At 32.2% G+C, this 115,343-nt stretch carries 126 protein-coding genes, 1 tRNA gene and 1 pseudogene (2 of these 128 cut by a window edge); 85 read left to right on the top strand and 43 right to left on the bottom strand.

The genetic code is table 11. The features are described 5' to 3' along the window. From ACVBED_RS04310 to ACVBED_RS04300, 3 genes are all read right to left on the bottom strand, one after another. A protein-coding gene (locus ACVBED_RS04310) for a ParB/RepB/Spo0J family partition protein (RefSeq protein WP_447119748.1) crosses the window boundary here: on the bottom strand, positions 1 to 470 show its 5' portion. It extends 415 nt beyond the left edge of the window; 470 of the gene's 885 nt are visible here — the first part of the coding sequence; the start codon lies at positions 468 to 470; its stop codon lies beyond the left edge, outside the window. A 28-nt stretch (positions 471 to 498) separates the two neighbouring features. Continuing rightward, complete coding sequence (locus ACVBED_RS04305) at positions 499 to 1,272, bottom strand: ParA family protein (protein WP_447119747.1); 774 nt, start codon at positions 1,270 to 1,272, stop codon at positions 499 to 501. Positions 1,273 to 1,433: 161 nt separating this feature from the next. After that, entirely contained in the window at positions 1,434 to 2,243 is an 810-nt protein-coding gene (locus ACVBED_RS04300; RefSeq protein ID WP_447119746.1) for an energy transducer TonB, read from the bottom strand. A 242-nt stretch (positions 2,244 to 2,485) separates the two neighbouring features. On the opposite strand from ACVBED_RS04300, the gene ACVBED_RS04295 reads away from it, so the two are divergent. From ACVBED_RS04295 to ACVBED_RS04240, 12 genes and pseudogenes are all read left to right on the top strand, one after another. Next, positions 2,486 to 2,953, top strand: a complete 468-nt coding sequence (locus ACVBED_RS04295; RefSeq protein WP_447119745.1) for a pyrophosphohydrolase domain-containing protein — start codon at positions 2,486 to 2,488, stop codon at positions 2,951 to 2,953. Between the two features lie 3 nt (positions 2,954 to 2,956). Next, the gene (locus ACVBED_RS04290) at positions 2,957 to 3,517 is read left to right on the top strand and encodes a TlpA family protein disulfide reductase (RefSeq protein ID WP_447119744.1); all 561 of its coding nucleotides are present in this window, start codon (positions 2,957 to 2,959) and stop codon (positions 3,515 to 3,517) included. After that, a complete protein-coding gene (locus tag ACVBED_RS04285; RefSeq protein ID WP_447119743.1) occupies positions 3,517 to 4,131 on the top strand; it encodes a DUF4230 domain-containing protein in 615 nt (204 codons plus the stop codon). Before ACVBED_RS04290 ends, ACVBED_RS04285 begins: the two co-directional genes overlap by 1 nt. A 28-nt stretch (positions 4,132 to 4,159) precedes the next feature. Further along, the gene (locus ACVBED_RS04280) at positions 4,160 to 4,345 is read left to right on the top strand and encodes a hypothetical protein (RefSeq protein WP_447119742.1); all 186 of its coding nucleotides are present in this window, start codon (positions 4,160 to 4,162) and stop codon (positions 4,343 to 4,345) included. Positions 4,346 to 4,454: 109 nt separating this feature from the next. Then, positions 4,455 to 5,006, top strand: a complete 552-nt coding sequence (locus ACVBED_RS04275; protein ID WP_447119741.1) for a hypothetical protein — start codon at positions 4,455 to 4,457, stop codon at positions 5,004 to 5,006. A gap of 126 nt (positions 5,007 to 5,132) precedes the next feature. Beyond that, on the top strand, positions 5,133 to 5,693 hold the full coding sequence (gene hpt / locus ACVBED_RS04270) for a hypoxanthine phosphoribosyltransferase (RefSeq protein WP_447119740.1): 561 nt from the start codon (positions 5,133 to 5,135) through the stop codon (positions 5,691 to 5,693). Between the two features lie 37 nt (positions 5,694 to 5,730). After that, positions 5,731 to 6,309 carry an adenylate kinase gene (locus tag ACVBED_RS04265; protein ID WP_447119739.1) on the top strand — a complete coding sequence of 193 codons (579 nt, stop codon included), beginning with the start codon at positions 5,731 to 5,733 and terminating at the stop codon, positions 6,307 to 6,309. Positions 6,310 to 6,402: 93 nt separating this feature from the next. Beyond that, complete coding sequence (gene obgE / locus ACVBED_RS04260; protein WP_447119738.1) at positions 6,403 to 7,386, top strand: GTPase ObgE; 984 nt, start codon at positions 6,403 to 6,405, stop codon at positions 7,384 to 7,386. Positions 7,387 to 7,494: 108 nt separating this feature from the next. Next, positions 7,495 to 7,584, top strand: a complete 90-nt coding sequence (locus ACVBED_RS04255; RefSeq protein WP_447119771.1) for a T9SS type A sorting domain-containing protein — start codon at positions 7,495 to 7,497, stop codon at positions 7,582 to 7,584. Positions 7,585 to 7,637: 53 nt separating this feature from the next. Next, a pseudogene (locus ACVBED_RS04250) lies at positions 7,638 to 7,856 on the top strand (GTPase ObgE); the annotation flags it as partial. A 220-nt stretch (positions 7,857 to 8,076) separates the two neighbouring features. Continuing rightward, positions 8,077 to 9,333, top strand: a complete 1,257-nt coding sequence (locus ACVBED_RS04245; protein WP_447119737.1) for a DEAD/DEAH box helicase — start codon at positions 8,077 to 8,079, stop codon at positions 9,331 to 9,333. A 100-nt stretch (positions 9,334 to 9,433) separates the two neighbouring features. Continuing rightward, positions 9,434 to 11,980, top strand: coding sequence for a phosphoenolpyruvate carboxylase (locus ACVBED_RS04240; protein WP_447119770.1), 2,547 nt, complete (start codon positions 9,434 to 9,436; stop codon positions 11,978 to 11,980). 56 nt (positions 11,981 to 12,036) lie between these two features. Here the strand turns inward: ACVBED_RS04240 and ACVBED_RS04235 are convergent, their stop codons facing one another. Genes ACVBED_RS04235 through ACVBED_RS04220 form a run of 4 tightly spaced genes read right to left on the bottom strand, consistent with a single transcriptional unit; the run spans position 12,037 to position 15,305 of the window. Then, positions 12,037 to 12,810 (bottom strand): TatD family hydrolase, encoded by a 774-nt coding sequence (locus tag ACVBED_RS04235; protein ID WP_447119736.1) that lies wholly within the window; start codon positions 12,808 to 12,810, stop codon positions 12,037 to 12,039. A gap of 10 nt (positions 12,811 to 12,820) precedes the next feature. Continuing rightward, positions 12,821 to 13,342, bottom strand: coding sequence for a GNAT family N-acetyltransferase (locus ACVBED_RS04230; RefSeq protein ID WP_447119735.1), 522 nt, complete (start codon positions 13,340 to 13,342; stop codon positions 12,821 to 12,823). Between the two features lie 3 nt (positions 13,343 to 13,345). Continuing rightward, a complete protein-coding gene (locus ACVBED_RS04225; RefSeq protein WP_447119734.1) occupies positions 13,346 to 14,296 on the bottom strand; it encodes a GSCFA domain-containing protein in 951 nt (316 codons plus the stop codon). A gap of 37 nt (positions 14,297 to 14,333) precedes the next feature. Further along, positions 14,334 to 15,305: a polyprenyl synthetase family protein gene (locus tag ACVBED_RS04220; protein ID WP_447119733.1), complete on the bottom strand. Its 972-nt coding sequence runs from the start codon at positions 15,303 to 15,305 to the stop codon at positions 14,334 to 14,336. A 313-nt stretch (positions 15,306 to 15,618) separates the two neighbouring features. Between ACVBED_RS04220 and ACVBED_RS04215 the strand changes: the two genes are divergently transcribed. The 33 genes from ACVBED_RS04215 (at position 15,619) to ACVBED_RS04055 (ending at position 41,147) form a co-directional block, all read left to right on the top strand. After that, a complete protein-coding gene (locus ACVBED_RS04215; RefSeq protein ID WP_447119732.1) occupies positions 15,619 to 16,683 on the top strand; it encodes a tyrosine-type recombinase/integrase in 1,065 nt (354 codons plus the stop codon). Between the two features lie 153 nt (positions 16,684 to 16,836). Then, positions 16,837 to 17,526 (top strand): hypothetical protein, encoded by a 690-nt coding sequence (locus ACVBED_RS04210; protein WP_447119731.1) that lies wholly within the window; start codon positions 16,837 to 16,839, stop codon positions 17,524 to 17,526. Positions 17,527 to 17,707: 181 nt separating this feature from the next. After that, positions 17,708 to 18,652 carry a hypothetical protein gene (locus ACVBED_RS04205; protein WP_447119730.1) on the top strand — a complete coding sequence of 315 codons (945 nt, stop codon included), beginning with the start codon at positions 17,708 to 17,710 and terminating at the stop codon, positions 18,650 to 18,652. A gap of 720 nt (positions 18,653 to 19,372) precedes the next feature. Next, positions 19,373 to 19,774: a hypothetical protein gene (locus tag ACVBED_RS04200; RefSeq protein ID WP_447119722.1), complete on the top strand. Its 402-nt coding sequence runs from the start codon at positions 19,373 to 19,375 to the stop codon at positions 19,772 to 19,774. A 162-nt stretch (positions 19,775 to 19,936) separates the two neighbouring features. Further along, the gene (locus tag ACVBED_RS04195; RefSeq protein WP_447119728.1) at positions 19,937 to 20,605 is read left to right on the top strand and encodes a hypothetical protein; all 669 of its coding nucleotides are present in this window, start codon (positions 19,937 to 19,939) and stop codon (positions 20,603 to 20,605) included. A 180-nt stretch (positions 20,606 to 20,785) separates the two neighbouring features. Then, complete coding sequence (locus tag ACVBED_RS04190) at positions 20,786 to 21,187, top strand: DUF4288 domain-containing protein (protein WP_447119727.1); 402 nt, start codon at positions 20,786 to 20,788, stop codon at positions 21,185 to 21,187. Positions 21,188 to 21,346: 159 nt separating this feature from the next. Beyond that, a complete protein-coding gene (locus tag ACVBED_RS04185) occupies positions 21,347 to 22,120 on the top strand; it encodes a hypothetical protein (protein ID WP_447119726.1) in 774 nt (257 codons plus the stop codon). Between the two features lie 189 nt (positions 22,121 to 22,309). Continuing rightward, a complete protein-coding gene (locus ACVBED_RS04180) occupies positions 22,310 to 22,735 on the top strand; it encodes a hypothetical protein (protein WP_447119725.1) in 426 nt (141 codons plus the stop codon). Between the two features lie 158 nt (positions 22,736 to 22,893). Beyond that, positions 22,894 to 23,313: a hypothetical protein gene (locus ACVBED_RS04175; RefSeq protein ID WP_447119724.1), complete on the top strand. Its 420-nt coding sequence runs from the start codon at positions 22,894 to 22,896 to the stop codon at positions 23,311 to 23,313. A gap of 144 nt (positions 23,314 to 23,457) precedes the next feature. Continuing rightward, positions 23,458 to 24,870 carry a hypothetical protein gene (locus tag ACVBED_RS04170; RefSeq protein ID WP_447119723.1) on the top strand — a complete coding sequence of 471 codons (1,413 nt, stop codon included), beginning with the start codon at positions 23,458 to 23,460 and terminating at the stop codon, positions 24,868 to 24,870. Between the two features lie 365 nt (positions 24,871 to 25,235). Next, the gene (locus tag ACVBED_RS04165) at positions 25,236 to 25,637 is read left to right on the top strand and encodes a hypothetical protein (RefSeq protein ID WP_447119722.1); all 402 of its coding nucleotides are present in this window, start codon (positions 25,236 to 25,238) and stop codon (positions 25,635 to 25,637) included. 196 nt (positions 25,638 to 25,833) lie between these two features. Further along, positions 25,834 to 26,301: a hypothetical protein gene (locus ACVBED_RS04160; RefSeq protein WP_447119721.1), complete on the top strand. Its 468-nt coding sequence runs from the start codon at positions 25,834 to 25,836 to the stop codon at positions 26,299 to 26,301. 162 nt (positions 26,302 to 26,463) lie between these two features. Then, complete coding sequence (locus tag ACVBED_RS04155) at positions 26,464 to 26,961, top strand: SMI1/KNR4 family protein (RefSeq protein ID WP_447119720.1); 498 nt, start codon at positions 26,464 to 26,466, stop codon at positions 26,959 to 26,961. 175 nt (positions 26,962 to 27,136) lie between these two features. Next, complete coding sequence (locus ACVBED_RS04150) at positions 27,137 to 27,574, top strand: hypothetical protein (protein WP_447119719.1); 438 nt, start codon at positions 27,137 to 27,139, stop codon at positions 27,572 to 27,574. 165 nt (positions 27,575 to 27,739) lie between these two features. Continuing rightward, positions 27,740 to 28,195, top strand: coding sequence for a hypothetical protein (locus ACVBED_RS04145; protein ID WP_447119718.1), 456 nt, complete (start codon positions 27,740 to 27,742; stop codon positions 28,193 to 28,195). A gap of 167 nt (positions 28,196 to 28,362) precedes the next feature. Continuing rightward, positions 28,363 to 28,827, top strand: coding sequence for a hypothetical protein (locus tag ACVBED_RS04140; RefSeq protein WP_473094551.1), 465 nt, complete (start codon positions 28,363 to 28,365; stop codon positions 28,825 to 28,827). Between the two features lie 399 nt (positions 28,828 to 29,226). Then, complete coding sequence (locus ACVBED_RS04135; RefSeq protein ID WP_447119716.1) at positions 29,227 to 29,601, top strand: NTF2 fold immunity protein; 375 nt, start codon at positions 29,227 to 29,229, stop codon at positions 29,599 to 29,601. 247 nt (positions 29,602 to 29,848) lie between these two features. After that, on the top strand, positions 29,849 to 30,220 hold the full coding sequence (locus ACVBED_RS04130) for a hypothetical protein (RefSeq protein WP_447119715.1): 372 nt from the start codon (positions 29,849 to 29,851) through the stop codon (positions 30,218 to 30,220). Positions 30,221 to 30,351: 131 nt separating this feature from the next. Continuing rightward, positions 30,352 to 31,086 (top strand): DUF6584 family protein, encoded by a 735-nt coding sequence (locus ACVBED_RS04125; RefSeq protein WP_447119714.1) that lies wholly within the window; start codon positions 30,352 to 30,354, stop codon positions 31,084 to 31,086. Positions 31,087 to 31,267: 181 nt separating this feature from the next. Continuing rightward, positions 31,268 to 31,771 (top strand): hypothetical protein, encoded by a 504-nt coding sequence (locus ACVBED_RS04120; RefSeq protein WP_447119713.1) that lies wholly within the window; start codon positions 31,268 to 31,270, stop codon positions 31,769 to 31,771. Positions 31,772 to 31,776: 5 nt separating this feature from the next. Next, complete coding sequence (locus ACVBED_RS04115) at positions 31,777 to 32,094, top strand: hypothetical protein (RefSeq protein WP_447119712.1); 318 nt, start codon at positions 31,777 to 31,779, stop codon at positions 32,092 to 32,094. Between the two features lie 141 nt (positions 32,095 to 32,235). Beyond that, positions 32,236 to 33,297, top strand: coding sequence for a serine hydrolase domain-containing protein (locus ACVBED_RS04110; protein WP_447119711.1), 1,062 nt, complete (start codon positions 32,236 to 32,238; stop codon positions 33,295 to 33,297). A gap of 194 nt (positions 33,298 to 33,491) precedes the next feature. After that, the gene (locus ACVBED_RS04105; RefSeq protein WP_447119710.1) at positions 33,492 to 33,938 is read left to right on the top strand and encodes a hypothetical protein; all 447 of its coding nucleotides are present in this window, start codon (positions 33,492 to 33,494) and stop codon (positions 33,936 to 33,938) included. A gap of 30 nt (positions 33,939 to 33,968) precedes the next feature. Next, positions 33,969 to 34,301: a hypothetical protein gene (locus tag ACVBED_RS04100; protein ID WP_473094550.1), complete on the top strand. Its 333-nt coding sequence runs from the start codon at positions 33,969 to 33,971 to the stop codon at positions 34,299 to 34,301. Between the two features lie 214 nt (positions 34,302 to 34,515). Continuing rightward, the gene (locus ACVBED_RS04095; RefSeq protein WP_447119708.1) at positions 34,516 to 34,884 is read left to right on the top strand and encodes a hypothetical protein; all 369 of its coding nucleotides are present in this window, start codon (positions 34,516 to 34,518) and stop codon (positions 34,882 to 34,884) included. 174 nt (positions 34,885 to 35,058) lie between these two features. Then, a complete protein-coding gene (locus ACVBED_RS04090; RefSeq protein WP_473094549.1) occupies positions 35,059 to 35,676 on the top strand; it encodes a hypothetical protein in 618 nt (205 codons plus the stop codon). 134 nt (positions 35,677 to 35,810) lie between these two features. Beyond that, positions 35,811 to 36,956 carry a hypothetical protein gene (locus ACVBED_RS04085; RefSeq protein WP_473094548.1) on the top strand — a complete coding sequence of 382 codons (1,146 nt, stop codon included), beginning with the start codon at positions 35,811 to 35,813 and terminating at the stop codon, positions 36,954 to 36,956. A gap of 174 nt (positions 36,957 to 37,130) precedes the next feature. Beyond that, the gene (locus ACVBED_RS04080; RefSeq protein WP_473094547.1) at positions 37,131 to 37,562 is read left to right on the top strand and encodes a hypothetical protein; all 432 of its coding nucleotides are present in this window, start codon (positions 37,131 to 37,133) and stop codon (positions 37,560 to 37,562) included. Between the two features lie 347 nt (positions 37,563 to 37,909). Further along, complete coding sequence (locus ACVBED_RS04075) at positions 37,910 to 38,374, top strand: hypothetical protein (protein WP_447119698.1); 465 nt, start codon at positions 37,910 to 37,912, stop codon at positions 38,372 to 38,374. 19 nt (positions 38,375 to 38,393) lie between these two features. Further along, on the top strand, positions 38,394 to 38,675 hold the full coding sequence (locus tag ACVBED_RS04070; RefSeq protein ID WP_473094546.1) for a hypothetical protein: 282 nt from the start codon (positions 38,394 to 38,396) through the stop codon (positions 38,673 to 38,675). Beyond that, on the top strand, positions 38,657 to 39,295 hold the full coding sequence (locus ACVBED_RS04065; protein WP_447119694.1) for a hypothetical protein: 639 nt from the start codon (positions 38,657 to 38,659) through the stop codon (positions 39,293 to 39,295). The genes ACVBED_RS04070 and ACVBED_RS04065 overlap by 19 nt, the downstream gene beginning before the upstream one ends. A 180-nt stretch (positions 39,296 to 39,475) precedes the next feature. Continuing rightward, positions 39,476 to 40,303, top strand: a complete 828-nt coding sequence (locus ACVBED_RS04060; protein ID WP_473094545.1) for a GLPGLI family protein — start codon at positions 39,476 to 39,478, stop codon at positions 40,301 to 40,303. Between the two features lie 259 nt (positions 40,304 to 40,562). Further along, positions 40,563 to 41,147, top strand: coding sequence for a DNA N-6-adenine-methyltransferase (locus tag ACVBED_RS04055; RefSeq protein WP_473094544.1), 585 nt, complete (start codon positions 40,563 to 40,565; stop codon positions 41,145 to 41,147). Positions 41,148 to 41,152: 5 nt separating this feature from the next. On the opposite strand, the gene ACVBED_RS04050 is transcribed toward ACVBED_RS04055, so the two are convergent. Further along, on the bottom strand, positions 41,153 to 42,268 hold the full coding sequence (locus ACVBED_RS04050) for a hypothetical protein (RefSeq protein WP_473094543.1): 1,116 nt from the start codon (positions 42,266 to 42,268) through the stop codon (positions 41,153 to 41,155). Between the two features lie 4 nt (positions 42,269 to 42,272). Then, the gene (locus ACVBED_RS04045; protein ID WP_447119683.1) at positions 42,273 to 42,485 is read right to left on the bottom strand and encodes a helix-turn-helix domain-containing protein; all 213 of its coding nucleotides are present in this window, start codon (positions 42,483 to 42,485) and stop codon (positions 42,273 to 42,275) included. A gap of 284 nt (positions 42,486 to 42,769) precedes the next feature. Here ACVBED_RS04045 and ACVBED_RS04040 point away from each other — a divergent pair, with 284 nt between their 5' ends. From ACVBED_RS04040 to ACVBED_RS03930, 23 genes are all read left to right on the top strand, one after another. Continuing rightward, positions 42,770 to 43,921, top strand: a complete 1,152-nt coding sequence (locus tag ACVBED_RS04040; protein WP_473094542.1) for an FAD-dependent oxidoreductase — start codon at positions 42,770 to 42,772, stop codon at positions 43,919 to 43,921. A gap of 239 nt (positions 43,922 to 44,160) precedes the next feature. Further along, positions 44,161 to 45,201 (top strand): S41 family peptidase, encoded by a 1,041-nt coding sequence (locus tag ACVBED_RS04035; RefSeq protein WP_473094541.1) that lies wholly within the window; start codon positions 44,161 to 44,163, stop codon positions 45,199 to 45,201. Between the two features lie 187 nt (positions 45,202 to 45,388). Beyond that, complete coding sequence (locus ACVBED_RS04030; protein ID WP_447119679.1) at positions 45,389 to 45,775, top strand: DUF1801 domain-containing protein; 387 nt, start codon at positions 45,389 to 45,391, stop codon at positions 45,773 to 45,775. Positions 45,776 to 46,016: 241 nt separating this feature from the next. Then, positions 46,017 to 46,640 carry a CatB-related O-acetyltransferase gene (locus ACVBED_RS04025; RefSeq protein WP_447119677.1) on the top strand — a complete coding sequence of 208 codons (624 nt, stop codon included), beginning with the start codon at positions 46,017 to 46,019 and terminating at the stop codon, positions 46,638 to 46,640. Positions 46,641 to 46,827: 187 nt separating this feature from the next. Continuing rightward, positions 46,828 to 47,202: a DoxX family protein gene (locus tag ACVBED_RS04020; protein WP_447119675.1), complete on the top strand. Its 375-nt coding sequence runs from the start codon at positions 46,828 to 46,830 to the stop codon at positions 47,200 to 47,202. A 2-nt stretch (positions 47,203 to 47,204) separates the two neighbouring features. Then, positions 47,205 to 47,423 (top strand): DUF4287 domain-containing protein, encoded by a 219-nt coding sequence (locus ACVBED_RS04015; RefSeq protein WP_447119673.1) that lies wholly within the window; start codon positions 47,205 to 47,207, stop codon positions 47,421 to 47,423. 369 nt (positions 47,424 to 47,792) lie between these two features. Then, positions 47,793 to 48,134 carry a hypothetical protein gene (locus ACVBED_RS04010; RefSeq protein WP_473094540.1) on the top strand — a complete coding sequence of 114 codons (342 nt, stop codon included), beginning with the start codon at positions 47,793 to 47,795 and terminating at the stop codon, positions 48,132 to 48,134. Positions 48,135 to 48,511: 377 nt separating this feature from the next. Further along, complete coding sequence (locus tag ACVBED_RS04005; protein ID WP_447119669.1) at positions 48,512 to 49,045, top strand: carboxymuconolactone decarboxylase family protein; 534 nt, start codon at positions 48,512 to 48,514, stop codon at positions 49,043 to 49,045. Between the two features lie 58 nt (positions 49,046 to 49,103). Next, the gene (locus tag ACVBED_RS04000) at positions 49,104 to 49,520 is read left to right on the top strand and encodes a DUF1348 family protein (protein WP_447119667.1); all 417 of its coding nucleotides are present in this window, start codon (positions 49,104 to 49,106) and stop codon (positions 49,518 to 49,520) included. Between the two features lie 12 nt (positions 49,521 to 49,532). Continuing rightward, complete coding sequence (locus ACVBED_RS03995; protein ID WP_473094539.1) at positions 49,533 to 50,411, top strand: helix-turn-helix domain-containing protein; 879 nt, start codon at positions 49,533 to 49,535, stop codon at positions 50,409 to 50,411. 200 nt (positions 50,412 to 50,611) lie between these two features. Further along, positions 50,612 to 50,869, top strand: coding sequence for a hypothetical protein (locus ACVBED_RS03990; protein ID WP_447119661.1), 258 nt, complete (start codon positions 50,612 to 50,614; stop codon positions 50,867 to 50,869). Positions 50,870 to 51,108: 239 nt separating this feature from the next. Continuing rightward, the gene (locus tag ACVBED_RS03985) at positions 51,109 to 51,537 is read left to right on the top strand and encodes a DUF6326 family protein (protein ID WP_447119659.1); all 429 of its coding nucleotides are present in this window, start codon (positions 51,109 to 51,111) and stop codon (positions 51,535 to 51,537) included. 21 nt (positions 51,538 to 51,558) lie between these two features. Beyond that, on the top strand, positions 51,559 to 52,260 hold the full coding sequence (locus tag ACVBED_RS03980) for a DUF4386 domain-containing protein (RefSeq protein WP_447119657.1): 702 nt from the start codon (positions 51,559 to 51,561) through the stop codon (positions 52,258 to 52,260). Next, positions 52,241 to 52,528: a hypothetical protein gene (locus ACVBED_RS03975; RefSeq protein WP_447119656.1), complete on the top strand. Its 288-nt coding sequence runs from the start codon at positions 52,241 to 52,243 to the stop codon at positions 52,526 to 52,528. The genes ACVBED_RS03980 and ACVBED_RS03975 overlap by 20 nt, the downstream gene beginning before the upstream one ends. A 4-nt stretch (positions 52,529 to 52,532) precedes the next feature. Then, complete coding sequence (locus ACVBED_RS03970) at positions 52,533 to 52,970, top strand: cupin domain-containing protein (RefSeq protein WP_447119654.1); 438 nt, start codon at positions 52,533 to 52,535, stop codon at positions 52,968 to 52,970. Positions 52,971 to 53,286: 316 nt separating this feature from the next. Continuing rightward, positions 53,287 to 53,661 carry an ArsR/SmtB family transcription factor gene (locus ACVBED_RS03965; protein ID WP_447119652.1) on the top strand — a complete coding sequence of 125 codons (375 nt, stop codon included), beginning with the start codon at positions 53,287 to 53,289 and terminating at the stop codon, positions 53,659 to 53,661. Beyond that, positions 53,658 to 54,257 carry a mercuric transport protein MerTP gene (merTP, locus tag ACVBED_RS03960; RefSeq protein WP_447119650.1) on the top strand — a complete coding sequence of 200 codons (600 nt, stop codon included), beginning with the start codon at positions 53,658 to 53,660 and terminating at the stop codon, positions 54,255 to 54,257. The genes ACVBED_RS03965 and merTP overlap by 4 nt, the downstream gene beginning before the upstream one ends. Next, a complete protein-coding gene (locus ACVBED_RS03955; protein ID WP_447119648.1) occupies positions 54,257 to 54,463 on the top strand; it encodes a GDCCVxC domain-containing (seleno)protein in 207 nt (68 codons plus the stop codon). Before merTP ends, ACVBED_RS03955 begins: the two co-directional genes overlap by 1 nt. 348 nt (positions 54,464 to 54,811) lie before the next feature. Then, complete coding sequence (mnmH, locus tag ACVBED_RS03950; RefSeq protein ID WP_473094538.1) at positions 54,812 to 55,834, top strand: tRNA 2-selenouridine(34) synthase MnmH; 1,023 nt, start codon at positions 54,812 to 54,814, stop codon at positions 55,832 to 55,834. A gap of 5 nt (positions 55,835 to 55,839) precedes the next feature. After that, positions 55,840 to 56,880, top strand: coding sequence for a selenide, water dikinase SelD (gene selD / locus ACVBED_RS03945; RefSeq protein ID WP_447119644.1), 1,041 nt, complete (start codon positions 55,840 to 55,842; stop codon positions 56,878 to 56,880). Positions 56,881 to 57,322: 442 nt separating this feature from the next. After that, complete coding sequence (locus ACVBED_RS03940) at positions 57,323 to 57,841, top strand: GNAT family N-acetyltransferase (protein WP_447119642.1); 519 nt, start codon at positions 57,323 to 57,325, stop codon at positions 57,839 to 57,841. 354 nt (positions 57,842 to 58,195) lie between these two features. After that, entirely contained in the window at positions 58,196 to 59,077 is an 882-nt protein-coding gene (locus ACVBED_RS03935) for a chitinase (protein WP_447119640.1), read from the top strand. A gap of 148 nt (positions 59,078 to 59,225) precedes the next feature. Further along, entirely contained in the window at positions 59,226 to 60,374 is a 1,149-nt protein-coding gene (locus ACVBED_RS03930; protein WP_447119638.1) for an alpha/beta hydrolase fold domain-containing protein, read from the top strand. A gap of 15 nt (positions 60,375 to 60,389) precedes the next feature. On the opposite strand, the gene ACVBED_RS03925 is transcribed toward ACVBED_RS03930, so the two are convergent. Further along, positions 60,390 to 61,346 (bottom strand): NAD-dependent epimerase/dehydratase family protein, encoded by a 957-nt coding sequence (locus tag ACVBED_RS03925; protein WP_447119636.1) that lies wholly within the window; start codon positions 61,344 to 61,346, stop codon positions 60,390 to 60,392. Between the two features lie 131 nt (positions 61,347 to 61,477). On the opposite strand from ACVBED_RS03925, the gene ACVBED_RS03920 reads away from it, so the two are divergent. The 4 genes from ACVBED_RS03920 (at position 61,478) to rplI (ending at position 63,526) form a co-directional block, all read left to right on the top strand. After that, positions 61,478 to 61,963 carry a GNAT family N-acetyltransferase gene (locus ACVBED_RS03920; protein ID WP_447119634.1) on the top strand — a complete coding sequence of 162 codons (486 nt, stop codon included), beginning with the start codon at positions 61,478 to 61,480 and terminating at the stop codon, positions 61,961 to 61,963. Positions 61,964 to 62,260: 297 nt separating this feature from the next. Beyond that, positions 62,261 to 62,602, top strand: coding sequence for a 30S ribosomal protein S6 (gene rpsF / locus ACVBED_RS03915; protein WP_447119632.1), 342 nt, complete (start codon positions 62,261 to 62,263; stop codon positions 62,600 to 62,602). Positions 62,603 to 62,628: 26 nt separating this feature from the next. After that, positions 62,629 to 62,931, top strand: a complete 303-nt coding sequence (gene rpsR / locus ACVBED_RS03910; RefSeq protein WP_090078945.1) for a 30S ribosomal protein S18 — start codon at positions 62,629 to 62,631, stop codon at positions 62,929 to 62,931. 64 nt (positions 62,932 to 62,995) lie between these two features. Further along, the gene (gene rplI, locus ACVBED_RS03905; protein WP_447119629.1) at positions 62,996 to 63,526 is read left to right on the top strand and encodes a 50S ribosomal protein L9; all 531 of its coding nucleotides are present in this window, start codon (positions 62,996 to 62,998) and stop codon (positions 63,524 to 63,526) included. Positions 63,527 to 63,665: 139 nt separating this feature from the next. Here rplI and bglX read toward each other — a convergent pair whose 3' ends face one another. The 8 genes from bglX to ACVBED_RS03865 all read right to left on the bottom strand — a co-directional run bounded on the left by bglX (position 63,666) and on the right by ACVBED_RS03865 (position 75,035). Then, on the bottom strand, positions 63,666 to 65,993 hold the full coding sequence (bglX, locus tag ACVBED_RS03900; protein WP_473094537.1) for a beta-glucosidase BglX: 2,328 nt from the start codon (positions 65,991 to 65,993) through the stop codon (positions 63,666 to 63,668). A 148-nt stretch (positions 65,994 to 66,141) separates the two neighbouring features. Then, the gene (locus tag ACVBED_RS03895) at positions 66,142 to 66,933 is read right to left on the bottom strand and encodes a carboxylesterase family protein (protein ID WP_473094536.1); all 792 of its coding nucleotides are present in this window, start codon (positions 66,931 to 66,933) and stop codon (positions 66,142 to 66,144) included. 11 nt (positions 66,934 to 66,944) lie between these two features. Next, positions 66,945 to 68,228, bottom strand: coding sequence for a glucoamylase family protein (locus ACVBED_RS03890; RefSeq protein WP_473094535.1), 1,284 nt, complete (start codon positions 68,226 to 68,228; stop codon positions 66,945 to 66,947). Positions 68,229 to 68,321: 93 nt separating this feature from the next. Then, on the bottom strand, positions 68,322 to 69,716 hold the full coding sequence (locus ACVBED_RS03885) for a glucoamylase family protein (protein ID WP_473094534.1): 1,395 nt from the start codon (positions 69,714 to 69,716) through the stop codon (positions 68,322 to 68,324). A gap of 49 nt (positions 69,717 to 69,765) precedes the next feature. Further along, positions 69,766 to 70,749, bottom strand: coding sequence for a hypothetical protein (locus ACVBED_RS03880; RefSeq protein WP_447119626.1), 984 nt, complete (start codon positions 70,747 to 70,749; stop codon positions 69,766 to 69,768). Between the two features lie 18 nt (positions 70,750 to 70,767). Beyond that, the gene (locus ACVBED_RS03875) at positions 70,768 to 72,234 is read right to left on the bottom strand and encodes a RagB/SusD family nutrient uptake outer membrane protein (RefSeq protein WP_447119624.1); all 1,467 of its coding nucleotides are present in this window, start codon (positions 72,232 to 72,234) and stop codon (positions 70,768 to 70,770) included. A gap of 17 nt (positions 72,235 to 72,251) precedes the next feature. Next, the gene (locus ACVBED_RS03870) at positions 72,252 to 74,810 is read right to left on the bottom strand and encodes a SusC/RagA family TonB-linked outer membrane protein (RefSeq protein WP_447119769.1); all 2,559 of its coding nucleotides are present in this window, start codon (positions 74,808 to 74,810) and stop codon (positions 72,252 to 72,254) included. Between the two features lie 3 nt (positions 74,811 to 74,813). After that, complete coding sequence (locus ACVBED_RS03865; RefSeq protein WP_447119622.1) at positions 74,814 to 75,035, bottom strand: hypothetical protein; 222 nt, start codon at positions 75,033 to 75,035, stop codon at positions 74,814 to 74,816. A 128-nt stretch (positions 75,036 to 75,163) separates the two neighbouring features. Here ACVBED_RS03865 and ACVBED_RS03860 point away from each other — a divergent pair, with 128 nt between their 5' ends. The 6 genes from ACVBED_RS03860 to ACVBED_RS03835 all read left to right on the top strand — a co-directional run bounded on the left by ACVBED_RS03860 (position 75,164) and on the right by ACVBED_RS03835 (position 82,321). Beyond that, on the top strand, positions 75,164 to 75,847 hold the full coding sequence (locus ACVBED_RS03860) for a DUF4197 family protein (RefSeq protein WP_447119621.1): 684 nt from the start codon (positions 75,164 to 75,166) through the stop codon (positions 75,845 to 75,847). Then, positions 75,848 to 76,399 (top strand): ferritin, encoded by a 552-nt coding sequence (locus ACVBED_RS03855; RefSeq protein WP_473094533.1) that lies wholly within the window; start codon positions 75,848 to 75,850, stop codon positions 76,397 to 76,399. It abuts the gene before it with no gap. 47 nt (positions 76,400 to 76,446) lie between these two features. Continuing rightward, positions 76,447 to 76,752, top strand: coding sequence for a DUF493 family protein (locus ACVBED_RS03850; protein ID WP_447119617.1), 306 nt, complete (start codon positions 76,447 to 76,449; stop codon positions 76,750 to 76,752). 242 nt (positions 76,753 to 76,994) lie between these two features. Next, positions 76,995 to 79,754: a TonB-dependent receptor gene (locus ACVBED_RS03845; protein WP_473094532.1), complete on the top strand. Its 2,760-nt coding sequence runs from the start codon at positions 76,995 to 76,997 to the stop codon at positions 79,752 to 79,754. A gap of 12 nt (positions 79,755 to 79,766) precedes the next feature. Beyond that, entirely contained in the window at positions 79,767 to 81,158 is a 1,392-nt protein-coding gene (locus ACVBED_RS03840; protein ID WP_473094531.1) for a hypothetical protein, read from the top strand. 269 nt (positions 81,159 to 81,427) lie between these two features. Then, positions 81,428 to 82,321: a TIGR01777 family oxidoreductase gene (locus tag ACVBED_RS03835; protein WP_447119610.1), complete on the top strand. Its 894-nt coding sequence runs from the start codon at positions 81,428 to 81,430 to the stop codon at positions 82,319 to 82,321. Between the two features lie 33 nt (positions 82,322 to 82,354). On the opposite strand, the gene ACVBED_RS03830 is transcribed toward ACVBED_RS03835, so the two are convergent. From ACVBED_RS03830 to ACVBED_RS03815, 4 genes are all read right to left on the bottom strand, one after another. Beyond that, positions 82,355 to 82,705, bottom strand: coding sequence for an arsenate reductase family protein (locus tag ACVBED_RS03830; protein WP_473094530.1), 351 nt, complete (start codon positions 82,703 to 82,705; stop codon positions 82,355 to 82,357). Between the two features lie 5 nt (positions 82,706 to 82,710). Continuing rightward, entirely contained in the window at positions 82,711 to 83,331 is a 621-nt protein-coding gene (locus tag ACVBED_RS03825; RefSeq protein WP_473094529.1) for a deoxynucleoside kinase, read from the bottom strand. Between the two features lie 37 nt (positions 83,332 to 83,368). Beyond that, a complete protein-coding gene (locus tag ACVBED_RS03820; protein WP_447119607.1) occupies positions 83,369 to 84,136 on the bottom strand; it encodes a hypothetical protein in 768 nt (255 codons plus the stop codon). Positions 84,137 to 84,280: 144 nt separating this feature from the next. After that, positions 84,281 to 85,312 (bottom strand): glutaminyl-peptide cyclotransferase, encoded by a 1,032-nt coding sequence (locus tag ACVBED_RS03815; protein ID WP_447119605.1) that lies wholly within the window; start codon positions 85,310 to 85,312, stop codon positions 84,281 to 84,283. A gap of 143 nt (positions 85,313 to 85,455) precedes the next feature. Between ACVBED_RS03815 and ACVBED_RS03810 the strand changes: the two genes are divergently transcribed. After that, the gene (locus tag ACVBED_RS03810) at positions 85,456 to 86,670 is read left to right on the top strand and encodes an acetyl-CoA C-acyltransferase (protein ID WP_447119603.1); all 1,215 of its coding nucleotides are present in this window, start codon (positions 85,456 to 85,458) and stop codon (positions 86,668 to 86,670) included. A gap of 199 nt (positions 86,671 to 86,869) precedes the next feature. Here the strand turns inward: ACVBED_RS03810 and ACVBED_RS03805 are convergent, their stop codons facing one another. From ACVBED_RS03805 to ACVBED_RS03795, 3 genes are read right to left on the bottom strand one after another with little or no spacing between them, the layout of a single operon-like run. Next, on the bottom strand, positions 86,870 to 87,325 hold the full coding sequence (locus ACVBED_RS03805; protein ID WP_473094528.1) for a DUF1569 domain-containing protein: 456 nt from the start codon (positions 87,323 to 87,325) through the stop codon (positions 86,870 to 86,872). Positions 87,326 to 87,364: 39 nt separating this feature from the next. Continuing rightward, on the bottom strand, positions 87,365 to 87,754 hold the full coding sequence (locus ACVBED_RS03800; RefSeq protein ID WP_473094527.1) for a lysozyme inhibitor LprI family protein: 390 nt from the start codon (positions 87,752 to 87,754) through the stop codon (positions 87,365 to 87,367). Positions 87,755 to 87,760: 6 nt separating this feature from the next. Beyond that, positions 87,761 to 93,610: an alpha-2-macroglobulin family protein gene (locus ACVBED_RS03795; RefSeq protein ID WP_473094526.1), complete on the bottom strand. Its 5,850-nt coding sequence runs from the start codon at positions 93,608 to 93,610 to the stop codon at positions 87,761 to 87,763. Positions 93,611 to 93,628: 18 nt separating this feature from the next. Here ACVBED_RS03795 and ACVBED_RS03790 point away from each other — a divergent pair, with 18 nt between their 5' ends. From ACVBED_RS03790 to ACVBED_RS03780, 3 genes are read left to right on the top strand one after another with little or no spacing between them, the layout of a single operon-like run. Then, complete coding sequence (locus tag ACVBED_RS03790) at positions 93,629 to 94,390, top strand: UbiA prenyltransferase family protein (RefSeq protein ID WP_447119598.1); 762 nt, start codon at positions 93,629 to 93,631, stop codon at positions 94,388 to 94,390. Further along, positions 94,391 to 95,470, top strand: a complete 1,080-nt coding sequence (recF, locus tag ACVBED_RS03785) for a DNA replication/repair protein RecF (protein WP_447119596.1) — start codon at positions 94,391 to 94,393, stop codon at positions 95,468 to 95,470. Further along, the gene (locus ACVBED_RS03780) at positions 95,470 to 95,760 is read left to right on the top strand and encodes a hypothetical protein (protein ID WP_447119594.1); all 291 of its coding nucleotides are present in this window, start codon (positions 95,470 to 95,472) and stop codon (positions 95,758 to 95,760) included. The genes recF and ACVBED_RS03780 overlap by 1 nt, the downstream gene beginning before the upstream one ends. 57 nt (positions 95,761 to 95,817) lie before the next feature. Here the strand turns inward: ACVBED_RS03780 and mtgA are convergent, their stop codons facing one another. Both mtgA and ACVBED_RS03770 read right to left on the bottom strand, forming a co-directional pair. Beyond that, a complete protein-coding gene (gene mtgA / locus ACVBED_RS03775) occupies positions 95,818 to 96,462 on the bottom strand; it encodes a monofunctional biosynthetic peptidoglycan transglycosylase (RefSeq protein ID WP_447119592.1) in 645 nt (214 codons plus the stop codon). 70 nt (positions 96,463 to 96,532) lie between these two features. Continuing rightward, positions 96,533 to 97,579: an ABC transporter substrate-binding protein gene (locus ACVBED_RS03770; protein WP_447119590.1), complete on the bottom strand. Its 1,047-nt coding sequence runs from the start codon at positions 97,577 to 97,579 to the stop codon at positions 96,533 to 96,535. A 46-nt stretch (positions 97,580 to 97,625) separates the two neighbouring features. Between ACVBED_RS03770 and ACVBED_RS03765 the strand changes: the two genes are divergently transcribed. Then, positions 97,626 to 97,699 (top strand) — tRNA-Arg (locus tag ACVBED_RS03765). Between the two features lie 133 nt (positions 97,700 to 97,832). On the opposite strand, the gene ACVBED_RS03760 is transcribed toward ACVBED_RS03765, so the two are convergent. The 10 genes from ACVBED_RS03760 to ACVBED_RS03715 form a co-directional block, all read right to left on the bottom strand. Further along, positions 97,833 to 98,129: a hypothetical protein gene (locus ACVBED_RS03760; RefSeq protein ID WP_447119588.1), complete on the bottom strand. Its 297-nt coding sequence runs from the start codon at positions 98,127 to 98,129 to the stop codon at positions 97,833 to 97,835. A gap of 80 nt (positions 98,130 to 98,209) precedes the next feature. Next, positions 98,210 to 99,301 (bottom strand): DUF6371 domain-containing protein, encoded by a 1,092-nt coding sequence (locus ACVBED_RS03755; RefSeq protein ID WP_447119587.1) that lies wholly within the window; start codon positions 99,299 to 99,301, stop codon positions 98,210 to 98,212. Positions 99,302 to 99,303: 2 nt separating this feature from the next. Further along, entirely contained in the window at positions 99,304 to 100,869 is a 1,566-nt protein-coding gene (locus tag ACVBED_RS03750; RefSeq protein WP_447119585.1) for a DNA primase family protein, read from the bottom strand. A gap of 3 nt (positions 100,870 to 100,872) precedes the next feature. Then, positions 100,873 to 101,178 (bottom strand): hypothetical protein, encoded by a 306-nt coding sequence (locus ACVBED_RS03745; RefSeq protein WP_447119583.1) that lies wholly within the window; start codon positions 101,176 to 101,178, stop codon positions 100,873 to 100,875. 4 nt (positions 101,179 to 101,182) lie between these two features. Further along, the gene (locus ACVBED_RS03740; protein WP_447119581.1) at positions 101,183 to 101,464 is read right to left on the bottom strand and encodes a helix-turn-helix domain-containing protein; all 282 of its coding nucleotides are present in this window, start codon (positions 101,462 to 101,464) and stop codon (positions 101,183 to 101,185) included. 101 nt (positions 101,465 to 101,565) lie between these two features. Then, positions 101,566 to 102,324 carry a hypothetical protein gene (locus ACVBED_RS03735; protein ID WP_473094525.1) on the bottom strand — a complete coding sequence of 253 codons (759 nt, stop codon included), beginning with the start codon at positions 102,322 to 102,324 and terminating at the stop codon, positions 101,566 to 101,568. Between the two features lie 41 nt (positions 102,325 to 102,365). Beyond that, a complete protein-coding gene (locus tag ACVBED_RS03730) occupies positions 102,366 to 102,614 on the bottom strand; it encodes a hypothetical protein (RefSeq protein WP_447119576.1) in 249 nt (82 codons plus the stop codon). A 140-nt stretch (positions 102,615 to 102,754) separates the two neighbouring features. Next, on the bottom strand, positions 102,755 to 103,132 hold the full coding sequence (locus tag ACVBED_RS03725; protein WP_447119574.1) for a hypothetical protein: 378 nt from the start codon (positions 103,130 to 103,132) through the stop codon (positions 102,755 to 102,757). An 11-nt stretch (positions 103,133 to 103,143) separates the two neighbouring features. Next, the gene (locus ACVBED_RS03720; protein ID WP_473094524.1) at positions 103,144 to 103,689 is read right to left on the bottom strand and encodes a DUF4468 domain-containing protein; all 546 of its coding nucleotides are present in this window, start codon (positions 103,687 to 103,689) and stop codon (positions 103,144 to 103,146) included. 40 nt (positions 103,690 to 103,729) lie between these two features. Next, positions 103,730 to 105,019 (bottom strand): phage integrase SAM-like domain-containing protein, encoded by a 1,290-nt coding sequence (locus ACVBED_RS03715; RefSeq protein WP_473094523.1) that lies wholly within the window; start codon positions 105,017 to 105,019, stop codon positions 103,730 to 103,732. A gap of 310 nt (positions 105,020 to 105,329) precedes the next feature. Here ACVBED_RS03715 and ACVBED_RS03710 point away from each other — a divergent pair, with 310 nt between their 5' ends. Beyond that, positions 105,330 to 106,040, top strand: coding sequence for an ABC transporter ATP-binding protein (locus ACVBED_RS03710; RefSeq protein WP_447119565.1), 711 nt, complete (start codon positions 105,330 to 105,332; stop codon positions 106,038 to 106,040). A gap of 144 nt (positions 106,041 to 106,184) precedes the next feature. Here ACVBED_RS03710 and purF read toward each other — a convergent pair whose 3' ends face one another. From purF to purB, 6 genes are all read right to left on the bottom strand, one after another. Further along, entirely contained in the window at positions 106,185 to 107,666 is a 1,482-nt protein-coding gene (purF, locus tag ACVBED_RS03705) for an amidophosphoribosyltransferase (RefSeq protein WP_473094522.1), read from the bottom strand. Between the two features lie 38 nt (positions 107,667 to 107,704). Beyond that, positions 107,705 to 108,424, bottom strand: coding sequence for a phosphoribosylaminoimidazolesuccinocarboxamide synthase (purC, locus tag ACVBED_RS03700; RefSeq protein ID WP_473094521.1), 720 nt, complete (start codon positions 108,422 to 108,424; stop codon positions 107,705 to 107,707). Between the two features lie 18 nt (positions 108,425 to 108,442). Then, positions 108,443 to 109,144 carry a DUF3307 domain-containing protein gene (locus ACVBED_RS03695; RefSeq protein ID WP_473094520.1) on the bottom strand — a complete coding sequence of 234 codons (702 nt, stop codon included), beginning with the start codon at positions 109,142 to 109,144 and terminating at the stop codon, positions 108,443 to 108,445. Continuing rightward, entirely contained in the window at positions 109,141 to 109,749 is a 609-nt protein-coding gene (locus ACVBED_RS03690) for a SatD family protein (RefSeq protein WP_447119561.1), read from the bottom strand. Before ACVBED_RS03690 ends, ACVBED_RS03695 begins: the two co-directional genes overlap by 4 nt. Before the next feature lie 123 nt (positions 109,750 to 109,872). Then, positions 109,873 to 113,562: a phosphoribosylformylglycinamidine synthase gene (locus ACVBED_RS03685; protein ID WP_447119559.1), complete on the bottom strand. Its 3,690-nt coding sequence runs from the start codon at positions 113,560 to 113,562 to the stop codon at positions 109,873 to 109,875. Between the two features lie 68 nt (positions 113,563 to 113,630). After that, positions 113,631 to 115,058: an adenylosuccinate lyase gene (gene purB, locus ACVBED_RS03680; RefSeq protein ID WP_473094519.1), complete on the bottom strand. Its 1,428-nt coding sequence runs from the start codon at positions 115,056 to 115,058 to the stop codon at positions 113,631 to 113,633. Between the two features lie 168 nt (positions 115,059 to 115,226). On the opposite strand from purB, the gene ACVBED_RS03675 reads away from it, so the two are divergent. Beyond that, a protein-coding gene (locus ACVBED_RS03675) for a GMC family oxidoreductase (RefSeq protein ID WP_473094518.1) crosses the window boundary here: on the top strand, positions 115,227 to 115,343 show its 5' portion. Its footprint extends 1,482 nt past the window's final position; the window shows 117 of its 1,599 coding nt (coding positions 1-117); its start codon is at positions 115,227 to 115,229; its stop codon lies beyond the right edge, outside the window.

Below are 115,343 nucleotides of genomic sequence, written 5' to 3'. Positions count from 1 at the left end.
AAATTTTCTTGTGTCAATCCGATTTCTTCTAATAATCTTTGGTAGGTTAAAGCCACTTCAATCGCATCTAAATCTTCACGTTGAATATTTTCAACCAAAGCCATTTCCAGCAATTCTTGGTCATTTACCAATCTTATATAAGCGGGAATGCTTTTTAATCCTGCAATTTTTGATGCACGAAAACGTCGCTCGCCAGAAATAATTTCAAATTTTCCACCATCTTTACGAAGTGTAATTGGCTGAATGACACCGAGTGATTTTATTGATTGCGCTAAATCATTTAAAGCTTTCTCATCGAAGTAAGTTCTCGGTTGTGTCGCATTTGGATAAATATCTTCCAATGATATTTCCAAAATATTTCCCACTAATTTATCTGCACCTTCGTCCGTTGCATTATTTATAGAACTTTTGGATTCTGCACTTAAAATTGCACCTAAACCTCGTCCCATTGCTCTTTTCTTATCCTTCATACTTTATTTTAAAAGAAATTTTAAATAATTAATGGTTGACTAAATTTTCATTTTTAATTAAAACTTCTTCAGCTAATTGCAAATATTGAATTGCACCTTTGCTTTCTGCATCGTACATTAGAATGCTCTCGCCAAAACTTGGCGCTTCACTTAATCTCACATTTCTACTGATAATCGTATCAAAAACCATTTCGGGAAAATGCGTTTTTACTTCTTCCACCACTTGGTTTGACAACCTTAGCCTGCTATCAAACATTGTTAAAAGCAAACCTTCAATATCAAGATCTTTATTGTGGATTTTTTGAACGTTTTTTACGGTATTTAATAATTTACCTAAACCTTCCAAAGCAAAATATTCACACTGAATTGGAATTATTACAGAATCTGCTGCCGTCAAAGCATTGATTGTGATCAAACCCAAACTTGGCGCACAATCGATAATAATATAATCGTAATTATTTAAAATTGGCTGCAGAGATTCTTTTAATCTGTATTCTCTTTTATGGCGGTCCACTAATTCTATTTCTGCCGCAACCAAATCGATATGCGACGGAACAATATCTAAATTTGGCGAACTTGTTTTTTGGATGCAGTTTTGCACGTCTTCAGAATTTTCTAGCAAATTGTAGGTGCTGAATTTCACTTCTTCAATCCCTAGACCAGAAGTTGCATTCGCTTGCGGATCGGCATCGATAATTAGAATTCTTTTTTCTAAAACGCCCAATGCAGCCGCTAAATTAACCGCTGTAGTAGTTTTACCCACGCCGCCTTTTTGGTTTGCAATCCCAATAATTTTCGCCATTATATTTAATTAAGTTTCAAAAATACAATTTTTTTAAATCTGAAAATGATGTTAAAATCCTAAAAATAGTTAAAGTATTGTAAATTATAACGTTAAGTAAAAAAAAATTATCCACAAAAAATATTCTTTGTGGATAAAAACATACTAAAATTAAGTACACTCTACTCAAATTTCATTGAAATTGGAAAAGTAAAATAACTTCTCACGACTTGCCCATTAATTTTTGCAGGTGTCCATTTACCCCGTATTGATTTTAAAGTTTTAATTGCCTGCTGGTTAAATTCTTTTGTTCCGCCATTTGCGTTAATATCTGAAATTGTACCATCTTTCTCTACGATAAAAGTAATTGTCGTTCTCATCACACTTTCAATACCATCAAAATTTGTCGCATCAAAATTTTGAATCATTCCGGTTCTAAAACCTTCAATTCCCTTTGAAAATTGCGCTTCAACATCAACATGTTTGTGCGGAGAATTGTCAATCGCTTTTGGTAAAGATAAACCAGGAGCAGTTGGTGGAATTACATTTTCGGGCGGAGAAACGCTCATTGTTGGTGGAGTTCCGGAAATTGTTTCAGGACCTATTGCTGTTTTTTGAATGTCAATAACAGAGGTTGCAGGAGTTTGTACTGGCGGATTTCTTGTCGGTGTGGGAATATTATATTTGATTGTTGCTACTTGTGGCGCAATAGGCGGAACGTGAACAACCGGAGGTGCAATTACTGGGTCAATAATTTCCGTAATTTGATGAATGTGCTCATTATTTGGAGGCGTCACATTGACAGTTTTAAGACTATTTAAAATAAAAGGCGTTGCGGCAAATGCGGCAAATAAAAATACACCTGCAAACATCGATTTTGTAAGAATTTTGTCAGCTTCGTGCCGTAAAACATAAGCCCCATAATTTTGATTGCGGTGCGCAAAGAGAATCTCATCTAACTCGAATTCTTGATTGTGGAAAAATTTTTTCATCTTTAAAATTTAGAAGTTAATAAATAAATTTTATATTATTGGTTTTTTATTATAAGTCTCTTTATTAAAACATTATTACAACATTTACGCCAAAAAATTATTAAAATATTATTTATTTAATATAATTTATGAAACGCCAACCAATTCACAATTTTTATACATAATTTTTTAAATTTAAATGATGTTGAATTCAACTAAACGTTCAGATTTATTTAATTAAATTTGAAAAAAAATAATTTTAGATGGACAAAATAGATGCACTGAACCAAGTCGCAGAATTTCATAAAACCTTTAATGCCCCAATTTTAGATACGCCACAAATTCCTTCAAAAGAACGTTGTGAATTGCGAATTTCTTTACTTCAAGAAGAATTAAATGAATTAACAGAAGCCATTGCGCAAAATGATCTGGTAGAAGTCTCCGATGCATTATGCGATCTGCAATATGTTCTTTCTGGCGCAGTTTTGGAATTCGGAATGGGTGATAAATTTGTAGAATTGTTTAATGAAGTGCAACGTTCTAATATGTCTAAAGCTTGTGCAAATCAACAAGAAGCACAAGATACAATTGAGCATTACAGACAAAAAGGTGAAGAAGCTTTTGCAGAAAAATCTGGCGATAAAATAAATGTCCATCGCACTTCTGATAATAAAGTTTTAAAAAATAAATATTATTCACCGGCAAATTTGAAATCAATTTTAAATAAATAAATTATGAAAAATATAAATAAAGCACTAATTTTCGGTGGTTTGCTTTTTTTAGTTTTACAATCTTGTAGCGTAAAAAAAGTAGTAGTGAACCGTGAAGTTGATTCTAAAAATGATGGAAAAATGCTGTTGGGAACACAGACTTTAAACCAGTTTCAAAAAGAACCTTACAATTCTTGGTACAAGGACGAACATAATGGTTATGCTTTCGATGCAGATGCGATGAAAGAATTAAAAAAAGCAAAAATCGGGACTTATAATATCGTTGTATTTTTAGGAACTTGGTGCCCAGATAGTCACAGAGAGTTCCCAAGATTTATAAAAATTTTGGAAGACTTAAATTATCCAATGCAGAAATTAACAATTATTGCAGTGAACAGAAAAAAGGAAGCACCGAACGGAGAAGAGGGACCTTTTAATATTCAAAAAGTACCGACTTTCATCATTTCAAAATATGGGAAAGAAATTGGCAGAATTATTGAATCTCCTAGATCTGGTTGGCTGGAAAGAGATTTACTAGAAATCTTAAAAAAAGACGACACGTCACTAAAAGGTTTATTTAAATAATGTTTAAAAACAAAAAATATTTTTTACCATTTTTAATAGGAGCGATTACAATGTTGCTCCTTTTTTTGGTGTGGCTAAAAATTACTTCACGCGCTGCAGACAAAGTTCAAAATGATTATTATATCATTACAAACCAAATTCGGAAAATGAATAAATTGGTTGTAATGGAACAGGATTTTTCGAGCATGCAGAAAACAAAAATTTCGTCGCAAGTTGCTGGTGGATTTTTACCGGCAAGTGAAAAGCAAATTATTACTTTTACAAAAACGAATGCACAAATTTCTTACGATTTAAATAAAATGAAATTGAAAGTTGACAGTATCAACAAAAAATTAATTATCGAAGAATTGCCTGTCGCAGATTTAAAAATTACTCCAAGCGTAGAAATTCAATCCTTTGATGATTCTTTTTTCAATCGTTTCAATGAGAATGACATTAAAAAAATTACTAATTCTGCCAAAGAAAATGCTGTAAAAACAGTTAATGAAGACAGATTGAGAAGTGAAGGCAGCGTACAATTGTTAAAAAATTTAAATCAGATATTTGTTCTGGCAAAAGCTTTAAATTATAAAATAGAAGATAAAACCGGGACTTTAGATCCTTCAAAACTTTAAAACTTTAAAACTTTAAAACTTTAAGAAAATGAATACTAAAAAAGAGCCTACCAAGAAAAATGAAATGGAAATCTCGAAAAAAAATCAGGATTTTCAAAATATACCCGAAAGCTCTTCACAAAGCGAAGATAAAAACATTAAAAAGGAAGATATCAAGAAAGCTAGTGAGCTTAATAAAGACGGTAAAACTGACAACACGGAAAAAAATAAATAACGTTTTAAAGTTAAAATTTTGCTAAATGACTTTTTTTAAGATGCTTTGTCACGATTATTGTTTATTTCTTTAGAAGGAATCAATAATTATTAACATTAAATAAAAAAGTATGTCTTACACCATTGTTGGAATGTTTCCAAAACACGATCAGGCTGAGAACGCAACAGATAAATTAAGTGACGCTGGTTTTACTTCAGAAGACTTTCACATTTCTAAATTCGCACGAAAAGGTGTGACCGAAGAAAATGATTATTCAGCGGACGATCATCCCCATTTTCACTTTCATGAGGAAGAAAAAACAACTGGATTCTGGAACTGGCTTTTCGGCGATGAGGAGCATTCTAAGAAAAAATACAGCTATGCAGCGACAAAAAATAATGTGGTCACTGTTTTCGCAGACACAATGGAAAATGCTGAAAAGGCAAAAAATATTCTTAACAACGAAGGCGCTATCAACGTTAATAATGAGACAAAGAATTACGTTGCTAATCAAACTTCACTAGGTGAATCAAAATATAAAGTTGACGAAGCGGAGCAAGCGAGAATTATAAATAAAGCAAAAAATAATCTTTATTTCACTGATGAAAGAAGTTACTCTGTAGGGCATGAAGGGATGGACAATGACATGGATTCCCAAGGTGGAAAGGATATTTCAGTCTAATATCATCTAAATTATAAAATAAATTACCGGTTTTAAAAGCCGGTTTTTTTTATTAAAAATGTAATTAATAGTTCAACTGCAAATTTATTGTTTTTAAAAGTTTAAATTTGCACCTTATTAAAATCTATGGACCGTATTACAATCCACGACAAAACTTTTATCACTTATCTGAAAGATGAAGAAATTCAATCCATTGTAAAAGAAACTGCATTAAAAATTTATGAAGACTATAAAGATGAAACACCTATTTTTATTGGTGTTTTAAACGGTGTCATCATGTTTTTCTCAGACTTGCTTAAGTATTATCCTGGGAGGTGCGAGATTGCATTTATCCAAATGAGTTCTTACGTTGGAACTCAGTCGACAGGAATTGTTTATCAAAAAATGGATTTGACGAAAGATGTGAAAGACCGTCACATTATTATATTAGAAGACATTGTTGATACTGGAAATACTGTTGAAAGTTTATTTCAATATTTCACGGAGACGCAACGTCCAAAATCTGTTAAAATAGCGTCATTTCTTTTAAAACCTGAGGTTTATAATAAAGATTTTAAGATCAATTATATAGGTAAAGAAATTCCTAATAAATTCGTTTTGGGTTACGGATTGGATTATGATGAACTTGGCAGAAATCTTAAAGATTTATATCAGTTAGAAGATGGTAAAATAAATGAAAACCATTAATTTTTAGTTTTAAAAACTTATTTTCAAAAAAATAAAAATGATAAACATTGTCTTATTCGGCCCTCCCGGAAGTGGAAAAGGAACGCAGGCAGAAAATTTAATAAAGAAATTTAATCTTAAGCAGATTTCTACTGGCGACCTTTTCAGATTTAATATGAAAAATGAAACGCCATTAGGAATTTTAGCAAAGTCTTTTATTGACAAAGGGGAATTAGTTCCCGATCAAGTGACAACGGATATGCTGATTGAGGAAATTAAAAAACCAACAGATGCAAAAGGTTTTATTTTTGACGGTTATCCAAGAACTACTTTTCAGACTTCGGCTTTAGATGAAATTGTAAAAAATGAATTACATTCTGAAATTTCAATCTGTTTATCTTTAGTTGTAAAAGACTCAATTCTGGTTGAAAGATTGATTATCAGAGGTAAAACAAGTGGTAGAAAAGATGATTCTGAAGAATTTATCATAAAAAATCGAATTACAGAATATTATAAAAAAACTGCTGAAGTAGCAGAATCATACAAACAACAAGGAAAATATGTGGAAGTAAACGGAGTCGGTGATATTGCTGAAATCTCTGAAAAACTATTCACAGAAGTAGAAAAATTAAAGTAGTTGATAGTTGTCAGTTTATAGTTGCTCGGTTTTAAAATTTAAATCTCAACTCAGACAGACAAAAAGCAACCAACAAACAACAACTAAAATACCATGTCTAATTTCGTAGATTACGTTAGAATAAATTGTAAATCTGGCCACGGCGGTGGCGGTTCTGCGCATCTTCGCCGGGAAAAATACATTCCGAAAGGCGGACCTGACGGTGGAAACGGCGGTCGCGGTGGAAACGTTATCATGCGTGGGAATGAGAATGAATGGACACTTCTTCCGCTCCGTTATACCCGACATGTTGCGGCTGGTCGCGGAAAAAACGGTCAAAAAAGTCAATTAACAGGTGCAGATGGTGCAGATATCTATATCACAGTTCCTTTGGGAACGATTGCTAAAAATGCCGAAGGAGAGGTGATTGCAGAAATCTTAGAAAATAATCAGGAAATTATTTTGTTCAAAGGGGGAAAAGGGGGAATGGGAAATGAGTTTTTCAAAACTTCTACCAACCAAACACCACGTTTCGCACAACCCGGAATGCCTGGCGAAGAAGGTATGGTCATTTTTGAACTTAAAGTTTTAGCAGACGTTGGTTTAGTTGGTTTTCCGAATGCTGGTAAATCAACACTTTTAGCCTCAATATCCGCGGCAAAACCAAAAATTGCCAATTACGCATTTACTACTTTAACTCCGAACTTAGGAATTGTGGAATATAGAAATTACAAATCATTTGTGATGGCAGATATCCCAGGAATCATAGAAGGCGCGGCGGAAGGCAAAGGTTTAGGACATCGTTTTTTACGGCATATTGAGCGAAATTCTATTCTATTATTTTTAATTCCGGCTGATTCTGAAGACCATTTTCAAGAGTTCAAAATTTTGGAAAATGAATTAAAGGAATTCAATCCAGAATTACTGGATAAAGAATTTATACTTTCCATTTCAAAAGCCGATTTACTGGATGATGAACTTCGCAAAGAAGTCGCTGCAGAATTCCCTGAAAATAGACAACCGATCTTCTTTTCAGCCGTTTCGCAGGAAGGTTTGATGGAACTGAAAGACGCGATCTGGAAACAATTGCATGGTTAGAAAATAGTTAAAAGTTTAAATTTACTTTTCATTTATTTTCACCAATTCTGGAATGTTTTTTAACCGAAACTAGTTACAATTTAATAAAGCAAAAAGTCAATCTACTAGATTGGCTTTTTTTTATTCTTAAACGGGGTTTATCTTTTAAAAATTGATACAGAAAACGGTTCTATTACCAAAAAAGTGATTAAAGATTAAGTTATTTTATAATAAATAAAGGCTGTTTTCTCTCTTGAAAACAGCTTTTTTTATTTAAAATTCTGGAAAATGAATTAAGAGAATTTAATCCTGAATTACTGAATAAAGAATTTATTCTTTCTATTTCAAAAGCAGATTTATTAGATGATGAACTTCGCAAAGAAGTTTCCGCAGAATTCCCAGAAAACAGACAACCTATTTTTTTCTCTGCCGTTTCGCAGGAATGTTTGATAGAATTGAAAGATGCTATTTGGAAACAATTGTATGGATAAAAATTCTTTAAAATATTAAATTTAGACGCGGAAAGGTTTATATTTTTTCCGCTTTTTTTATTTTAAAATTTTATTCAAGCAAATAACCTATCTTTGCCAAATATTTCGCGGCATTCTAAAGCCAAGTAATTTTAGATTACTCAATCTGCTACTTGCAGATTTGCTCAAAATGAAGAAGTAAAATACTTCATCCGCACATTAAAATTAAAAAACAAACAATTTGTTATTTACAGACTTAAAAATTATTAAGCCCATCTTAGATGCGCTTGAAAAGCAAGGCTATGAAAAGCCTACTCCTATCCAGGAAAAAGCAATTCCTTCAATTTTAGAAGGCAGAGATTTTCTCGGTTGTGCCCAAACGGGAACAGGAAAAACAGCGGCTTTTGCGATTCCGATTTTACAAAATCTAACGGAAAGACAAGGCCCAAAAAGTAACCACATCAAAGCTTTGATTTTGACACCAACGAGAGAATTGGCAATTCAAATTGAAGAAAACTTTGAAGATTATGGTAAAAACTTACCCGTGAGAACTTTGGTGGTTTTCGGGGGCGTAAAACAAGCTGCTCAAGAAAAAGCACTCAGAAGGGGTGTCGATGTTTTAGTTGCAACGCCCGGAAGATTATTAGATTTTATTTCTCAAGGTATTATTTCATTAAAAAATATTGAAATTTTTGTCTTGGATGAAGCCGATAGAATGCTTGATATGGGTTTTGTTCACGATGTGAAAAGAATTATTAAAATGATTCCACAAAAAAGACAGACTTTGTTTTTCTCTGCCACGATGCCACAGGAAATTGATTCTTTGGCAGGATCGATCCTAACAAATCCTGTCAAAGTACACGTTGCGCCAATATCTTCTACCGCAGAAACGATCAATCAATCGGTTTATTTTGTAGAAAAAAATGATAAATTAGAATTGTTGACGCACCTTTTACAGGAAGATATTAGAGATTCAGTTCTCGTATTTTCCCGTACAAAACATGGCGCTGATAAAATCGCAAGAAAACTTCAAAGTCATAAAATTTCTGCCGAAGCCATTCACGGAAATAAATCTCAAAATGCCCGTCAAAATGCATTGAGTAATTTTAAAAATGGAAAAACGAGAATACTCGTTGCCACAGATATTGCCGCACGTGGAATAGATATTGACGATTTAAAATACGTTGTTAATTTTGAACTTTCTGATGTTTCGGAAACTTACGTTCACAGAATCGGACGTTCCGGAAGAGCAGGCGCAGAAGGAAATTCCATTAGTTTCGTAGACGGTTTGGATTTAATTAATTTAAAAAATACTGAGAAATTGATTGGAATGAAAATTCCTGTTGAAAAAAATCATCCTTTCCATACTGATAATTTAGTGGCGGAAAAAAGAGATTCTAACAATAAAGCGTTTACGCCGAGACAAAGACCTTCGCAACCGAGTTCCAGTCATTCAAAAAAGCCAAATAATAAAAGCAATTTTACGCGTAACAGATAATATTTTGCATTTATAATAATTAAATACTTTCCTCGGAAGGTATTTTTTTTGAATTAATTTTAGAAGCTAATTTTGAGCAATAATAGTATTAAATTTGATGATGCGAAATACAAACCGAACCGAGAAATTCCGACAAATTGTAGAAAATAAATTTCAGATTTATAATTCTCTTTTTATGAGTTTGCCTTATGATAAAATGAGTAATATCGGTATGTTGTTGCCTTTTTTATACGAAGAAAGCAAAGAAGGTTATAAAGCTGGGAAGACACCGGAAGATATTTTAGAAAATTTTTTTACCAATCATACGCATCTCGAAACGGAAGAAGAAAAACTGGATTTACTCTTTAAAATCATTCAATATATTGAGCGCCAAGTCGTACTTTTTGACAGTATTGAAGACGCCGCATTTCCGCAACTGCATTCAGATTCTGATACTGGAACGGTTCAAAATATTTTCGACCGATCCACGGAACAAAATTCAGTACAACAAGTTCGTGAGAAACTAAATAAATTTGGGGTGAAAGTCGTTTTTACGGCGCATCCGACGCAGTTTTACCCTAATTCTGTTCAACGAATCTTGCACGATTTGAAAATCCAAATCACCACAGATTCGATTACGAATATTGATTTGCTGTTGCAACAATTAGGGAAAACACCTTTTGTAAACAAAGAAAAACCGACGCCTTTAGATGAAGCAATGAGCATTATTTATTATTTGCGCTACATTTATTATGATAGTTTGGGCGAACTTTTTACAAAGATAAAATCAGTTTTTAAAACTGATGGATTTCACTTGAACGAAGATTTATTTCAGTTGGGATTTTGGCCGGGCGGCGATCGTGATGGAAATCCTTTCGTGACTGCAGAAATTACTAGAAAAGTTGCAGAAGAACTTCATCTTTCAATTCTAAAATCTTACTATAGCCATTTAAAGTATGTGCGTAGAAAATTGAGTTTTAGAGGCGTTACAGAGATTTTGGAACAATTAAGTCAGAAACTTTACGAGGCTATTTTTAAAGAAGAATGCGATATTAATTCGGAAGAAATCATTAACGAAATTAATAAAGCAGAAGAAATTTTAAATAAATTTCACAATGGATTGTTTAAAAACTTACTAGAAAATTTCCGAGATCGGGTTCGGATTTTTGGGACGCATTTCGCAGGTTTAGATTTAAGACAAGACAGTAGAATTCTGCAAAAAGCAATTGATTTTATTATTTCAAAATGTAATATTAGTGATGGTGAAACTTTAACAGAAAATGAAAAATTTAATTATTTAATTGATAAAAAACCACAACTCAATTTTGAAAACTGGGACGATGACGTCATCAAAGATACTTTAAAATCTATTGCTCAGATCGCAGAAATACAGGCCAAAAATGGTGAACGTGGGATGAACCGTTATATTATTTCTAATTCTGACGCGGTAAAAGATGTGATGAATGTTTTAGCGTTTTTTAAAGTTTGCCAGATTGAAGATGACGCCATAAAAATGGATGTTATTCCCCTCTTTGAAACGATGGAAGGACTGGGAAATGGTGAAAGCGTTATGCGGGAATTGTATGAAAATCCTTTCTATAAAAGACATTTGGAACGCCGTGGAAATAAGCAAACCATTATGCTTGGTTTTTCGGACGGTACCAAAGATGGCGGCTATTTAAAAGCAAACTGGGAAATTTTTACTACCAAAGAAAAATTAACTAAAATATCAAAACAATATGGCATCGAGGTTATTTTCTTTGACGGCCGCGGTGGTCCACCAGCACGAGGCGGCGGAAAAACACATGATTTCTATGCCTCCCAAGGAAAAACAATTGCCAATAATAAAATAGAAATCACCATACAAGGACAAACTATTACCAGTGTTTTTGGGAACAAAGAACAGGCAAAATTTAATTTTGAACAACTTTTAACGGCAGGAATTGAAAATGATGTTTTCAGTAATTCTAAAAAAGATCTAAGTTTAAATGAGAGAAATCTGTTTGAACAATTAGCAACTTTAAGCTTTGAAAAATATTCTTCATTAAAAGCAAATCCTTTGTTTGTACCATATTTGCAGGAAATGAGCACTTTAGAATATTATGGAAAAGCAAATATTGGAAGCCGACCAAGTAAAAGAGGCGGCGATGATGTGCTAAAATTTGAAGATTTGCGTGCCATTCCTTTTGTAGGAAGTTGGTCACAATTAAAACAAAATGTACCTGGATTTTTTGGGGTGGGAACCGCGCTGCAAAAATTTAAAAAAGAGAATAATTTCGAGGAATTAAAAACGCTTTACAGAAACTCAGATTTCTTTAAAACATTGATCCTAAACAGTATGATGAGTCTCAGTAAATCTTATTTTCCACTCACTTCTTACATGAAAAAAGATGAAAAATACGGTGATTTTTGGCAGATTTTATTTGATGAGTATCAACTTTCTAAAGATTTAATGCTAGAATTAACAGGTTTTGAAAGTTTAATGGAAGAAGAGCCAATTTCTAAAAAATCAGTTGAAATCAGAGAAAAAATTGTATTGCCACTTTTAAGTATTCAGCAATATGCATTAATTAAAATTAAGAAAAATCCAGAAAATAAAGAGGCATTTGAAAAATTGGTAATGCGATCTTTATTTGGAAATATAAATGCAAGCCGGAATTCTGCATAGCGAAAACTCACCTTAATAAAAATAAAAATACTTCATTCGGGAAGTATTTTTTTTATTTAATTTTTAGATAATGAAAATATTTTCTCTGCGTTTTCAGTCGTTATTTTATCAATTTCGTCAAAATCTTTTCCATAAATACCAACTAATTTTTCGACTACTAAATCCAAGTAAGAACTTTCATTTCGTTTGCCACGAAAAGGCACGGGCGCTAAATAAGGTGAATCGGTTTCTAACACAATCTTTTCTAAAGGAATTTCCTTTAAAAATTGATCTATTTTCCCATTTTTAAAAGTCACTACGCCACCGATTCCTAAAGAAAAGCCTAAATCTATTGCGTGCTTCGCTTGTTCTAAATCCCCAGAAAAACAATGAAAAATACCGCGTAATTTCGGATGCTTTTTTCGCTCTAAAACTTCAAAAGTCTCATCAAAACTACTTCTTGTGTGGATGACAATAGGAATATTGTACAGAATCGCCATATCAATTTGCTGCTCAAAAGCTTTTACCTGAATGTCCAAAGTGGTTTTATCCCAATACAGATCAATTCCAATTTCACCAATTGCGGGAAATTGTCTTGAACCAAACCATTTATCAACAATAATTAATTCTTCTTGCCAAGTTTCCGGTTTTACATAACAGGGATGCAAACCCATCATTGAAAAAACCTTTCCTGGATATTGAGTTTCTAAATTAATCATTTTACGATGAGTTTCAGAATTTATAGCAGGAAGATAAAATTTAGAAACACCCTTACTTAAAGCGCGATTAAACATCTCAGTAAAATCATCATCAAATTCTTCAGAATATAAATGGGTGTGTGTGTCAATCATTTTAGAAAGTTTAATTTAAGACCAATTTCATTATTAAATCGGTTTGAGAATCATTTCCCAGTTTAAAATCATGTTTTTCAAAAGTTATAAAACCTTGTTTCTCGTAAAAACCAATAGCGTTGTAATTTTTCTCCCAGACACCGAGCCAAATGAAATTAGAAATCTTTTCGTTTGCAATTTCGATGGTATTTTTTAGAAGAAAACTCCCTACTTTTTTTCCTTGAAATTCTTTTAAAACATAAATTCTATGAATTTCCGTCGCTGCGTCATCAAACTTTTCTGTTTGCGCAGTTTTAAAATTCAATTTAATATAACCGACAAGTTCGTTATTTAATTTAGCAAAATAAAAGCTAGAATTTTCATTTTTGTATTCTTCTTTTAAATTCTTTAAGCTCATATTTTCTTGAATATAAATATCAAGATTTTCCTTCGAGTTAGTCGGACTAAAAGTATCGCTGAAAGTTTTTACGCTTATTTTTTGTAATTTTTCTAAGTCTGATTCTAAAACTTTTATAAATTCTAAATTTTTCATTCCTTAAAAAATCTTATGATTCACTTTTGATTGCTGCGCTGCAATTTTTAATTGTAATTTTTCTTGAAACTCTAAAAATTTTGGATTTTTTACATCGCCGGTTTTATGTTCTAAAGTTTTTTTAATTTTTAAATTTTCGCTTACAAAAGTTTTACATTCGTCAGTAAAATACGCTCCAACAAATTGTTCCCAAATATACTGAACTGCTTGCGACGTTGGATGAATTAAATCTTCTTTATAAAAACGATAATCGCGCAAATCATCCATCACCATTTCGTAAACAGGTAAATAAGTGGTGTTTTCTGCAGAAGAAATTACCTCGTGCAGAGCTGTAAATAATTTTGATTTGCTCAACTGATTTTCGATAATACCATCTTTTAAATGGCGAACCGGCGAAATACTAAAAAGAATTTGAACGTTGTCCGGACAAATATCTTTTAAAAGAGAAATACTTTCTGATAGAGAATCGCAAATTTCTAAATGGCTCAAATATCTCTTTTCAAAATATTTTGCAGGAATTTTATGGCAATTAGCGACTAATTTTTTCTTGGGTAGAAATTCATAGATAAATGAAGTGCCCAGTGTAATAATTACAAAGTTAGTCCCTTTTAAAAACTCATTACTTTGCTGAATCTGATGGTTTATAAAGTCTAATGTTTGGTGCGAAAACCGAGAGTTAAAGGTAGAATTATGATCTAATGAAATATAATTATCATTAAATTTAATTAAATCTTCTTCCGAATAAAAAGCGGCATCATGTATTTTTTTTAAAGCATTATTGATAGAAAACGGGTTAAAAAGTGTCCCAAAAGGATTATTTAAATTTTGCAACTGTCCTTCCTGCAAAAGCGCAGCAATCTCTGTCGCAAAACAAGAACCGATGCTAAAAATATTAGAATCTAAATTTATTTTAGATGTAGAAAGCGGAAGATTAACTTCAGTACGAAATTTCATAGTATTAAAAAGAAGAAATTAAAAAAATAAGAAAAACTTAAGCTTCTCTTTTAAGTAAATAGTTAGCAAGCTCGACAAATGGTTTCTTTTTTTCATCAGAAGCTTTTATTTTGTGCAAAAATTCTTGTGCAATATGATTGTGTTTTTGTATCAGTTGGAGGACTTTCTCTTCTACTCTAGTTCGGCGGAAAATTTTCTCAACGCCGTGTATTTTATCAATATTATCAGTCTTTTTAGAATACCAATATTGCAATTCATCACGCTCTTCAGGTGTGGCATTTTGCATTGCGTAATGGTAAAGCACGGTTTTCTTATTTTCATAAATATCGCCGGCATGTTTTTTTCCAAATTGCGCCATATCACCGAAGACATCAAGATAATCATCCATAATTTGAAAGGCGATTCCGACATGTTTTCCAAAATTAAATAAATGCTTGGCGTCTTTGAAATTTGCCCCGGCTATTACGGCGCCAATTTCGAAAGAAGATGCGCTTAGAACGCCCGTTTTATAAGTTATCATTCGTAAATAATCATCAAAACTGACGTTTTTTTCACTTTCAAAATTAATATCATATTGCTGACCTTCGCAAAGCAATAAACCAGTATGCGTGAAAATTCGAACGCAAGCTTTGTATAATTCTGGTTCGAGGTCTTCAAAAAATTTATAGGCTTTTAGGAGCAATCCGTCACCCGAAAGAATTCCAACATTAATACCGTGAAGCGTATGAATGGTTGGTTTATTACGTCTTAATGGCGCTTCATCCATTATATCATCATGGATTAAAGTAAAATTATGAAAAAATTCTATGGCTAAAGCTGGTTTGATAGCTTTCTCTGGATCACCGCCAAATAAATCATTTCCCATTAAAACCATAATCGGTCTTAATCTTTTACCACCATGACTAATAATATAGTTCATCGGCGCGTATAATTCCTCTGGTTTATCTTTAAAGGTATATTTCTCAATCGCTTTTGCAACTATTTTCTGATAGTCTTCCAAAAATTCCATAAATACTTTATTTTAGGCAAAATTACAATTTTTAAAAATTTTTAGAGGAAAAAAACTTTGGCAAAAAACCCGATGAATTTAATTGGCAAAATTACGTAATGTGTAAATATATTAATAAAATGTAGTTTATTATTTATTTTGAATGGTGTAAATTCTTATTATTTTTAAATATTGTATCAAAAATTTTTTTATCTTTAAAAAGTATAAATGTTTTTTTTAAACAGGTAGAGAATTTTTATGATCTAAAAAAATTTGCGATCCGTTTTTAAATAAGATAATCCTGGTCTCTTTTAACATTTAAAGACTGCTCTAAATGATAGAATTATTTACATATAAAGCCGGAGTTCATGAAAATAAATCGGTGATTTTCATCTATTTTGAAAATAATTTTCAATTAATACAAGAGGTGAAAAGCTGGGTTGGAAGAAGGTATAGCAATTCTTTAAAATGTTGGTATGTTCCCGACGTAAAATATTACAGAGTAAAATTTAACATTCAGAAAAATCTTAAAATCAGCCGAAATATTGAAAATAAAATTTCAAAATTTCATCAGGACGAACTTCGCAAAACAATTGCAACGCTGCAATTAAAGGGATATAGTGAGAATACGATAAGAACCTACGGCAGCGAGCTTACTCAATTTTTTATACATATTGAGCCAAATGGTTCGTCTGTGCAAAACAGTGATAATATCAAAAATTACATTTGGCACTGTATCACCACTTTAAAATTAACTGAAAATACAATCCACAGCCGGATTAATGCCATTAAGTTTTATTACGAAAAGGTGTTGCATTTTGAAAAAATAGCACTGGAAATCCCGCGTCCAAAAAAGCGTCTGCAATTGCCAAAAGGTTTTAACACAGAAGAAATTAAACGAATTCTAGAGGTTACAAAAAATCTAAAACATAATACTATTTTAAAATTAATCTATGGAATGGGATTGCGTGTTTCAGAGATCATCAATTTAAAAATAAATGATATCGATAGCGTTTCTATGCGGGTTTTGATAGAAAGAGCAAAAGGAAAAAAAGACCGCTACGTTAATTTACCTGAAAGCATTTTAGGCCAGTTGCGCGGCTATTTTAGATCATACAGACCAAAAGAATATTTGTTCGAAGGGCAATATGGTGGTCAATATACGGCGCGGAGTGTGCAGCAGTTTTTCAGTGAATCTTTGGTAAAGGCAAATATCACTAAGAAACAAGGTGTACATAGTTTAAGACATAGCTTTGCGACACATCTTTTAGAAAATGGAACAGACATTCGATTTATACAAGAACTCTTGGGTCACAACGATATAAAAACGACCTTGCTATATACAAAAGTGAGTGATCAAAGTTTAAGAAAAATAATAAGTCCGCTGGATAATCTGTAAAAAATAAATATTTATATTTGCGTAGAAGATATTTTTAAAAAAATAAAACGCATTGCGCTTTTTTAAATAGATTTTCAAAACTAATTAATTAACAATATATTACAAATTCGAAATTATTTTGGGTTCGCATATATATGAGTTAGCTGTGATATTATGACGACACTCATAACAAGAAAGGAAATCGTAAAGACAAAGAGAATTATTGGCTCTGAACTGACTAAAATGCAGAAAGCGTTTTACGATGAAGAGATATTGCAATATTACAAGGACGACAACGAAGAACATTTGTATTGGGAACAATTTGACTGCATAAAGAATGAAGAAATTGACTATTCGACTTTTAATAAAATTATAGGTTTAGACCATTCAGACATTGACACTTTCACAGATACATTAACAGAAAAGCTAACCGAGTTATTTAAGACATTAAACGTCAAAGACTTCATAATAATTTCTCACTTGAAAATGGACTTTTTTGGAAACAGAGACAACAAATTCAAGCCATTAAAAAAAGCATACAAGACACTTGAAGAAATTGTTGGCGACAAGACATTTAGTGAAGCATTCCAAATTGACATTTACAGTTTGTCAGACTTTATTGAAATTCTCTTTTGGACAACTCGTTGCGACCCAAGTGTGGCAGAATATATTTTCTTATTTGACAAAGACGAACAAATTCAGTTTCATTTATGCAAATACGGAAATCTACACTTGACGGAATACAATAACGAACGGCTAACCGAAAACAAAATAAAAGAACTCGGTTGGTCAATTATTGAAGGACAGGAATTTGATAACTTTACTGAAAGCGGTAAAATTGAAGGACGAAAAATTAAGCTATGAATAGAAATACCACTGCTAACAGGCGTTTGGCAAAAAAGCGGGTTCAGTGCTTAATTGAAGTTTGTGCTTCGTATCAAGTTTATTGCTGGCAGACAGTTTAGTGCTTCGAAATCCGCTTCTTCGCCAAGCGCCAAACCGTTAGGCGCAAGCAGTCCGCAGATTACAAATAACAGATATCTTAATGATGAAAAAAACAGTAAAAGATTATTGCATTAAAGTTCCAGTATTTACATCCGAGAGAATCGAAAGAGATAACTGGGTATTTAGCATGAACTATCAAGAATTAATAGATCATTCAAAAAGATTAATTACTGAACATAATACTAACGATAAAATTGTTTCGTCAGACAAGAGAAATAAGACAATTAAAAGAGAAATTGGTAATATTGAAGTTCACGAAAGAGCCTTTGGCGAAATTCCATATTTGCTACTTAAAATTTCGGCTTACAATACGAATTGGGAAGGTTGCTTAGTTACATCGAAAGAAACCGTTCAAATTGATAATAAAGATAAAATAGGAAGCGACAACAATTATGTAATGCTTTATCCGCAAATAATCGGTGCTGAAAATCAATCAATTTTTTGGATAATTCTAGTATATGATGACCCTAAAAAAGATAGCTTTGACAACGTAAGTACAGCAAAATTAGTGTTAACTAAGATTCTAAATCAACCCGTAAAATCTATAAAACTTCCCGCCGTTTTACGTGAACTAAAAGAACATAAAGTTCTTCCGCAAATTAAAATGAACCTCAATGCAATAAGTTTTGATGAAGGTAATATTTCCCCGAAATATGAGCAATATTGCACAAGCGCGAAAACCTTGAAAAGAGAAGAATATGATTTTAACAACATGCCTTTTGACAAAATTGAAGAATTAATACGCAGTCCTTTACAAGATTATTCTCAAAGAATAATAAAGCTCATTGTTCGTAAAAAAGAATATAAAATTACTCAAGATTTAAAAAAAGAAATACAGGCTGGCCATGATGAGTTAGTGGAACAAATTTTTAACATGACCACTAATGTAAAAGAGGAAGAATTGGACGATATTTACAACATAGAATTTGTGATTTCTAAACTTCAAAATGTTTTAGAAACATATCTTAAAAATGGAGATGAGTAATTTTGATGCAAATATTTTAAATGATATTACTAATTTTTTCCTTGTTGTACTTGGAATAACGATTACGCTATTCACCGTGATTTATTCTTTTATTGTCAATAGAAAAGAAGAGCTAATTAAGATTAATGAAGAAATAAATATTGGAAAATCAACGCCTGCTCTTCAACAGAAAAAGCACTTTAATTTAGTTTACATTAAAAAGTACATTATTTGGAATCGCCATCTATTAATACTGGCAATAATCTCACTTGTAATCTTCGTTGCTTGTTTTTTGACGAATAGAAAAATAAGCAATGGTATTCTAAAAAATTATTTTTACAACTTTATAATTATTACGTTCTATTCTACCATTTTATATTTATTTATCGTATTGTGGAAAGTAGTTATAGATTTCAAAAAAAAATCAAAGTTGTAAACTGCCAGCGCCTAACAGCGGTTTTGCGCAATGGCTGGTTTTATTTTCCTTAGCCGGAAAATACTCAGCCGGAAATTTACATATCTTTACAACAAAGCGGTAAGTTGCCGCCACTGCGCAAAGCCGCGGAACGTTACCATCAATTTTAAAAAACCACAATGGAAATAAAAAATCTACTTCGAATAATATTTAGAGTTTTTGGATTATATTCAGTCTTCACTTTAATCTTTAATTTTTTCCCTCAACAGTTAACTTATTTAATAAATTCTGAAATATTTTTCCCATTCGATAGTAAAAATGGAATTATGCAAACTTGGATTTATTTAATAATTGTTGCGATACTAATTATTGTAGTATTCTACATTCTTATAATAAATCCCGACATAATTATTTCAAGATTAAAGCCGAAGGAATTTTTGCACGAAAGGATAAATTTCGAAAATTTAAATTCTGAAAATTTATTACAAGTTGCAATTTTAGCAATCGGTATTCTATTACTTTTTGAATCAATTCCTGAACTAATTAACAAATTATTTTCGTTGCTAAAAATTAGAAACATGAACCAAAATATTTCAGATGATATAAATACTTTAGGAATAAATTCTGAAATATTTTCAGCGTCATTAAAAGTATTAGTTGGTTTAATTTTCATCATATTTCAAAATGGAATTGGTAAAATGTTATATAATCAAAACGTCAGGAAATAAAAAAAACTGCTGGTAACACGGTATTTCTACAAGCGGGTCGAATTTATAAATCGAGGTTTATTTCAGAAATTCCTTTTTTTGCTACCCGATCTTTTTTGTATTTTTATTCCCGCTTGCAGAAATACCCAAACGTTATCTGTCATTTTAAAGAAAATTATCGCTATGAAGAAAATATCAGCATTTTTAATTGGAATTTTATTATTAAATTCTTGTACAACAACTCTATTAACAAATAAAAATATTGAACCAAATGAAGTTCAAAATATTGGATATTTTGAGCCAATTTCGCTAATTAGTTTAATTCAAAAAGGAAATCAATCGAAACTAAATGATTCATTATCAACTGTATCAACAAATGTTTTGGATTCAATAATTGGAAATTCAAGTAGTCCTAAAATTAGCAAAAACTTTAAAATTGAAAATCCAAAACTAAAACTACGTTTAGAAAATGATATTTTAAGAACAATGAGCGAAATTAGAAAAACAAAAAAAATTGAAAATGTAAAATCTTCCATTTTAATGGATTCTATTGTCAAAAGCCAAAATGAAAGATTTGCGCTTTGCATAATTAATTCAGGATTTGCGCGAAGAAAAAACAATTATGGAAATCAAGTGGCAAAAGGTATTGGAATTGGAATTCTAACATTAGGAATGTACACACCTGTTCCAATTAAATCGACTACATCAACATACGCTATGATTTATGACGCAAGCAATAGTTCGATTGTTTTTTTCAATTATTTTCCGGTCATAGAAAAATCACCAGTTGACAAAAAAAATCTAAATTATATCTATTCCAAACTTTTTGAAAAGTATTATAATCAAAAATAAAAAACGCCAGATAACAGCGGTTTTGCAATAGTGCGGGATTTTCGCCAAGTTTAAAGATTTTAGATGTTACGAAGTTTAGTTTATAATAGAAAGAGTTTTTATATTTGGCCGCACCATCGCAAAGCCGCGAAACGTTATGTGCAAATTTAAACCAGTTTCTCGCATTAAAACAAGATTAAAATGAAACCAAAAGAAATAATTTTAAATGAAAATCGAAAATGGTTTATCGTTGAAATTATCGAGAAATGTGAACCAATTCAAAGAGACGAAAGCAAAGATTTACGACGAGTTACAACTTGGGGAAATCACCATTTAATAAAAGCGAATTCCCCTGAAGAAGCGTTCGATAAGGCTGAAAAAATTGGAAAAGAGAATCAATATAAATTTACAAATACTGACAATTTAGAAATGGAATGGATATTCGTTGGAATTGGTGAACTTCTACCAATCTTTGAAGATATTGAAGATGGCGCAGAATTGATGTGGAATGATTACGGATTTATAAGTAATCGCCGGACAATGAGAATGCCATACGAAAAAGCGGAATTAATGGAATTATTAAAAAAGAAAAAAGAAATATAAAATCTGCAGATAACAAAGTATTTCTACAAGCGGGTATGAAGTTTTCATCGAAGATTTTAGCGGTTAATTAAGTTTTTAGCAAGTATAATGATTTCGTATTTTTAGCCCGCCTGCAGAAATACCCAACCGTTAGCAGCAAGCATAACAGACCACACAAGAATGAACGAACAGACTAAAAAATTGAGACAATTACGGCTGAAAATAATCTTGGCAAGTATTGTTGGACTGTTGAGTTTTTTCTCAATGACAGTTACGACTTTTGCTTGGGGTGTTGGTGACACAACTTTACTTTATCTATTACTTTATCCGACCTTTTTACTCTCGACAATTTTAATAATTGCAAAAGTTAGAATTGGCTACTTTTTGACACTTTTAACAGCTTTTACTTATGCTATTTTATTGACAAGCGAAGTAGGAAAATATCTAATATTCAATTTTCAAAACAATGTTTTGTTTTGGGTTTTGCTTCTTCCTTACTTTACATTTTTGACTTTAATTCCGTTGACAGCTATTTTCTTGACTACAAATCTTAAATTTTCTAAGACAATAAAATTGACCTCAATTATTTTGGCTGTTGGAATTTTCATTTTCGCAATTGCAGACAGGTTTAACAAAGACTATTCAGACAGTATTTTTGTAGACGCAGAAATCAATGAACAAGGACAGATTACACTTAATTGTAAACCTGGGTTTGCTGACTCAAGGACATTTATAGTAACAAGCAATTTGAAAGAAATTGAAGAACAGGTAAAAAAACACGGAGAATTTTATCAAGGAAGCTATTTTCTACAAAACACGAAAATCACAAAAAACTTTCGTTTCAGTAAATTACAAAGTATTACGCTTACAAAAATCGGTAACAATATAATTTCACCACAATTGACTTGGACTACTAAAGAAATTAAAGGCGATATTGAATTTTTACAACCATAAAACAAGTAGACAGACAGGAATGCCAGCTGCTAACAGCCATTTGGCAAGATTGCGAATTTTGTGGTAATTTCACGTTTACGTTTCGCAAGAAATTTTATCTTTAACGGAAAATAAAAAGTTCCGAAGTTCGCAACTGACGAGAAGCGGCGGAACGTTATAGGCTATGTTAAACTACCAACAATTGACAATATGAAATTTAAAAAACTTCTACAATATTTTGTTTTTTTAAGTATTATATTGACAATATTAGTATTTATTTCCTTATACAAAAGAGAAAATGGAAATATGAAAGTTGTTTTCTTTGGAACCTTTTTATACTTGCCTTACGTGTTTATTTTTTCAGGACTAAATTTTTTTCTAATCCAATTTGGAATGAAAGGATTAACAAAACGACCACTTATATTTCTTCCCGCAATTTTTTTGAATATTTTTTTGACAACATGGTTTTTATTAAGTGGTGGACAAGTAGAAGTACGGTTTTGGAAATTAACACTGACTGAATTTGTTATATTAAATATTGCGATTTTACTGGTTAACATATTGATAATAAATTCGTTGAAAAGTGAAAATAGAAATATCGAAAAAGATGAAAAAGAGATAAAACACAGCCTATAACACGGTATTTCTACAAGCGGGTATGAAGTTTTCATCGAAGATTTTAACGATTAATTAAGTTTTTAGCAAGTAGAAAGTTTTCGTATTTTTAGCCCGCCTGCAGAAATACCCAAACGTTATCTGCAAGTGAAAAAGCACTGTTCGAAATAAAAATGAAAATGGAAAGACATATTTCTTATGAGGTAATTAGACACAGACCTTGTGATTTTATTGTGAAATATAAATTTTACAGTAAAAAAGAAGGTGGACGAAGAACCGGAGAACCCTTTCAAGGTTATCGATCAGACTATATGTATTTTGAAGACGAAGTTGCGAATATCATTGAATCACAAATGTGGATGATTCATCCTGAATTTTTAGACTCTAACGACAATATAATTTTAGACAAAACATTTCCAGTTCCACAAATAGGAAAAGCCAAAATGTGGATTTTAAATGAAAAATTATTTGACATCCATAAACAACGCATTAAAATTGGGCAAAAAGGGTTTTTCATGGAAGGTCCAACTAAAACCGCTGAATGTGAAGTTATTGAAATAGTAAATCTTAAAAAATTCGACATCAAAAACGATAATTAATATCACCTGCAGATAACACGGTATTTCTACAAGCGGGTATGAAGTTTTCATCGAAGATTTTCGCGATTAATTATGTTTTTAGCAAGTAGAAAGTTTTCGTATTTTTATCCCGCCTGCAGAAATACACAGACGTTAGCGGAAATTATGACGACACTACTAAAGCAGAGGCAACCAAACCTCAAGAACATTTTTGAATCTTTAGAGATATTAAGTGAGTTGCATAAAGACCATTATGTAGTAGTAGAAAAACCTAATAGTCCAATTGACAAAATACTTGCAAATTTTACAAAAGACAGCAACAAAGGATTTTCACTGAAATTTGAAGACCAAAGTCATCATCATTTTGACTTTGGAGATATTGAACACTTGAATATTACATCACAAAAGTATAATTTATATTTTGAGAAAGTTTTTATTATCTCTATCTCACCGCCATCAATTACGGGTAGTATTTCAAACTTTCAGACAAACGGTTTTAATAAAGAAAAACATTACCACTATCGTCTTTTCATTCCTCTCAAAAAAAAGACAGACTTTCATTTTTACATAAGTCATTTCACATACGAAACAAAAAAACACAGAAGTTCCGAATGCCTTCGTATAAACTACAAGGAATTAGACATTGACCTTTATTTATATAATGACAAAGAAAAAGGAGCGAACTATTTAATTCTCGACACTTCAACCAAATGTTCGTTTGACCAATTTTCGGCATATTGTTTTTCATCACTTGTTTCATTCGGTTACGTAACAGGAAAATTCCCACAAGATGAAGGTTACTTTTTTGCTTATGATAAACCCGATTTAAAAGAACCTATTCATATTTACTATACAGAGTTTAGAGATTCGATTAATTCAATGTATTCACCAATTTATGGAAATGCATATGGTTACATTCGAGAAAGTAAATTAGCAGAAAGAATTTACCCAACTCTTCGTACACTAACTTTAAATGAATTTTCTAAACTATGTCAATGGACACATACTTCAGTTGATTTTTCTTCAATACTACTCTTGATAATTGAAGCCTCAACGTCATCACTATTGGTTATGCCTTCAGGATTTTCGGTAGCTCTTGAAGGTTTAACTGACTTGATTGTAAAAAAAAATGAATCGAAGTTAGCACCAATAAAAGACAAAAAATTAGCAAAAGAAATTAGAACAGAATTAAAAAGTGTAATTGATAAATATTCAGAGAAAATCGAAAAAGTTGGGCAGCAAATATTAAAAAACAGAATTGATAATATTAATCAACTGACTAATCAAAGTAAACTTACAAAGCCATTTGAAGTACTTAAATTCCAATTGACAAATGAAGACATAATTGCAATTGAACATCGTAATGATTTTCTTCACGGCAGAATTAATTTAGCCTTGGGTGAGGACACAAAAAATGCTAATAAAGAAATTTATTATGTTTCATTAAGGCTGTACACCTTGCTTTCAGTACTAATTCTCAAATCCATTGGGTATGACAACAAAATTGTCAACTATCCAAAAATTCACGAAGACATTTATAAGAAAATACTAAATGAAGACCACTTTAGACAACTATAACTTCCGCTAACATTGGGTTTTGTGCAAGTGTGGCTTGACGTTGCAGCAATCATCAACGGTGCTTTTACGGGCTTTGGTTCGGGCGGAAAAAACATAGCTGAACATTAGTTCTTAATATTTAACTTTATCAAAAGCCGGGCAGCGGTTACGGGTGGAAGGAATTCTAATGCCACACCTGCACAAAGCCCTATCGTTACCATCAATTTTAAAAAACCACAATGGAAATAAAAAATCTACTTCGAATAATATTTAGAGTTTTTGGATTATATTCAGTCTTCACTTTAATCTTTAATTTTTTCCCTCAACAGTTAACTTATTTAATAAATTCTGAAATATTTTTCCCATTCGATAGTAAAAATGGAATTATGCAAACTTGGATTTATTTAATAATTGTTGCGATACTAATTATTGTAGTATTCTACATTCTTATAATAAATCCCGACATAATTATTTCAAGATTAAAGCCGAAGGAATTTTTGCACGAAAGGATAAATTTCGAAAATTTAAATTCTGAAAATTTATTACAAGTTGCAATTTTAGCAATCGGTATTCTATTACTTTTTGAATCAATTCCTGAACTAATTAACAAATTATTTTCGTTGCTAAAAATTAGAAACATGAACCAAAATATTTCAGATGATATAAATACTTTAGGAATAAATTCTGAAATATTTTCAGCGTCATTAAAAGTATTAGTTGGTTTAATTTTCATCATATTTCAAAATGGAATTGGTAAAATGTTATATAATCAAAACGTCAGGAAATAAAAAAAACTGCTGGTAACAAGGTATTTCTACAAGCGGGTCGAATTTATAAATCGAGGTTTATTTCAGAAATTCCTTTTTTTGCTACCCGATCTTTTTTGTATTTTTATTCCCGCTTGCAGAAATACCCAAACGTTGGCGGTCAGTTTGGCAGAACGCAGGAGAAACCGAAAAATACAAAATTTAAAAAAACTAAAATATGAAATTGAAAATAATTATAATTGCGTTTTTAATAATTGGAACACTTAAAATTTCAGCACAAGAAACTGAAAAAATAAAAGAATTGAATTATGCTGGAATTAAAATTTTAGTGCCAAATAATTGCGAAGCAAAATCTGAATATGAATTACTAAATTGTAATAATGTTGACATTCAATGGTTATATCTAAATGAAGAAATGCTGAAAACAGTTCCTACTCAATTTTTAACTCAATTCGGCAGTCAATCAATTGTGAAAAAAGAAAGTAATTTTAAATTGAAATCTTTTAAATCGGAGTTAACTGGAAAAAAATTCAAACTAAAATCTGACGGAAAAATTACTTACAGAATTATCGTTTCAGGAATAGTTAATAATCAACCACTTCTGCTGAATATTGGAACAGAAAATGACATAATTAAAAATAATGATTTAAACGAATTTCTGAGGAAAATAATTGACTTAGAATAAAACCGAACCGCCAACAGCAGTTACACAAGATTTGGGTTTCGGTCATCAACTGAAAGTTGGTTTTGTACTTCAAAATTCAGTCTTCAACCGAAAGTGAAGGCGTACTTTTTCCCAAACCTCGTGTAGCTGCAAAACGTTAGCAGTAACCATTCAGACGATACGATGAACGAAAAAATCTCAAATACATATAAAGAATTATTAAAGTTTTCAAACTCGATTCTAACATTGGAGAAACCAATTATGGACAACAGAATTGAAACTTTTGAAGAGAAAATTGGATTTAGATTTCCTGAAGACTTCGTTTATTTTATCAGGAAAACTAATGGTTTAACTTTAGGAACAACTGAAGTAAATGGAATTGGAATTGAATATAAAGATGCTTCATTAGACAGATTATATGACTTTGAACATAATGAAGTAGAAAATCCAATGCCGAAAGAATTATTACCATTTTCCGCTGACGGTTTTGGAAATCATTATTGCTTAGATTTATCAAGGATTAAAAATGAGTTTTGTCCAGTTATGTTTTGGCAACATGATATTGAATATAAAAATGTATCAGAAATAGAAACCTGTAATGAAAGTTTTGTGGATTGGGTTGATGAAGTGATGATTGAATGGACATTGGAAGAATACAATTACGATGGAACAGAAAAGTAAAATGGCTACTGCTAACAGCCGTTTGGCTAGATTGGGGTTTTAGGCTTAATTTAAAGTTGGTCTTGTATTTGGAAATTTTGTGCTTAACCGAAATATAAATCTTAATTTAGTCCCCAACCTCGCCAAGCGGCGGGACGTTATCTGCAAGCATATCAACACTCTCTAGAAAGTAAATATGAATAAAAAATTAATATTTTTAATAATTTCAATAATCACAATTTTAATTTTATTCATCTATTTCGTTTTCATTCAAACGCCTGAAAAACAAATAAAAAAAACGGTCTCTGAATATTGGACTGCAATGGAAAAAGGTGAATTTAACCGTTCTATTGAATTATTTCACGATGGAGATAGTTATTCTGGAGGACTTCATATGTATTTTTATAAGGTGAAAAAGCACTATAAATATCTAAATGCAGAAAAAAAATTTAAAGAAAATATTACAGTTAAGGACACGACATATATTGGACAAAAAATGAAATATGTCCAGTATTATATAAAAGATAAAAAACAAAATAAACCACCACTTATTATTACTTTTATATTTTGGAAAGAAAATGGATATGATAGCATTTACAGTACTAAATTTGAAAATTTACTTGAATGGTACTAAAATGCCTGCAGATAACAGCGTATTGGCAATAGTGCGGAGGAATCGTAAGTTTAACCATTTCAAGTGTTCCGAAGATTAATTTATAATAAGAAAGTTTCCGCGTTAAAGCCGCACCATCGCCAATACGCCAAACGTTATAAGCAAGCTTTCCCGACGAGACACTATATGGAAATACTAGGAAGAATACTTGAAAGAGAAATAAAATTTGAAGTTTACGATACTTCCAAAAATTGGATTGCAGAATTCCCAAATGGAAATTGGTGTTTGGTTATAATTGCTGAAGAAGAAAACAGAAATTATTTTGACGAGATAATCCGAAAAGCAATCGACAGAAATGTAGGCTATATTCATAGTGTTGGTAAACAGCATGATTTAATTCATGACTTAGCTGACGAAGAAATTGTAATTCGTGATGTTGAAAATCTTTATTTGCCAAAGCATGTGATTATGACAACTGGAGATGAAGATTTTGAAAATGGGATTTGGTTTGGAACTTATGTAACACATAATGATGAAACAGAAATCAATCAAGTGGTAATTTTAGATGTAACTAAAAAAGCATTTGAGAAAACTGCCGAGTTAATTGAGAGATTTGAATTAGGTTACGTGCCAGAAGAATAAAAAGCCTGCTTATAACAGCCGTTTCTCGCAATTGCGAATTTTGTAGTAAGTTCACGTCTACGTTTCGCAAGAATTTTTATCTTTAACAGAAAATAATTCGTTCCGAACTTCGCAACTGACGAGAAGCGGCGGAACGTTATAGGGCATTTTAGGACGACAGACAGACAATGAAATTTAAGAACTACAAATCAGCAATTCACAACTTCGCACATTCCTTCATGAGCATTGACTACATGAAAAGCGGACGACTTGCGGTAAATGTTCTTATTGACCTGTATAATCTTAAACTTGAACCCAAAGCAACTTTCGACTTTGTTAATAAGACAATCAAGCCGATAGATGCAAGTACTAAAGAGAGTAGTGAATTGCTGAACGATTATTTGAGTTGGCTGCCAGACCATTTTGCAGCACACAATTGTGACCTGACAAAGTTGGAGAAGCTTGAAATTTCCATTTGGACAGACTTTGATAAAGCAGTGACACCGACAGGTATGAGTAATAGTAAAGAGTTTGTAGTTCATACTTTGACAAAGTGGAAAGCAGACAGTCGAGACGAACATATAATTGAAATTTCGCAGACCGAAATTATTAAAGAGAACTTTATAAAACTGAGAATACCAGAGTTCAAATGATGAATTATTTAAAAACAAAATGGACTTATTAGGACAAATATTATGGTTTGCTATGTTCGGGACACCAATCTTGACAATCCCTTTGGCTTGGCGACTTATGGACACGAAGAAGGTTTATCGTGTAATCGTAGGACTAATCTTTGCATTTATACTTTCGTTTTTTCTTTATCATATAATTTTAGCAATTATATTTAGAGATGGAATGGGACCAGGTTGACAAAAGAAAAACGCCCTATAACAGGCGTTTGGCAAAAAAGCGGGTTCAGTACTTAAATGAAGCTTTGTGCTTCGTATCAAGTTCAGTGCTGGCAGACAGTTTAGTACTTCGAAATCCGCTTCTTCGCCAAGCGCCAAAACGTTACCAGTAATGCTGCGTCCGAAAAATCTAAGACATAAACTATGAAATACATATTTTTAATTCTTTTAACGTTTTCATTGAATATTTATTCTCAAAATAACAGAAGAATATTGGGGAAAAATTTTGCCGAAAAAGAACTGAAATTGGCACTCTCAAAAGAATCTCAACATAATTTTATAGATAACAAAAGGATAATAATTAAAGATAGTTTAACCGCTATAAATGTAGCAGAACCAATACTTTTTAGCATTTATGGAAAAGAAAATATTGAAAGTCAAAAACCATACGAAACTTATCTAATAGAAAATTATTGGTTAATTACAGGAACGTTATCAGAAGATATGCGTGGCAGAACATTTTTAATCATAATTGACGCAAGAAATTCCAAAGTTTTGAAAATAACTCATGGAAAGTAAATAAACGCACTACTGGTAACAGCCGTTTGGCACAATGGCTGGTACCGATTTTCCGTAGCCGGAAAATCTAAAGCCGGAAATTTTTCTATCTTTACACAAATCCGTTCAACTTGTCGCCACTGATGCCAAGCGGCGGAACGTTGTACGACATTTTATGAAAACCGCGCCAAAAGATATAAAATCATTAATTCTTGACAAATATTTCTACCATATTTTATTTTCACTAGTGTTTGGATCAATACTGATCATGTTCTTTCTTTCAAAGAGAAATGCAAAAACTTTAAACCAAAATACAAAATTTACTATTGCTAAAATTATTTCTAATTGGCATCACAAAAACAATAACGGGTTTGGAGTAGATTATGAATACTATGTGAAAAATGTTAGGTTTCAAAAAACAGTTAATTTGAATGTAAGCAAAGGACAAAAGTTTCTAATTGCATTTGATTCAATACATCCAAAAAGAAGTTTGTTATTAACAGATTATGAAATAAATGATGACTTAATAGAATCTAAGGAGGCTGAATGGAATTATAAGCAAATCCCTTTTTCAATTGATTCTATCAAAGTTACAGACGACATAAAGAACAAAAATGCATTTACAATATTTACGAAATAAACAAACGTCGTACAACAAGATATTTCTACAAGCGAGTATGAAGTTTTCATCGAAGATTTTAGCGATTAATTCAGTTTTCAGCAAGTAGAAAGTTTTCGTATTTTTAGCCCGCCTGCAGAAATACTCAAACGATGTGCAAAAGTTTCCGCTCCGCTACAACTTTTGCACATCGGAGCGCGGATTACATCCGCAGATGTGTCAAAGCGTTTTCGCTGCCGCAAAAACCTTCAACACATCTGCGGATTGGCAAAATTCCATTTCTTTATGTAACTTCGTTACAACAAAATGAAACTTCACCAATCCGCGCTCCGTTGTGCGTCATTTTAGAAAACCTTATGAGTTTAAAAGAAAAATTAAATAAAATAGATTCAGAAATTGAAAACGGACTGAGATTCAAAGCGACAGACAGGTTGCGGAATTTGATACAAGAAAATCCGAATGAGATTGAATTATGGAATAAACTTGCTGAACTTTATTATGAAAGCGGATTTTTGGACTCTGCTGGAAAATACTGGATTCTAACTGAACCAACTGAAGACCGAATTAAAAATTGTGTTGAAATTTATGAAAAGTCAGCAAACTATTCAGGTTATCAAATTTTGCAGGAAATTGTTTTTCGTGGAGATAAATCTAAATTGACTGAATATGCTCAACAAAAAATATCTGAATTGGAATCGGACAGTAAAGGAAAAGTGAACTATGTTCCAAAGTTCAGTCCGAAATTAAATATACAGAAAAAGAATAACTCTGAACACAAACAAACTTTAAAAGAAAAATTAGGCGGATTAATATTCTTCTCTGTTTTAGCAATAATTGGAATTTTAATAATTGTTGGTTTTGTGACAGTAACAAAATGGATATTTTGAGAATAAAAACGAACGCACAACAGCCGTTTGGCAAGATTGGGGTTTTATGCTTACTTTAAAGTTGGTCTTGTATTTGGAATTTTGTGCATAACCGAAAATTAAATCTTAATTTAGTCCCCAACCTCGCCAAGCGGCGGGACGTTAGGCGTCACTTTAGCTCACCAGAAACGAAATATGAAATATGAAAAAAATATTATTTATTATTCTAACATTTACTGCAAGTTTTTGTTACTCGCAAAATGAAATAAAAGAAAGAGAACTCTTTGCTTTAAAACTAGCAGTTGACAGTGAGCAATTTTATCAAATGGATGTTCCAAAATCAAAATATTTTGTAAAAGAAAACATTTTACAAATCTATCCAACCGAAAAATTGAATGTTGAAGTTGAAATTAAAAGTGATACGATATTCTCGATGAAAGTTGTCGAAAAAATTATTGAACCTAAAAAAACTATACAAATTGAATTTTTACAGAACGTAAAAGAAAATAAACCTGACGGGATGATGCTGAAAGTTACAAACCCATTTGACCGAAAACTAAATTATAATGCAATGATGTATATTGTTGGGAATAACAAATGGCTTTCGACAAGTATAATTCCAATCCTTCCAAATTTAGTGAATTATGAAACTTGGAATGATGTAATTATAACATTGGTTTTAGAAAAATGGAGATTTGAAAAATAGATCATATGAAAACAATTCTACTGATAATATTAATATCATTTTTTTTAGTTATTTTCATAATTTACTTAAAATATTTCCGACCATTAAGACCTAAAGAAGAAGGATTTGAATTTGTTTATGTCGAAAATAATGGAAATGTCAGAGAATTGGATAACGAAGAAATGGAATATTTAAAAGAAAAATTTCATCCAAATGATGGCGGAAGACCATACATTAAAACAAAATATAAAGAGTTAACACCAGACGGAAAAATATCCGGCTTTATTTATAGAATTAAAGTGCCGAAAAATATAACTATTGAAAAAGGAAAAGCGAACGCCTAACAGCTGTTTTGAGCTAGCTGGAGTTTAGTGGAATTACCGTTTCGCATCAAGTTTTCGTTAAGCCGAAAACTGAGCGTTTACGAAATTCCAGCCATCTCAAAGCAGCGGGACGTTAGCAAATATTTAAAACCACACGAACCAATGAAAATAATAATTAAACTTAATTTTATAATATTAACCCTTCTTTTCGCAACTACTGGATTTAGTCAAGAAAAGACAGATATAAGTAATCAAATCGATTCTCTAATAAAAAAAGAATATCACGACAAAGAATTTAATGGAAATGTATTAGTAGTGCAGAAAAACAAAATATTGTATGAGAAATCCTTTGGTTATGCCGACCCATCTCAAAAAATGAAACTGGATAAAAATTTTAAATTCCAAATCGGTTCCATTTATAAGGAATTTCCAGCAGTAGCGATAATGCAATTGTTTGAAAAAGGCTTAATCAGTTTGGAAGACAATGTTTATAAATACATTCCAGAACTTCCTTCTTGGTCAAAAAATGTTTCAATTAAAAACTTATTGCAATATTCTAGTGGGCTACCGGACATTCAGTACCAAAAATATCCACCAGAAAAATTAGTTACTTATCAAGAGATTTTTAATGACATCATCAATACAAAACAACTTCAATTTAAGCCGGGGACTTCCTATTTGTACACAAACTACAGTCCCCTTCTATTAATGAAGATTGTGGAAAATGTAACTCATCAAACTTTTACCAATTATGCAAAAGAGCATCTCTTTAATTCGGATGATATTGTTATCAAAAATGAATATCCATACAAAGATACCCGACAGATGGCCATTTCATTTGATAAAAAATATCAGGCTGATCCTTTTAAAATTGACATTCCTTTTAATTTTGCCAGTAATAGCAGAGGAATGTACGATTGGTTTAAGAGAATAAATCAAAATGTCCTAATCAGTGAAAAATCAAAAGAATTTTTAAGTAAAACAGCCGATATTTTTAGTGAAAAACATATGGAAAGTCCCTTGGGAACCGTTAGGATATGCGAAGAACCAATATCTGGTTCAATCAAAATTGTCGAACACACACACGATGGCTCTTTTGGAAATTTCCGATGTATTGCCAGAAGATTTAATAATATAGACCTTTCTATTATCATTCTAACAAATCAAAACAATAACAATGTTTATCCTATTTCTGAAGATATTTATAAAATTGTAATAGAATAATGAAATACAAAAACATTTGCTAACACAGTATATAAGCTATGGCTTGGTCAGTCCTCACTTGGAAAATTCTGCGGATTTTCCAAAGCCGGTTTTTATTTGGATTGGTTCGTGCCAAAACACGCCACAGCTCATATACATAAACGTTAGTGGCAAGCATAAAGACGACCATAACTAATTCGACAGGTAGACAATTAATGGAAAATCAGACAAAACAAATATTAGCAATTGTAACTGGACTGACAGGAATAATTATCAGTAATATAATTGGACATTTTAGCCCACCATTTTCTATACTTTGGACACCAATAGTTTTGACAGGAATTATTGCGGGCGTTAATTATCCATTATATAAAGCGGACTTTACAAAGACAATAATATACAACTACGGGCTATTATTATTCAACGACCTCTTTATCCGCTTTTATGCAGGCGGGACACACGACAAAGAAGGGAAAGGTTGGATTTTTTTATTATTTGCAATAGCCTTTATCATTGCGACAATTACAATGGTAATTTATGCTTATTCGGCTGGAAAAGTTGCAGACACAGAGATTAAAAACAAAAGAAATAATTTTTTGACTGTTATAATTTCAGCAATAGTGACGGGTTTTATTTATGCATTATTCATTGCAGACATTTGACAACAATATATTAACAAAGAACTGACCGAAATGAAAAACGAGTTTAATGAAAAGCAGAATCGAACAAACAAAGTGTTGAAAGCTTTATTTATTCTTTCTTTGACCTTAGTTTTATCCAATCTTGTTCACGGTTTAATTTCCCCTAGAACATTTTTTTCAATGACTGGTGAAGGAGTTTTAATAATTGAATTCGGGATGTTAATTTGGGGTTTAATAATTGGCTCACTACTTGGACTCATTACCTATGAAAAACTTCCATACAAAATCAGATTTAGATTTTGTTTTATGATTTTCATAAGTTTGCAAAACACATTTTATATTTTCATCAACATAACAGAATACTTGCGAATTCAAAACCTGTAATAATAAAAGTATATGCTGACTAATATAGACACTGAAGAAATGCCAGCCACTAACAGCACCTACAAGAAATTGGCGGTTCAGTGGTTAAATGAAGTGTTGTGCTTCGTATTAAGTTCAGTGGTGGTAGACAGTTTTGTGCTCCGAAATCGCCAACTTCTTGTAGCTGCAAAACGTTAGCGGTCAGCTTAATACGACCCAACAACATAGACTAAAAATGGAGATAAGAAGACTAAAGTTGACTACTGTTTTTTTAATTGCATCATTGGCATCTTGTGGTAACCAACAAATAAAATTTGACAAAGAAAAATGGAATAAGCGAGATGATATTTTTTATGCCTATCGTGAAAAAATGGTAGCTGACTTAATGGAAAATCATTTAAAAAAAGGAATGACTTATAAGAATGTTATTAGTCTCTTGGGAAAATCAGAAAATTATCAGAATGACCCAACGAATACAATTGGCTATGAAATTATGGTTGATTACGGTTGGAACATTGACCCTCAAAAAGGAAAGACATTATATATTGAATTCACAAAAGACTCAATAGTAGACTCAATTAAATTAGAACAATGGAAGCACTAGAAAAGAAAGCCGAACCGCTAACCACAGGTTTAAAAAATTGCGGGCGAAGTGCTTTCACTTCCTTCACTTCTTTTTATTAAATTTAATTCGGGCAGACAAGTTTTCGCAAGTAAAACCGCAAATTCTCAAACCTGCCAAACGTTATCTGTCATTTTAAAAAACAGCACTTTCTAAATGAAAAAAATATTATTTCTTATTTTTCCAATCTTATTTTTTGGACAACAAGCCATAAAACAAGTCGATCCAATGCAAGTTGCAATGAAAGATATTCAAAGACAGGATTTTAAAAGCGCGATTATAAATCTTGATAAATCTTTACAAATAGTTCCGAATAATTGGAGCGCACTATATTTCAAAGGTTATTCACAAATAATTATTGGACAGATTGATAATGGTTGCAAAACTCTAATCGACGCAATTTATTATAATGGAAATAACGATACAAAAAAAGTTTATGCAGAAAAGTGTTTAAAATATGACCCAAAACTAAATCCTTCCAACTTTAAAAATGGAAAATTCACTTTACATATTTTAGATGATTCGATGAATTATGGTTTTGAGCGAAAAAACAATATGCAGTATGAAACTTTTGAGGGGAAAATTTATAGCGGAAAAATTATTTGGTTCGAAAACGGAGACTATACAATTATTCCTTCAGATGAAACTGAAAAAATAATGACTGAAAATCCAAAGTTTTATACTAGGATTCTAAAAATAGAAAATAACGAATATCTATACACGAAGATTGAGGAAGACGGAATGCAATTTGGGATTATCAAAAAAATCGAATAAAAAAACGCTAGATAACAGCGTATTGGCAATAGTGCGGAGGAATCGTAAGTTTAACCATTTTAGATATTCCGAAGATTATTTTATAACAAGAAAGTTTCCGCGTTCAAGCCGCACCATCGCCAATACGCAAAACGATGTGCAAAAGTTTCCGCTCCGCTACAACTTTTGCACATCGGAGCGCGGATTACATCCGCAGATTTGTCAAAGCGTTTTCGCTGCCGCAAAAACCTTCAACACATCTGCGGATTGGCAAAATTCCATTTCTTTATGTAACTTCGTTACAACAAAATGAAACTTCACCAATCCGCGCTCCGTTAGCAGAAATTTACATCGAAATTGTGGACAAATTAAAAGAGATTGACGAAAACTATACAGTTTTAAGTCTTTTCCATCTAGACGAACAAAAAAAGATATTCTTAGGTGATAAAGAAAATCGGCGTTGTAGATTTTGTGGTAAAGATTGTACAGAAACAACCTTTAAAAAAACAGCTCATACAATACCTGAATTTGTAGAAAACTATAAACTCTTTAGCTTGTACGAATGTGACGTTTGCAATGAAAATTTTTCCAAAAATTTGGAGAATCATATGTCAAGTTATATGAATTTGCATCATTCATTATCCCAAGTTAAAGGCAAACGGGGCATTCCATCTTTTAAGGTTGGTGGGAATAAATCTAGACTTGATTGGAATAAAGATGGATTAAGTATTCAAGAGTATGAAGAAGATAATTTTAAAACCATAGAGAAAGACGAAATAAATAAAACTGTAAAAATACGAGGCAAAAGAGCGACCTATATTCCAATTGCTGTTTACAAATGTTTAACAAAAATGGCATTGAGCATAATGGATGAAGATGAAATTGTATATTTTAGAAACACGATAAAGTGGATCACGGAGTCAGATCATTCAAAAAGTGATTATCAAATTGGAAATCTAAAAGCTATTTTTACATTTATAACATCAAAGAAAAGTACTCATACAGTTTGCTTTTTGCTGAAAAGAAGAGAAAACATTAATAAAAACATTCCATATATGTTGTTTTTTATTTCATACAGTAATTTCAATTTTCAAATTCACATTCCTATATGCGAACGTGATAAGCATCTTTTCAATAAAAATGTTACAATATATGGAGTGCCAAATGTTTTTGAAATAGATGATGAAGAATTTGATGGACAGACAAGAACCGTTTTAGATTTAACTTCGACTGATAAAGTAAAAGATGAGATTGTGGAACTATTTCTTACTTATGATAGTTCTACATTAAGTGATAGTTAAAACTTCTGCTAACAGCGGTTTTTCAATAGTGCGGGATTTTCGCCAATTTTAAAGATTTTAGATTTTCCGAAATTTAGTTTATAATAGAAAGATTTGTAATATTAAGCCGCACCATCGCAAAGCCGCAAACCGTTACCAGCAAGCGTATTCCGACACTCACCAAAAGATTTAGAGATGAAAATATTTATAATTTTAATTTTTGCAATTATTGTACTTTTCAATTCCTGTAAAGATTCTTCTGAAACAAGAGTTGTGAAAAACCCTCGTTTATCTTACGAATATCGAGATAATTTGCGTGGTGACGAATTCCAAATCGTAATCGAAGGCAAAACATATATCTTGAACATTAAAGAGAAAAACGGAACAAAACATATTCAAGAGGAACCTATCACAAAAGTTCTGGAAATCATAGACAAGAATGCTGATGAAAACATCTTAAAGCAATATATTATCAACACTTATGATTTATCACACTTAATGATCACGGAATATTATGATAAAGTAGAAATCCAAACTGAAGGTTACATTGATAAGTATGAAGACTCTGATGACGCAAATAATTATAAATTTAGAGGCGAAAAAATATATGCGATAAAAAAATACTAATCGTGAAAAAAAACGCCTGCTGGTAACACGGTATTTCTACAAGCGGGTATGAAGTTTTCATCGAAGATTTTAGCGATTAATTAAGTTTATAGCAAGTAGAAAAATTTCGTATTCAGCCGCTTCAGAAATCTAACGATGTGAAAGTTTCTGCTCCGCTACAACTTTTGCACATCGGAGCGCGGATTACATCCGCAGATTTGTCAAAGCGTTTTCGCTGCCGCAAAAACCTTCAACACATCTGCGGATTGGCAAAATTCCATTTCTTTATGTAACTTCGTTACAACAAAATGAAACTTCACCAATCCGCGCTCCGTTATAGGGCATTTTAGGACGACACACAACAGACAATGAAATTTAAGAACTACAAATCAGCAATTCACAACTTCGCACATTCTTTCATGAGCATTGACTACATGAAAAGCGGACGACTTGCCGTAAATGTTCTTATCGACCTTTATAATCTAAAGTTAGAATCGAAGGCAACATTTGACTTCATCAACAAGACTATTTTGCCGACAGATGCTATAACCAAAGAGGCTAGTGAATTACTAAAAGATTATCTGACTTGGCTACCCGACCATTTTGCTGCTCACAATTGCGACTTAACAAAATTGGAAACGCTTGAAATAATAATTTGGACTGACTTTGATAAAGCAATAACACCGCCTGGAATGAGTAACTGCAAAGAATTTGTAGTTCATGCCTTGACAAAATGGAAAGCAGACGAACGGGACGAACAAATAATTGAAATTTCGCAGACAGAAATTATAAAGGAGAATTTTATAAAACTGAGAATACCAGAATTTAAATGACATAATTTTCACCGACAAATTGCAAACTCAGACTATGTTTATAATTGAAGACGAATCACACGCTGAACCACAAAAGGGAGAATTTCAAACATTTGAAGATGCATTTGGTGAATTGGAAAGAATATCTAAAATTCCTTGGGACGAAATACCAAATCGATGTCCTTGCACAAATTGGAAAGACTGTGGAAGAAATTATCAAATTATTGAATACGACACGACACAAACACCTTGGAAAGAGTTACAGCGAAAAGACATATTGACAATATCAGCCAAAGAAATAACATGGACGACAGACAAATAAAAACGCCCTATAACAGCAGCTACCCAAAAGGCGGGGTTTCATGTTCCAAAGACAGTTTAGTGCTTAATCAAACATTAGTTTTTCAAATCAAGTTTTGTGGTGAAAGTCCCGCCCTTCGGGTAGCTGCAAAACGTTATAAGCAAGCTTTCCCGACGAGACACTATATGGAAATACTAGGAAGAATACTTGAAAGAGAAATAAAATTTGAAGTTTACGATACTTCCAAAAATTGGATTGCAGAATTCCCAAATGGAAATTGGTGTTTGGTTATAATTGCTGAAGAAGAAAACAGAAATTATTTTGACGAGATAATCCGAAAAGCAATCGACAGAAATGTAGGCTATATTCATAGTGTTGGTAAACAGCATGATTTAATTCATGACTTAGCTGACGAAGAAATTGTAATTCGTGATGTTGAAAATCTTTATTTGCCAAAGCATGTGATTATGACAACTGGAGATGAAGATTTTGAAAATGGGATTTGGTTTGGAACTTATGTAACACATAATGATGAAACAGAAATCAATCAAGTGGTAATTTTAGATGTAACTAAAAAAGCATTTGAGAAAACTGCCGAGTTAATTGAGAGATTTGAATTAGGTTACGTGCCAGAAGAATAAAAAGCCTGCTTATAACAGCCGTTTCTCGCAATTGCGAATTTTGTAGTAAGTTCACGTCTACGTTTCGCAAGAATTTTTATCTTTAACAGAAAATAATTCGTTCCGAACTTCGCAACTGACGAGAAGCGGCGGAACGTTATCTGCTATGTTAAACAAGATTACGTTTTAAAAATAAAATTAATGAATAAAACTTTTTTTCTATTTATTGTGATTTCAAGTATTTTTTGCAAATCTCAAACTAACAGATTTATTTACGAATTAAATTATAGAAATAATTCTAGTGAAGATTATCGCAAAAATTCAATGGCATTGGACATAAATCCGACTTCGACAAAATTTTATGACTACGATTTTATTGAGTATGATTCAATAAATAAAAATTCAGGCGAATCAGTTTCTCGTTACAGTACAAAAACTGACCAAATAATTGTTCGACAACCAAATTCTTTTAGAAACAAGCGATACCGTGATTTCTTCGATTATTTTGTTGAAGAAACAAATGACGAACTGAAATGGAAATTATTTCCTGATACTCAAATGTACAATGAGTACAAACTTCAAAAGGCAACAACAGAATTTGGAGGAAGAAAATGGATAGCGTGGTTTTCAAATGACGTAAACATTTCTGAAGGACCGTATAAATTTCGAGGTTTGCCTGGAATGATTTTTTTACTGCAAGATTCTGAAAATGACTTTGTCTATAAACTCGTAAAAAATAACAAGTTAGAGCAGACATACAATACAAATGAATTTTTAGAAACTCATTATGGTAAAACAGCGCTTCCAATAAATAGTAAAAAGTTTAACAAATATATAGAGGAAATTTATCAAAATCCTCAACGTATGTTTGCTGATAGAATAAAGAGTGGGGAAAAAGCAAATTTTAAAAATGAAACTGTTGAATCTATTGACGAACTAAATCGAAAAAAAACAATGTTACAAAATGGAATTAAGGGACGCTACATTTACGTTGAAAAAGATTCAAAGCCGAATTTTGAAAACAAATAAATAGAAGAAACACATTAGATAACAGCGGTTTTGCAATAGTGCGGAATTTTCGCCAAGTTTGAAGATTTTGTATATTTTGAAATTTAGTATTTAATAGAAAGATTTATCATTTTTGGCCGCACCATCGCAAAGCCGCAAAACGTTATGCCTCATTGTCTGAGAACCGTACGTTGAAAAGAAAATCCCTTAAAAATTAAAAATATTATTTGTATAATTAAAATAATTGTACGTATATTTGCATACTAAAAGTAGCGTAATTATGAGTGCAGGAAGAACAGTAAATACACAAAGTCAAAGTTGGGGAACACCTTTAAAATACGTAAAGGCTGTAAAATCCTTTTTCGGTGGAAGTATATCTCTCGACCCTTGCTCGAATGAATACTCTATAGTGAATGCTGAAACTGAATACTTATTACCAAAAAATGATGGATTAAAAGAAGATTGGAATTTCCCAACAATATACATAAATCCACCATATGGTTCAGACAGAGAACGCAAAACAACAATTAAAAATTGGTTAGCTAAATGTGCTTTAGCACATAGTAAATATAAATCAGAAATTTTAGCATTAATTCCTGTTGCTACAAATACAAGTCATTGGAAACAAAGCATATTCGGAGAAGCAACAGCAATTTGTTTTCTATATGACACCAGATTAAAATTTCTCGAAAATGGTTTGGATATTGGCAAAGGTGCACCTATGTCTTGTTGTATTGTATATTGGGGTAATGATTATGAAAAATTTTATAATTTATTCATCGAACATGGTGCAGTTATAAATATATCAAATTTAAAAGGTGAAGAAATAGGTTTAGAAAGAAAAAAACTTAAATTAGCTTTGTAACAAAGCTAATTTAGTTCTTCAATAACTAATCTATTGGTTGCTTCAACAACTTCGTGCTTAAACTTTACAAAGTTTTCACTATCCATATCTTTTAAAATTTTCCCATCAAAATTCTGAATAATAGCATTAACTAAAGTTCTAACTTCTTGTGAAGTTCTGTAATTAGTCTTTGTAATCATATTTTGTGAATTTACACCAAACGTAATCTCAAACTGTGAAAAAAGATAAACTAAAACTTCATCAGGAATATACAAATTATAATCGTTGCATAATCTAACCATTGAGCGACTTTTTTCCTCCCAATGAGAAATTTCTCCAATTACTAATATAGAAACAAACGATTTATTTAAAGACTTATCAAATTGTCCTAGAACTTTTTTTCTAACATCAAGCGAAACAAAAGAAGCTTGTTTAGCTTTTTCAGGTGTCTGTGGTCCAGGCAAAGACTCATTTACATTTATACTTTTAATGTTGTTCCCAGACAAGGTTTCAATCTGTATAATTATACATTTTTTTAATGATCTTGGGATTTCTGATAAAGCATTCCCAGAACCCAAAACATGTAAATTATTATCTATATCCAACGAAATCAACAATTGAGATTTTGCCAAACAATTGTATTCAAAAATTTGTTCAGTTATATCATCATTATCAGTATTAGACTTTAATGTTTTTATCCTAATATTGTTTGGAGCGGTCGCAACGGAATCAACCAAAATTGACCACTTAAAATTTGTTCCAGTTGGAGAAATTGTAAATGAATATCCATTTGTTAAGTTAAAATCAACTTTATTTTCAGCTTTTGCCTTCCAATCTTTAAAATTAGATTTTACTGTTTGCTCAACACCTACTTTCTTACATTCTATAAGTCCAAATAAATCTGCTGACCTTTTTGAAGGCAGATTATTTTGATTAAAATTGTAAAATGAAAATTCAACTTTATGCTTAGCAGTTGTAGCTCCTTCTACTCCATCTTCAATAATCAAAAAGTCCGTTAAACTTTGTTCATTATTAATCATACCCAAAGTTAATAATTCAATTGCATCACCAACTTTTCTGCCAATTTGATGACCTTTTTGACCTAATCCTTGAGTATATTTGAAAACATCTGATAAATACATATAGTTATTTTAGCAATTCGATTAAAGAAATATTTAAACCATTAGCAATTTTCTCAATATTTACGAGAGTGATATTTTTCTCTGCTCTTTCAATCATACCAATATAGGTTCTATGAACATTAGCCAAATCTGCTAACTGCTCTTGTGAAAGATTTTTTGAAACTCTAAGTTCTCTAACTCTTTCGCCAAACTTTATGGAAATAGATTTTTTAGTCATATTGCTAATTTCAGTATGCAAAACTAAACTTAAACAGAAGTTTTTACAACCTACTAAAGGTAGCAATTAGGTGTTTGATTAACTTTGTGGAAAAAACAACGAAGGCATAACAGCGGTTTTAAGAAATTGGGGTTTTTGGGCTTAATTTAAAGTTTGTTTTGTACTTTTGAAATTCGGTGTTTAATCGAAAGTTTCGGGCTTACAAATCCCCAACTTCTTAAAGCCGCGAAACGTTATAGCCAATTTTACAGACGACCGTGCAAACATCAACAGACAGACAAAATATGAACGACCATTTACTAAAAAATAAAAAAGTAGTCATCATCGGTGCAGGACCAGTTGGGCTGACAATGGCAAAATTGTTACAGCAAAACAACATTGACTTAACCGTTTACGAAAGAGATGCAGACCCACAAGCAAGAATTTGGGGAGGAACACTTGACCTTCACAAAAGTTCGGGACAAGAAGCAATGAAAAAAGCAGGGTTGCTACAAACTTATTATGACTTGGCGTTGCCTATGGGAATAAATTTTGCAGACGAATATGGCAACATTTTATCTACAAGAAATCCAACACCCGAAAACCAGTTTGACAATCCAGAAATAAACAGAAACACTTTAAGAAAAATGTTGCTTGACAGCTTGAAAAGCGACACAGTTTTTTGGGACAGAAAACTCACAGGACTTGAGGAACAAAACGGAAAATGGAATTTGGAATTTGAAAACAAACCGAGAGTAACTGCGGACTTTGTTATCATAGCGAATGGTGGAATGTCCAAAGCAAGAAACTTTGTTTCGGACAGCGAAATAGAAGAAACCGGTACTTTTATTGTTCAAGGTGACATTCATCAACCCGAAACCAACTGCTCTGAATTTTTCCAGTTGTGCAACGGCAACAGACTAATGACCGCACATCAAGGAAATTTATTAGTTGCAAATCCATTCAACAATGGTGCGTTATCTTACGGTATCATTTTTAAAAAACCAGAAGAATGGAATAACCGAAAAGGATTAGACTTTCAAAATACCGACAGCGTAATTGAGTTCCTTTTAAGCAGACTTTCAAATTGGGATGAAAAATATAAACAGTTAATTCGTTCAACAACATTTTTTGTTGGTCTACCAATAAGAAAGTTTCCACTGGACAAACCTTGGAAAAGCAACCGTCCATTACCAATAACACTAATTGGCGACACGGCTCATTTTATGCCACCTTTTGCGGGACAAGGCGTAAACATTGGACTAATGGACACTTCGATTTTGTCTGACAATCTCACAAGTGGAAATTTTGAAACCATACAAGGTGCTATTGACGACTACGAACAAAAAATGTTTGTTTATGCAACAGAAGCACAAGAAGATTCATGCAAGAATGAAATCGAAATGCGTAAACCCGACTTTTCATTTCAAAAACTTATCAATGCAACAGAACTCTAACTTGACAGAAAAAACGGCACATAACACGGGTTTTGCATTAGTGGGCGGACAGTGCGAATAGAAACATTTGAGCAATTAATAAACGTTAGTGCTGGTAGACAGTTTTCGGTTTCAAAAGCCCGCCATCGCCAAGCCCGAAACCTTTACCAGCCATTGTAGAGCGAAACCCCAACAAACATCAAATCGAACGAAAGCAACTATATTCAAATATTTACTTGCTTGCTTTTATAAAACATAGAATGAAAAAAATAATATTAATAATTTCTACTTTCTTTATCACAACAAATTTATTGAATGCGCAAAATGTTAAATTTAAAAATGACAGCGTTAAACAATACATTGATAAAACTTTTTCAATTATCCAGCATAATGCATTGAATAAAAATAAAATAAACTGGGATTCTTTAAGGATGGATATTTATGAAAGAACGAAAAACGTTAAAAACATTGAAGAGGCCCTTCCTATCTATCCCTATTTATTTGAAAAAATAGAAGACCATCACGGATGGTTGAGTTATAAAGACAAGAATTATCGTTGGAACAAAAATTCCCAAAAACAAAAAAATGAAATTATAAAAGATGCTGTAAAAAACAAAAAAAAGGTCTATATGACTTTACTCAATAAAAATATTGGTTATTTAAGAATTCCAGGAAATAATGATTTTGGTGCAAAAAAAATGGACAGTATCGCCAATAATATTGTTGACGAAATCAATAAGACAAATTCAAATAAAATAAAAGGATGGATAATTGATTTAAGGGTAAACACGGGTGGAAATATGTATCCGATGATTGCAGGAATAAGTGATCTTATTGGTGATAATGAAAAATTAGGTGGATTTGTAACTTCTGACAATCAATCAGACGGACAATGGTTATTGAAAAACGGCAATATTTATGTCGATTCTAATCAAGTTTTAGATAGAAAAAAATTAAAAAAGCCTATTAAGAAACAATTACCAATAGCTGTTTTAATAAGTGGCTATACAGCAAGTTCAGGAGAAATGACTGCAATATCCTTGATTGGAAGGAACAAAACAAAATTATTTGGAGAAGAATCCGCTGGCTATACGACAACAAATCAAGGTTTTAAGATTGATGGAAATTCCGGACTGAACTTAGCTGTTGGTTATGTTACTGACAGAACTGGAAAAGTCTATGTTGAAAACGTTAAACCTGATTTTGAAGTAATTAGCGGAGATGATTTTGATAATTTAAAATATGATAAAAAAATTATTGAATCGCTTAAATGGCTTAAAAAAGAAACAACGAACCGCTAACAGCCGTTTGGCTAGATTGGGGTTTTAGGCAAAATTTAAAGTTGGTCTTGTATTTGAAAATTTTGTGTTTAACAGAAATATTAATCTTAATTTGGTCCCCAACCTCGCCAAGCCCGAAACCGTTGTGCGGCATTTTAAAAAACGACAACACAACTGATTTAAAAAAGGCAAAAGACAATGTGATGAATTGAAAAATATTAACAGGACAATTGTAAAAAAGATGGAAAGGGAAAATGAAGAATTTGAAAAGGCAATACGAAGCTTTTCAGACGACATCAAAAATATTGCAAGACAAACAAGACAATTGATTTACGACATTTTACCAAATGCTGTTGAGGTTGTTTGGGTGCAACAAAAAAATACGGGATTTGGTACAGGAATAAAGAAAAAGACAGAACATTTTTGCTGGATAATGCCTGCAACCAATCATGTAAATTTAGGATTTAACTATGGCGCGGAACTTCCGGACCCTAAAAGTCTGCTCGAAGGGACAGGCAAATTATTTAGACACATCAAAATCAAATCTATTGAACAATTATCTGACAAAAACTTAATTAAACTTCTGAAATATTAAACGACATACAGAGTTCCTAAAATTGAAAATAGTTCTAAATAAAAACAACGAACCGCTAACTAACAGGGGTTTTGCAAAATGGTGAAATTTGTGGTAAATTCACGTTTATATTGCGCAAGAAATTTTATTTTTAACAGAAAATAATCGGTTACGAAGTTCGCAACCTAGCAAAGCCGAGTACCGTTGTGCGTCACTTTAAAAACCCTTCAAGTCGGCTAAAAAAACGACCTAATTTGTATATATGAGATCACCAGACAAAGACCAAAAATTTCCTTTAGCAAACTATGAAAGACTTTGTTTTTTGAAAAACGTCATCCAAAATCCGAACATTATTGTAGGTGACTATACTTATTATGATGATTTTGAAAATGTAGAGAATTTTGAAAAAAATATAAAGTATCATTTTGATTTTATCGGTGACAAATTAATTATTGGAAAATTTTGCATGATTGCTTCGAACGTGACTTTTATCATGAACGGAGCTAATCATTTAACAGACTCAATAACTTCATATCCATTTGCCATTTTTGGACACGATTGGTCAAATGCAATGGAAGGGAAATCTTATCCAACAAAAGGAGACACAATAGTTGGGAATGACGTCTGGATTGGTTGTAATGTGACTATTATGCCAGGAATAAAAATAGGTGACGGAGCAATTATAGCGACCAATTCAACCATAACCAAAGACGTTGAACCTTACACAATTGTTGGTGGGAATCCTGCGAAAGAAATAAGAAAGAGGTTTACTGAAAAAGAAATTATTAAGCTTTTAGAAATAAAGTGGTGGAATTGGACTATCGAAAAAATCACGCAAAATTTAAAACACCTGACTGACAATAAAATTGACAATTTGTACCAATAAAAAAGCGAACGCACAACAAAGGTTTTGCAAAAATGCCGGGTGAAGTGGTTTATGATAATTCTCTACTTTTAACTCCGTTAGATGCTAGGCAACAAAGTTATGGTTTCTAACCGCCATCTTCGCAAAGCCTCAACCGTTAGCGGTCATTGTACCGAAACTCACGAAAGATAATAAAGGAAAATAAAAAATGAAGAAAGAAAAAATAGTATTTTGGACAGCGACAACAATCATCGCTTTATTTGAAGGTGTAATGCCGGCAATGACTTCACAATCAGAATTGGCAAAAGAAGGAATTAGACATTTGGGCTATCCCGAGTATTTTGGAAACGCATTGGTTATTTTTAAGATTTTAGGAGTTTTAGCATTAGTTATTCCACAAGTTCCTAAACGAATAAAAGAATGGGCTTATGCAGGTTTTGCTTTTGACTTTATTTTTGCATCAATCAGTCACGGAGCAGTTGACAGAGTAAATGGACAAACATTTTTTCCATTGGTTATATTCGGAATTTTAGCCGTTTCATACATTTACTATCATAAATTAAACTCTAACAAAATTAAATAATTATGTCGTTTCAAACATACATAGACAACATAAAAGCCAAGACAGGAAAGACACCTGCTGACTTTAAAAAAATGGCAGAGAAAAAAAAATATATCATTGACGGAAAACTTAATCCTAAAACAAAAGCAACGGAAATTACGAATTGGCTTAAAGAGGAGTTTGAATTAGGACACGGACACGCAATGGCAATTTTCGCAACATTCAAAGGAAAAACCGAATGACAAAAAACAACGAACCGCTAACAGACGTTTGGCAAAAAAGCGGGTTCAGTATTTCAATGAAGCTTTGTACTTCGTATCAAGTTCATTGCTGGCAGACAGTTTAGTGCTCCTAAATAGCCAACTTCTTGTAGCTGCAAAACCTTGGGAAAAATCACCCTTTGGGACGATTTTTCCCAACGTCCGGCTCGGCTTCGCCCACCGTTATAGCCAACTGCGGTGGACGTGTCAGCGGACACATCCACCTTCATTGACAAATTAAAATACATGGAATATACGTTAAGGACAGAACACCCTGACTTACTCAGCACGCAGACACTAATGACGCCCAACGGATACCGTACTCACTCTGTCATAAAATTCGACTTATACTTGCAAAGAAAATTCCCCGATAAAGACTACTTCATTAATCAAGATGCTTTTGCTGACCTTTATCAGAAGATGATTAATAAGTTTAATAACGGTATAAAAAATAACAACGAAAGTTACTTCAATTCTTCAGGGACTTTAGAGAAAATTACAATTGACTCGTTAAAATTTTACCAAAAAGAGGTTGGCATTGATGGCCCCAAACATTCCGACATTAATGATCCTGTTTTCATTATCAAAACCAACAGCGATTTCATTCTATACAATGGTTACCATAGATTACTAAGCAAGATTGAAAGTCAAGAAAAAGACATTCAAGGTTTCATTTTATCAATTGACAATTAAACAACTGTTCGGTGGAAAAGGGGAACAGCAGAACTTACACATTGATAACCACAGCTGGCTATAACAACGGCTAATAAAACATGGCTGGCGAAGAGCAAAACAAAGTTTATTTCATTAAATTTGCTTTATCGGTTATCAAAAGCGGTCTCATTAAACGCCACGTTTTTTAGCAGAGCCGGACGTTAGGTGCAAGCGGATCGACACCCTACATAGACAGAAAATCCAACAAAAATAAAGACAGACAAAAACCTCTACTTACAAAAGAAAGCTCTGCAGGAAAAATTGTCCATCTACTTGCGTACATTATCCATTTTAAGAAAGTATATATCATTGCATTTTTGCATCGTCAATAATGATATAACTTAAAAAAATTAAAAATGGCAAATTTTAAAGTTCCAAGCAGAGGAGAAGTATCTGCTAACAATCAAGAGATTTTTGATAATCTAAACAAGGGTTTAGGTATGGTTCCGAATCTTTATGCTGTAATGGCATTATCTGATACAGCCTTAGAAAACTATGTTGCTTTGCAAAATGCTAAAACCACTTTTTCAAACAAAGAAAAGCAAGCGGTTAATTTAGTAGTAAGTCAAGTTAATGAATGTCATTACTGCCAATCTGCACATACCTTATTAGGCAAAATGAATGGATTAACCGAAGAGCAAACTATTGAAATTAGAAAAGGGAATGCTTCTTTTGATAATAAATTGAACGCCTTAGTTATCCTTGCTAAAGAAATAACTTCAAAAAAAGGCTTTGCTTCAACTGATGCTGTGGATGCTTTTATTGATGCTGGATACAAAAAAGGTCAAGTTGTTGAATTGGTGTTTTTAGTTGCTGAAAAAACCGCTATGAATTATGTACACGCCATTACAAAAGTTGAAATAGACTTTCCCTTGGCTAAAGAAATTTAATAATTAAAAGGGTTACCTTATTTCCTTTTAGGTAACCCCTTTTTAAAACAAATAAAAAATGGAAAACAAACGATACCCGGTTCCACCATTTACAATGGAAACAGCTTTACAGAAAGTGCAATCAGCCGAAGATGCCTGGAATACAAAAGACCCTGAAAAGGTTTTTATGGCTTATACCATTGATACGGAATGGAGAAATAGAACCGATTTTATAAATGGCAGAGAAGAAGTAAAAGAATTTTTAAAACGGAAATGGGAAAAGGAATTGGATTATAAACTCAAAAAAGAATTATGGGGTTTTCGTGAAAATAGAATGGCTGTTCGATTTGAATACGAATGGCACGACCAAACAGGACAATGGTTTCGGAGCTATGGTAACGAACTTTGGGAGTTTGACGAAAACGGATATATGCAAAAACGGTTTGCAAGTATCAATGATATGCCCATTAAAGAAACAGAGCGAAAATTAAAATAATACCTTTGTAAAATGACAAACCAGACAGTTTTTACATTGGTAAATCCTCAAAACGGAAACTTAGCTTTCAAACTCTTTTCGTTTGAAGACAATAGTTATTTTGACCATTTACAGCGTAACAATTACTATTCACTTATTTGGTTTACGCAAGGTAACGGAAAAGTAAAAGCAGATTTTTTGGAATATGATTTTATGGCAAATAGTTTATTTGCTTTTTCGCCTTATCAGCCCTTTATGTTGTCGAGTGATAATAATTTAGGTGGTATCGCTTTGCAATTTCATCCAGACTTTTTTTGCATACACAAACATCAAGCAGAAGTTGCCTGTAATGGCGTATTGTTCAATAATATTTACAATCCACCATTGATTTCAATTGACGAAAATTCAGCAACAACATTTAAAATGTTGTTGAGCCAAATAAAAACAGAAATGCAAAATTCGGCATTAGCACAATACGAATTATTGATTTCATATTTAAAAATATTTTTAATAACGGCATCACGACTAAAAACTGAACAAGAGCCACAAGCTTTGCAAGCAGTTGCTAACATTAAAGAACCTTTTATACTTCAAAGTTTAAAAGATGCCATTGAAAAAGATTTTAAAACGAAACACTCGGCAAGTGATTACGCAAAATCATTAAATATTTCACCCAAAGCATTAGCCAAAATTACCAAAGCACATTTCAACAAAACAATAACAGATTTAATTTCTGAAAGAATTATTATTGAAGCCAAACGAGAATTGTACTTAACAAACAAAGCAGTCAAAGAAATTGCCTATGAATTGGGTTATCAAGACGAATACTATTTTAGTCGTTTTTTTAAAACCAATGCAGATATTTCACCACAAATGTATCGAGATACAGTTGGCTTTGGACGAGGTGTATAAATGAAATCAAAATAGTATTCTTAATCAGATGAAGATAATAAATAAACAAACATATACGACAAAAAATGCCAGCATCTAAAATGGGTTTGGCAAAAGTGAGGCTTCGGTGCTAGGCTGAACATTTGTACTTTCTATTAGCTTTTGTACTAAATTTAAACTTTCGCACTTTCTAATCCCAACCTTTGCCAAGCCCGAAAACATTGGTAGCAATATTACCAAAAATCGTAGAAATAATGCTTTCAGAAATAATCACTAATTTAATTCAATCTGTTGAACTTGTATCCGTTGATAATCAGAATTGGACTAAAAGTTACTTTGACAAGAATCTGAACGAAAGTTGGCTAAGTTATTACGTAAATACTATAAATAGAAAAAATATTATAGGAAAATCACAAAACCAAATCGAATTTGACAACAAATATTATAAAGAAATCGCTGAAAGAGCAAATAAACTCTAAAATACTGCTGGTAACAGCGGTTTTGCAAGATTGCGAATTTTGTGGTAAATTCACATTTACGTTTCGCAATTAATTTTATCTTTAACAGAAAATAATCGGTTACGAATTTCGCAACATCGCAAAGCCCTAAAACGTTATATGCAAAACTACCGCAGAACATTTCCTAACTGACATTGAACAATGAATATTTATTTCTTTTGTAACATTTTCAAACACCAAACGTAATACGCAATTAAACTATGGACTCAAATAAGACAAGCACAAGTGGTTTTGAAGATTTCAAAATAAATGTAAAAATTAAACTTTCCCTTCTTTGGACATCTGTAACACTTTGTTATTTATATGGCGACTATTTTGAGTTGTATGTTCCTCAAAAAACACAAGGACTTGTTAATGGCGTAAATATGTTAGACACTCCAATGAAATTATTTGCGGCATCCTTACTTTTAGTTATTCCTGCATTAATGGTTTTTTTGTCTATAATTTTGAAATCATCTGTAAATAGAAGGCTGAATATTATTCTTGGATTATTTTATACAGCAATTATGATATTGATTGCATTGACTTCAATTACACCTTGGCGAATTTTTTATGTGTTTTTAGCAATAGTAGAAAGTTGTATTACTTCATTAATCGTATGGTTTGCTTGGAAATGGACAAAAAATTAATTGATAAATAATAACCCAATTATGACGACAGAATTTTCAAATAAAAAAATAGCACGAATTGCAGGACTTTTATATTTAGGGGTGGTATTGACAGGAATTTTTAGTTTAATGTATGTTCCTTCCAAACTTATTGTGTCGGACAACGCATCATTAACTTATCAGAATATTACTTCTTGTGAATCACTTTTCAGACTTGGCATTGTTAGTGGGTTATTATGTTATATTTTCTTTCTTTTCTTACCACTTGTACTTTACAAATTATTAAAATCTGTCAATGAAAATTTTGCAAAACTTATGGTTCTCTTAGCGGTTTTGAGTGTACCCATATTTTTCTTAAATGTTCAAAATGAATTTACCGTTCTTTCGCTTGTGAATAGTACAAACAACCATTTTGGCTTTTCGGCAGAACAAATTCAATCACAGGTTATACTATATCTTGACCACTATGACAATGGTATGCGAATTGTTCACATATTTTCAGGACTTTGGTTATTTCCGTTTGGATATTTAGTTTTCAAATCAGGATTTTTACCTAAAATTTTAGGTGTATTATTAATGCTTGGCTGTTTTGGTTATCTAATAAATTTCGTAGGACACACTCTAATTCCAACTTATTCTAAAATTGGAATTTCATCATACGTAAGTTTGCCTGCAAGCCTTGGCGAAATAGGTACTTGTTTATGGCTATTAATTATGGGAGTAAATGACAAAAAAGCAACTTAACGAGAAAAACGACAGCAGCCAACAATTAGGTTTGGCTTTATTGGAGCAGAACGTTGGAACTTCAGCATTTTATTGCTGTTGCACTTCAGTCCGGGTAGGACGTTTTTCAATTTGGCTTTTAGTTTTTAACTTCATCATTAGTTTTTCAATTAGGCTTCAGTTATGGGAAGAAGGAATTCTTAATTTCCCCCAACGCCAAGCCCTATCGTTACCAGCAAGTTTGACGGACAACTCAATTAACCTTTATAAAACAATTAATAAAATCTAAGTTTATGACCAATAACAAAGAAATAATTAAGATAGGACAACTAGAAATCAAATTTCTGCTTGAAGCCTCAGACACAAATGGACATTTAACAATGTTTGAGTTTTTAGTACCAAATGGTGCCAAGGTTCCATTGCCTCATTATCACGAAAGCTTTGACGAAGTTATCTATGGACTTGAAGGTACTATGAGCTTTATTATAGATGGAAAAGCTATAGACATATTACCAGGACAAACTTATTTTATTCCACGAGGAATAGTTCATGGATTCAAAAATTCAAACGAACTAGATGCCAAAGCATTAGCTGTATCAACCCCCGGATTAATTGGACCTGAATATTTCAAGGAGGTTGCGGAAATTGTGAATGCAGGCGGACCACCTGACATTTTGAAAATGAAATTAGTTTTTAAAAAGCATGGACTTGTACCCATAATGAATATGTAGCATGACAGTAAATAACGAAAAAAAACCAGCCGCTAACAAGGGATTTGGCGTTATTGGGGCGGGACGTTGATAACTTCGGCTTAGGTTCGCTATCAGGTTCGGTTTCGGTTTGACGGAATGCTATTTGGCTTTTTTGTTTTTATCTTCAACTTTTAAAACAACATTGGGCTTCAGTTGTCGGCAGACGTTTTTCAAATATCCTAACAACGCCAATCCCTTTTCCTTGTACCTCATTATAAAAACCGCGTCAATAAATAAATATAATATTATGTATTAAAGTATTTGCTTAAATAAGAAATAAATGTAATTTTGCATTATGGAAAATAAATCTTGTATAAGACAACAAGCCGATATCGAACAAATAAATCGTTGCAAATACACAGTTTCGGAACTAAACGAATCGTTTGACTATTTAGCAAATGGACTTTCATTAGTCGGAAATAGTGTGCGACTGAAAATACTTTACCTACTTTTTGATGAAAAAAGACTTTGCGTTTGTGATTTAAGCGATATTCTCGGAATGAATATTTCTGCTATTTCTCAACACTTAAGAAAAATGAAAGACAGAAATCTATTAGAAACAGATAGAGAAGCTCAAACGGTTTTTTACTCACTCACAGCAGAATATAAAAAAATGCTGAATCCATTTTTTGAAATACTTGATAAAAACAAAATTTTAGAAACGGTATGAAAAGTGAAAACAAAATAATTGGTGCAGGTTTATTTACTGCAATTACGGCTTCATTATGCTGTATTACACCAGTTTTGGCTCTAATCGCTGGAACAAGCGGAATTGCTTCAACATTTTCTTGGATAGAACCTTTTAGACCTTACCTAATTGGACTAACAATTTTAGTTCTTGTTTTTGCTTGGTATCAAAAACTAAAACCTCAAAAAGAAATTGACTGTGAATGTGAGACGAACGAAAAACCGAAATTTATTCAGTCAAAAAAGTTTTTAGGAATTGTAACTGTATTTGCAATTGTAATGTTGGCTTTTCCATACTATTCAGGAATTTTTTACCCAAACACAGAAAAGCAAATAATAGTAGTTGACAAATCGGACATTAAATCAACTGAATTTAAAATTAGTGGAATGACTTGTGTGAGTTGCGGGGAACACGTAAATCGCGAAATAAATAAACTCAACGGAATTGTAAACTCAAAAGCATCCTACGAAAATGGAAATGCAATCATAGAATTTGACAAATCCAAAACGAACGAAACGGAAATCGAGAAGGCAATTAACTCAACAGGTTATAAAGTAACCGACAAAAAAGAAAACTAATGGAAATTCATTTAAAATCAGAAATCACTTGTCCAAACTGCGGACATAAAAAAGTAGAAGATATGCCAACAAACGCTTGTCAATTTTTCTACGAATGCGAGGCTTGTAAAACGGTTTTGAAACCGAAAGAAGGTGATTGTTGTGTTTATTGCTCTTACGGAAGTGTAGCTTGCCCACCAATTCAAGAAAATAAAAATTGTTGTTAGACCAAATAAATAACGAGGTACAACAGCGGTTTTGCAAGATTGCGAATTTTCTGCTAAATTCACGTTTACGTTTGGCAAGAAATTTTATCTTTAACGGAAAATAATCGGTTACGAACTTCGCAACCTCGCCAAGCGGCGAAACGTTGCGCTATTTATAAAATTTTATCAGACAGAATATAAATTAAAAGATTATTCTTTTTTTTTGCTTCACGACGCGGAATTGAAGCCCCAATAATTTTATCTTTGCAGATATTTCAATCGATACTAAAACTATTGAGCGAAATTATTTAAATTAAGAAACTCTCGTTCTAAAATAAGAGTTGCTTTCAAAATTATATAAAATTTGTAATGAAACAAATTATTTCCATAGACTTTTACTTTCAGCATTTAGCGCATATCCCACTTATTGATGTGAGGTCGCCTGGAGAGTTTGCAAAAGGACACATTCCAAATGCTACTAATCTTGAATTATTTACGGATGAAGAACGCGCAGTTGTTGGTACTGCTTATAAAAAAGAGTCTAAAGAACGGGCAATTGAAATTGGGTTTGAGTATGTAAAGCCCAAACTAAATGATTTTGTGACTAAATCTATTAGAATTGCGCCTACAAAAGAAGTTGTAATACATTGTTGGCGTGGAGGCATGAGAAGCAACGCCTTTGCCGATCATCTTATTGAAAATGGTTTTGAAAAAGTTTACTTTATTGAAAAAGGATACAAAGCTTTTAGAAATTACGTATTACAATTTTTTGAACAACCCTTTAATCTTAAAATTCTAGGCGGCTATACTGGTACTGGCAAAACTGAAATACTGTATTCTTTAAAAAAGAAGGGGCAACAAGTTGTTGACTTGGAAGGATTGGCCAATCATCGGGGTTCCGCTTTTGGAGGGATAGATCTTCCACCTCAGCCAACAACTGAGCAATTTGAAAATAATCTGTTTTCGATAATGCAAAGCTTAGATCCTACCGCACCAATATGGGTTGAAGATGAAAGTAGATTAATTGGACAAGTGTCAATTCCTACTGCATTCTATTTAAAAATGAGAGATATGCCTGTTTATTTTTTAGATGTTCCCCTGCAGGAAAGAGTAGCACATCTTGTGGATACTTATGCAAGTCTCAGCCAGGATAAACTAGCCGATGCAATTACCCGAATTACTAAAAGACTTGGTTACGACAATGCTAAATTTGCTTTGGTGGAACTCGAAAATAAAAATTACCACAAAGTGGTAGAAATCATGCTGATATATTACGACAAATATTACTTAAAAGGATTACAACAACGAGAAGTTTCTAGAATTCTAGAATTTAAAATCCCCACTGTGAATCCTGAAGAAACCGCAGGGTTTTTAATAAACTTACTAAATTAAATAAAATGAATGAAGATATAAAACTAACAAGTTTTAGTCACGGCGCAGGTTGCGGATGCAAATTATCACCAAAAGTATTAACTACAATATTAAAATCTACCACGCCAAAATTAGAAGACCCTCGCCTTTTGGTGGGTAACGATACTAGAGATGATGCTGCGGTGTACGACATGGGAAATGGAACAGGAATCATAAGTACGACTGATTTTTTCTTACCCATCGTAGATGACCCTTTCACTTTTGGAAGAATTGCTGCTACTAATGCATTGAGCGATGTATATGCCATGGGCGGAAAACCATTAATGGCAATAGCAATCTTAGGCTGGCCAATTGATAAATTATCCCCAGAAGTGGCCGCTCAAGTAATGGAAGGCGGTAGAAAAGCCTGCGCTGATGCGGGAATAATAATCGCCGGTGGTCACAGTATTGATAATCCAGAACCTATTTTTGGACTCGCCGTTACAGGGTCAGTTGTGATCTCTAATTTAAAATGCAATGATAAAGCAGAACCAGGAAGTATCCTTTATCTCACCAAACCGTTGGGTGTTGGGATTTTAGCTACGGCACAGAAGAAAGGTGTCTTAGAAGATGAACATCAAAATATTGCTTCTAATTCGATGACCATTTTAAATGATGTAGGTTTAGAACTGTCAGAAATGGAAGAAGTAACTGCCTTAACAGATGTAACTGGATTTGGACTCATGGGTCATTTATTAGAAGTGTGCGAAGGAAGCAATGTATCTGCTAATATTAACTATAGCAAAGTGCCAATTTTTAAAGAAATTCATGGCTATCTTGATAAAAAATGCGTCCCTGGAGGAACTCTAAGAAACTGGGACAGCTATGGTAATAAGCTTAATATTGAGGACGAAAGGCGACGACATATCTTATGTGATCCACAAACCAGTGGCGGATTATTAATTGCTGTCAGAAAAGAGGCTGCTGAAAAAGTGGAATCAATTCTTAGAAGTAAAGGACTTTATGCTGAACCAATAGGAGCACTGATAGAAAAGTCAGAATGGCCAATATATATTAATGATAAATAATATTGACCAAGACGATCTCAAAAATTAGAAAAATTACGATGCAACAAAACCTATAAGTATTAGCGCCATCCGTTACACTAATGCTCACATTTAAAGCGTAATATGCTACCAAACTATAATTACGGTAACGAGAAGAAGTTTAAAACAGTTATATTTTTCAAGCAGAGCTTATAATTTTGACTTTGAAATTTATAATGAACGAAATAAAAATTGGAATGATGCAGAAGTGGAAATTTTTGTTTCTATTAAATAATCACAATTAATTTTCTTATCTATTTTAATTACTTTAATGTTGTAAAAATGTGGATGATGCTTAATTTAAGTAATTAAATAAAAAATGACAACCGAAAATAAGATTTTGGTGAACAAAATCAAATTGATTTCATTAAGGCGCTGCATTTATACTATATTCGGAGTGACGAAATTTTACCATCAATAAACAATGATTTCAATAATAAAAGCAAGCGAAAAAGATAATAAAGTAATTGTAAGTATCGGCAAAAATTCCGTAGCTGATGCGCATAAAGGAAGTTGTCCTCAGGAAGACCTTGATGCATATATTGCTGCTAATTATAACGACAGTGCGATTAAAAGTGAACTAAACAATAGTAACAATATTTATCATATCCTTTATTATCAAGATAAAGCAGTTGGTTTTTCAAAAATTATTTTGAATGCTAAACACAAAAATATTAATTTAGAAAATGCTGCTAAATTGGACAGAATTTATTTGCTAAATGATTTCCAGGGTTTAAAACTTGGATTTGAACTTTTAAAACACAATGTAGATTTTGCAAAAAATAACGGTCAGATCGCAATTTGGTTGTACACCTGGACAGGCAATTCGAAAGCAATAAATTTTTATAAAAAATTTGGTTTCGAGATTGTAGGCAGTCATAATTTTTATGTCACGCCAACATCCAGTAATTTAAATCATCAAATGCTTTTAAGTTTTAAATGAGCAGTTTACAAAAGTTAAGATTTTGCTGAATAGATAAGTCTTTTACTGATTCCGGACTGTTTATTTTTTTTAATTATTGAACTTCTGAGAATGCCCGAAAAGCTTATCAATAAATTAGCCTCTCGATAACAATATTATTTTTTTAACTATACCCGCAGTGATAAATTTAGACTTGAAATGATTGAACTAAGAACAAGTAATAGTTGTTGCGGCTAAAAATTTTACTATAAATTTACCTAGATGTTTGACTAAAATTTTATAATTATGATATTAAATTCTGATAAATATTGCACTATAAATCAAGCACAAATTAATTACAACTACTCAAAAACCATTTACACATATCTTTTTTAAATGAAACAATTATTAATTTTAATGGCATTTGGTTTGTCCGTCAATTTATCGTCTCAAACGATGATACCATTTCAAAAACCATTAAAACTGACTCAAAACAGATCTGTTAAAAATACATTGAAACTTTATTTAAATGAAAAAAAATGGAATGAAATTTTTCCCAATAGGTTTGGAGTTAATAAAAAAAACAAAGAGAAGACTTGCGTTGACTTCTATTCTTTCAAGGCCTTTCTAGCAGCAGCAAGTTATTTTCCAGAATTTTTAAAAGGTGATCCGCAAACTCAGAAACGAGAATTGGCGGCATTTTTAGCAAATATTGCACAAGAAACAAGCGGTGGTTGGGCAGAAGCGCCGGGAGGTTATTTTAAATGGGGCCTTTATTTTTTAGAAGAACAACAAAGCGGTTTACAAGATGATTATACAGATTTTTCAAAGGTTAATTATCCGCCTACAGTTGGTAAAAAGTATTTTGGTCGTGGTCCTAAACAGTTGAGCTGGAATTATAATTATGGACAATTCAGTGAAGCATGGTTTGGAACAAAAGACACTTTATTAAAAAATCCTGAATTGCTATCTCAAGATCCGGTGATTTCTTTCGCGTCTGCAATTTGGTTTTGGATGATGCCGCAATTTCCGAAACCATCTTGCCACGAGGTTATCACGGGAAAATGGATACCTTCAGAAAACGATGTTCAAAATGGGCGATTGCCTGGATTTGGAGCAACAGTAAACGTGATCAATGGCGGCGTGGAATGTGGAAGTGGCACCGATCTGGAAAAAACGAATTACCGATATCAATATTACAACTATTTTTGTACTTATTTTCAAGTTTCAGCTGGCGATAATCTTAAATGCACCAACCAGAAACCTTTTGGACGTTAATTTTCTTAATATTAAAATATTTTACGTTGCGTTTTTCGCATAAAAAATTTCATCTTTAAAATAATAGTAATCGTGGAATTTTTAAACTTATAAAAACGCGCAAAGTCTACTTTCAAAATTAAATCGTACATAAACTTAAAACAAAATAATGATACGCATAATCCTCATCATCATTCTCTTTATACTTTCTCTTGTTAATTTTTTTCCCGTTCCTAGCCAAAGCACTTGGTATGTAGGGATTGCAGTTCCTGAATTTCCGTGGATTTTTATGATTGTGGCATTAGCACTTTTTATTTGGAGCTGGTATTCTAAAAAATTTAGAAAATTTACTTTGATAATGAGCGTTATTACTTTTATGACTTTAACATCCCCGATAGTCCGTGCTTATAATGTTGGAAGGAGTTTAGACAAAAATCTAGAAAATGCGTATGGTGTAAAAGATTCTGATATGACGGGTTTTCACCAAAAGAAACCATTTAGTTTTTTTCAAATGTTTACTGGAAATGGTGCAAAAAATATTCCTTTTAAAACTTACACTTTTGCAAAACCCGCAGGTGTTGATCTCACTTTAAATTTTACACCTTCTGCCCTTCCCGGCATTCGTCCGTGTTTGGTAGTCGTTCATGGAGGTTCATGGAAACAGGGAAATAACAGCGAAATTGCGGCAGAAAATAATTATTTTGCTAATGTTGGCTATCAGGTGGCAACAATTAGCTACAGACTTGCGCCAAAATTCCCTAGTCCGGCACAGCAGGAAGATCTGCATTCCGCTTTTAAATGGCTTCGTTCTCATGCAACTGAATTAAAAATTGACACCACAAATTTTGTTTTATTAGGAAGATCAGCGGGTGCGTCAATTGTTTTAACGATGGCGTACACGGGACATGAAAACGGTGTAAAAGGCGTGGCTGGTTTTTACGGCGCAATTGCTTTGCCCTGGAGTTATAAAAACCCTGATAATCCCTGGATAATGGATTCCAAAAAGGTGGAACGTGATTTTTTAGGTGGAACGCCAGAACAAGTTCCAGAAAGATATAATGCAGAATCACCTTTATTTCATGTGACCAAAGATTCTCCGCCAACATTTCTGGCGCACGGTTGCAACGATGCCCACGTTTGGCATGTGCAAAGTGTGGCGTTAAAAAGAGAACTTGACAAGCATAAAGTTAAGAATTATTTACTCACTATTCCTTGGGGAACGCATGGTTTTGAATATAATCTAAATGGTCCGGCCGGACAATTATCAATGTATTCTTTATGCCGGTTTTTTTATTCTGTTACACAAATGAAAAAATAGCAAACTGATTCTTATCTATTTACCGAGTTTAATTTTTAAATTCTTGATCATGTCTTTCGTCATTTCAGAAATACCGAAAGTATAAGATAAATCCCAATCTTTTTTGGCAATAGAATCATCAATCGAAGCTGGCCAGGAATCTGCAATTTCTTGGCGAAAATCAGGCTGATATGAAATTTCAAATTCCGGAATTTCTTTTTTAATTTCTGCCGCTAATTCTTTTGGCGTAAAAGACATTCCACCTAAATTATATGCAGTATGAATACTCAGTTTTTCCTTAGGTGCTGCCATTAATTTTAAAGTAGCGTCAATGGCATCGTCCATATAAAGCATCGGCATCGCCGTATTTTCTGTAATGTAACTGGTGTATTTTTTTTCTTCTAAAGCTTCGTAAAAAATTTCTACCGCATAATCTGTCGTTCCGCCACCAGCAGGCGTTTTCCACGAAATTAATCCAGGGTATCTGATACTTCTCACATCAACACCATATTTATCAAAATAATATTCGCACCATTTTTCTCCGGACATTTTGGAAATACCGTAAACTGTTGTTGGATTTAAAACCACATCCTGTCCCACATCTTCTTTCGGAATTCCTGTCCCAAAAACAGCAATTGAACTGGGCCAGAAAATTTTAGCAATTAATCCTTCTTTTGCCATTTCACAGAAATTAAGCAAAGGTTCTACGTTTAATTTCCACGCGAAAAGCGGCTGTTTTTCTGAAGTCCCGGAAAGTAAAGACGCTAAATGATAAACTGTGGTAATTTCATAATCTTTAATGACCTGCCTTACCAGCTCTGTATTAGAAACATCCATTCTTTCATAATAACCGGCAGATGTTAAATCTTTTTGCCATCTGTCTAAACCAGAAGCGACCACATTTTCAGCACCATGCATTTCTACAAGTCGGTTTGTGAGTTCCGTCCCAATCTGTCCTAAAGCGCCTGTAATAAGAATTTTTTCTGTGATCATAGTTTATTGTATTACTCGCAAATTTAATAAAATTTAAGGTTGAAAAAAATTGTAAAGGCTTTATTTAAATTAAAAATCATTACATATGTGAAGTTGAATTCATATTTTTGAACTATTAAAAAATAAACTAAATGAGTAATCCAGAATTTATTATCAGGAAAGCAACTGAAATTGATACAGTATTGATTTTTGATCTAATTAAAAAGTTAGCGACATATGAAAAAATGGAAAATGATGTGGTGGCTAGTGTTGAACAGTTAAAGGAAAACATTTTTAAAAACAACTTTGCCGAAGTTGTAATTGCGGAAGAAAATTCTAAACCGGTCGGATTTGCTTTGTATTTCTTTAACTTTTCCACTTTTTTAGGAAAACCAGGACTTTATCTGGAAGATTTATTTGTGGAAGATGATTGTCGCGGAAAAGGTTATGGTAAAAAATTGCTATTGCATTTAGCTAAAATTGCGAAAGAAAAAAATTGCGGCAGAATGGAATGGTCGGTTTTAAACTGGAATGAACCTGCGATTAAATTTTATGAATCTTTGGGTGCCAAAGGAATGGCTGAATGGACAGTTTATCGATTAGATAATAAAACAATTGCTGACCTAATTTCCAAATAATCCAATTAGGCGGTTTTTTTTATCAGAAAATTATAAATTACCCAGTTGGGACTTAATTGCAGAGAAATTATAACACAGAATATGTCGCAGCCCGACCTGAGCGGAAATCCTTTTTTTGCGGTTGGTAAAGCTTTAGCAATAAAAAGATTGAGAGTGGAGGGCGGATGAAGCTGCCCAAAGAAAATTAATATTAATAAGTGTAACGAAATCACACCATTTAATCTCTAAAATCTACTTTTATTTAAATAATATTTCATATTTTTGCACCTTGAAATTATTAACAACTAATTTACAATTATGAACAATTACGAAACTGTTTTCATTTTAACTCCCGTTCTATCTGAAGCGCAGGTAGAGGAAGCAGTACAAAAATTTGAAGATCTATTAACTTCAAACAAATGCGAAATCGTTGCCAAAGAAAAATGGGGACTTAAGAAATTAGCATATCCAATTCAATTGAAAAAGAATGGATTTTACACTTTAGTTGAATTTAAAGGCGAAGGAACTGTGGTTGCAGATCTGGAATTGGCTTTTAAACGTGACGAAAGAGTAATCCGTTATTTGACGACAAAATTAGATAAACATGCTATCGAATGGGCTGTAACCAGAAGAGCAAAAAGAAAATCTGCGAAAGCTTAATTATTAATCCTTAAAAACAAAAAGACATGGCAATAGATGATATGGCTCAACAAGCCGCAGCAGGTGGAGAATCTGAAATTAGATTTCTTACCCCAATTGATATCAATACAAAATCAGGAAAAAAATATTCCAGATTTGAAAAATTTGGTATTAAATATGTAGATTACAAGGACCCAGATTTCCTTTTACAATTTGTAAATGAGCAAGGTAAAATTTTACCAAGACGCTATACAGGAACTTCTTTGAAATACCAAAGAAAAGTATCTTCTGCAATCAAAAGAGCAAGACATTTGGCTTTAATGCCTTACGTAGCAGATTTACTAAAATAATATTTAACAAAAAAAATTGTTGGTTGTAATCTTACACCTAACTTTTAAAATAAAAAGGACAACAATGCAAATTATATTAAAAAAAGACGTAGAAAACTTAGGTTTAGAATTCGATACAATCGATGTAAAGCCTGGCTACGCAAGAAACTTTTTGTTACCGCAAGGTTACGCACTTCTAGCAACTCCTAAAAACAGAGCTTCTCTTGCAGAAACTTTGGAATCTAGAAAAGAAGAGGAAGCAAAATTAGTTGGCGATGCTAATAAAATAGTTGAGCAATTGAAAAAAATCAATATTATTATCGAAACTAAAGTTGGTTCTGGTGATAAATTGTTTGGCTCAATAAACAATTCAAATCTTTCTGAAGAACTTTCTAAAAAAGGTGTGAGTATTGATAAAAAATATATCAAAATTCCTGGAAATACGATCAAAAGAACTGGTAAGTATACTGCAAAAGTAAGATTACACAGAGATGTGGAATTTGATTATGACTTTGAAATAATCTCTGATGCGCCACCAGTAGTTGAAAAACCTAAAGCAGCACCTGCTCCGAAAAAAGCAGAAGTTTCTGAAGGAACCACTTCTGAAGAAGCATAAGATTCACTTCTTATAAAACTAAAACCGTCCTGACATTTTTGTCAGGACGGTTTTTTTTGAGAAATTTTTATTATTTGGAAACTATATCATGGTTTAGAATGTTTACAGAGTTTTAAATTTCAGCATTTTACACATAATATTATTTCTGCCAATTAATTCTAACCATTTTTACATCATGCGAATTAGTGCCGATCATAATATCAAAATCCCCAGCTTCCCAATCGTATTTTAAATCGCTGTTGTAAAATTTTAAATCTTCAGGTGAAATTGCGAATGTCACTTTTTTACTTTCACCAGCTTTTAAATAAATTTTCTGGAAACCTTTTAGTTCCTTTACTGGTCGGGTCACGCTCCCAACTAAATCTCTAATATAAAGTTGCACTACTTCTGCTCCATCATATTTCCCGGAATTTGTTAATAAAACACTCGCTTCAATTTTTGTACTTCCTTTTGGTTTTAAGTTTGAAACTTTAAAATCAGAGTAATCAAATTTGGTATAACTTAAACCAAATCCGAAGGGATAAAGTGGCGTATTGCATTCATCAATATAGTTTGATTTATACCTTTCAAACTCACATTTATCCGTTTTTTCTTCACTCAAAGGTCTTCCGGTATTTTTATGATTGTAATAAATTGGAACTTGACCTAAACTTCTGGGGAAAGTGACGGGCAATTTTGCTGATGGATTAACCTTTCCAAACAAAACATCTGAAATTGCATTCCCTGCTTCCGAACCCGGAAACCAAACATTCAAAATAGCGTCTGGCAAGTCTTTTATATTAGATAAAGCCAAAGGTCTTCCAGTTAAAAGTACCATCACAATAGGTTTACCCAGCTTTTTTAGTTCTTTTAATAAATCAACTTGCGACTGCGGAATGGTAATTTCAGTTCGGGAAGAAGATTCACCGCTCATTTCTGAAGATTCACCAATTTCTAAAATAATAACATCAGATTTCTTCGCCACTTCAACTGCTTCCACTAAAATGACTTCTGGTGGACGGGAATCTCTGTCTGTTATTTTTCCATTAGCCGCATAAATTGATTCTAATTTTTCACTATAATCCACATTGGCACCTTTTGCAGATATAAATTTCACAGAACTTCCAAAGTTATTTTCTAAACCTTTCATAATAGAAACTGAGTTGGTTTGTTTCGCTCCCACACTCCAAGTTCCCGTCATGTTCACCGCATTATTCACCAACGGTCCAATTACAGCGATTGTTCCAGTAGGTTTTAGTGGTAGAATTTGATTGTCATTTTTTAATAAAACCATAGACTGCGCAGCTGTTGTTCGCGCTTGTTTTATATTTTGTACGCTATAAACTTCTTTCGCGGCTAATTCTACATTTCCATATTTGTATGGATTATCAAACAAACCCAAATCATATTTTGCATTTAAAATTCTAGTTGTGGCTAAATTTATTTCTGCTAAAGTTACTTTTCCTTCATCCAAAGATTTTTTTAAAGTGGTTAAAAAACCATCGCCTACCATATCCATATCCACCCCGGCTTTAAGTGCCAACGCAGAAACTTGCTGAAAATCTCCCATTCCATGTTCTGTCATTTCCGGGATTCCTGTATAATCTGAAACTACAAAACCTTTAAAACCCCACATTTTCCTTAAAACTTCCGTTTGAAGCCATTTACTTCCTGTTGCCGGAATTCCATCCACTTCATTAAAGGAAGCCATTGCAGACCCAACTCCTGCATCAACTGCGGCCTTGTAAGGTGGAAAATATTCGTTGAACATTCGAAGTCTGCTCATGTCTACCGTATTGTATTCCCGTCCTGCTTCTCCCGCGCCATAAAGGGCAAAATGTTTGACACAAGCTAGAATCGTGTTATCAGCTGCCAAATTTTTTCCTTGGTATCCGAACACCATCGCTTTGGCAATTTCACTTCCCAAATATGGATCTTCACCAGAACCTTCAGAAATCCTTCCCCATCTTGGTTCCCGAGAAATATCTACCATTGGTGAAAAAGTCCAACTTATTCCATCTGATGCAGCTTCATGCGCAGCAATTTGAGCAGATTTTTGAATTAAGTCCACATCCCAGGAAGAAGCCAGGCCTAGAGGAATTGGAAAAGTAGTTTCATAACCGTGAATAATATCCATTCCAAAGATTAAAGGAATTTTCAAACGGCTTTGTTCCACCGCAATTTTTTGTACAGCGATAATTTTTTCTGCCCCTTTAATGTTGAACAATCCACCAACCAAACCTTCTTTTATTTTTTGTGCGATATTGGAACTTTTGGCTTGTCCAGTTGCAAAATCACCAGAAGTAGGAAGATTCATTTGTCCTAATTTTTCTTCTAACGTCATTTTTGACAAGAGGTTTGAGACAAATTTATCTTTTTTTATTTGATAGTCTTTTGTCTCATAACTTTGTACAGGTTTCGTTTCTATTTCCTGTGCAGAATAGCAAGTTGCAAGTGCCAAATATGCAGCGATCATTATCTTTTTCATAGATAGGTATTTATTGTCTTGATTTGTCAAATGAAATCGCCAGCCTAAAGTAATTTTTATCTTCAAAATTTTGAGTTAGCGATTTTATTGTTTTATCTTGTTATATGAGAAATAAAAATTTCTTTTATTTAATTATATGCCGAGCGCATTATTTGAAAACTAATTTCTGGGCAAATAGCCAATCATAAAATTTTGGATCAGAATAAGTGGAATCCCAAGAATTATGATTGTCATTTTCAAAGATGGTATAATGAACGTTTTTATCACAAGTTTTTAATTTTTGATACATTGTGGTGCTATTTTCCAAGGGAACGACGTCATCCAAAGCTCCATGGAAAATCCAGATGGGTTTTTCTGCGAGTTGTTGACAGGCGCGGTCTAAAGTTGGACGATTCATCGGTGCGCAAACCGGTGCGATTGCAGCGAATAATTCTGGATGTTCATCCGCTAATTTCCAACTTCCCCAGCCACCCATAGAAAGTCCCGTAAGATAAATTCTACTCTTATCTATGTTGTAGTTTTTAACAATGTTTTCTAATAACTTATAAATAGCTTTAGTATCCCAATACTTACCTACTGGGCATTGCGGTGCTAAAATTGCGACGTCCTCCTTCATTAAATTTTTGTTAGTGAAAGGACTGTGGGCTTTTACTCTATCTAAATCCTCACCACGCTCTCCCGAACCGTGAAGAAATAAAATTAATGGAAAGGGTTTTGAAATGTCTTTTGGTAAATCTAATATAAAATTAAGAGAAACATTTTCTCTAATTTCTATTTGAAAATTTTTACGGATTTCCTGGGATCTCAGCTGAGAAAATACTAAAAAAAACAAAAGTGTAACTAGCCCCGATGGAAGCGGTATCCTTTTTTTGCCCGAGCGAAGCGAGCGCAAAAAAAGATATAGCGGACAGCGGGAAATAGCTCCTAAAAAAAAATTCATAAATGAGTATTTTAATTAATGTGATGCTGCGTTGATTTAAATCCCAATTTTTGCAGACCAGCTCTAATTTCTGGTGCATTCATAAATAAATCCCAAAGAAAACCGGTGCGGTAGTTTTCTATCATTGGGTTGATAGTGCCCTGATCTATTGCAAGATATTTTTTGGCTACCCAATTATTAAAATTGATGGAAGTAGCATCAAATGGACCCGCAACACCGACAAATTCTGGTTTTTCTTTGTAGATAAATTTTAGAAAATCCATTGATTTTTCTGGCGTGTACGGAAAACTGCTAAGTGCGGCCGTTGGACTAATTACGCCTTTATCGTTGATTGGCGAATGTGCAGTGTAACCAACGGAACCATCGTCATCTCTAGTGTAACTTGCGGTTAAACCCCAATAATTTTTACTGTAACCTTTCCAGTTTTTTGGATTTTCTACACAGTAATTATAATTTATCAGGACCTGGTTTCTATTTAAATCAAAATAATTTTTCACATATTTATCTGATAAACCCCGAGGATCTAAACCCAAATAGGAATAGTGCGACCAAAAGAGAGGACCGCCATATTCTTCTGATCCATTGTGTTTTACGAAAAGCGGTAAATTATATTTGGTTTTATCTGTCGTGTAAGTTCCGTTTCTGCCCCAACCTTTTTCATACGTTTCTTTATCTATGGAATAGGTGGGTGACGATCCGGCTAAAACATATGTAATTAAACATTCATTATAGCCTTGTAGCGGGAAATTCATCTCCCAATTATACTGCTGCGACCAATGCCAATATAATACCTTTTCACCACCTTTCGTATACCAATTCCATTCTACACCGCGCCAAAGCTGATCACAATTTAAGGCTAATTTTTTTTCTTCTGAATTGCCGTTTTTAAAATATTCTCGAACACAAATAATTCCCTGCATTAAAAAAGAAGTTTCTACTAAGTCTCCGCCATTATCTTTTTTGCCAAAAGGAACCATTTTGCCTGTTTCGCCATTTATCCAATGGGAATAAGCGCCTTTAAACCGATCAGCTTTTTGTAAAAATTCAGTTATGTGGGTTAAACGTTTTACAGCTTCACTTCTAGAAATAAAACCCCGCTCAACACCAACTAAAATTGACATCAAACCAAACCCGGAGCCTCCAGTTGTAATTACGTTCGAATCATTGTAAGGATAGACACCGTCCGGATGGAATCTCTCCCGCGCTAAAAATGAATGCGGCTCCGCAAAATCCCAAAAATATTTTAAACTTTGTTTTTGAACTAAATTTAATAATTCGTGGTTTGAAAGGTTCATTTTATTCGTTTTGTTATCTTTTTGTGCTCTTAATGTGCAAGAAAAAATACATAAACCGAAAATGAAAAGTGACACAACATTTTTAATCATATTTTAAAAACCATATTTGGTGGAGTGAAAACCTAATTTTAATAGTCCTTGCCTCACTTCAGGTGCATTCATAAATAAATTCCAAATAAAACCTGTTTTGTAATTTTCTACCATCGGCGCAATTGGCCCTTGGTCTATTGCTAAATATCTTGGTGTAACCCAGTTATATTGTTGCGAATAAGCATCATAGGGACCCGCTGTACCAATGTATTTGGAAAAATTTTCATTATATAAAAACTTTAATTCATTCATGCTTTCTGCAGGAGTGTAAGGAAAACTTGAAAGTGCGGCGGTTGGCGAAATAACTCCTAAATCATTGTTTGGTGCGTGTGCAGAATAACCCGTAGAACCATCTGCGTTTCTTGAATAGCTAGCTGTTAAACCCCAACTCTTCGAAGAATAACCCAAAAAATTTTTAGGATTTGTGACACAATATTGGTACATGATCTTGGCATGATTTGTCACCACATCACCATAATTTAGATTTTGATCTGTTAAGCCATTTGGATCTAGCCCCAGAAAAGAATAATGAGAAAAAAACATCGGACCAACATTTCCCGTTGCACCCGAGTGATTTGCCAAAACGGGAATTCCATATTGTGATGCATTATTTTTTATCATCCCATTACTACCCCAACCTTGATCGTAAACAGATTTTGCAATAGTATGTGTTGGTGATGACGCGGCTAAAACGTAGGTCATTAAAGTTTCATTGTAACCTTGTATTTTTAAATTAATCGCCCACTGATTATCGGGAGACCAATGCCAATATAACACATTTTGATTACCCTGTGTATACCAATCCCACTCAACGCCCTTCCAGAGAATGTCTGCTTTAGTCGCTAAACCAAGTTCAGCAGGGTCTGTAGCGTTTTTGAAATACTCCCTGATACAAATCAAACCTTGTGTAAGAAAAGCAGTTTCTACCAAATCTCCACCATTATCCAAATTCCCAAAAGGAACTACTTTTCCAGTCACACCATTGATCCAGTGAGGCCATGCCCCGTGAAATCTATCAGCACTTCCTAAGAAATTTAAAGCAATTGTTAATCTTGAAACTGCTTCTGAACGTGGAATATATCCATTTTTAATACCAACTAAAATAGTCATCAGTCCAAAACCAGAGCCTCCAGTTGTGACTAAATTTGCATCTAAGCCAGGATTGTCTGTATGATATCTTTCCCGTGCTAATTTTGAATTACTTTCTGCATACTCCCAAAAATACTTTAATGGGTCTTTTTCAGCCAGCACTAGTAGTTCTGCTTCTGTATACTGGGTTGCGGAAGAAGGGGGATTTCCACCACCAAGTGGTGTACCGCCGCCAGTTGGAGTAACAACTGAACCTGAACAAGAAGTTAGAAATAATGCTGAAATAAAAAAAACTGAATAAATTTTCATAATAATATTTTAAAAAAAAGAGCCAAATCATGGCTCTTCTCTGGTTTATTTAGCGGCCATCTTTTTCCAGTTTGTAAATTGCAGAAACTTCCGCACCTGAAAGTGCAGAACTATAGATCCTAAACTCATCTAACATTCCTGCATAACTTGTTGCCCAATCCTGCTGGGAACCATTATTTAAAGGTGGCATAGTTTCAAAAGCATGGGAACCGAAAACTACCTTTCCGTTGGTTCCAACCATTTTAAAGTCACCGTAACCGGGTGCATTATTTGGATTATTTGCACCACCGGGATCTTGGGCGAACCATTTTGCTGAACCATTGGTCGCTCCACCTGCAGGCGAAAAAGCAAAACCATCTAAATTTACGGCTGGATCTCCATTTTTATAACATCTCACAGTACTTGTCTTTGAATCGTAAGCAAATACAACATGTATCCATGTATTTTTACTGTTATCAATATTCATTATAACGCCCTGACTTCCCCATTGGACTCCAGATCTGCCATTTTCCACACCTAATTTTAAACGAAGCCGATCTGGTTTACTTCCATCAGGATTTTCTAAAAAAACATTAATTCCACCCCAGAATTCTGTAGGTCTAACTATTGAAAATATTCCTTGCGCCCCTTTTCCCTGACCTGGTGTCGCTGGATCTACGGTTCCTGCACTGTTCATCCAAAAAGCAATTGTAAAACTATTTAACCCAGTTACGGGTATTCCTGCATTACCAATAAAATAACGCATTTCATCACTTGAACCTTGATAAGCATTTCCCTTTGCACCAGAGGTATATTTTACATTAGTGGGTGAAGCATTAAGAATATTCCCAACTTTATCAGTCAGATTATTTTCAAAACTATATTTTGCTACTAAATTTCCTGAAGCCACTGCATCTGAATTTTCGTAACCTCCAATTGCTGCGTAGGCAACAGGATTGTTGGTATTATCAATACTATCGCCAGCACAGCTTATAAATAATGAAGCAATCATTAAAGAAGAGAAGGCATATTTAAAATATTTTGTGTGTGTCATTTTTTTTAAATTAAAAAATTAATAGCCATTATTTTGCATTGTTAGGCCTTTTGCTTCTGAAATAAAACTTTGTGGGAAAGGAAAAACTTCATTTTTACCGACCGTAAATGTCTTACCATTAGCAGACATTGCTGCTGCCGCTTGACCTGTTCTAATTAAATCAAACCATCTGTCATGCTCAAAAGCCAACTCTAGCCGTCTTTCTTTATAAACTGCAACTCTCATATCTGCTTGAGTAACTGCCGTGGTATTTGCTAAACCTGCACGAGTTCTGACAAGATTTAAAAATGGGGCCGCCGCAGAAGTTAAAGTTAATTCATTCATCGCTTCGGCTTTCATTAGCAAAACTTCAGAATATCGCAAGTATCTAATATCTGCGTCAGAATCATCATCACCGCTAAAAGCAGAGGAATATGCTTTGTAACTATAGTAAGGATTTTCTACCGTGGACGGAACCACTCTACCATCGTACAAAGTCGAATTTCTAAAAATAATAGTTGCATTTCGCCTCACCGTATCTCCTTGAGCATTGTAAGCATCTACTAAACTTTGAGAAGGCGTATTAAAACCCCATCCCCAGCCGCCCGCGCCTCTTGCTCCTTGGGTTTGAGAATATTGCTGAATTCCTGGTTGATCTTGCCCTCCTTTTCCCTGAATTTCGAAAATAGATTCCTGATTATTTTCCCCAGTAATTTTATAGATGTCAGCAAAAGTCGGCGTCAGAGAATAGCCAGTAATTAAGTTACAATTATCTACAACTTGCTGCCATTTTTTTTGATAAAGAGAAACTTTCGCAAGTAAAGCATACGCTGCTCCCTTCGACGCCCGGCTAACATTTGCCCCAGAATAAGCACTTTTATCTGGTAAAGAAGCTATAGCGTCTTTTAAATCTTTTTCAATAAAGGCATAAACTTCCTCTTTCGTTTTTTTCGTTAAAAGCATTGTTCTATCGTTGCTATCGGAAGGATTTGGTACATGATCAACAATTGGAACTCCGCCAAAACAGCGTACCAAAGTAAAATATTCAAAAGCTCGTAAAAATTTAGCTTCACCAGTCAATCTATTTCTTAAATTTTGATTGGCATTTGTTAACAAAGGTAAGAATGCCAAAGCTTGGTTTGAGCGGTTAATTGCTTGATAATTTCCTTCAAAAACATCTTGAAAAGAAGGCATTGACGCATTAAAATTTAAGGCATCTAGTAAATCTTTATCAGAACCGCTATCACCTGGAGATGAGCCTTTATCAGCATCATCTGAGGTAATGCTGGAAATACCGATCCAAGGAAATGAGCTCATATTAAAATCTAAAAATTTAGCGTAGCAAGCTGTTACAAAACTCTCTGCGCCTGCATCATTATTATACAGCGATATATCTTGCGCAGATATTGCTTCTGTTGGTTTTACATCAAGAAAATCCCGGCTACAACTTTGATTAATGGCAGCACCCATCAAAAGCGCTGAGACCAATATTATTTTTTTATTCATTTTGATAACTATTAAAATTAAAATTGAAGATTTAGTCCCAACACAAATGACCGAACTGTAGGATAAGCATCCAATTCTATCCCTGTATTTCCATATGGATTCCCATCTGCATTAAGTTCTGGTGAAAATCCAGAGAATTTTTGAAATATAAATGGATTTATGGCACTTACATAAAGACGCAGAGATTTTAGATAATCAACTGGTTTTGAAAGTGTATAGCCCAGAGTTAAATTATTTATTCTAAAAAAGTCGCCAGATTCTAAATAATAGTTTGAAGCGATTGGCACCGAATTAAATGGAGCAGGATTAGAAGATCCTGTATTTGTTGCAGAATAAAAATTTGTTGCCACATTATATTCTACGTTTTCGCCAGAAAATCTTTGCGCTTTTTTACCATTATAAACTTTTGAACCAAGCGTTCCATAGCCATTAGCAGAAAAATCCAATTTTTTATATTTAAACCCTACATTGATACCATAAGTGGAAGTTGGAACATAAGATCCGAAAAACTTACGGTCACTAGCATCGTCCGCACCCGTTTTTCCATTTCCATTTGTATCTGTATAGGTAAAATTTCCACTCGCATCCTTACCGGAAACTTCCCACAGATAAAAACTACCTAAAGGATGACCCACTGCAGATTGGTCTAATAATTTGGTGTATTGACCATTTCCTAAACCACCACCACGAATTGGGCTGACATTGGAACTACTTAAATTGGTAAGTTCATTTTTATTGTAAGAATAATTTCCGCTTACATTATAACTGAAATTTTCGTTTATTTTTCCGTCATAGCTCAGCATTCCTTCTAAACCTCTATTTCTTACCGAACCTAGAGGAGATAATCCACTATTAGAAATGCCTGAAGTTGAAATTGGTATTGCAGCTAAAATAATATTTTTAGTTTCTCTATTGTAAACATCAAAACTACCTTTTATTTTTCTGTTTAAAATCTCAAAATCTAAACCAGCACTACTTTCTTCGGTAATTTCCCACGTTAGATTAGGATCAAAAATCTTATCAATCGTTACTCCACTATTGTTAGGTGAATTATTAAAAGAATAATTATAACTGGTTCCCGTAGCAAAAGGTAAATAATTAGTTGGTATATTTTGGTTTCCTAATCGTCCCCATCCGCCACGAAGTTTTAATAAACTAAACAATGAATTGTCTTTTAAGAAATTTTCTTTAGAAATTATCCAGCCCGCACCAAATGCGGGAAAAGTTCCCCATTTCTGACCTTCAGAAAACTGGGAAGAACCATCTCTCCTTATTGTTGCCGTCAATAAATACTTATCCATCAGCTTATATTGCGCTCTTGCAAAATATGAATTGGTTGTGTTTTTATTCCCATTAACACTTGTAAAAGATAAAAGCTGATCCAGGTAATTGGTTCCTGCAACGTCATAATAATTACTATTTCCAACTACATTTTTACGAAGATAATCCAAAGAGTTTGTGCCATCTTTTACGGTGGCTTCAGTTCCGACGGTAGCTTCAATGTTATGAATGCCAAATTTCTTAGAATAAGTAAAATAATTTGTCAGTACCCAATTAAAATAATCTTGTCTGCTGTTGCTAAGAAGATTGGTGTAGTTCGGCGCAGGTTGTCCTATTAACCTTTGCTGTCCGTCAAAATTGTAAGATTTAAAATTGTAATATTCACCAGAAAATTGGGAAGAAAATTTTAAATCTTTTATAATATCAATATCTACTTTTAAACCACCCTGCATTAAATATGATTTTTGTCTCTCATCATTAAAAGCCAACTGAGCCACAGGATTACCAACATTATTAAACTGAGAATTTCCAGTAGGCGACGCAAATCCGTCCGCTCCAACGATAGAAACACCATACTGTCCATCTGGGAAAAATACGGGAACAATCGGTGATTGTTTGTAAGCGTTCGTAAAAGCACTTAGAGGTTTTGGCGTTATGTTGCTAAATGTCACACTGATATTTTGAGTGACTACAATTCCTTTTCTAATTTTAAATTCATTATTCGTACGGACGGTTGTTCGGTTATAGTCTGTACCGTTCAAAATTGATTTTTCTTCATAATTACTCAAACTAAGAAAGTATTTAGCACTTTCAGAGGCACCGGATAGTGAAACGTTGTGACTATTATAAGTTCCAGTTCTGGTAATTTCTTTAAACCAATCAGTATTAACCGGTTGATCCTGCGAAAATTTAGTTGCGCCTAATGCAGTATTTGTATAATAGGAAAATATATTACTTCCTGCCATTTTCACCCTTTTTAAAGGTATTCTTACCCCTGCATATCCATCATATTCTACAGTGATTCCTTTTCCCCGTCCCGTTTTTGTAGTTATAATAATAACCCCATTTGCAGCTCTATTACCATAAATAGCTAAGGCTGAGGCATCTTTTAAAATATCATATGACAAAATATCATTACTATTGATATTATTTATATTGTCTACGAATAAACCGTCGACAACATAAAGCGGATTTCTACCTGAAAGTGCTGTGCCCAAACCTCTAATAATTACAGTTGGTGTAGAGCCCGGCAAATCTGAGGCGACAACAGTAACACCAGCCGCTTTACCTTGGATGGCTTATGTTGCGTTAAGTACTTTTGTTCTGTTTACTTCTTCGGAATTTATCGTACTAATGGAAGTGGTATTGTCCACTTTTTTTCTACTTCCATACCCAATCATTACTATTTCTTCTATTTTTTTCTCTTTGGTCAGGGTATCATTAATTTGCTGGGCATCTACAGACATGCCAAAATAGAATACAGCAACTAATGCAGACCACTTTAGGTTTTTTTGATTCATAAAAATAGGTTTTTGATGTTATAGTATCAAATGTAGACAATATTCTAGATATCCGTTAATATTTTGTTAAATTATGATATTACTTATGATAAAATGTCATTTGGCTTAAATTTTGAAAAAAAAATGTTATGAACAAAAAAATTTACTTGATTGCGGCAGTTTCTACTTTCACAATCGCCAGCACCGCCACGTCTTGCGTCGCATTGGTAAGTTCAGGTATCGGTTTGGCAATCTTAAAAAAAGTACTTTTGGGCGGCATTAACAAAGGTCTAAATATTTTCAGTGACAAACAAAGTTTTCTTCAAAATAATCTTATTGATCAGGCGATGCCAAGTCAGCTACGCGAAATAAATTCAACTTTAGAAAGTTTGGGTTTGAAAAATTTGGTTGCAAAGGAGAAAGATTATATCGCGCAAGCAGCAGTTTATACTGTAAATGTCTCAAGACCTATCCTTACAAATGCTGTTAATAATTTAACTCCAGATGATGCCGCAAGAATAGCCCAAGGCGGAACTGGAATCGCAACACAAATTTTAAGAGAACGTACAGAAAGTCAGCTAGTTGCTGCATTGACTCCTAAAGTTGATGAAAAATTAAACGAATTTGGAATTGTTAAGACAATAAATACCGCACTAAATGGTAGCAATTTATTAGGATCGCTATTAGGTCAAAAAAATTCTCAAAATCTTGCCTCAAATGGTCTTAGTAATTTCGCCACAAAACAGTTGGTAAATGGATTATTCAATATTATACAGAAGGATGAGACTGATAATACAAGTATGATTAAAAATGCAATAAATCAAAATAAATAAATGATTACTAATAGACTTTCAACAATTATGCAGTCAGCTTTAGTTGGCCAAATGACTAAAGAAGCACATGCTTCTCAAATATATTTATCTTATGGAATTTGGGCCGGCTCAAAAGGTTATAATGGTATTGCCAGTTTTCTTTTTAGACATTCTGCTGAGGAGCGCGATCATATGACAAAAATTATGGAGTACATTCTTGAGCGAGGCGGACGACCGCATATTGAAGCGATTCCGTTACCATTAAAGGATCCAAATAATTTAATGGAATGTTTTGATAAGATTTTTCAGCACGAAGTAGACAACACGTCTGCGATTTATAAATTGGTAGATTTATCTTTAGAACAAAAAGATTGGGCGACTTGGAATTTTGTGCAATGGTTTGTCAAAGAGCAAATTGAAGAAGAAAAAATAGCATTAGATTTAATAGATAAAATAAAAATAGCTGGCGGAAATCATGCTTCGGATGAATCGTTATTTATTTTAGACAAAACCTTGGGAGAATCTCCAGATTCTGTAACTTTAGCAAATTACATAGATTTAGAAAACTCATAAGAGTTAGGCTCTCATCGGAGACATTTTAAATTTTAAAAATAATTAATATGAATACTATAGGTCAAAATCAAAATGATGATCAAACTGCCTTTTATGCTTCGTTAAAAGAAAAATTAGAACAAACTCATGATTTTCCTGAAGATTATTTGTACAAATTTATAGTGACAAATGACCAGGCAAAACTAACGGAAATTTACCGTGTTTTCGATGGTACAAATTTTACAATGACCAATAGAGACAGCAAAAATGGGAAATACACTGCAATAAGTATTAATGCCTTTGTTTTAGATGCTGACCAAGTTATAAAAATTTATAAGGAAGTTGGTGTAATAGATGGCGTTATGATGCTTTGATAATATATTATTAAAAGATAAATTATCAATGAAATCCTCTTTTTTTTAAAATAAGCTTTATTATTATTAAAAGTTAAAATTAATCATTTGTTAACAAATGATTAATTAAATTTTATATTTTGTTAAAAAAAAGTTACTGTATTAATTTATAAACAATTCTTTGTTTTCAAAAACTGAATAAGCATCTATACTTTTACATTTGTACCGAAATTTTTTATTAAATATAAAATAATCGGTTAATTATGAATCTAAAAGTATCCTTATTCTTTATTTTTTTTGTTAATTTTTATTTTGCCCAAAGTATTTCTGGTATTGTGAAAGACAATATTACTGGAGAGGCCGTTGTGGGAGCAAAAGTAGAGCTAGATGGTCAGAAAGCAAATACCATCGTAAAATTAGATGGTTCTTTCAAAATAAAAAAAATTCTGCCAGGATCATACAATTTAAAAGTTTCATCACCGAACTATACAGATCTAGAAAAACAAATTACTGTTGAAGAGGATCAAAATATAAAAATAGAATTGATTTTGAATCCCAAGAACGAAAAATCAATAGAAACCGTAATTATAAATGGTTCAAGAGGATCTGATAGAAATATTCAGAACATTGAAAAAAATGCGGATCAACTGATGAATATTGTGTCTTCAAAAAATATTCAATTGATGCCAGATATTACTGTTGCAAATGTGCTGCAAAGAGTTTCAGGAGTGAATATTGACAGGAGCAGTACTGGCGAAGGACGATATCCAGTTATCCGAGGAATGGATAAAAGATTCAATAGTACTTTGGTAAATGGTATAAAAATACCAAGTCCCGATAATAAAAACAGATATGTTCCACTGGATTTATTCCCGTCCGAATTATTAGAAAGACTGGAAGTTATTAAATCTTTAACGCCAGATATGGAAGGTGATGCAATTGGTGGAACAATTAATTTAGTAATGAAAGATGCACCTAGTAGAGAATTAATAAACATTAATACCTCCGAAGGTTTCAGTTCTATTTTTACACAAAATCATCCTTTTTTATCTTTTAACCATGGTGTAATAAACAAAAAATCACCTTCCGAAGTAAATGGAGAAGATTACCATGCTGTTAGTTCAGATTTTCCTAGAGCAAATTTATCATACACTGATCGAGTAATGCCTCTTAATTATAATTTTGGTTTAACCTACGGAAATAGGTTCGGAAAGAATAAAAAATTCGGAGTACTACTTGCAGGAAGTTATCAAAATAATTTTAGAGGTTCCTCATCAATTTACATAAAACCCAATGCAGAACCGAATTCCGGAAATGTATCCACTTTTTCAGATATATTGGTAAGAAATTATTCTACACAGACTAAAAGATTGGGTATCAATGCAAAATTAGATTATCGTTTTAATTCTAAAAACAAAATAAGTCTTTATAATCTGTACACCACTTTAGATGAATTCCAGGCAAGACATTCTGTAGATTCTATATTTGCAATACAAAGAACAGGACCGGGAAGTGGAAATGTTCAAATTTTTGAAAGAACTTTCAGACAACTTCAACATATTTATAACACAACACTACAAGGAGATCATCAATTAACTGACAAATTAAAATTGGATTGGAGTGGTGTTTATTCGCGTGCCAAAAACGAGATGCCAGATTGGGCAGAATTTAGTTCATTGCACGCTGTATATCAAAATAAAATCGTTTCAGCAGATCAACTTCAAGGTATGGAAAGACAATGGACTCGAAATACAGATCAAGATCTATCGGGTTATATTAATTTCACCTATTCTCCAAAATTTTTCAGACTAAAATCAAGCTTTAAAGTAGGCGGAATGTACAGGCACAAGAAAAGGGATAATTATTTTAACTCCTATTCATTGACAGCAATTCTCAATCCTGACGGAAGCCCTCAAACTTTTACTAATATTTTTGATGCTAAATACGGATTTACAGGCACAAATACAGGTTTAGCAGGAGATCAAGGTGCAAATAATTATACATTTAATGAAGACATTGCCGCGGGTTATTTAATGGGTAAAATATTATTAACAGACAAATTGGAAATCTTAGGAGGCTTAAGAATAGAAAGTACCCAAGATAAGTATAACACTTTAGCAGCCAATAATTTTGATTATAAAGACGGTAGAATTTCTTACAAAGATGCCTTACCAAGCGCCCAATTAAAATATGAGATAAATAATCAGCAAAATATTAGAGCCTCCTATTACAAGGCAATTTCCCGACCTGGATTCTCAGATATTGTGCCTTTAAGAATTACTGGAGACGTTTATGACGAAGTAGGAAATCCCTTGATAAAAAGAACGCGATCCAGTAATTATGATTTACGATACTCCTATCTTTCAGGTGTTGCAAATCAGTTTTTGGTTGGTGCTTTCTATAAAAACATTATTGATCCCATTGAAACGACAGTGCAACACATTGGTAATCTACCAGGAAATATCGTATTGACTCCGTCTAATTTTGGCACGTCTGTTAACTATGGTTTCGAGGTAGTTTATTCAAAATATTTTGGAAACCTTGGGTTTTTAGCAAATTACACGTACACTCATTCCGAAATCACAACAAACAAATTACAACAAACAAGTAGCAATTTGCCAGAAATTGTTCAACAGAAAAGACCGATGCAAGGGCAAGCACAAAATATTGGAAATTTATCGGTAATATATAAAAATCCGAGATTGGGTTTTGACTCTCAATTGGCATTTGTTTATACGGGAGAACGAATTGCACAAGTAAGTGCTTTTAAAGATTTAGATTATTGGCAAAAGGCATACACCCAATTAGATCTTTCTTTAGAAAAAACGCTCAATAAAAATTTCTCATGTTTTATAAAAATTAATAATTTAACTAATTCTCCTTATGAATTATTTTTAAAACAACCCAATGTGTATCGCTCTGGAAAAGGTATTCTACCAATTCAGGATAGTGATAATAGAATCAATGTTCAAAGAGATTATTACAGATCCTCATTTTTATTTGGTGTAAGATTTAAAATGTAAAAACAAAAAATTATGAAAATTTCCTATCTATTTCTAGTCGGCATATTACTTTGTGGTATTTCGTGCTCCAGGTTCGAAGAAACCAAAACCGATCTTTACATACACACTGATGCACCCTCAAATCCTGTAAGTGATGCAGCACCATTGCACGGGAGCATAAAAGGAACTATGCTGAAAGGTAAAACCTATACCATTGATGCTGATGTATATATCAACAAATCTGATACACTTATCATTCAAGAAGGCGTACATGTAAATGTAATAAACAGTGCTGGAATCGTAGTGAAAGGAGTTTTTATAAGTCTTGGTACAAAAGAAGACCCCAACTGGATCACCGTTCCTAATGTCGTTAAAACTGATAATCCTGGTGCTGATGTAAACAGCGATCCGGCTTACAAAGGTCTATGGAAAGGTATTTTAGCATCCACAGATTGCCCTTTAATGGTTATAAAATGGACCCATGTGGAATTTGGAGGTGCAGCAGTCTTAGGGTTATTTTCAGATATAGGTTTCACATCTGGAAACAAAGGAGCTTACGATATTTATTTTCAAAATCCCAATGGATTATTTGTACTTGAAGATTCTTGGATTTATGGTTCAGTGGATGATCCTGTAAGAGTTCTAGGGGGCAGGGTTGAAATTTTCCGAAATACATTTGAAAAATGCGGTTATACGGGCGGTGAGGCTGTCAATTTGAAAGCTGGAGCTGTAGGAGATTTTGCGTATAATCTTTGTATCGGTATTGCTACTAATGGCCCAAAAGCTTCTAATAAATCTGCAACTACTGCACAAACCAATATGAGATTTTATAACAATACGATTGTAAATTGTGGTTTTAGAAGAGCAGATCCCGGAAGAGGAGGTTCTATAAATTATGAAGAGGGTGCTGCAGGAATGTATTACAACAATTTGATCGTAAATTGCAGATATGGCCCAAGAATAGTTCCCAATCCTATAGCGGATATTGCACACTTATTTTATGGCAGCACCTATCAATATACAGATGATGCAACTATGGCTTCCGAGTTTTATCCTCATGGTTATATTCAGATCCCACAAACCACAGATTTTCCAAAACCAAGTACATTTCTACCTAACAATTACCAACCTGGAGATGTTTACAGTGGTGCTGCAGTAGTGGGAATAAACAACCCTCTTTTCGTTAATGCTCCAGTTCCTATTCCGGCGGGACATCAAGCAATAGAGTACAGCGCTGTGCAAAATTTTAATTTTTCACTTAAACTTAATTCACCTTGTGTTGGTATTGGTTTTACAGCATTTAAAGCATTGGGTAATGAACAAAATTTTCCTATAAGTTTAAAATATGGGGCAACCGAAATCACACCTCCGGGAAAGGACATAGGCGCTTATCAAATAAATGGAGCAGGAAATAAACACTTTTAATTAATTTATTTACATTATGTATATCAGTTTTTAATTGTACGGCAAATATTTGTCGTGAAACTTTGCGGGATGAAACGCCTTTGCGCATTTGAACTCAACAAAAAGCTAGAAAACATTAGCGTTCTTTGTGTTCAAAAATTAATTATGATACACTAAAAATATTCAAATAGTAAATTTAACAAGATTATTATTCATAATTTAGCCTCAGTTATTTTTAAACTTATTTCCTTAAAAAAACTTTGATTACCGTAATCTTATAATATTTAAAATTGAAAATATTAATTACCGGCGCAACTGGTTTAGTTGGGACAGATTTAGTTAAAAAATTTCGTGCAAGAAATCACGAAGTTAATAGCCTGGTTCGCAAAAAAACAGGGGCTGAAAATGAATTTCTTTGGAATCAAAAGAAAGGAGACATTGATGAAAAAGCCTTTGATGGAATTGATTCAATTATTCATCTAGCTGGCGCAAGTGTCGGTGAAAGATGGACTGAAGATTATAAAAAGGAACTTTACTCCAGTAGAATTGATACGGCCCATCTTCTATTCAAAACATGTATAAAATTAGAGATAAAGTTAAAATCTTACATCGCTGCATCAGGTATTAATTACTATGGAACTTACACTTCAGACGGAATATTAACGGAAAATAATCAGGTAATGCACCAAGATTTTCTTTCAGAATTATCTGTTGCGTGGGAAAATTCAGCAGATGAATTCTCCTCAATTTCGGAAAAAATAGTTTGGTTAAGAACTGCAATGGTTTTGTCTGAAAAAGGTGGAAGCTTCCCAATGCTAAAAAATATTGTCGATTATAATATTGGGTCTACAATCGGTTCGGGAAAACAGTGGTTGAACTGGATTCATCTGGAGGATTTAGTAAACATGTACATTGTTGCAGTTGAAAAAACTGAAATTAATGGTAAATACAATGCAGTTGCTGATGAGATTCCTACCAATGAAGAATTTATGAAAGCCCTCTCAAAAGCAGAAAATAAATTATTTTTGCCGATAAATGTTCCTGGTTTTTTGATGAAATTGATTCTTGGGGAAATGTCAGAAATTATATTAACTGGAACAAGAGCCACCAATCAGAAAATAAAAAATACTGGATTTAATTTTAAATACAATACTATTAGCCAAGCGTTTGAAGACCTACTTTAAATTTATTTTCAGTTTAAAGTATCTTTATTTTTTTTAATGCTCTATAAAATATTTTACATTTTCTAAAGGTCTTCCGATCATCGCAATTTTTCCTTTAATTAAAATCGGTCTTTGGATTAAATTGGGATGGAGAAATAAAATATCAATTAATTCATCATTGGAAAGCGCTTCTAAATTTAGATCTAAGCTTTTAAACTCTTTTTCGTTTCGTCTAAATATTTCTGTAGGTGTACAATTTAGTTTTTTTAAAACTGTCTTGATTTCCAATTTCGAAAGTGGATTTGCTATAAAATCAATGATTTCAAACTTTACATTATTCTCATCCAGATACTCCAAAATTGTTTTTGATTTTGAACAAGAATTGTTATGTAAGATCTTAATCATAATATTTAAAATAAACCGTTGAGTTCCGCGTCAATACGCTCTAAAACAAAACCAAAATCCTCGGGATTTGAAACGAAATCTAAATCATTAACATCGATTACCAATAATTTTCCTTCACTGTAACCGTTGATCCATTTATCGTATTTTTTATTTAATTTCTGTAGATAATCAATACTCATTTCTGCTTCATAATCACGACCTCTTTTCGCAATTTGCTTAACTAAAGTAGGAATTTCAGCTTTCAAGTAAATCAGCAAATCTGGTGCCGAAACAAAACTTTTCATTAAGTTGAAAACGGTATTATAATTATTAAAATCCCTTTCAGACAAGAGATTCATTTCGCTTAAATTCTCGGCAAAAATATAAGCGTCTTCATAAATAGTTCTATCCTGAATCACACTTTTTCCACTTTCGCGGATTTCCTTTACCTGGCGAAATCTGCTTCCCAAGAAATAAATTTGCAAAGCAAAACTCCACTGCGACATATCTTTGTAAAAATCTTCTAAATAGGGATTTTGATCTAGATCTTCGTAACTGGGCCTTCCCGATTGTAATGCTTCGCCATATATTTGTTGTTTGATGGTTGTTTTTCCCGCGCAAATATTTCCTGTAACCGCAATGTGCATGTGTAATTATTTAAGAGTAATAAAATCGAAATTTCTTCTATTTTTCAATCTTGTAAATATAAAGTTTGTTTTTTAGGATTGCCAAGAAATTACTTGAGTTTTTATCCACAATTTTGGCTTTTTGGTTCTCAAAAACTTTCTTAAAAACGCCCGAAGAATTCCAACATAAGATCTTATTGTTTTCAATAATATAAAATTCTCCGTTTTCACGCCGAAGTTTTTTTCCGTTTTCTATTTCTGTTTTAAAAATTAAATTGCTTTGAAAATCATAGACAGAAAATTCCTTTTCCTTCAGTAAATAAACGTTGTTTTTAAAGACAATTAAATCTTTAATTCCTTCAAAATTAAAATTCATTAAATAAGAGTTTTGAATATTTTTATCTCGAAATCTGTATTTTATAAGGCGTTTTGTACTATCTTCTAGAATCCAAAAGTACTGTAAATCTGCCCCAAAAGCCATCACCACAGAACCAAAATCTTCACGTAAATTTACTTTCTGAATTTCCACCAAATTCACATCGTAAAGCCTCATTTCTTGAGCATTTTCAGAAAAAGCAAAGATATTGAGTGGATTTTCTACAGATTGCACTTTAAACGGAACCGTAAACATTATTTTTCCTTGTTGCAAACCAGTAGAATCGTATTTCGTAAAACTAAAATCTTTATTTTTATAGAGATAAATACTGCCATAATCATCTGCAAAAAATCCTTGTGCTTCCTTTAAATTTAAGGAATCTAATGGATTTTGTTTTTGCGCTGAAACTGCACAAAAAAGCATGATAAATATAAATTTCAGCAGTGTCAAAATTTTTTATTTTTTTTAATATAATAACTTAGAATCTTACGCACCCCGACCTGAGCGGAAATCTTTTTATTTTTTTATAAAAAAATAAAAGATTGAGAGCGGAAGACAGAAAAAGGTACCCAAATATTTAAGTTTAATTATAATTTACTGACTAATTTTAAGTTCATAAATTTTGCTCCAGTTTTTACCTGTCACTAACATATTATCACCTTTAAAAGCAATGCCGTTTAAAACCGCATCATTATCGTCTTTTACCAGATTTTCATTGACAATTTTGGTTAAATCAAAAACGCCAACCACTTCCCCATTTTCTGGATTAATTTTTAAAATAATCGGCTTTTGCCAAACATTAGAATAAATGAACCCATCGTGAAATTCTACTTCGTTTAATTGGTCAAAAGACTCAGTATTACCCGCGACGGAAATACGACGTACAACTTTAGAAGGATCAGAAGGATCAAGAAAATAGATGTTTTTTGTACCGTCCGTTGTTATCAAATTTTTTCCATCAGTCGTCATTCCCCAACCTTCCGCAATCATATTGTTAGACGTAAATTGGCTTAAAAGTTTGAACGTATTTTTATCATAAATAAATCCAATTTTTGTGCGATAAGTCAATTGGTAAAGTTTATCACCTACCGCAGCAATCCCTTCCGAAAAAATATTTGCCGGTTGATTAATCACTAACGAAGGCGTTGTACTCCCCAAAGTGTATTTCATCAATTTGGATTTACCCTCTAAACCAATACTTTCATAAACCGTATTTCCCTCTAAAAAGAAACCTTCTGTGAAATTTTTGGTATCGTGTGGATAATCCTTAATCAATTCATAAGAAAGTTTTTTTTCGGGATTTTTTGCATAAACATTTATCGTTGCATCTTGTTGAATAATTTCGCCATTTTTTTTCTTGATGTTATAAGTCACATCGTTTTCACCTAAAGTAAAATACGCAGGATCAATTTCCATTTTATTTAAATCTTTATCACCAAAACTGATCGAAATACTTTCAGAATTATCAGTGACATCTTTTGGTAGATCTATTTTATCACCAAAGTGATAAGCTTTACTCCCCATAGAATTGCTGTAATTATTCAGAGAGTTTTTAATTTCCTTATCTTTATTACAAGCGGTTAACAAAAGAAGTGACAGCATACCGCCAATAAAATATTTTTTCATTTTTTAATTTAATAATTATCCCAAATTTACAAAATTTTGTTATTCTTTTTTGAAGCAAAAGATAATGCTTAAAATTCTTTCGGATAGAAAAAGATAAATTTGATTTCTTTTAATTTTCTTAAATTGCGGTGTAAGAAAATAATATGAAAAACGCATTTATAATAGACGGAACACGCTCTGCAATTGGAAATTTTAAAGGGCAACTTGCTGTTTTGAGAACTGATGATTTATTGGCACAAATCTTAAAAAATTTAATTAAAAGAAATCCAGAAATTCCTTTAGATAAAATTGATGATGTTATTATTGGTTGTGCAAACCAAGCTGGTGAAGATAATCGGAATGTTGCAAGAATGGCGTTACTTTTGGCTGGAATTCCATTTTCAGTTCCTGGCGAAACGGTAAATCGATTGTGTGCGTCGGGAATGAGCGCAATTGTTCAAGCCGCAAGAGCAATAAAATCTAATGAAGGTGATTTATTTATCGCAGGTGGCGTAGAAGGAATGTCTAGAGCGCCTTACGTAATTTCAAAAAGTTCGAGCGCTTTTGGTACGGATGCAAAAATGTACGATTCCAGTTTCGGCTGGCGGTTTACAAATCCGAAAATGGCAGATTTATTTGGTGTGGAAGCGATGGGAAATACCGCGGAAAATTTAGCAGAAATGTTTCATATTTCTCGAGAAGAACAGGATGAATTTGCCTTAAATTCTCAAAAAAAAGCCACGAAAGCGCAAAATTCCGGAAGATTAAAAGAAGAAATTTCTGATATAAAAATAGCACAAAGAAAAGGTGACGATTTAATTTTTAATAAAGATGAATTCATAAAACCAAAATCTTCTTTAGAAATTTTAGCAAAACTTCGTCCGGCTTTTAAAAAAGAAAATGGAAGCGTAACGGCAGGAAATGCTTCTGGACTAAATGATGGCGCGGCGGCAGTTTTTATTGCTTCTGAAGAAGCAGTTAAACAATATAATTTAAAACCTTTGGCGAAAATTCTGAGTTCGGCGGTTGTCGGTGTAGAACCCAGAATTATGGGAATTGGTCCAGTTGAAGCCACAAAATTAGCCCTAAAAAGAGCCAATTTAATTTTAGACCAAATTGATGTCATTGAATTAAATGAAGCCTTTGCAGCACAAAGTATTGCAGTTTTAAAAGAATTAAAATTAGAAAGTAACGACCCGCGGGTGAATATCAACGGCGGTGCAATTGCTCTTGGACATCCACTTGGAATGAGCGGAACGAGAATCACTTATTCTGCAGCTTTAGAATTAAAAAATTCCGGTAAAAAATACGCATTAGCTACGATGTGCGTTGGCGTTGGACAAGGTTACGCGGTGATTTTAGAAAATTGTAATATTTAAGTTTACTCTAGAAATTACATTTCTTTTGAAAAAAAAAACTTTGATTTTAGCCACAATTGCGATTGTATTTCATTATTAAATTAACAGTTGCACAATATTTTGAAAGGTATTTTTGTAAAAACAAATATTTTTTTCAATTGCCATCGAACATTAAATAAGGATTTACCATAGAAATAATTTTATTTTTTAAAGGTGATTTTTACACTCCAAATTGCTCCAAATGATGATTGAGATGTTTCGCAAACATATTGTTCCATTCGGATGATTTTAATTTTCCAAATGAAGAACTTTCTTTACCATCAAACGCTTCTAAACCAAGTTGTTGGGTTTTCTGTATAAAGCCAATTAATCGTGATTTTTCATTCTCGAAATCTTTTTCCTCAGCAATTTTAAAAGCCGGACTTGTAGGAAGATTTTGTCTGTACGGCTTCTCATTTGTAACTTTAGATTTCACAAATTGTTTCAAGATAAACTTTGCAATTCCACTTGTTTTTTTATGCTTCTGTGGTTCATAAACTAATTCATACGAAATATTACAGTGCGCGAGCATTTTATCCACTGTCATAGTTCCCCACTTTCTTTGGGTTTCTGAAGAAAGTTTTTGAATTCTGTCAATATAATTTTGCGCGTCTTTTGCGTTGAAAATATTTTGCATTGATTTTTGTTTTATCAAATATAATAAGTTTTTACGATATTATTTGATAGAACCATTGCACATTTCCCCTTCTTTATTTCCAGCAAGCCAAACTTTTAATTCTTTAATTCTTTCTTTTGTTTTTTCTCCTGCAAATGCATTAATACATATTGTATATATTGTTCCATACTCAACCTGTTTGTTTTCTGCGGGAAATCTTGCTTCTACTTCTGCATCACGAAATTTTATCCAATAATTTTGAGAAATCTTAAGTTTTCCAATAAACAAAGTATCTGAACTATATTTTTTTAGAATCTTTTTATAAACTGTATTTAATTCTTTATCTACTTTATCAAACTTTTTCGCTGCATCTAGATTCATCTCAGTTTGTGTTTGTGCAAAAACTGTTGGCGAAATTATTATCAAAATTGTTAAAAATATTTTTTTCATCAATTATTATTTTTCAGTAATCTCGACTTTCGTTCCTTGCGTATGCGCGTTCATTTGCGGCGCGTAATAATTTTGTAAAGTGGTAATTCCATTTGAGAATTTTCCGGCAGCGTTGCAAATGTAATCGTACTCAAACACATATTTTCCTTTCGGCATGTATTGAATATAAAAGTTGGTTGACGCATCTTTCGTTGATTGATAATAACCCAGATTATTTTTATATTCATACCCGGAAATCACATCTAAAGGTTCAAATCCTGCTGCACGCATATCTTTTAAATGAATAAATTCCATGCTTCTGTCAGTATTCAAGATCATCCGAACCGTCACTTTATCACCAATTTTTAATGGCGAATTTTCTGTAATTTTCTGTAATTCTTCGCCATTCATCGTTTTTACTTTTTTGTACAGTTCTTTGGTAATTGAAATGTAAGATTCAGACGATTTTATTTTATCTAAAACTTCATAATACTGCCAAAATAAACCGCCCTGGACAATTCCGGCGCCAGGTTTCGTAATCGTCACAGTTCCTAATTTTTTATCTAAAACATCAGATTTTACTGTTGATTTCACATAACCTGTCACTTTCACATCTGGATTTCTCAGTTCTATTCCGCCCCAGATGATTGTTGCTTTATCACTTTCGGCTGAAGTCCAGGATTTACCGGAATTTAAAATGGTGAAAATAACTTCTGCTGTGCCGCGCGAACTTCCCCAAGAATTAACTTCTTTCTGCGTAATCAGCCAGATCTTCATCTCCTCAATCATTTTTTCATCATTTGGCGTAAGTTTGTTAAACGCTTCCAAAGCGCCTGCTTGGTTCACCACTTTAGACGAAAACCAACCCCAATCATTTAAATTTTGTTTCCAGTAAATTCCCTGTGTTTCACTCTCTGTAGAAGTTTCTTTTAAATAAGTCAGGAACTTTTTTGAAATATCATTTAAGCCATAATCATCAAATAAAATTGCCAATCTATGCAATCCGAAGAAAGTAAAATCACTAATTTTTTCAGTTTTTGCTTTTAAAATTACCGCAGTTTTTAAAGCGTTTCCTTTTTGTTTTAAAGGATAATCTTTTTCCCAGTAATTTCGGGTATCAAGATAATCCAAGACGTAATTATTAACTACATTTTTATCGATTTCACCGTATTTATTAACTTCAGAATCAACGTAATTAACCAGTTTTGAAACCATATCTTTTTGTTCGGAAGACTGATAATCTTTTACATTTCCTTTCAACCAAACATTAATTCTGCCTAAACTTTTTAGAATGTAAAGTGATGTGGAATAAGAACTTGGATAACCGGAATACCAAGAAAAACCACCATCCAGATTTTGCAGTTTTTGCAATTCTGACCAATCATCATTAATGGAATTTTTCATCGTATTCACGTCAAATAATGCCGCCAATTTCTGCATTTGCTCTTCCTCATTTTTACTGTCCAAAACCCACGGCGTTTCCTCTAAAAGCAATTGTTTTAATTCCTGATTTTTTTCTAAATTACTTTTCAGCAATCCTTTAGATTGATATTCCTCAAAAACAGTTTTTAGTTTCGGATTGGCTTTAAAAATTTCTGATGCCAAAACATCGGCAAACCATTTATTGAAAACGACATCGGCAGAATTATTTTGGTTATTTTTTAAACTTGGCAAAGCAAACATAATTTCCCAGATCGGATTGGTTGTCAATTCCAAAGTATTAGAAAAATTCTGAACCGTAGAAGAATTATTTTTAGTTAAATTTTCGATGCTAAAAGTTTTCGTTTGACCTTCTTTCACAAAAATTGGAACAGCGTCTGTTAACAATATTCTATTTGGTAAGACCGCAATTGCCTGTTGTTCGCCATCAGAAAAATCACCGGCTTTCGCAACTACTTTTATGATAATTGACGAGACATTATTCGGCACTTTTATAATCCAATTTACCACAGAATTTCCATTTTCTTTTAAATCAAATGATTTTTGAGTTTCATTCAAATTAAATTTTGAAGAAATATCTTCATTTGTAAAAGCATCTAAAATTTGCAATTGCGCCGTTCCGCTTAGAGGTTTATCGACCAAACTTGAGAGTTTAGACTGCAAATTCAGTTCATCACCTTCACGTAAAAAGCGCGGATAATTTGGCGTTACAGAAAATTCCTTTTGCGTTACCACAGATTTTTCTAAAGTCGCGGCTCGCGCATCTTTTGTGTGCGCGAGAAACATCACTTTCCATTGTGTTAATGCTTCCGGCGAAGTAAATTCAAAAGACACATTTCCATCTTTATCGGTCATTAAATTAGGATAGAAAAAAGCGGTTTCATTTAAATTTTGACGGACTAGAATATTTTCAAGATTTATTTTTTTCACTCCAATTCGAGTTATAACTGCTTCTTCAATATTTTGACTTTTAACCGTATCAGATTGAATCAAAGCATTTTGTCTAATTATTAAAGATTGTGGCGAAGATTGCTTTCTAACTTCTAATCCTGAAAGTTTACCTGAAAGTTGATTTAAAACAACACCGTAAATTTGATTATCAAACCAATTAAATCCAGGTTTCGAGATATGATAATTTTGCAAATATGGAATTCTTTTGCTGTAATTTTCCTGGCTTAAACCTTCATTAATTCCGTAATCATTTACTTTGAAATAATGATTTTCCAGACTTTGCCAATTGTAAGAATTAATGGCAAATTTATCCAAAGACATATCGTACATATTTGTCAAAACTTCTGCGTTGATCTTTTCTTTATCATCACCCAGAACTTTTACTGTCCATTTTTCTTTTTTACCGGGTTCTAATTTATCCCGAAACGTCACGGTTTCGATGCGCAAAGGTTTTTTATCGGACGCAATTTTTAAATTTACAGATTCCGTTTGCACATCATTAAAAGCCACCAACTGAAACTGAACATTTATTTGATCAATGCTTTCATCTTTCGGGAAAGCTACTTCATATTCTAAAACGCCGTTTTTAAATTTCTTCTGTTCCGTAAAAGTGTCGCCTTTTCCATTTTGCACAAAAACATTAACCAAAGCATCTGGAATTGCGGAATAAACAAATATTTTCGCTTTTTCATTTCGCTGAAATTCTGTTTTCGGCTGAACCACATTTAAGAAAGGTTTTTGTTTTCCAACTGAATTTTTATCCCAAACACTGAAGTATCCTTGTGCTTTTATAGTATCCTTTCCTTCAATATTATAAAACATAATCTTATAGATTCCAGCGTCAAGTTTTCCTAAATTAAGTTTTGTATTTGACTTTTCATTTTTTTCATTTTCCTCTTCAAGTTTATCTATAACAACTTTCTCAACATTCCATTTTTCTTTACTTTCATTTTTATCAAATCTATCGTGAGGAAATTTTTGAATAAATTCCTCTTTCGATAATTGTGGTAAATCCTGAATTTCATTTGCAAAATTATCTCTAAAAACCCGCTGTGGTTCTTCCAATTTTTCCAATTTTATGTGATAAGATTTATTTAGAATTTGTTCGTTATAATTTTTTGTAAAAACATCAATTTTCATTTCCTCATCAGAAAAACTATCAAATACATTATTTGCTTGAATATAATGCGAAACGGAAGACACTTTAATATTTTCTATCGCAGATTGTGTTTCGCCATTAATATCCGTCACAGAAGCATTCACTTCATAATTATCGATTTGAATTCCTTCAATTTTTTCATCTTTTTTAAGGTCTAATTTGATAGTGAATTCCCCTTTTTCATTGGTTTTCACTTCACCTAAAATTGAATTTTCATTAGAATTCCCACGCGGATACCAGGAAAAGTAACGCCACCTGATATTTTGTTTTTTTATCACATAATTTACCGCTGCATTGCTCAAAGCGACACCAGAAAACATGCTTGCTTTTCCTTTTAATTCTACGGTTTCACCGTATTTATATTCGCCTTTTATCGGTTCAAAAGTCACTTCAAATTTTGGACGTTTATATTCTTCAACCTGGAAAAGTTTATTTGCATCTTCGTCTTCGCCTTCAACATTTAAAGAAAATTCACCATTCAATTTTCCGTTCGGCAAAGTAAAACTGCCGTTATAAGAACCAAAGTCGCTTGTTGTAAAATCTTGTTTAGAAACTTCGTCGCCGTTCGAATCTTTCAAAGTGATGGTTTGCTTTAAATTGGGCGCCACCGTTTCTTTATCATTTAGCAATTTTGTATTGATGACTTTAAAATAAACAATTTGTCCGGGTCTGTAAATAGCGCGGTCAAGGAAAATCTGTGTTTTAAATTCCGGATCTGCGGATTTTTCCTGATTACTATTATTTCCGTAAACCTGCATTAAATTGAAGTCATTGGTTTTCGCATCGCGCACCAAATAAGTTCTGTAATATTGGTTATTTTTAGAATATAAAAGTTTAAAATCACCTGAATTATTAGTGTTTACTTCTGATTTTACAATTTTCTCGTTATCTTCAATTTCGTAAATTTCCAAAGGGTGGTTTTCAACCGCTTTTCCATTTTCCCGGTTGACCAATTTTAAAACATTTGCAGGAAAAAGTTCTTCATTTTTATTTTGATATAAAATTCTGGAACTGGTTGCGATGAAAGAAAATTGTTCCGCAATTTCACCATTTACGACATATTCTAACATATAAATTCCCGCAGGTAAAGGTTTTATCTCTAAGGAAGTCGTGTGGCTTTTATAATCTTCGGATTTTGGTAACGTAAATTTTTCTTTTTTTATCAGCGATTTTTTAACCAAAGCAAATAAAGATTTGTCGTAATTTCTTTGCTCGTATTTCAAATAATTATAAAAATCAGACTTTACTTCATAAATATTCAGTGAAAACTCATTAACGTTTTTTGCCGTCGCAACGACTTGAATTGGCTTGTTTGCTTCGGTATGTTTTTCATATTTAAAAGTCAATGAAGGCTGAATAATTCGATCTTTCAGGCTTTTAATATTATTTAAATATTTAGATTTCGGGAACTGGTTTTCAACTTTATCGATCCAACTTAAAGCGGTTTTGAAATCTTCTTTTGCTTCATAATTTTCAATAATTTCTTGGGCAATTAAAACTTTATAATCACCGTTTTGAGTAGAATTATAAAGCGCTTCCAATTGTTCTAATTTGTTTTTACAATTAGAAAAACCACAGGAATATTTTAGTTTTTGATGTTGAAAATAAAGTTTAACGTTATCGTAATTTTTCGAAATTAAAGCATCGTAGATTTTCAAAATTTCAACATTATTGGCTTCCAATTCATTTTTGGTAAAGAATGAACTGTTCTGTAAAAACTCAATTTTATTGGAAGAATTCCAATCTGCTAAAGTTGGAAAAAACGCTAAATCCTTTGTTTCCGTGAAAATACTTTCGTAAGACTTCATTTTTATTTTATCCAATGAAGTCTGGCTTTTTTCTAAATCTTCGTAATGTTTGGTTAAGTAATTTTTAAAATCCAGTTTTGACCAAGTTTCAATTTGCGCGAAATCCTGGTTATCAACATTCATTCTTTGATTGATCTTCCACTGATTTTGGTTAAAATAATCCTGAAAAAATTCGCCTAATAAAACTTGAAATACAATTTGGTCATCGCCTTTCAACTTCGGTTTTACCTCTTGTAATTTTTTAAAAAATAAACTCACTTCATTATTTTTAGTATCATCATGCGTTTGATTTAAAATACTGAATTCTGCTTTCAAAGAACGAATTAATTGTAACGCTTTATTATCTTTCAAAGATTGTTTTTGAATGTCTAAAATAAGTGGCAAATTAGATTTGTAAAGTCCTTTTTGATAATTTTCCTGCACTTTTTTCCATTGCAAATCATATTTTTCCTGAGCGAAAAAAAGAGAAAATGTAACTGATAAAAGTAAAAGTGTGAAAACTTTGGTAAGTGATTTCATAAAGATTATTTTTGACAAATGAATTTTTTAAATTTAAGCAAAAAATATGTAATCGACAGCCAACTGTATGTCTCGTTGATGGGAACTTCTTTTGCGATTTTTTTTATGCTTCATGAGAATATATTCCGCTTTCCAATGGTTTTGCTAATTTTCATCACCTATTTTAGCGGCTACATTTACACAAAATACCAGGGAAATAAAGAGCTGCTTTTTAAAGTGCTCACTTTTAATTGCATTTGCGGTTTGATTTCTGTCTTTTTAATTTTACACAATAACAATTTCGAGCGATTAATTCGTTGGGGAATCATCGTGTTTTTAGGTCTTTTATATGATAGTTTTTTTTTAAAATACTTTATCAGAAAAATTCCACTTTTTAAAGTTTTTTATGTTGGTCTTATTTGGGCTTTAGTTTGTGGCTGGTTGATTCAACCAGTAATGCATTGGCCCATATTTTTTCTTAGTTGGTTATTTATCACTGCCTTAGTTTTACCTTTTGATATCAGAGATATGAAAAGTGATGATGTGGTTACGTTTCCACAATTAATTGGTATTCAAAACACAAAATATCTAGCTTATTTATTGGTTTTCAGCAGTTTATTGATCTCAATTTACTACTTAAATTCAATTTTCAGTCTATCGATGTTTTTAACTTCAATCTTGACCTATATTTTAATTTATTTTTCTGAAAACAGCCGTAAAGAATCATATTTTTCTTTTTGGGTAGAAAGTTGCAGTTCATTACCTCTTTTATTTCTCTTAATTTTAAAGTATTTTTGGTAAATGATAATTCAAAAACTATCGCTTATAAACTTCAAAAATCATTCATTAAAATCTTTTGAATTTTCACCGCAGATCAATTGTTTTGTAGGTAATAATGGTGCAGGAAAAACTAATATTTTAGATGCGTTGCATTATCTTTCAGTTGGTAAAAGTTTTCTTGGAAATTCAGACTACAATTCCATTAGAAAAGATCAAGATTTCTTTACTTTAGAAGCTGAAATAATTGGCTTAGAAAAAACAGATATTCTTAAAATAATTTTACCAAAAGAAGGAAAAAAATTATTTAAGAAAAATGATAAAAGCTACGAACGATTATCCGAACATGTTGGTTATTTACCGATTGTGATGATCTCGCCATACGATTCAAATTTGATTTCAGATTCTGGTGAAAGTCGAAGGAAATTTTTGGACGCGATGATCTCACAAACCGATTACGGTTATTTGTTCAATTTAATTCAATATCAAAAAACTTTGCAACAAAGAAATGCTTTGCTCAAAGATTTTTCAAAAAATAGATATTTTGATATTGACAGTTTAGAGATTTATAATGAACCGTTAAGTAAATTTGGGACTGAAATTTTCAATAAAAGAAAAGAATTTTTGAACGATCTATCGCCTTTCGTTCAAGAGTATTATAAAATTATTAGTGGCGGAAAAGAAGCTATTAAAATTATTTATCAATCTGATCTAGAGCAACATAGCTTTAAAAATTTATTAGTACAAAATTTAGAAAAAGACAGAATTCTTACTTATACTTCAAAAGGAATTCACAAGGATGATCTGGTCTTTCAAATGGACGATTCTTTAATCAAAAAAATTGGTTCTCAAGGACAACAGAAATCATTTTTAATTGCCTTAAAATTGTCTCAAATGAATCGAATTAAAAATTTAACTGGCAAAACCCCCGTTTTATTGCTAGATGATATTTTTGATAAACTCGATGACTTACGGGTTTCACAACTGATAAATCTGGTAAACCAAGAGCATTTTGGACAAATTTTTATCACAGATACAAGTAGAGAACGGACTGAATTTGTGGTAAAAAAAATTAATGAAGAAAGTAAAATTTTTGAATTATAATGAAGAAAAAACGTGAATATCAAAGTTCCGAGTTGGTAAAATCTTTTGCTAAAATTCATGGTTTTGAAGACAAATTAATCGCAATAAGAATAAAAGATTTTTTAGAAGATTTTTTAGACTCGGCGATGTTTTCCGAGATTGAAAGTGTCAATTTAAAGGAAGCAATTCTTGTAATTAGAATAAAATCACCGCTTTTAAAAAATGATCTCAAATTACGTAAAAGTTTTTTACTTAAGAAATTTCAAACTTTAGAAGGCGAGGAAAAAATTAACGATTTATTGCTTTTATAGTACTACTTTTTCGCAAACAATTTGATGCCGTAAGTTATAAATTTGGCCAAAACGTAATTATTGTAAATTCACATTATTCATCTGCCGCATGATCCAGTTGTGTTTTCTAGAAAGATAGCTGGATGGGTTATTTGGATCATATTCTTGTGGATTTGGAAGAATAGTTGCAATCCAAGCCGCTTCGCTTTTAGTTAAATTCTTTGCTGATTTTTTAAAATAATATTGGGAAGCAGCTTCTACACCAAACACGCCGCGTCCCATTTCTATTGAGTTTAAATAACGTTCTAGAATTACATCTTTACCCCAAATTAATTCTATCTCAAAAGTGAAAAAGGCTTCAAAACCTTTACGAATGTAACTTCTACCCTGCCAAAGAAAAATATTTTTTGCAGTTTGTTGAGAAATTGTACTACCACCACGCACAGTTGTACCCTTTTCATTATGCTTTAAAGCCTTTTCAATAGCATTATAATCAAAGCCATTATGTATGAAAAACTTTTGATCTTCTGAGGCTATCACGGCTTTTTTTACGTTGGTGCCCATCTCCTCAAAAGAAATATAATTACGATCTAATTTTTTATATTCAATTAAACCACCAAGTTGTGTGATAGTAATGGGCGGATTAAAAAATTTTCCCCAAACAATAAAGAGAATATTAGCGAGAATTAAAAGGTAAATGATTCGTTTTATAAAATTCCACATAAATAAAATTGAATTGCAAAAATAGGAAATTTAAAACTGCTCAATTTTCAGAAAACATTAAATTTTACGATTACTTTAGTTTTTTCATGTAAATTAAATTATAATCTTGTAACAATTCTGGATGAAAAATTTTTATATAATCTTTTAAAACTAAATCTGCTCTCACTAAACCACTTTCAAAATAATCATTAGACTTTCCTTTAATTTTTCCTGTTAATGAGTACAGATTGCCAGTAGTAAAAACATTCATTTTTGCATAAGAGGCATTAATTTGAAGCAATTCTTTTTTATCTAAATGATTACTCACGTTCACCCAATATTTAGCATCTTTTGCTCTTACAAAAACTTCTTCAAAACCAAGCGGAACACCTCTTGTTTCCTGATTATCTGCTAAAATATATGTGGCATTAGCATCCTTTATAAATTGTGCTAAATTAGATTTTCCACCTGCTAAAAACCATTCATTTCCGTACATTTCATTGACCAAAACTTTTGGTTTTGTAGTTGCGTATAATGCTGCTTTTTCTAAATTATCATAATTCTCTTTTACTTTAGAAAAGACTTTTTTACTTTCTGAAAATTTGCCTAAAAGTTCCCCAAAAACTTTTACATAAGCTGATTTTTCTAAAGGATCCTGTTCTAAATATTCATCCAAAAATATAATTTTAATTCCCTTTTTTCTTAGTAAACTGTACGTGTTCTCAAAACTCGGAACATAATTAGTAAAAATAACATCCGGTTTTAAAACAATAATTTTTTCAATATCATATTTTCGCTCGCTTCCTACATCTTTTATTTTTTCAGATTTTATTAAATTTTTAACCTTTTCACTGTAAATATATTCCGGACTGGACACGCCGATAATTTTATTTTCAGAATTAATGGCTTCCATATATCCTAAAAGACTGGAATTTAAAAGAATTACTTTTTTAAAAGGTAATTCTGAATTTTTCAATTTATAAATGAATTTTCCTGATTGTAAATTAAAAAAATCTTTATTTTTTTGATATTTAAGATTTTGAGAAATTACGATCCAATCATTTGAAGTGATTTCTTTATCTTGATTGCAGGAAAAAATAAATAAAAATGAAATTATTGTAAAAAAGTAGTTTTTCATTTCCCAAAGGAAATAAAAAAGTCTTATATTTGCAAACCAAAAAAGAGGCTTCGTGGCGCAACTGAATAGCGCACCTGATTACGGCTCAGGAGGTTACTGGTTTGAATCCAGTCGAGGTCACAAAATAAATCCCTAAATACTCTGTTAATCAGCCATTTAGGGATTTTTTATTTTACTATTTGTACGATTATTGTATTGCGAACTACATTTTTAATAATTTCAAATTTTATTAAGTGTACTTAAACCAATATTTTTAAGAAGATGCTTTTGCAAGTTCCTGTAATGTTTTGGTTGAAAGTGTTGAAATATCTATTTTTTTTTCGTTTAAATCTGTTGTAATCTCTGTTTTTATTTCGCTTTGCTTTGGTAAAATATAAGGCAAAAGTTTTGCAATTGCATTAACCCGATCCAAAGGCTCTAATTTCTCCAGCATCTCTCCTAAATTATCAATTTCCTTCATTACAATTGTTTGAAGTATTTCTTTTGTTTCTGCGGTGGTTTTATTTGGTGTTCCCTTCACTCGACCGCCTGTTTTTATTCCTGTTGCCATTTTAGTAATATTTGTTGTTTCTATTTTTACCTACTTTAGATAATTTATTAAAAAATAATGTTTTGTTATGGGCGCATTTCTTACATTTCGTGCATTTCAAAATAATAATCTGCCAAATCAAAACCGCTTTCAAATTCTGTAAGTTCTATTAAATTACTCACTGCTATTTTAAAACCTTTTGCGTTTAAATCGTTGGATCTTCGTAACCAGTCGTTATATTCGCCTTTATCAGGGTACGCAATAACATCACGTTTTTTTAGCGGTTCTAATAATTCAGATTTAAAATTTCCTTTGCTTCCAGTAGCCAACCAAATAAACTCGGGTAAAAAAATACTCATTACTATTGCGGTTTTTTCACTTTCGCAAATTGCAATTGTCTTTTGATAGTCTTCATTTATACGGTGCAAACCAAATAAGCATTGACAAAGATTGAAATCAGGCTTTTTAGTGGCTTTATGTAACCAATTGATATGATTGTAAGGCTCTTTTATTCTTTTGCCTTTATACTTATCGTATAGCATTATTTTTGCGCTTCTAATCTTATCCTTATTGTCTATTTGCCAAAAGACGGTTGCATCATTCCAAAAATGGTTTGTACTTGTAATAAAATAATTTTGCTTTGCTTTCAAAACCTCATCTTTAGAAAATTTACTTTTTAGAAATTCTGTTAAATTATCAGTTTGTAAATTCTTGTGATACATTTTATCAAATAAATCTAAACTGTGAAAACTCGGTGCAACTTTTGGCGGTGGCGGTGCGCTTCTAATTTCATTTATAAAAACCATCTTATCAGGATTGAAATATTTACTTTCATTACTCAAATAATTAATAGTTAAAGTTTTTAAAAACCATTCTGTAATCCAGCAATTATCTTTTGTTTGCTCCAGTATTTGCGACTTTGGTATAATTGAAATAATGCCGTTTAAATCTATTAATTTATACGCTTTTTCTGTTATACTATTTAAAGCCAAAAACTCTATTTTAAAGGTTCGTTTGCCCTTTGGTGGTGCTTTGTGATAATTGCAATTTGTTGAGCGGTCGCACCGTCCAAAATCAGAAGTTAAAAAGTTGCCTGTTTCAATATCTACATAAAAAACAAAACTCTTTTTATTACAATTAGGGCAAACATATTTCTTACTACTTTTATCTAATATGTATCTAAACGCTTCCATAACTAATAATTATTATTTTTATCAGTTGTAATGTATGCCACGTTACCAATACTTAAACGATTAACCAGGATTTTAAAGTGGTTTAATCGCTTCATAAAGTTTGATTTATTTACCGGTCTAAAACCATCTTCAATACAAAAATATTTATACTGTGCGTATAGCGTACTAATTGCGGTGTAATCAGTTGCCGTTTTATATTCAAACTCATCTATAAACATTTTTACGCTATCGCTTTGCTTTTCGTAATTGCTTCGGGCGTTTTCTACGGCTTCGCATTTACTAAAATTCTTCTGCTCCATTACTCTGTCAAGTCCTTGCAAAATCCAGTTAAACACGCCCGATAATTCGTTATTAATAATTTTTTGCGGTAACTGTTTATCTTGTTTGTCTTCTGCAATAGTAACATCAAAACCAATAATTAAAAACCGTCTGAAATAGGCGTTTGTATGTTCCACGTCTTTGGGTAATTCATTACAGTTGAAAATTAACTTTGCGTAATCATTTAATATAAACGGTTCAGAATAAGGCAAACGCGCTTCTATTGGTTCGCCCGATGCCATTTGCTTAAAAATATCCGTTTCAAGTTTGCCGTTTATTTCACTCGCATAGTTTACCAGTTTGTTACCGATCTTCGCCCTAAAATATCCGTTATCATTTGTTAAACTTTGTAATGAGTAATTACTAATATTTTCAGTTCCCAAAAGTGCGTTGAGTATTTCAAAAAAAACACTTTTGCCATTCGCTCCAGTTCCATACAAAATCAGCATTTTTTCAAGTTTCAAAACGCTCGGTTTTATGAAAATATAGCCACAATATTCTGCAAAGATTTGTTGCTTATCCTTATCAGGCAAAACCTCATTTAAATACTTTTGAAATAATGGTGCGGTTGCTTCGGGTTCGTACTCAAATGGTAATTGGTGCGTAATAAAATCCTTGCTTTCAAATGGTCTTAAACCTCTTTTTTTAGGTGTTATTTCAAACGTTCCATTTTGTAAATTTATTAATACATTATTTTTTTTGATCTTTGGCGTTGGCAAATAAGCATCAGATAGAAATTGTTTAAATAACTCATCTTTGAAAGTATGAATTTTGCCTTTAAACTTTTCTACGCCCATTTTTAAAGCCACGTTGCCCAAAAAAGACTGAAAACATTCTTTGTCTATTTCCCACCAATAGCAACCATTATACACATAAATGTATCCGTTTTTTTTACATAATCCCCAATTATTATTTTTTGCAATTTTGATTAGTTGCTCCACGCAAAGAATTAAATAATGGTTTTTACTTAATTTATATTTTAGAATTTTCTTTGCTAAAATATTATAATTTTTTTCTTCAATTTCGGTTAATTCTGCACCGCTATTTAATTTTTTATCTAATATTTCAAATTGCTTTTTTACGGTTTCACTTTCAGGAAATGCCAAAAGCATAAAATCTATTTGCCCGATACTTTTTGATAGTTCCTGTAAAATGTCATCAGTTGAATTATTGTGTAATTCAATACTATTTGTAAGTTTTGATATATCATTTGTGATTAGATTTTTAAGATTTTCTTTATTAATTTCCATACTCTAAAACTTTTTAATAGGTTTTACTTTAGGAAATAACTCTTTATTTGTTGTAAGATACCACGCTGTAAAACCAGTTTCTTTACAATGCTTTTTTTCAATTTCATAGATTAAACCTCGTTTTTCCAAATCTCTTTTGTACCGGCAAATAGATTTTTGCGGTATTCCAGTGGCAATACTAACCATTGAAGCGGTGGCGGTGTTTAAATGTAAATAGTTAAATATGGTTTTCTTTTGGTTTTGAAAAAATGTATCTTTAGCCAGTCTTAAATCATTAAAATTTTGGCTGTGGGTGTTGTTGGTACTCATAGCCTTATTTTTTTAATGGAATTAAACTTTCTAAAATTTGTGCTTTTTTGTAGTATCTGCGGTTACCAATGCCAAACGCTGAAACTTTTCCCTTATTAGTCCAATGCCATAAAGTGCTACTATCTATTTGTAGCAATTTACAGGTTTGTTCTCGGGTTAATAACTCATCGGGATCTTGAGTGTTGAAACTTTTTTTAAAGTCTTCTAATTGACTTTTAACGCCCTGTTTGATTAACTCTGTTAATGCTTCGGGACTTACATTTTGAAGTAAGATTGAATTTTGCATTTTGCTAAATATTTTAAATTATTATTTAGCGAAATTGCGCCTATCGGTTTGGTACTGTTTGTGGTACTCGTACCATTCCAGTACCGTTTTTTGTAATCGTTTTATTCAGTAGGTAAACGGCTTTTAAAATAATCATCTACTGGTATCTTTTCAGCTTCACAATGTGAAATTATTTTACTCATCATATCAGGTGAATTAAATATATTTTTGTTTGCGTTTTCTTTATCTTTATAATTATTTATTGAAGCTAAAATATATTTATTATAACTACAGTCTCCTAATTCTTTTGCTATTTTTGGTGGAGTACATCCGCTTTTCATTACAGTATCATTATTTTTAGTAAGTTCAAAATATTTATTCATTGTTCCCTTCGCAAAAAACAAACCTACTTTAAATAAATATTGTGTTTTATAAATCTCATCAGGTTTAATGTTTTTTGTTTGTTGAGGTGCAAACAATTCTATTTTCTTTAATTCCAAAAATTCAATTATTTCACTACAATAAAACCGTATTTCAACCCAGTCAATTCGTTCGTGTTGGCTCTCAAAAAAATCAATTTCAATTCTTTTATTTTCTCTATACTCGTTTGAATTTACTTTAAAATTTGAGGTTTTTTTATCAATTTTTGTTCCTGTAACATACGAAGCGACTTCTTTAATAAATTCAAAATATTCTATTTGATTAATAACTGAAATTTTATTTATTTGATTTTCAATTTTTATAAATTCATTTTCGTAATCTAAATTAGATTGTAGGAAAACATCAAAATTTAAATCTATAATATTTTCGTGTTCGTAATGGTTTAAGACATTTTTTATAACTTCTTTGTCTTCTCCGTTTGTGCTAAATAATCTATTCATCTTTACCTTTTAATTTACAAAATGTACTTTTAAAACAAATTTTATTTTCTTGGATTTTGATAAGAAGAAAAAAGCACCTCTTCACTTTTTTTCTTATCATTTAAAATAATATTTCCTTCCTTGTCTATACTATTCCAGTTGTGACAAGAATGACATTTTAAATTAAATTCACCAGTTTTAATATTTATTTCAATCTGTGACAATGCTTTCATATTTTTGAAAGTACATTTACCGTTTTCAAAAATCCCCAAAACACTACTGCAAGAAGTACAAATTATTTTCTTTTCCATTTTTCTAATTTAAAATTAATGTATGAAATGTACAAAATGCACGTTAAAAAAAAAATTAATTTACTAAAATAAAAAATAATAATGTAAAAAAAACCTCGCAAAATGCAAGGTGTAATTTAGAATGATTCTAAATAAGAATTTTATTTAATGTAAAAATTTGAATAAATTTTGTCTCTGTCATTAAGGTAATAAATGCTGTGATTCAGAGTGTCTTTATCGACAATTCTATAAGCATTTATTTTGTGAAAAGATTTATCTTTATATTTAATAAGATTTTTACTTGCTACCAAAGTATCTAACGTGGGTAAATATAACTCAAAATCTTTAGACATTCTTTTGTATGTTAGTTCGTAAGCATCTTTACCAGATAATTCTGTTTCATCAAACTTAAAGTTAGAAATATCTTTGTCGGACATTTGTAAATCTTTAGACTTCAAATCATTTTTTACAAAATCAATTCTCTTATTCGTACACGAAAATAAAATCGCAATTATCGGAAGTAATAATACTTTTTTCATAATAGTAGTTTTTACCAATTATCGTTTTTTTGTTCTTTGATAGAAGAAACAAAATCCATTAAAACCTTATTTGTAGCGTCCTGTTCGCTTTGAATTAAATCTGAATACATTGACCTAACTGATCCATCTTTTTTAAAATAATTCATTGGATTGCTCATTAATAGATTTATACCATCTCCAGTAAATCCCATACTATCCCTACGTTCATTTAATTTTGTAATAGAAAGTCTAATTTTATTATCTTTTATATCTATATCAAAATAATATTCTAAATCAAAATAATATTTTGTTAAAGCAACTTTCCAAAGTATAGAATTTTTAGAAATTCCATTAAAACTAATAAATTCATTTTCAATATTTCCTTTTGACACTTTATCGGGATTGGTATAATTCTTTTGGATATACTTATTAACCCGTGAATAAATTTCTTTCGCAGATAAACCGTCTAAATTTATCACTTGTATTGCATTTGTCAAACCATCTTTTGTAATTTCTACTTTGGTTTGCGCAAATGATAATCCAAAAATAAAAATCAATAAGTAAAATAGTTTTTTCATAATGTTTAATTTTTATCAAATATATTAATTAATCTGCTATTTAAAAATAATTAGTTAATTCCATTGCCAAATCCTTATTGCTTTTGCCTAAATAACTTCGGAAAATAAGTTCACTTGAATGTCCGGTAACATTTAGTAAATAAGTTGTTGGTATAGTTCCGTAAAAATTAGTGGCAAAACTTCTGCGCCCGATATGGCTCGTTATTAGTTCCCATTTTTTAAACATTCCTTCTTCTTTGCGGTATTGTTTAACCTCATCTTTAGATTTTTTTTTGTCATCTTTATTAAGATCAGTTAATTTGCTCCCTTTAACCAGTTCGTTAATTTCTGCAATACGGCAAACATCTTTTATAAATAAATTATATTTCGGGTCTGAAATTACTTTTGGAAAATCTCCGTTTCTTTTTTCTAATATTTCAATTACTTTTGGGTGTAGCGCAACAGTCATTAATTTACCAGTTTTAACCTGTGTAAATTCTATAAACGGCTTTAAAACGCTTTGTTTATTTTTCTCATATCTAATCATAGATTTATCAAAACGCATAAAATCGGAAATCCGCTGTGCTGTGTAGCAACTAATAATTAACCAGTCTTTTGCGTGGTCTTCGTTATCATTTAACCGTCTTTTGTCGATATTTTCAATTTTTTTAAGATCGCCAAATGTTAAATAGATTTTTTCGGTTTTATGATGAGGTGTTTTAATTTTATCTAATTGGTGGCTTGTAATAATGCCGTTATATTTTGCGTGGTTGCAAACGGTTTTAATAGTTCTTAAATCTTTGGAAATAGTATTTAAAGCGTAATTATTTTTTAAACAATAATTTTCAAAATCAATTTTAAATTTATCGTTTATATCTGCAATTTTAATTTTTGTTTTTAAAGTGAGTTGGTAACGCTCCAGTAAATGTTTTGTTACATTATACTTTTTTTGAGTACCTATTGTAATTTCATTTTTTTTGGCATCAATAAAATAATCAAAATATTTCAAAAGTTCCGTTGGTATTTCGTCTGCTTCTTTTGGTGGATTATAATAATTATCAATTTGAAGTTGTAACCATTCTTTATTTACTTCATCAGAATTAATACTATTAAAAGCATTTAAAACGTGGTTTTCAATCTTATTGAGTTCGTTGTTTACTTCTGTTTGTTTATTTGTAATTTCAATATCTTTAGACTTCTTTTTGTGTTGTTTGCTCCAGTAATCTTTTGAAACTTCCACCTTTGTATTTGCACCAAAAACAAAATCAGTTTCACTAAAACGATATAATAAACGCAAAATTAAATACGCTTTTGGCTTGGTGGATCGGTACAAAAAGTTAATAGTTGCCATTTCAAAATCTTTATTTCAACAAATTTAATATATTTGTACGGTAATTGTACGATTAAATGAAATTTATTTCAAATGAATACAAACTAAAACAATAAAATTTATGTAGGAAATACGCTTTAATCATTGCAATAACAGATATTTATCTAAATAGAAGTAATTAAACCAATAAGTAGTTTTTTACTAATTGTAGTTCAGTCGAGGTCACAAAAAAAAGAAAATCAAGTAATTGGTTTTCTTTTTTTTATCCTTTATTTTCTTAGATTTACCGCTTATATTTATTAAAAATAAAAACGCCGGAATATTTCAATAAATGACAATTGACATTATAAATCTGACAAAGAAATTTGGTGCACAAACCGCGTTAAATTCTATAAATATTTCTAGCCATGGTCACGAAATAATTGGTCTTTTGGGCCCAAATGGCGCTGGAAAATCGACTTTAATGAAAAGTATGGTCGGGGCAATAAAAATTGACGAAGGCCAAATTTTATTTGATGGAAAAGATTTTACATTAGAAGAAACAAATACGAAGAAAAAAATAGGTTTTTTACCAGAAGATAATCCTCTTTACAAAGATATGTATGTGAAAGAATATCTAAACTTCGTGGCAGAATTACATCATATTTCAAAAGATAAAATTGAAAGTATCATTGAAAGTTTAGGAATAACCCCTGAAAAATCTAAAAAAATTCATCAGCTATCTAAAGGATTTCAGCAGAGAGTTGGCATTGCTCAAGCGATTATCCACGAACCCGAATTGCTGATCTTAGATGAACCAACCAACGGATTGGATCCGAACCAAATTGTTGAAATTAGAAAAATAATTCAGGAAATTGGACAAAAAAAGACCGTTTTGCTTTCAACGCATATTATGCAAGAAGTGGAAGCAATTTGTACAAGGGTCATTTTAATTGACAATGGTTCAATTATTCAAGATTGTGCGATTGCAGACTTTCAAGCAAAATTTTCTACTTTAGAGGAAGCTTTTCAGAACTATACTGCAAAAATCAACCCCAATTAAATTAATAACTGAGGCTAATTCTTTTCTCCACTATTTGTGTTTTTTTAGTGTTTCAATCTTTCTAATTTACTTATAAGTATCTGATAACAAAGGTATAAACTATTTGTAAGTATAAATAAGGAAAAACACCCTTTTTTTCAAGAATTAAAATAATATACTTTCTTCCCCTTTTTTTACAGGATAAATTTCTGTAAAACATCCGAAGCAGTGATTTGCTGAACCCAAAATGCCAATTAAATTTTCCACGCTCAAAAACTCTAAAGAATCAACTCCTAAATAATCTTTCAGTTCTCCAACTGACATATTAGCGGAAATTAATTCGTCCTTTGAAGGCGTATCTATTCCCAAAAAACAAGGTGCGATGATTGGTGGCGATACACTTCGGAAATGAATTTCTTTCGCGCCACATTCTCTTAAAATTTTTACTAAGCGTTTTGCCGTGGTTCCACGTACAACGGAATCGTCAATAATAACTACCCGCTTTCCTTTTATTTCAGAAACAATAGGATTTAGTTTCAGATTGACAACTCTCTCGCGCATCTCTTGTGTAGGCACGATAAACGACCTGCCGATGTAACGATTTTTAATTAAAACAGGACGAAAAGGGATTCCACTGGCTTTAGAAAAACCGATGGCGGCAGGAACGCCAGAGTCCGGAACACCAATTACAATATCTGCTTCAACAGGTGCTTGTTCCCAAATTTTCTCACCAGATTTTTCCCTAATTTCATGAATATTAATATTTTCTAAAATAGAATCTGGCCGCGCAAAATAAATGTATTCAAAAGAGCAAATTTTATTAACACAATCTTCCTTTGCCATAAAAGATTTTAAACCACTTTCATTTTCACTGGTATACACGATTTCTCCTGGTAGAATATCTCGCACATATTGCGCACCAATTGCATCTAAAGCAACAGTTTCAGACGCGCAAACGAAAGTTTTCTCATCAATTGCACCTAAAACCAGTGGGCGTATTCCATTAAAATCACGAAAGGCGAAAAATTTATTGCGTGTCATTCCGACAACAGAATAAGCACCTTCAATCTTTTCCATGGTAATTTTTATAGCTGCTCGTAAACCTAAATCTAAATGTTTTTGAATCAATCTTAAAATCACTTCTGAATCGGACGTTGCGCGAAAAACAACGCCTTCTGCTTCCAACTCTTTTTTTAATTCTTTGGCATTGGTCAGATTTCCATTATGAGCAATTGATAAAATAATTTGATCATATTCATTTTTAGCATAAAATGGCTGGAAGTTGTACTTCTTTTTATCACCAGCCGTTGTATATCTGGTGTGTCCGATCACAGAATTTCCCATAAATGTTTCAGGATCTCTGATACTTTTAAAAAAATCTAAAACTAAACCTTCTTCTTTTAAATTGACAATTTTGCCTTCTTTCATCACCGAAATTCCGCAAGCCTCCTGACCGCGATGCTGCAAGGCAAAAAGTCCAAATTGGGAAAGTGAAAACGTATCAATCGCATTTTCGGAATACAAACCAAAAATACCGCATTCTTCCGACGGCGAATCTGTCGTTTTTTCTTTTAAAAAATTTCTCGCATAAGGTCTGTCCTTAAATTGATCTAAATAATCTTCTTTATATTTTTGATGGATTGACATTTTTTTTATTTTGTTAAACCCTTTAAAGGTTTAAATTTTTATTTATTTAAAGCAATTTTCAGACGGTCATAAATTTCAACATACGCTTCTGTAACATCTCCTAAATCTCGTCTAAATCTGTCTTTGTCTAATTTTTTCATGGTGTCTTTATCCCAAAGTCGACAAGTATCCGGTGAAATTTCGTCAGCTAAAATAATTTTACCATCTGCTGTTTTTCCAAGTTCAATTTTAAAATCAACTAAGATAATATTCATTCTATCGAATAATTCTTTTAAAATTTCGTTGATTTTATTTGTCAAACGGTACATTTCATCTAATTCTTCTCTTGTCGCTAAACCGAGGAATAGTACATGAAAATCATTGATTAACGGATCGCCAAGTTTGTCTTCTTTAAGACATAAATCAAAAATGGTAACCGGTGATTTGATCCCTTCTTCAATGCCTAATCTTTGCGCCATACTTCCAGCAGAATAATTACGCACAACCATTTCTATCGGAATTATCTTCACTTTTTTCACCAATTGTTCACGGTCATTCAACTGCTTGATAAAATGCGTTTCGATACCATTTTCATTTAAATATTCGAAAATAAGCGTCGTAATTGCGTTATTCATTTCGCCTTTACGATCAAAACTTCCACGCTTTTGTGCATTAAAAGCCGTCGCATCGTCTTTAAACTTCACAATAACTTCATTTTCCAAATCTGTAGCATAGATTTGCTTAGCTTTTCCCTCATAAAGCATTTCTCCTTTTTGCATTTTTTTAATTTTATTTATTTAAAAAACATTAACTATAATTCCTGTTATTACGGCAATCCCAAAACTTAATAAAGTTCCAATTAAAACGTATTCCGTCAATTTTCTCTTTTTTGCTTCGGCCAAATCACTAAATCTAAAAACAGATTTTGCGGCAATCATAAAACCGACGCCTTCCCAATGATTTATGATTATAAATGTGAGAACCAAAAGTCTTTCTAAAATTCCGATATATTTTCCTGCATTTACTAGTGAATCTGTTTGTATTTTACTGTGTTCAATAGTTATTGGTGACCATGCAGCTAATAAATTTTTGATAAAAATAGAAGTTGGAACCGTTAAAAAAACAGCTGCTACAAGGTATTTTAGAAAAAAAGGATTTTGTAAATAATTAAAATCAATTTCTTTATAGTAAGCAGAAATTACAAAAATTACCACAAAATGTAAAAACTGATCTAAAAAAAACCACCATCTTTTTGTCTTTCTGGTCTGAAAATATAATTTTAAAACATCAATTAAGTAATGAGAAAAACCCACTATCAAAGGAAGATACCATAAACTTAAATCCCAAAGAAAAATAAATACGAATAAAATATGAAGTAAAACATGGAAATACAAGTACTTGCTTTTGATTTTTTTCTGCTCTTTATCAAGCACCCATTTGTCTGGCTGGAAAATGAAATCTCCCAATAAATGTGCTAATATGAGTTTTAAAAAAATCATAATTCTGCTAATTTTTTTCTAAAATAAGTATCTGTTTCTAAAATTAGATTATAATTCGCTCTTTTAAATCTTTGACTGACTGACGATTGTGAAATATTTAATTTCTTAGCGAGTTCGTCTTGGGTTATATTTTTATTTTTTAAAAGTTCGAAAACTGTTTCTGCAACTGGCGGTGTCCAATTATCCATGGTTTCTGAAGCCCAGCTAAAAATTAAATTTAGGTCATCATCAAAATTTTTATTATCAGAATTTACAAGCAAATTAATTTTTTCCTTCTTTAAATTTTCAAAATTTCTACCTGAATTTACAAAAGCACTTCCATTAGAAAGTGAAACCTTCTTCATTGCCAAATCCCTTGTGCCAAATCCTATAGATATTCTGATATCTAAATTTTTGATCATTTTAATCTGTGATTTTAACTTCAAAATAATTAAAAAAACTTCTCTTGCGTCCTCAATATAATATTGAAATTCGTCACCACGAAAAATCTCCCACTTTTGCTGATTTTTAAAATCCTCACCAATAGCAATCTCCAAAGCCTTTAACCACTTTTTTGAATCTACTTTTTGCGAATTTACAATGTCGCCTGTAATTACTGCTTCCATATCTCAAAAATACAACAATTATAAGTTAATTTACTTATAATTCATTTTATAATACAAATCACTTATAATTTATTTTATAATACAATTTGCTTATAACTTTAAATATAATACAAATCGCTTATATTATTTAAAATAATCAACGCCATTTTTAAATATGTTATGATAGTTCGCGGAAGGAATATTTTTTAATAAACCTTCACTGTATCTCTCGGTATGTCCCATTCTACCATAAATTTTACCACCTTCACTTGTGATTCCTTCAATTCCGAAAAGGGATTGATTTGGATTAAAAGGCATACCATGTGCAAGTCTACATTCAAAATCTACATATTGCGTCGCGATTTGTCCATTCTTATATAATTGCTCAATAATTTCCTTTGAAGCCATAAAACGACCCTCTCCATGAGAAACTGGAATTGTATAAATTTCATCTTTCATTCCCGACAACCAAGGCGATTTATCATTAATAACTTTCACGTTGACCATCTGGGAAATATGTCTTCCAATCGCGTTATGTGCTAAAGTTGGCGCATTTTCGTCTAAAGTTTTAATCTGACCGAAAGGCAACAATCCAGATTTCACAAGTGCTTGAAAACCATTGCAAATTCCTAAAATTAAACCATCCTTATCTAAAAACTCATGAATAGCATCTTTCATTCTGTTATTCTTTAAAACATTTACCATAAATTTTGCCGAACCATCAGGCTCATCACCGGCGGAAAATCCTCCAGAAAAAACTAAAATCTGAGATTGTTTAATTTTTTTCACCCAGTTCTCGATGGATTCTTCCATACTTTGATGGCTTAGATTTACGAAAGGTAAACTATCCACTTTCGCACCTTCTTTTCGGAAAGCATTTTGGGTTTCATACTCACAATTGGTTCCCGGAAAAATTGGTGCAAAAACTTGCGGTATTCCAATATTGTGCGAAATAATATTAATTGATCTTTGATTTGTACCCTGCAAATTTTCACTAAACTCAATGATAATCTTTTCGCTTTCTACCGTTGGATAAACACTTTCAAATGTAAACGTATTAACTTCAAGTAATTTATTAATATTAAATTCTAAATCATTGATTTTCAATGACTCATTATTTTTTACTTCACCTATAAGTTTAAGTAAATTAAAATCAAATTGCTCAGTACTTTCAATTAAAAGACCGCCAATATTTTTAGATAAAAGTAAATCATTATCTAAATTAATTTCAGCACCTAAAAGATTACCAAACGACATTTTAGCCAGCGCAACTGCTACGCCGCCATCTTTAATAGTTTTAACGGAAATGATTTTTTTAGCAGAAATATTAGAATAAATAAAATCGAAAATTTTAATTAATTCAGCATATTTTGGTAAGCCATTTTCATCATAATTTGCTTTAAAATGATAAATGAAATTTCCAGCGTGTTTAAATTCTGGCGAAATAATAGTATCAATAATTCCATTGGCACAAGCGAAAGAAATCAAGGTTGGTGGCACATTAATATCCTGAAAAGTTCCGCTCATAGAATCTTTGCCCCCAATTGCAGCCAAACCTAATTTCATTTGTGCATCATATGCTCCAATTAAAGAAGATAAAGGTTTCCCCCACTTTTCAGGAACATTACCTAATTTTTCAAAATATTCTTGAAAACTTAGTCTTATATTTTTATAATTCCCGCCCATTGCGACAATCTTGGCAACGCTTTCTACGACTGCTAAACTTGCACCAACCAAAGTATTTTGCTCTGAAATTTCAGCATCAAAACCCCAACTTGCTAAAGAAACTGTTTTTATATTTTTTGCATTTAAAACCGGTAAAGTCTGTACGCTTCCTTCCATTTCAGTGTTCTGAAATTTTCCACCTAAAGGAACCATAACTGTTGTCCCGCCAACTGTAGAATCAAACATCTCCTGCAATCCTTTTTGAGACGCAGAATTTTTTTCAGCTAGTTTTTTATAAAAATTATTTTCATTAAAAACTAAATTATCTAAGCTAATTTCCTTTAAATGAGAAACTTGTACGCTTTGTTTCTTTGCACAACCATTTGTCTCTAAGAATTCGCGGCTCAAATCAACAATTTTTTTGTTTTGCCAAAATATCTGCATTCTATTGCTGTCAGTAACTTTGGCAACTTCAACCGCCATGAGATTTTCGACTTTACAAAGGTTAATAAACGCCGTTTTATCTTTAGCTTCAATTACAACTGCCATTCTTTCCTGAGACTCAGAAATAGCGAGTTCTGTTCCATTTAAACCATCGTATTTAAGATGCAAATTATTTAAGTTAATTTCCAGTGAATCAGCTATTTCCCCAATTGCTACAGAAACACCACCCGCTCCAAAATCGTTGCATTTTTTAATTAATTTTGTGACTTCAGGATTGCGAAATAAGCGCTGAATCTTTCTTTCTTCCACCGCATTTCCTTTCTGAACTTCTGTGGAAAGTTGATGAATCGCGTTTTCATCCTGCTCTTTCGAACTTCCAGTTGCACCACCTACTCCATCCCGACCTGTTGCACCGCCTAAAACAATTACTAAATCACCCTTTTCAGGCTTTTCGCGACGTACCCAATTTTTTGGAACGGCGCCCACCACAAAACCTACTTCCATTCTTTTGGCTTTATAACCTTCGTGGTAGATTTCATTAACAGAAGTTGTCGCTAAGCCTATTTGATTTCCATAGGAAGAATAGCCATTTGCGGCTTTTTTAGAAATAATTCTTTGAGGTAATTTTCCTGCTAAAGTTTCAGAAACTGGTTCTAAAATATTTCCCGCACCAGTTAAACGCATCGCTTGGTAAACAAATGCTCTTCCGGATAAAGGATCACGAATTGCGCCGCCAATACAAGTTGAAGCACCACCAAAAGGTTCTATTTCTGTTGGGTGATTGTGGGTTTCATTTTTAAATAACAAATACCAAGGTTCTTTCTTGCCGTCATATTCAACTTCGATTTGGATGGTACAGGCATTTATTTCATCAGTGATGACAAGATTATCTAATTTCCCTGTTTTGTAAAAATATTTTCCGCATACTGTTGCCAAATCCATTAGAGAAATTGGTTTTTCTTCTCTTCCTAAAAACTTTCTTTTATCTAAATAATCATTAAAAATAGTTTTTAAAACTTCAGAGAAATTACCTTTAAATTCAATATCGGTAAGTTCCGTTTCAAAAGTAGTATGGCGGCAATGATCACTCCAGTAAGTATCTAAAACCTTTAATTCTGTTTCTGTGGGATTTCGATTTTCAGATTTAAAATAATCCTGAATAAATTGTAAATCATCAAAGCCAAAAGAAAAACCATGTTCTTCATAAAAAGCCTTCAAATCACTCTCATCGAAATCATTAAAGTTATTATAAATAGGAACTTGGGAGGCAATATTTTGTTCTGGAACTTCTAAAATATTTAGATTTTTTTCCTGCGATTCTACCTTATTAATGAAATTATCTTTAATTTTTTTTAAATCTTCATCATTAATTTCAGGGACCGAAATTAATTTTCCACTCCGGATTTTAACGTCATTATTTCCAGTCAGTAACGCGCTGCATTGTTCGGCAGAATCGGCTCTTTGATCATATTGACCTGGCAAAAACTCCACTGCAAAAAAGGGAAATTTTGTAGGATTTTCTAAATGTAAAATATCAGTAACTGAATCGCATAAAGTATTTTGAACAAATTCTTGAAAATATTTTTCCTCAATATTAAATAAGTCGTAAATATTATAAACTTTTACGTTAGAAACAGAAGGTGCAATATCTTTAATTTCAGCTAACGTAGCCGGACTTTCAATGTCAAATAAACCTCTTTTTTCTATAAAAATTCTTTTGTTCATGATTATAATTACATTTTAATTTTATATCTTTTTAAATAAAAAATGCAGCCCAAAAAGACTGCATTATATTATACTTTAAGTTCTGATTTTAAGCCGATTAAGTGGCGGTATTTATCAAGTACGGGTTTTATTTCGTAGTTTATAAATTCCTCTGTTTGTATTGGTGCAAAGCCGATAAATTTGTGGGGATCTAAACCACTTTTTAATTTGGATTTATCTAATTTTAGCGAATCATCATTTATAATCCTTTCTATTAAATCGTTTTCTAAACCCTCCTCTTTTACCTTTTTACTCGCTTCCATCGAGTGAATACGGATTTTTTCATGAATTTCTTGCCGATTTCCACCCGCTTTCACTTCTTCCATAATAATATATTCAGTCGCCATGAAAGGCAATTCTTCCTGAATGTGCTTATTAATTCTATTGGGATAAACCACCAGACCATTCATTATATTATCCCAAATCAAAAGTATCGCATCGACTGATAAAAAGGCTTGTGGAATCGTTAATCTCTTATTTGCAGAATCATCTAAAGTTCTTTCAAACCATTGCGTAGCTGCAACCATCGCCGAACTTGAAGCCAATGACATAACAAATTTTGCCAAGGCGCCAACTCTTTCACTTCGCATGGGATTGCGTTTATAAGCCATTGCTGACGAACCAATTTGATTTTTCTCAAAAGGTTCTTCTATTTCTTTTAAGTTTTGAAGTAATCGTAAATCATTGCTGAATTTATGCGCAGATTGTGCAATATTCGATAACAACGACATGGCTTTAGCATCAATTTTTCTGTCATAAGTTTGTCCCGAAACACCAAAGACATTAGTAAAACCAAAACGTCTCGACAATTCTTTATCCAAATGCTTTACTTTGCTGTAATCGCCGTCAAATAATTCTAAAAAACTAGCGGCAGTTCCCGTGGTTCCTTTTACGCCGCGAAAACGCAAAGTATCAATAAAAAATTCTAACTCTTCGAAATCTAAAAGCAAACTTTGAAGCCATAAAGTAGCACGTTTTCCAACAGTTGTTAATTGTGCCGGTTGAAAATGTGTAAAACCAAGCGTTGGTAAATCTTTGTATTCTAAGGCAAAAGTAGAAAGCGAATTCATTACAGAAATTAACTTCGCTTTTAAAATATTTAAACCATCCCGAATTTGAATAAGATCTGTGTTATCCCCCACAAAAGCGGAAGTTGCACCCAAATGAATAATCCCGTGTGCGGATGGTGCGACGTCGCCAAACGTGTGCACGTGCGCCATTACATCATGCCGGAATTTTTTTTCATAATCCGCAGCAACCTGATAATCAATATTTTCTACATTATTTTTAAGATCAGAAATTTGTTTATCGGTAATATTTAAGCCTAAATCTTTTTGGATTTCTGCTAAGGCTACCCACAATTTGCGCCAAGTTTGAAACTTGTTATTAGGTGAAAAATTAAAAAGCATTTCTTCACTTGAGTATCGCTCTTCAAGTGGATTTTTATAAGAATTCATTTTAAATTTTTAATGACACAAAAGTAATTGTTTAAAAGCAGAAATAAAAATTAAACATTCTTAAATAAATTTTATTTATCAACATCTTATTTAACGCATTACATAAAAATACACTTTATATAAAATAATGAATTAAATGAATAACTTTAAAAATTAGATTTTTAAAAAATGACTGTTGATTATATAATTATTGGCGCAGGTTCATCTGGAAGCGTTTTAGCAAATAGATTAAGTAAAAATCCTGAAAATTCTGTCTTACTTTTAGAAGCCGGTGGGAAACCCAGT

Source organism: Halpernia sp. GG3, assembly GCF_052976925.2.
Note: the sequence above shows the minus strand (reverse complement) of the source record. Positions and strands in the feature narration are given on the sequence as shown.

What these genes read in the sequence shown, in the direction of transcription:
- ACVBED_RS04080 (WP_473094547.1), top strand. Translation starts at nt 37,131, where the DNA reads ATGAAAATATTTATAATTTTAATTTTTGCAATTATTGTACTTTTCAAT.
- purF (WP_473094522.1), bottom strand. Translation starts at nt 107,666, where the DNA reads ATGTCAATCCATCAAAAATATAAAGAAGATTATTTAGATCAATTTAAG.
- ACVBED_RS03760 (WP_447119588.1), bottom strand. Translation starts at nt 98,129, where the DNA reads ATGGCAACAGGAATAAAAACAGGCGGTCGAGTGAAGGGAACACCAAAT.
- ACVBED_RS04110 (WP_447119711.1), top strand. Translation starts at nt 32,236, where the DNA reads ATGAAAATAATAATTAAACTTAATTTTATAATATTAACCCTTCTTTTC.
- ACVBED_RS04125 (WP_447119714.1), top strand. Translation starts at nt 30,352, where the DNA reads ATGTGCAAAAGTTTCCGCTCCGCTACAACTTTTGCACATCGGAGCGCG.
- ACVBED_RS04050 (WP_473094543.1), bottom strand. Translation starts at nt 42,268, where the DNA reads ATGTATTTATCAGATGTTTTCAAATATACTCAAGGATTAGGTCAAAAA.
- ACVBED_RS04290 (WP_447119744.1), top strand. Translation starts at nt 2,957, where the DNA reads ATGAAAAATATAAATAAAGCACTAATTTTCGGTGGTTTGCTTTTTTTA.
- purB (WP_473094519.1), bottom strand. Translation starts at nt 115,058, where the DNA reads ATGAATTCTTATAAAAATCCACTTGAAGAGCGATACTCAAGTGAAGAA.
- purC (WP_473094521.1), bottom strand. Translation starts at nt 108,424, where the DNA reads ATGCAAAAAGGAGAAATGCTTTATGAGGGAAAAGCTAAGCAAATCTAT.
- bglX (WP_473094537.1), bottom strand. Translation starts at nt 65,993, where the DNA reads ATGAAAAAGATAATGATCGCTGCATATTTGGCACTTGCAACTTGCTAT.
- ACVBED_RS04190 (WP_447119727.1), top strand. Translation starts at nt 20,786, where the DNA reads ATGAAACCAAAAGAAATAATTTTAAATGAAAATCGAAAATGGTTTATC.
- ACVBED_RS03800 (WP_473094527.1), bottom strand. Translation starts at nt 87,754, where the DNA reads ATGAAAAAAATATTTTTAACAATTTTGATAATAATTTCGCCAACAGTT.
- selD (WP_447119644.1), top strand. Translation starts at nt 55,840, where the DNA reads ATGAATGAAGATATAAAACTAACAAGTTTTAGTCACGGCGCAGGTTGC.
- ACVBED_RS03865 (WP_447119622.1), bottom strand. Translation starts at nt 75,035, where the DNA reads ATGAATCAAAAAAACCTAAAGTGGTCTGCATTAGTTGCTGTATTCTAT.
- ACVBED_RS03805 (WP_473094528.1), bottom strand. Translation starts at nt 87,325, where the DNA reads ATGCAAAATATTTTCAACGCAAAAGACGCGCAAAATTATATTGACAGA.
- ACVBED_RS04115 (WP_447119712.1), top strand. Translation starts at nt 31,777, where the DNA reads ATGAAAACAATTCTACTGATAATATTAATATCATTTTTTTTAGTTATT.
- ACVBED_RS04085 (WP_473094548.1), top strand. Translation starts at nt 35,811, where the DNA reads ATGTGCAAAAGTTTCCGCTCCGCTACAACTTTTGCACATCGGAGCGCG.
- ACVBED_RS04130 (WP_447119715.1), top strand. Translation starts at nt 29,849, where the DNA reads ATGTTCTTTCTTTCAAAGAGAAATGCAAAAACTTTAAACCAAAATACA.
- ACVBED_RS03970 (WP_447119654.1), top strand. Translation starts at nt 52,533, where the DNA reads ATGACCAATAACAAAGAAATAATTAAGATAGGACAACTAGAAATCAAA.
- ACVBED_RS04285 (WP_447119743.1), top strand. Translation starts at nt 3,517, where the DNA reads ATGTTTAAAAACAAAAAATATTTTTTACCATTTTTAATAGGAGCGATT.
- ACVBED_RS03745 (WP_447119583.1), bottom strand. Translation starts at nt 101,178, where the DNA reads ATGAGTACCAACAACACCCACAGCCAAAATTTTAATGATTTAAGACTG.
- ACVBED_RS03860 (WP_447119621.1), top strand. Translation starts at nt 75,164, where the DNA reads ATGAACAAAAAAATTTACTTGATTGCGGCAGTTTCTACTTTCACAATC.
- ACVBED_RS04155 (WP_447119720.1), top strand. Translation starts at nt 26,464, where the DNA reads ATGAACGAAAAAATCTCAAATACATATAAAGAATTATTAAAGTTTTCA.
- ACVBED_RS04120 (WP_447119713.1), top strand. Translation starts at nt 31,268, where the DNA reads ATGAAAAAAATATTATTTATTATTCTAACATTTACTGCAAGTTTTTGT.
- ACVBED_RS04140 (WP_473094551.1), top strand. Translation starts at nt 28,363, where the DNA reads ATGAAATTTAAGAACTACAAATCAGCAATTCACAACTTCGCACATTCC.
- ACVBED_RS03755 (WP_447119587.1), bottom strand. Translation starts at nt 99,301, where the DNA reads ATGGAAGCGTTTAGATACATATTAGATAAAAGTAGTAAGAAATATGTT.
- ACVBED_RS03830 (WP_473094530.1), bottom strand. Translation starts at nt 82,705, where the DNA reads ATGATTAAGATCTTACATAACAATTCTTGTTCAAAATCAAAAACAATT.
- ACVBED_RS04295 (WP_447119745.1), top strand. Translation starts at nt 2,486, where the DNA reads ATGGACAAAATAGATGCACTGAACCAAGTCGCAGAATTTCATAAAACC.
- ACVBED_RS03975 (WP_447119656.1), top strand. Translation starts at nt 52,241, where the DNA reads ATGACAAAAAAGCAACTTAACGAGAAAAACGACAGCAGCCAACAATTA.
- ACVBED_RS04160 (WP_447119721.1), top strand. Translation starts at nt 25,834, where the DNA reads ATGAAATTGAAAATAATTATAATTGCGTTTTTAATAATTGGAACACTT.
- ACVBED_RS03850 (WP_447119617.1), top strand. Translation starts at nt 76,447, where the DNA reads ATGAATACTATAGGTCAAAATCAAAATGATGATCAAACTGCCTTTTAT.
- ACVBED_RS03880 (WP_447119626.1), bottom strand. Translation starts at nt 70,749, where the DNA reads ATGACACACACAAAATATTTTAAATATGCCTTCTCTTCTTTAATGATT.
- ACVBED_RS03750 (WP_447119585.1), bottom strand. Translation starts at nt 100,869, where the DNA reads ATGGAAATTAATAAAGAAAATCTTAAAAATCTAATCACAAATGATATA.
- ACVBED_RS04175 (WP_447119724.1), top strand. Translation starts at nt 22,894, where the DNA reads ATGGAAAGACATATTTCTTATGAGGTAATTAGACACAGACCTTGTGAT.
- ACVBED_RS04135 (WP_447119716.1), top strand. Translation starts at nt 29,227, where the DNA reads ATGAAATACATATTTTTAATTCTTTTAACGTTTTCATTGAATATTTAT.
- ACVBED_RS04225 (WP_447119734.1), bottom strand. Translation starts at nt 14,296, where the DNA reads ATGAAATTTCGTACTGAAGTTAATCTTCCGCTTTCTACATCTAAAATA.
- ACVBED_RS03845 (WP_473094532.1), top strand. Translation starts at nt 76,995, where the DNA reads ATGAATCTAAAAGTATCCTTATTCTTTATTTTTTTTGTTAATTTTTAT.
- ACVBED_RS04275 (WP_447119741.1), top strand. Translation starts at nt 4,455, where the DNA reads ATGTCTTACACCATTGTTGGAATGTTTCCAAAACACGATCAGGCTGAG.
- ACVBED_RS03725 (WP_447119574.1), bottom strand. Translation starts at nt 103,132, where the DNA reads ATGAAAAAAGTATTATTACTTCCGATAATTGCGATTTTATTTTCGTGT.
- ACVBED_RS04100 (WP_473094550.1), top strand. Translation starts at nt 33,969, where the DNA reads ATGAAAAACGAGTTTAATGAAAAGCAGAATCGAACAAACAAAGTGTTG.
- ACVBED_RS03780 (WP_447119594.1), top strand. Translation starts at nt 95,470, where the DNA reads ATGAAGAAAAAACGTGAATATCAAAGTTCCGAGTTGGTAAAATCTTTT.
- ACVBED_RS03710 (WP_447119565.1), top strand. Translation starts at nt 105,330, where the DNA reads ATGACAATTGACATTATAAATCTGACAAAGAAATTTGGTGCACAAACC.
- merTP (WP_447119650.1), top strand. Translation starts at nt 53,658, where the DNA reads ATGAAAAGTGAAAACAAAATAATTGGTGCAGGTTTATTTACTGCAATT.
- rpsR (WP_090078945.1), top strand. Translation starts at nt 62,629, where the DNA reads ATGGCAATAGATGATATGGCTCAACAAGCCGCAGCAGGTGGAGAATCT.
- ACVBED_RS04185 (WP_447119726.1), top strand. Translation starts at nt 21,347, where the DNA reads ATGAACGAACAGACTAAAAAATTGAGACAATTACGGCTGAAAATAATC.
- ACVBED_RS04045 (WP_447119683.1), bottom strand. Translation starts at nt 42,485, where the DNA reads ATGACTAAAAAATCTATTTCCATAAAGTTTGGCGAAAGAGTTAGAGAA.
- ACVBED_RS04170 (WP_447119723.1), top strand. Translation starts at nt 23,458, where the DNA reads ATGACGACACTACTAAAGCAGAGGCAACCAAACCTCAAGAACATTTTT.
- ACVBED_RS04150 (WP_447119719.1), top strand. Translation starts at nt 27,137, where the DNA reads ATGAATAAAAAATTAATATTTTTAATAATTTCAATAATCACAATTTTA.
- ACVBED_RS04280 (WP_447119742.1), top strand. Translation starts at nt 4,160, where the DNA reads ATGAATACTAAAAAAGAGCCTACCAAGAAAAATGAAATGGAAATCTCG.
- ACVBED_RS03885 (WP_473094534.1), bottom strand. Translation starts at nt 69,716, where the DNA reads ATGAAAATTTATTCAGTTTTTTTTATTTCAGCATTATTTCTAACTTCT.
- ACVBED_RS04180 (WP_447119725.1), top strand. Translation starts at nt 22,310, where the DNA reads ATGAAATTTAAAAAACTTCTACAATATTTTGTTTTTTTAAGTATTATA.
- ACVBED_RS03895 (WP_473094536.1), bottom strand. Translation starts at nt 66,933, where the DNA reads ATGAATTTTTTTTTAGGAGCTATTTCCCGCTGTCCGCTATATCTTTTT.
- ACVBED_RS04090 (WP_473094549.1), top strand. Translation starts at nt 35,059, where the DNA reads ATGAAAAAAATATTATTTCTTATTTTTCCAATCTTATTTTTTGGACAA.
- ACVBED_RS03985 (WP_447119659.1), top strand. Translation starts at nt 51,109, where the DNA reads ATGGACTCAAATAAGACAAGCACAAGTGGTTTTGAAGATTTCAAAATA.
- ACVBED_RS03735 (WP_473094525.1), bottom strand. Translation starts at nt 102,324, where the DNA reads ATGAATAGATTATTTAGCACAAACGGAGAAGACAAAGAAGTTATAAAA.
- ACVBED_RS03690 (WP_447119561.1), bottom strand. Translation starts at nt 109,749, where the DNA reads ATGGAAGCAGTAATTACAGGCGACATTGTAAATTCGCAAAAAGTAGAT.
- ACVBED_RS03720 (WP_473094524.1), bottom strand. Translation starts at nt 103,689, where the DNA reads ATGAAAAAACTATTTTACTTATTGATTTTTATTTTTGGATTATCATTT.
- ACVBED_RS03810 (WP_447119603.1), top strand. Translation starts at nt 85,456, where the DNA reads ATGAAAAACGCATTTATAATAGACGGAACACGCTCTGCAATTGGAAAT.
- ACVBED_RS04165 (WP_447119722.1), top strand. Translation starts at nt 25,236, where the DNA reads ATGCAAACTTGGATTTATTTAATAATTGTTGCGATACTAATTATTGTA.
- mtgA (WP_447119592.1), bottom strand. Translation starts at nt 96,462, where the DNA reads ATGTGGAATTTTATAAAACGAATCATTTACCTTTTAATTCTCGCTAAT.
- ACVBED_RS04210 (WP_447119731.1), top strand. Translation starts at nt 16,837, where the DNA reads ATGACGACACTCATAACAAGAAAGGAAATCGTAAAGACAAAGAGAATT.
- ACVBED_RS04200 (WP_447119722.1), top strand. Translation starts at nt 19,373, where the DNA reads ATGCAAACTTGGATTTATTTAATAATTGTTGCGATACTAATTATTGTA.
- ACVBED_RS03965 (WP_447119652.1), top strand. Translation starts at nt 53,287, where the DNA reads ATGGAAAATAAATCTTGTATAAGACAACAAGCCGATATCGAACAAATA.
- ACVBED_RS04040 (WP_473094542.1), top strand. Translation starts at nt 42,770, where the DNA reads ATGAACGACCATTTACTAAAAAATAAAAAAGTAGTCATCATCGGTGCA.
- ACVBED_RS04230 (WP_447119735.1), bottom strand. Translation starts at nt 13,342, where the DNA reads ATGAAAAATTTAGAATTTATAAAAGTTTTAGAATCAGACTTAGAAAAA.
- ACVBED_RS04000 (WP_447119667.1), top strand. Translation starts at nt 49,104, where the DNA reads ATGGAAAACAAACGATACCCGGTTCCACCATTTACAATGGAAACAGCT.
- ACVBED_RS04105 (WP_447119710.1), top strand. Translation starts at nt 33,492, where the DNA reads ATGGAAAATCAGACAAAACAAATATTAGCAATTGTAACTGGACTGACA.
- mnmH (WP_473094538.1), top strand. Translation starts at nt 54,812, where the DNA reads ATGAAACAAATTATTTCCATAGACTTTTACTTTCAGCATTTAGCGCAT.
- ACVBED_RS03955 (WP_447119648.1), top strand. Translation starts at nt 54,257, where the DNA reads ATGGAAATTCATTTAAAATCAGAAATCACTTGTCCAAACTGCGGACAT.
- ACVBED_RS03920 (WP_447119634.1), top strand. Translation starts at nt 61,478, where the DNA reads ATGAGTAATCCAGAATTTATTATCAGGAAAGCAACTGAAATTGATACA.
- ACVBED_RS04060 (WP_473094545.1), top strand. Translation starts at nt 39,476, where the DNA reads ATGAATAAAACTTTTTTTCTATTTATTGTGATTTCAAGTATTTTTTGC.
- ACVBED_RS04205 (WP_447119730.1), top strand. Translation starts at nt 17,708, where the DNA reads ATGATGAAAAAAACAGTAAAAGATTATTGCATTAAAGTTCCAGTATTT.
- ACVBED_RS04145 (WP_447119718.1), top strand. Translation starts at nt 27,740, where the DNA reads ATGGAAATACTAGGAAGAATACTTGAAAGAGAAATAAAATTTGAAGTT.
- ACVBED_RS03940 (WP_447119642.1), top strand. Translation starts at nt 57,323, where the DNA reads ATGATTTCAATAATAAAAGCAAGCGAAAAAGATAATAAAGTAATTGTA.
- ACVBED_RS04265 (WP_447119739.1), top strand. Translation starts at nt 5,731, where the DNA reads ATGATAAACATTGTCTTATTCGGCCCTCCCGGAAGTGGAAAAGGAACG.
- recF (WP_447119596.1), top strand. Translation starts at nt 94,391, where the DNA reads ATGATAATTCAAAAACTATCGCTTATAAACTTCAAAAATCATTCATTA.
- ACVBED_RS03685 (WP_447119559.1), bottom strand. Translation starts at nt 113,562, where the DNA reads ATGAACAAAAGAATTTTTATAGAAAAAAGAGGTTTATTTGACATTGAA.
- ACVBED_RS04235 (WP_447119736.1), bottom strand. Translation starts at nt 12,810, where the DNA reads ATGATTGACACACACACCCATTTATATTCTGAAGAATTTGATGATGAT.
- ACVBED_RS03890 (WP_473094535.1), bottom strand. Translation starts at nt 68,228, where the DNA reads ATGAACCTTTCAAACCACGAATTATTAAATTTAGTTCAAAAACAAAGT.
- ACVBED_RS04020 (WP_447119675.1), top strand. Translation starts at nt 46,828, where the DNA reads ATGAAGAAAGAAAAAATAGTATTTTGGACAGCGACAACAATCATCGCT.
- ACVBED_RS04075 (WP_447119698.1), top strand. Translation starts at nt 37,910, where the DNA reads ATGAAATTTAAGAACTACAAATCAGCAATTCACAACTTCGCACATTCT.
- ACVBED_RS03790 (WP_447119598.1), top strand. Translation starts at nt 93,629, where the DNA reads ATGAATTTTTTAAATTTAAGCAAAAAATATGTAATCGACAGCCAACTG.
- ACVBED_RS04300 (WP_447119746.1), bottom strand. Translation starts at nt 2,243, where the DNA reads ATGAAAAAATTTTTCCACAATCAAGAATTCGAGTTAGATGAGATTCTC.
- ACVBED_RS04095 (WP_447119708.1), top strand. Translation starts at nt 34,516, where the DNA reads ATGGAGATAAGAAGACTAAAGTTGACTACTGTTTTTTTAATTGCATCA.
- ACVBED_RS03770 (WP_447119590.1), bottom strand. Translation starts at nt 97,579, where the DNA reads ATGAAAAACTACTTTTTTACAATAATTTCATTTTTATTTATTTTTTCC.
- ACVBED_RS03825 (WP_473094529.1), bottom strand. Translation starts at nt 83,331, where the DNA reads ATGCACATTGCGGTTACAGGAAATATTTGCGCGGGAAAAACAACCATC.
- ACVBED_RS04195 (WP_447119728.1), top strand. Translation starts at nt 19,937, where the DNA reads ATGAAGAAAATATCAGCATTTTTAATTGGAATTTTATTATTAAATTCT.
- ACVBED_RS03715 (WP_473094523.1), bottom strand. Translation starts at nt 105,019, where the DNA reads ATGGCAACTATTAACTTTTTGTACCGATCCACCAAGCCAAAAGCGTAT.
- ACVBED_RS03740 (WP_447119581.1), bottom strand. Translation starts at nt 101,464, where the DNA reads ATGCAAAATTCAATCTTACTTCAAAATGTAAGTCCCGAAGCATTAACA.
- ACVBED_RS04015 (WP_447119673.1), top strand. Translation starts at nt 47,205, where the DNA reads ATGTCGTTTCAAACATACATAGACAACATAAAAGCCAAGACAGGAAAG.
- ACVBED_RS03855 (WP_473094533.1), top strand. Translation starts at nt 75,848, where the DNA reads ATGATTACTAATAGACTTTCAACAATTATGCAGTCAGCTTTAGTTGGC.
- ACVBED_RS04005 (WP_447119669.1), top strand. Translation starts at nt 48,512, where the DNA reads ATGGCAAATTTTAAAGTTCCAAGCAGAGGAGAAGTATCTGCTAACAAT.
- ACVBED_RS03980 (WP_447119657.1), top strand. Translation starts at nt 51,559, where the DNA reads ATGACGACAGAATTTTCAAATAAAAAAATAGCACGAATTGCAGGACTT.
- hpt (WP_447119740.1), top strand. Translation starts at nt 5,133, where the DNA reads ATGGACCGTATTACAATCCACGACAAAACTTTTATCACTTATCTGAAA.
- ACVBED_RS03925 (WP_447119636.1), bottom strand. Translation starts at nt 61,346, where the DNA reads ATGATCACAGAAAAAATTCTTATTACAGGCGCTTTAGGACAGATTGGG.
- ACVBED_RS04240 (WP_447119770.1), top strand. Translation starts at nt 9,434, where the DNA reads ATGCGAAATACAAACCGAACCGAGAAATTCCGACAAATTGTAGAAAAT.
- ACVBED_RS03840 (WP_473094531.1), top strand. Translation starts at nt 79,767, where the DNA reads ATGAAAATTTCCTATCTATTTCTAGTCGGCATATTACTTTGTGGTATT.
- rplI (WP_447119629.1), top strand. Translation starts at nt 62,996, where the DNA reads ATGCAAATTATATTAAAAAAAGACGTAGAAAACTTAGGTTTAGAATTC.
- ACVBED_RS04065 (WP_447119694.1), top strand. Translation starts at nt 38,657, where the DNA reads ATGGACGACAGACAAATAAAAACGCCCTATAACAGCAGCTACCCAAAA.
- ACVBED_RS03930 (WP_447119638.1), top strand. Translation starts at nt 59,226, where the DNA reads ATGATACGCATAATCCTCATCATCATTCTCTTTATACTTTCTCTTGTT.
- ACVBED_RS03795 (WP_473094526.1), bottom strand. Translation starts at nt 93,610, where the DNA reads ATGAAATCACTTACCAAAGTTTTCACACTTTTACTTTTATCAGTTACA.
- ACVBED_RS03695 (WP_473094520.1), bottom strand. Translation starts at nt 109,144, where the DNA reads ATGATTTTTTTAAAACTCATATTAGCACATTTATTGGGAGATTTCATT.
- ACVBED_RS03730 (WP_447119576.1), bottom strand. Translation starts at nt 102,614, where the DNA reads ATGGAAAAGAAAATAATTTGTACTTCTTGCAGTAGTGTTTTGGGGATT.
- ACVBED_RS04215 (WP_447119732.1), top strand. Translation starts at nt 15,619, where the DNA reads ATGATAGAATTATTTACATATAAAGCCGGAGTTCATGAAAATAAATCG.
- rpsF (WP_447119632.1), top strand. Translation starts at nt 62,261, where the DNA reads ATGAACAATTACGAAACTGTTTTCATTTTAACTCCCGTTCTATCTGAA.
- ACVBED_RS04035 (WP_473094541.1), top strand. Translation starts at nt 44,161, where the DNA reads ATGAAAAAAATAATATTAATAATTTCTACTTTCTTTATCACAACAAAT.
- ACVBED_RS04220 (WP_447119733.1), bottom strand. Translation starts at nt 15,305, where the DNA reads ATGGAATTTTTGGAAGACTATCAGAAAATAGTTGCAAAAGCGATTGAG.
- obgE (WP_447119738.1), top strand. Translation starts at nt 6,403, where the DNA reads ATGTCTAATTTCGTAGATTACGTTAGAATAAATTGTAAATCTGGCCAC.
- ACVBED_RS03995 (WP_473094539.1), top strand. Translation starts at nt 49,533, where the DNA reads ATGACAAACCAGACAGTTTTTACATTGGTAAATCCTCAAAACGGAAAC.
- ACVBED_RS03935 (WP_447119640.1), top strand. Translation starts at nt 58,196, where the DNA reads ATGAAACAATTATTAATTTTAATGGCATTTGGTTTGTCCGTCAATTTA.
- ACVBED_RS04055 (WP_473094544.1), top strand. Translation starts at nt 40,563, where the DNA reads ATGAGTGCAGGAAGAACAGTAAATACACAAAGTCAAAGTTGGGGAACA.
- ACVBED_RS03815 (WP_447119605.1), bottom strand. Translation starts at nt 85,312, where the DNA reads ATGAAAAAATATTTTATTGGCGGTATGCTGTCACTTCTTTTGTTAACC.
- ACVBED_RS04305 (WP_447119747.1), bottom strand. Translation starts at nt 1,272, where the DNA reads ATGGCGAAAATTATTGGGATTGCAAACCAAAAAGGCGGCGTGGGTAAA.
- ACVBED_RS03875 (WP_447119624.1), bottom strand. Translation starts at nt 72,234, where the DNA reads ATGAATAAAAAAATAATATTGGTCTCAGCGCTTTTGATGGGTGCTGCC.
- ACVBED_RS04025 (WP_447119677.1), top strand. Translation starts at nt 46,017, where the DNA reads ATGAGATCACCAGACAAAGACCAAAAATTTCCTTTAGCAAACTATGAA.